The sequence below is a fragment of the Arthrobacter sp. UYCu723 genome, assembly GCF_054059215.1.
The window spans coordinates 2,885,506-2,999,193 of record NZ_JBSSBW010000001.1 but is presented as its reverse complement, the minus strand read 5'-3'; the positions used below and the strand labels follow the sequence as shown (position 1 = coordinate 2,999,193).

General features: G+C 67.5%; 99 protein-coding genes, 2 tRNA genes and 2 pseudogenes (2 of these 103 cut by a window edge). 40 read left to right on the top strand and 63 right to left on the bottom strand.

Annotated elements, in window-relative coordinates:
* Positions 1-626 carry the 5' portion of a tRNA 2-thiouridine(34) synthase MnmA gene (gene mnmA / locus ACVWZ8_RS14140; protein ID WP_426978750.1) on the bottom strand. Its footprint begins 550 nt before the window's first position, so the window shows 626 of its 1,176 coding nt (coding positions 1-626); its start codon is at positions 624-626; its stop codon lies beyond the left edge, outside the window.
* A gap of 274 nt (positions 627-900) precedes the next feature.
* Between mnmA and ACVWZ8_RS14135 the strand changes: the two genes are divergently transcribed.
* The gene (locus ACVWZ8_RS14135; RefSeq protein WP_456504956.1) at positions 901-2,169 is read left to right on the top strand and encodes an NAD(P)/FAD-dependent oxidoreductase; all 1,269 of its coding nucleotides are present in this window, start codon (positions 901-903) and stop codon (positions 2,167-2,169) included.
* Here the strand turns inward: ACVWZ8_RS14135 and ACVWZ8_RS14130 are convergent.
* Complete coding sequence (locus ACVWZ8_RS14130) at positions 2,136-3,389, bottom strand: cysteine desulfurase family protein (RefSeq protein WP_456504955.1); 1,254 nt, start codon at positions 3,387-3,389, stop codon at positions 2,136-2,138. The genes ACVWZ8_RS14135 and ACVWZ8_RS14130 overlap by 34 nt on opposite strands.
* Positions 3,390-3,473: 84 nt before the next feature.
* Complete coding sequence (locus ACVWZ8_RS14125) at positions 3,474-4,178, bottom strand: helix-turn-helix transcriptional regulator (protein ID WP_426978753.1); 705 nt, start codon at positions 4,176-4,178, stop codon at positions 3,474-3,476.
* Between the two features lie 99 nt (positions 4,179-4,277).
* On the opposite strand from ACVWZ8_RS14125, the gene ACVWZ8_RS14120 reads away from it, so the two are divergent.
* Entirely contained in the window at positions 4,278-4,691 is a 414-nt protein-coding gene (locus ACVWZ8_RS14120; RefSeq protein WP_426978754.1) for a hypothetical protein, read from the top strand.
* A gap of 435 nt (positions 4,692-5,126) precedes the next feature.
* Here the strand turns inward: ACVWZ8_RS14120 and ACVWZ8_RS14115 are convergent, their stop codons facing one another.
* Complete coding sequence (locus ACVWZ8_RS14115; RefSeq protein WP_456505953.1) at positions 5,127-5,402, bottom strand: hypothetical protein; 276 nt, start codon at positions 5,400-5,402, stop codon at positions 5,127-5,129.
* A 133-nt stretch (positions 5,403-5,535) separates the two neighbouring features.
* Between ACVWZ8_RS14115 and ACVWZ8_RS14110 the strand changes: the two genes are divergently transcribed.
* The 4 genes from ACVWZ8_RS14110 to ACVWZ8_RS14095 all read left to right on the top strand — a co-directional run bounded on the left by ACVWZ8_RS14110 (position 5,536) and on the right by ACVWZ8_RS14095 (position 8,753).
* The gene (locus ACVWZ8_RS14110; protein WP_456504954.1) at positions 5,536-6,522 is read left to right on the top strand and encodes a J domain-containing protein; all 987 of its coding nucleotides are present in this window, start codon (positions 5,536-5,538) and stop codon (positions 6,520-6,522) included.
* A 23-nt stretch (positions 6,523-6,545) separates the two neighbouring features.
* Entirely contained in the window at positions 6,546-7,013 is a 468-nt protein-coding gene (locus tag ACVWZ8_RS14105; protein WP_426978757.1) for a tRNA (cytidine(34)-2'-O)-methyltransferase, read from the top strand.
* 245 nt (positions 7,014-7,258) lie between these two features.
* Positions 7,259-7,864 carry an ECF RNA polymerase sigma factor SigK gene (sigK, locus tag ACVWZ8_RS14100; protein WP_426978758.1) on the top strand — a complete coding sequence of 202 codons (606 nt, stop codon included), beginning with the start codon at positions 7,259-7,261 and terminating at the stop codon, positions 7,862-7,864.
* A 1-nt stretch (position 7,865) separates the two neighbouring features.
* Positions 7,866-8,753 carry an anti-sigma factor gene (locus ACVWZ8_RS14095; RefSeq protein WP_456504953.1) on the top strand — a complete coding sequence of 296 codons (888 nt, stop codon included), beginning with the start codon at positions 7,866-7,868 and terminating at the stop codon, positions 8,751-8,753.
* Here the strand turns inward: ACVWZ8_RS14095 and ACVWZ8_RS14090 are convergent.
* Both ACVWZ8_RS14090 and ACVWZ8_RS14085 read right to left on the bottom strand, forming a co-directional pair.
* Positions 8,743-8,937 (bottom strand): GntT/GntP/DsdX family permease, encoded by a 195-nt coding sequence (locus ACVWZ8_RS14090; protein WP_426978760.1) that lies wholly within the window; start codon positions 8,935-8,937, stop codon positions 8,743-8,745. The genes ACVWZ8_RS14095 and ACVWZ8_RS14090 overlap by 11 nt on opposite strands.
* A gap of 73 nt (positions 8,938-9,010) precedes the next feature.
* Positions 9,011-10,036, bottom strand: a complete 1,026-nt coding sequence (locus ACVWZ8_RS14085; protein ID WP_456505952.1) for a CaiB/BaiF CoA transferase family protein — start codon at positions 10,034-10,036, stop codon at positions 9,011-9,013.
* A 102-nt stretch (positions 10,037-10,138) separates the two neighbouring features.
* On the opposite strand from ACVWZ8_RS14085, the pseudogene ACVWZ8_RS14080 reads away from it, so the two are divergent.
* Positions 10,139-11,330, top strand: a pseudogene (locus tag ACVWZ8_RS14080) (acyl-CoA dehydrogenase family protein).
* A 26-nt stretch (positions 11,331-11,356) separates the two neighbouring features.
* Here the strand turns inward: ACVWZ8_RS14080 and ACVWZ8_RS14075 are convergent.
* From ACVWZ8_RS14075 to ACVWZ8_RS14055, 5 genes are all read right to left on the bottom strand, one after another.
* Complete coding sequence (locus ACVWZ8_RS14075; RefSeq protein WP_456504952.1) at positions 11,357-11,890, bottom strand: gluconokinase; 534 nt, start codon at positions 11,888-11,890, stop codon at positions 11,357-11,359.
* Positions 11,891-11,964: 74 nt separating this feature from the next.
* The gene (locus ACVWZ8_RS14070) at positions 11,965-12,744 is read right to left on the bottom strand and encodes a PIG-L deacetylase family protein (RefSeq protein ID WP_456504951.1); all 780 of its coding nucleotides are present in this window, start codon (positions 12,742-12,744) and stop codon (positions 11,965-11,967) included.
* A gap of 4 nt (positions 12,745-12,748) precedes the next feature.
* The gene (locus ACVWZ8_RS14065; protein WP_456504950.1) at positions 12,749-13,702 is read right to left on the bottom strand and encodes an electron transfer flavoprotein subunit alpha/FixB family protein; all 954 of its coding nucleotides are present in this window, start codon (positions 13,700-13,702) and stop codon (positions 12,749-12,751) included.
* Between the two features lie 14 nt (positions 13,703-13,716).
* Positions 13,717-14,517, bottom strand: a complete 801-nt coding sequence (locus ACVWZ8_RS14060; protein WP_426979726.1) for an electron transfer flavoprotein subunit beta/FixA family protein — start codon at positions 14,515-14,517, stop codon at positions 13,717-13,719.
* Positions 14,518-14,731: 214 nt separating this feature from the next.
* Entirely contained in the window at positions 14,732-16,345 is a 1,614-nt protein-coding gene (locus ACVWZ8_RS14055) for a trypsin-like peptidase domain-containing protein (protein ID WP_456504949.1), read from the bottom strand.
* Between the two features lie 296 nt (positions 16,346-16,641).
* Between ACVWZ8_RS14055 and ACVWZ8_RS14050 the strand changes: the two genes are divergently transcribed.
* The 3 genes from ACVWZ8_RS14050 (at position 16,642) to ACVWZ8_RS14040 (ending at position 20,027) form a co-directional block, all read left to right on the top strand.
* Entirely contained in the window at positions 16,642-18,678 is a 2,037-nt protein-coding gene (locus ACVWZ8_RS14050) for a TPM domain-containing protein (RefSeq protein WP_456504948.1), read from the top strand.
* Positions 18,679-18,786: 108 nt separating this feature from the next.
* Positions 18,787-19,572 carry a PspA/IM30 family protein gene (locus tag ACVWZ8_RS14045; protein ID WP_426978766.1) on the top strand — a complete coding sequence of 262 codons (786 nt, stop codon included), beginning with the start codon at positions 18,787-18,789 and terminating at the stop codon, positions 19,570-19,572.
* A gap of 152 nt (positions 19,573-19,724) precedes the next feature.
* Positions 19,725-20,027 carry a deoxyribodipyrimidine photo-lyase gene (locus tag ACVWZ8_RS14040; protein WP_426978767.1) on the top strand — a complete coding sequence of 101 codons (303 nt, stop codon included), beginning with the start codon at positions 19,725-19,727 and terminating at the stop codon, positions 20,025-20,027.
* A gap of 277 nt (positions 20,028-20,304) precedes the next feature.
* On the opposite strand, the gene ACVWZ8_RS14035 is transcribed toward ACVWZ8_RS14040, so the two are convergent.
* The 4 genes from ACVWZ8_RS14035 to ACVWZ8_RS14020 form a co-directional block, all read right to left on the bottom strand.
* A tRNA-Met gene (locus ACVWZ8_RS14035) sits at positions 20,305-20,378 on the bottom strand.
* Between the two features lie 167 nt (positions 20,379-20,545).
* A tRNA-Met gene (locus ACVWZ8_RS14030) sits at positions 20,546-20,619 on the bottom strand.
* 223 nt (positions 20,620-20,842) lie between these two features.
* Positions 20,843-23,839: a UPF0182 family membrane protein gene (locus ACVWZ8_RS14025; protein ID WP_426978768.1), complete on the bottom strand. Its 2,997-nt coding sequence runs from the start codon at positions 23,837-23,839 to the stop codon at positions 20,843-20,845.
* Between the two features lie 163 nt (positions 23,840-24,002).
* Positions 24,003-25,151 carry a YlbL family protein gene (locus tag ACVWZ8_RS14020; protein WP_426978770.1) on the bottom strand — a complete coding sequence of 383 codons (1,149 nt, stop codon included), beginning with the start codon at positions 25,149-25,151 and terminating at the stop codon, positions 24,003-24,005.
* Between the two features lie 249 nt (positions 25,152-25,400).
* Here ACVWZ8_RS14020 and ACVWZ8_RS14015 point away from each other — a divergent pair, with 249 nt between their 5' ends.
* Complete coding sequence (locus ACVWZ8_RS14015) at positions 25,401-26,846, top strand: zinc-dependent metalloprotease (protein WP_426978772.1); 1,446 nt, start codon at positions 25,401-25,403, stop codon at positions 26,844-26,846.
* Between the two features lie 135 nt (positions 26,847-26,981).
* Here ACVWZ8_RS14015 and ACVWZ8_RS14010 read toward each other — a convergent pair whose 3' ends face one another.
* The 3 genes from ACVWZ8_RS14010 to nudC all read right to left on the bottom strand — a co-directional run bounded on the left by ACVWZ8_RS14010 (position 26,982) and on the right by nudC (position 31,038).
* Positions 26,982-27,671, bottom strand: coding sequence for a M48 metallopeptidase family protein (locus tag ACVWZ8_RS14010; protein ID WP_456504947.1), 690 nt, complete (start codon positions 27,669-27,671; stop codon positions 26,982-26,984).
* Positions 27,671-29,761 (bottom strand): ATP-dependent DNA helicase UvrD2, encoded by a 2,091-nt coding sequence (locus ACVWZ8_RS14005; RefSeq protein ID WP_426979727.1) that lies wholly within the window; start codon positions 29,759-29,761, stop codon positions 27,671-27,673. Before ACVWZ8_RS14005 ends, ACVWZ8_RS14010 begins: the two co-directional genes overlap by 1 nt.
* Before the next feature lie 179 nt (positions 29,762-29,940).
* The gene (gene nudC, locus ACVWZ8_RS14000) at positions 29,941-31,038 is read right to left on the bottom strand and encodes an NAD(+) diphosphatase (protein ID WP_426978775.1); all 1,098 of its coding nucleotides are present in this window, start codon (positions 31,036-31,038) and stop codon (positions 29,941-29,943) included.
* 202 nt (positions 31,039-31,240) lie between these two features.
* On the opposite strand from nudC, the pseudogene ACVWZ8_RS13995 reads away from it, so the two are divergent.
* A pseudogene (locus tag ACVWZ8_RS13995) lies at positions 31,241-32,195 on the top strand (macrolide 2'-phosphotransferase); the annotation flags it as partial.
* Between the two features lie 1,139 nt (positions 32,196-33,334).
* Here ACVWZ8_RS13995 and ACVWZ8_RS13990 read toward each other — a convergent pair.
* The 3 genes from ACVWZ8_RS13990 to ACVWZ8_RS13980 all read right to left on the bottom strand — a co-directional run bounded on the left by ACVWZ8_RS13990 (position 33,335) and on the right by ACVWZ8_RS13980 (position 40,757).
* Positions 33,335-36,862, bottom strand: a complete 3,528-nt coding sequence (locus ACVWZ8_RS13990; protein ID WP_456505951.1) for an ATP-dependent helicase — start codon at positions 36,860-36,862, stop codon at positions 33,335-33,337.
* 110 nt (positions 36,863-36,972) lie between these two features.
* A complete protein-coding gene (locus tag ACVWZ8_RS13985) occupies positions 36,973-40,344 on the bottom strand; it encodes an ATP-dependent helicase (RefSeq protein ID WP_456504946.1) in 3,372 nt (1,123 codons plus the stop codon).
* A complete protein-coding gene (locus ACVWZ8_RS13980) occupies positions 40,341-40,757 on the bottom strand; it encodes an MGMT family protein (RefSeq protein WP_456504945.1) in 417 nt (138 codons plus the stop codon). The genes ACVWZ8_RS13985 and ACVWZ8_RS13980 overlap by 4 nt, the downstream gene beginning before the upstream one ends.
* Before the next feature lie 72 nt (positions 40,758-40,829).
* Here ACVWZ8_RS13980 and ACVWZ8_RS13975 point away from each other — a divergent pair, with 72 nt between their 5' ends.
* From ACVWZ8_RS13975 to ACVWZ8_RS13960, 4 genes are all read left to right on the top strand, one after another.
* Complete coding sequence (locus tag ACVWZ8_RS13975; protein WP_456504944.1) at positions 40,830-41,540, top strand: exonuclease domain-containing protein; 711 nt, start codon at positions 40,830-40,832, stop codon at positions 41,538-41,540.
* A gap of 316 nt (positions 41,541-41,856) precedes the next feature.
* Entirely contained in the window at positions 41,857-42,960 is a 1,104-nt protein-coding gene (locus ACVWZ8_RS13970; protein ID WP_456504943.1) for a methionine ABC transporter ATP-binding protein, read from the top strand.
* Positions 42,960-43,631 carry a methionine ABC transporter permease gene (locus ACVWZ8_RS13965; RefSeq protein WP_426978782.1) on the top strand — a complete coding sequence of 224 codons (672 nt, stop codon included), beginning with the start codon at positions 42,960-42,962 and terminating at the stop codon, positions 43,629-43,631. Before ACVWZ8_RS13970 ends, ACVWZ8_RS13965 begins: the two co-directional genes overlap by 1 nt.
* A gap of 111 nt (positions 43,632-43,742) precedes the next feature.
* Positions 43,743-44,585, top strand: coding sequence for a MetQ/NlpA family ABC transporter substrate-binding protein (locus tag ACVWZ8_RS13960; RefSeq protein ID WP_456504942.1), 843 nt, complete (start codon positions 43,743-43,745; stop codon positions 44,583-44,585).
* A gap of 109 nt (positions 44,586-44,694) precedes the next feature.
* On the opposite strand, the gene hemL is transcribed toward ACVWZ8_RS13960, so the two are convergent.
* From hemL to hemE, 10 genes are all read right to left on the bottom strand, one after another.
* The gene (gene hemL / locus ACVWZ8_RS13955) at positions 44,695-46,026 is read right to left on the bottom strand and encodes a glutamate-1-semialdehyde 2,1-aminomutase (RefSeq protein WP_456504941.1); all 1,332 of its coding nucleotides are present in this window, start codon (positions 46,024-46,026) and stop codon (positions 44,695-44,697) included.
* Positions 46,027-46,063: 37 nt separating this feature from the next.
* The gene (locus ACVWZ8_RS13950) at positions 46,064-47,167 is read right to left on the bottom strand and encodes an LLM class flavin-dependent oxidoreductase (protein WP_456504940.1); all 1,104 of its coding nucleotides are present in this window, start codon (positions 47,165-47,167) and stop codon (positions 46,064-46,066) included.
* Positions 47,167-48,147, bottom strand: a complete 981-nt coding sequence (hemB, locus tag ACVWZ8_RS13945; RefSeq protein ID WP_456504939.1) for a porphobilinogen synthase — start codon at positions 48,145-48,147, stop codon at positions 47,167-47,169. The genes ACVWZ8_RS13950 and hemB overlap by 1 nt, the downstream gene beginning before the upstream one ends.
* Positions 48,144-49,118: a uroporphyrinogen-III synthase gene (locus ACVWZ8_RS13940; RefSeq protein WP_456504938.1), complete on the bottom strand. Its 975-nt coding sequence runs from the start codon at positions 49,116-49,118 to the stop codon at positions 48,144-48,146. The genes hemB and ACVWZ8_RS13940 overlap by 4 nt, the downstream gene beginning before the upstream one ends.
* A 20-nt stretch (positions 49,119-49,138) precedes the next feature.
* Complete coding sequence (gene hemC, locus ACVWZ8_RS13935; protein ID WP_426978791.1) at positions 49,139-50,137, bottom strand: hydroxymethylbilane synthase; 999 nt, start codon at positions 50,135-50,137, stop codon at positions 49,139-49,141.
* The gene (locus ACVWZ8_RS13930; protein ID WP_426978792.1) at positions 50,134-51,420 is read right to left on the bottom strand and encodes a ferrochelatase; all 1,287 of its coding nucleotides are present in this window, start codon (positions 51,418-51,420) and stop codon (positions 50,134-50,136) included. The genes hemC and ACVWZ8_RS13930 overlap by 4 nt, the downstream gene beginning before the upstream one ends.
* Positions 51,417-52,142, bottom strand: coding sequence for a hydrogen peroxide-dependent heme synthase (gene hemQ, locus ACVWZ8_RS13925; RefSeq protein ID WP_426978794.1), 726 nt, complete (start codon positions 52,140-52,142; stop codon positions 51,417-51,419). The genes ACVWZ8_RS13930 and hemQ overlap by 4 nt, the downstream gene beginning before the upstream one ends.
* A 112-nt stretch (positions 52,143-52,254) precedes the next feature.
* The gene (locus tag ACVWZ8_RS13920) at positions 52,255-53,064 is read right to left on the bottom strand and encodes a hypothetical protein (protein WP_456504937.1); all 810 of its coding nucleotides are present in this window, start codon (positions 53,062-53,064) and stop codon (positions 52,255-52,257) included.
* A 151-nt stretch (positions 53,065-53,215) separates the two neighbouring features.
* Entirely contained in the window at positions 53,216-54,688 is a 1,473-nt protein-coding gene (gene hemG / locus ACVWZ8_RS13915; protein WP_456504936.1) for a protoporphyrinogen oxidase, read from the bottom strand.
* Between the two features lie 5 nt (positions 54,689-54,693).
* Complete coding sequence (gene hemE, locus ACVWZ8_RS13910) at positions 54,694-55,830, bottom strand: uroporphyrinogen decarboxylase (protein ID WP_426978798.1); 1,137 nt, start codon at positions 55,828-55,830, stop codon at positions 54,694-54,696.
* Between the two features lie 158 nt (positions 55,831-55,988).
* Here hemE and ACVWZ8_RS13905 point away from each other — a divergent pair, with 158 nt between their 5' ends.
* The gene (locus ACVWZ8_RS13905; protein WP_426978799.1) at positions 55,989-57,326 is read left to right on the top strand and encodes a glutamyl-tRNA reductase; all 1,338 of its coding nucleotides are present in this window, start codon (positions 55,989-55,991) and stop codon (positions 57,324-57,326) included.
* 6 nt (positions 57,327-57,332) lie between these two features.
* Here ACVWZ8_RS13905 and ACVWZ8_RS13900 read toward each other — a convergent pair whose 3' ends face one another.
* Together ACVWZ8_RS13900 and moeB are read right to left on the bottom strand one after the other, a co-directional pair.
* Positions 57,333-58,361 carry an SDR family NAD(P)-dependent oxidoreductase gene (locus ACVWZ8_RS13900; protein ID WP_426978800.1) on the bottom strand — a complete coding sequence of 343 codons (1,029 nt, stop codon included), beginning with the start codon at positions 58,359-58,361 and terminating at the stop codon, positions 57,333-57,335.
* Between the two features lie 42 nt (positions 58,362-58,403).
* A complete protein-coding gene (moeB, locus tag ACVWZ8_RS13895) occupies positions 58,404-59,639 on the bottom strand; it encodes a molybdopterin-synthase adenylyltransferase MoeB (protein ID WP_456504935.1) in 1,236 nt (411 codons plus the stop codon).
* A gap of 84 nt (positions 59,640-59,723) precedes the next feature.
* On the opposite strand from moeB, the gene ACVWZ8_RS13890 reads away from it, so the two are divergent.
* The 3 genes from ACVWZ8_RS13890 (at position 59,724) to ACVWZ8_RS13880 (ending at position 61,044) form a co-directional block, all read left to right on the top strand.
* Complete coding sequence (locus tag ACVWZ8_RS13890) at positions 59,724-60,392, top strand: TetR/AcrR family transcriptional regulator (protein ID WP_426978802.1); 669 nt, start codon at positions 59,724-59,726, stop codon at positions 60,390-60,392.
* A gap of 61 nt (positions 60,393-60,453) precedes the next feature.
* Complete coding sequence (locus tag ACVWZ8_RS13885; RefSeq protein ID WP_426978803.1) at positions 60,454-60,678, top strand: DUF3107 domain-containing protein; 225 nt, start codon at positions 60,454-60,456, stop codon at positions 60,676-60,678.
* A gap of 63 nt (positions 60,679-60,741) precedes the next feature.
* Entirely contained in the window at positions 60,742-61,044 is a 303-nt protein-coding gene (locus ACVWZ8_RS13880; RefSeq protein WP_456504934.1) for a hypothetical protein, read from the top strand.
* Between the two features lie 64 nt (positions 61,045-61,108).
* Here the strand turns inward: ACVWZ8_RS13880 and ACVWZ8_RS13875 are convergent, their stop codons facing one another.
* From ACVWZ8_RS13875 to ACVWZ8_RS13860, 4 genes are read right to left on the bottom strand one after another with little or no spacing between them, the layout of a single operon-like run.
* Positions 61,109-61,783, bottom strand: a complete 675-nt coding sequence (locus ACVWZ8_RS13875; protein ID WP_426978805.1) for a 4a-hydroxytetrahydrobiopterin dehydratase — start codon at positions 61,781-61,783, stop codon at positions 61,109-61,111.
* Positions 61,784-61,832: 49 nt separating this feature from the next.
* A complete protein-coding gene (locus tag ACVWZ8_RS13870; protein WP_456504933.1) occupies positions 61,833-62,651 on the bottom strand; it encodes a thiazole synthase in 819 nt (272 codons plus the stop codon).
* Positions 62,652-62,656: 5 nt separating this feature from the next.
* A complete protein-coding gene (gene thiS / locus ACVWZ8_RS13865) occupies positions 62,657-62,893 on the bottom strand; it encodes a sulfur carrier protein ThiS (RefSeq protein WP_426978807.1) in 237 nt (78 codons plus the stop codon).
* The gene (locus tag ACVWZ8_RS13860) at positions 62,890-64,392 is read right to left on the bottom strand and encodes an FAD-dependent oxidoreductase (RefSeq protein ID WP_456504932.1); all 1,503 of its coding nucleotides are present in this window, start codon (positions 64,390-64,392) and stop codon (positions 62,890-62,892) included. Before ACVWZ8_RS13860 ends, thiS begins: the two co-directional genes overlap by 4 nt.
* A 152-nt stretch (positions 64,393-64,544) precedes the next feature.
* On the opposite strand from ACVWZ8_RS13860, the gene thiE reads away from it, so the two are divergent.
* Positions 64,545-65,264: a thiamine phosphate synthase gene (gene thiE, locus ACVWZ8_RS13855; RefSeq protein WP_456504931.1), complete on the top strand. Its 720-nt coding sequence runs from the start codon at positions 64,545-64,547 to the stop codon at positions 65,262-65,264.
* Between the two features lie 20 nt (positions 65,265-65,284).
* Here the strand turns inward: thiE and ACVWZ8_RS13850 are convergent, their stop codons facing one another.
* Positions 65,285-65,956, bottom strand: a complete 672-nt coding sequence (locus tag ACVWZ8_RS13850; RefSeq protein ID WP_426978810.1) for a ferritin-like fold-containing protein — start codon at positions 65,954-65,956, stop codon at positions 65,285-65,287.
* A gap of 41 nt (positions 65,957-65,997) precedes the next feature.
* Between ACVWZ8_RS13850 and ACVWZ8_RS13845 the strand changes: the two genes are divergently transcribed.
* The 3 genes from ACVWZ8_RS13845 to ACVWZ8_RS13835 all read left to right on the top strand — a co-directional run bounded on the left by ACVWZ8_RS13845 (position 65,998) and on the right by ACVWZ8_RS13835 (position 70,510).
* The gene (locus tag ACVWZ8_RS13845) at positions 65,998-67,491 is read left to right on the top strand and encodes an RNB domain-containing ribonuclease (RefSeq protein WP_456504930.1); all 1,494 of its coding nucleotides are present in this window, start codon (positions 65,998-66,000) and stop codon (positions 67,489-67,491) included.
* A gap of 341 nt (positions 67,492-67,832) precedes the next feature.
* The gene (locus tag ACVWZ8_RS13840) at positions 67,833-69,629 is read left to right on the top strand and encodes a DEAD/DEAH box helicase (protein WP_426978812.1); all 1,797 of its coding nucleotides are present in this window, start codon (positions 67,833-67,835) and stop codon (positions 69,627-69,629) included.
* 8 nt (positions 69,630-69,637) lie between these two features.
* A complete protein-coding gene (locus ACVWZ8_RS13835) occupies positions 69,638-70,510 on the top strand; it encodes a DNA-methyltransferase (protein ID WP_426978813.1) in 873 nt (290 codons plus the stop codon).
* Positions 70,511-70,611: 101 nt separating this feature from the next.
* Here the strand turns inward: ACVWZ8_RS13835 and ACVWZ8_RS13830 are convergent, their stop codons facing one another.
* Complete coding sequence (locus ACVWZ8_RS13830) at positions 70,612-71,457, bottom strand: PHP domain-containing protein (protein WP_456504929.1); 846 nt, start codon at positions 71,455-71,457, stop codon at positions 70,612-70,614.
* Positions 71,458-71,528: 71 nt separating this feature from the next.
* Here ACVWZ8_RS13830 and ACVWZ8_RS13825 point away from each other — a divergent pair, with 71 nt between their 5' ends.
* Complete coding sequence (locus ACVWZ8_RS13825; RefSeq protein ID WP_456504928.1) at positions 71,529-73,112, top strand: aminopeptidase P family protein; 1,584 nt, start codon at positions 71,529-71,531, stop codon at positions 73,110-73,112.
* A gap of 119 nt (positions 73,113-73,231) precedes the next feature.
* On the opposite strand, the gene ACVWZ8_RS13820 is transcribed toward ACVWZ8_RS13825, so the two are convergent.
* Positions 73,232-74,134 (bottom strand): general stress protein, encoded by a 903-nt coding sequence (locus ACVWZ8_RS13820; RefSeq protein ID WP_456504927.1) that lies wholly within the window; start codon positions 74,132-74,134, stop codon positions 73,232-73,234.
* A 77-nt stretch (positions 74,135-74,211) separates the two neighbouring features.
* Between ACVWZ8_RS13820 and ACVWZ8_RS13815 the strand changes: the two genes are divergently transcribed.
* Genes ACVWZ8_RS13815 through ACVWZ8_RS13805 form a run of 3 tightly spaced genes read left to right on the top strand, consistent with a single transcriptional unit; the run spans position 74,212 to position 77,433 of the window.
* Positions 74,212-75,495, top strand: coding sequence for a magnesium transporter MgtE N-terminal domain-containing protein (locus ACVWZ8_RS13815; protein WP_426978817.1), 1,284 nt, complete (start codon positions 74,212-74,214; stop codon positions 75,493-75,495).
* Positions 75,488-76,255 (top strand): DUF1003 domain-containing protein, encoded by a 768-nt coding sequence (locus ACVWZ8_RS13810; RefSeq protein WP_456504926.1) that lies wholly within the window; start codon positions 75,488-75,490, stop codon positions 76,253-76,255. Before ACVWZ8_RS13815 ends, ACVWZ8_RS13810 begins: the two co-directional genes overlap by 8 nt.
* Before the next feature lie 11 nt (positions 76,256-76,266).
* Positions 76,267-77,433 carry an Mrp/NBP35 family ATP-binding protein gene (locus tag ACVWZ8_RS13805; RefSeq protein WP_456504925.1) on the top strand — a complete coding sequence of 389 codons (1,167 nt, stop codon included), beginning with the start codon at positions 76,267-76,269 and terminating at the stop codon, positions 77,431-77,433.
* A gap of 295 nt (positions 77,434-77,728) precedes the next feature.
* Here the strand turns inward: ACVWZ8_RS13805 and ACVWZ8_RS13800 are convergent, their stop codons facing one another.
* From ACVWZ8_RS13800 to sigE, 4 genes are all read right to left on the bottom strand, one after another.
* Positions 77,729-78,835: an IS110 family RNA-guided transposase gene (locus tag ACVWZ8_RS13800; RefSeq protein ID WP_456504924.1), complete on the bottom strand. Its 1,107-nt coding sequence runs from the start codon at positions 78,833-78,835 to the stop codon at positions 77,729-77,731.
* Between the two features lie 296 nt (positions 78,836-79,131).
* Positions 79,132-79,521 carry a twin-arginine translocase TatA/TatE family subunit gene (locus ACVWZ8_RS13795; protein WP_456504923.1) on the bottom strand — a complete coding sequence of 130 codons (390 nt, stop codon included), beginning with the start codon at positions 79,519-79,521 and terminating at the stop codon, positions 79,132-79,134.
* 80 nt (positions 79,522-79,601) lie between these two features.
* Positions 79,602-80,819 carry a hypothetical protein gene (locus ACVWZ8_RS13790; RefSeq protein ID WP_456504922.1) on the bottom strand — a complete coding sequence of 406 codons (1,218 nt, stop codon included), beginning with the start codon at positions 80,817-80,819 and terminating at the stop codon, positions 79,602-79,604.
* A gap of 8 nt (positions 80,820-80,827) precedes the next feature.
* On the bottom strand, positions 80,828-81,451 hold the full coding sequence (sigE, locus tag ACVWZ8_RS13785; protein WP_426978825.1) for an RNA polymerase sigma factor SigE: 624 nt from the start codon (positions 81,449-81,451) through the stop codon (positions 80,828-80,830).
* Positions 81,452-81,729: 278 nt separating this feature from the next.
* Between sigE and ACVWZ8_RS13780 the strand changes: the two genes are divergently transcribed.
* On the top strand, positions 81,730-82,362 hold the full coding sequence (locus ACVWZ8_RS13780) for an O-methyltransferase (RefSeq protein ID WP_354245479.1): 633 nt from the start codon (positions 81,730-81,732) through the stop codon (positions 82,360-82,362).
* A 138-nt stretch (positions 82,363-82,500) separates the two neighbouring features.
* Here the strand turns inward: ACVWZ8_RS13780 and ACVWZ8_RS13775 are convergent, their stop codons facing one another.
* The 4 genes from ACVWZ8_RS13775 to ACVWZ8_RS13760 all read right to left on the bottom strand — a co-directional run bounded on the left by ACVWZ8_RS13775 (position 82,501) and on the right by ACVWZ8_RS13760 (position 85,561).
* Positions 82,501-82,668: a DUF3117 domain-containing protein gene (locus ACVWZ8_RS13775; RefSeq protein WP_354245265.1), complete on the bottom strand. Its 168-nt coding sequence runs from the start codon at positions 82,666-82,668 to the stop codon at positions 82,501-82,503.
* A 232-nt stretch (positions 82,669-82,900) separates the two neighbouring features.
* Complete coding sequence (locus ACVWZ8_RS13770) at positions 82,901-84,163, bottom strand: hypothetical protein (RefSeq protein WP_426978827.1); 1,263 nt, start codon at positions 84,161-84,163, stop codon at positions 82,901-82,903.
* A gap of 113 nt (positions 84,164-84,276) precedes the next feature.
* Positions 84,277-84,633: a DivIVA domain-containing protein gene (locus tag ACVWZ8_RS13765; RefSeq protein WP_456504921.1), complete on the bottom strand. Its 357-nt coding sequence runs from the start codon at positions 84,631-84,633 to the stop codon at positions 84,277-84,279.
* A 61-nt stretch (positions 84,634-84,694) separates the two neighbouring features.
* A complete protein-coding gene (locus ACVWZ8_RS13760) occupies positions 84,695-85,561 on the bottom strand; it encodes an LOG family protein (RefSeq protein WP_456504920.1) in 867 nt (288 codons plus the stop codon).
* A 183-nt stretch (positions 85,562-85,744) separates the two neighbouring features.
* Between ACVWZ8_RS13760 and ACVWZ8_RS13755 the strand changes: the two genes are divergently transcribed.
* The 6 genes from ACVWZ8_RS13755 to ACVWZ8_RS13730 all read left to right on the top strand — a co-directional run bounded on the left by ACVWZ8_RS13755 (position 85,745) and on the right by ACVWZ8_RS13730 (position 90,721).
* Positions 85,745-86,500 (top strand): amino acid ABC transporter ATP-binding protein, encoded by a 756-nt coding sequence (locus ACVWZ8_RS13755; protein WP_426978830.1) that lies wholly within the window; start codon positions 85,745-85,747, stop codon positions 86,498-86,500.
* A 58-nt stretch (positions 86,501-86,558) separates the two neighbouring features.
* On the top strand, positions 86,559-87,446 hold the full coding sequence (locus tag ACVWZ8_RS13750; protein ID WP_456504919.1) for a glutamate ABC transporter substrate-binding protein: 888 nt from the start codon (positions 86,559-86,561) through the stop codon (positions 87,444-87,446).
* Between the two features lie 95 nt (positions 87,447-87,541).
* Positions 87,542-88,192 (top strand): amino acid ABC transporter permease, encoded by a 651-nt coding sequence (locus ACVWZ8_RS13745; protein WP_426978834.1) that lies wholly within the window; start codon positions 87,542-87,544, stop codon positions 88,190-88,192.
* Positions 88,189-89,028, top strand: coding sequence for an amino acid ABC transporter permease (locus tag ACVWZ8_RS13740; protein ID WP_426978835.1), 840 nt, complete (start codon positions 88,189-88,191; stop codon positions 89,026-89,028). The genes ACVWZ8_RS13745 and ACVWZ8_RS13740 overlap by 4 nt, the downstream gene beginning before the upstream one ends.
* Positions 89,029-89,114: 86 nt before the next feature.
* Entirely contained in the window at positions 89,115-89,522 is a 408-nt protein-coding gene (locus tag ACVWZ8_RS13735; protein ID WP_456504918.1) for a transposase, read from the top strand.
* Complete coding sequence (locus ACVWZ8_RS13730; protein ID WP_456504917.1) at positions 89,519-90,721, top strand: IS30 family transposase; 1,203 nt, start codon at positions 89,519-89,521, stop codon at positions 90,719-90,721. Before ACVWZ8_RS13735 ends, ACVWZ8_RS13730 begins: the two co-directional genes overlap by 4 nt.
* A 63-nt stretch (positions 90,722-90,784) precedes the next feature.
* Here the strand turns inward: ACVWZ8_RS13730 and dapE are convergent, their stop codons facing one another.
* On the bottom strand, positions 90,785-91,936 hold the full coding sequence (gene dapE / locus ACVWZ8_RS13725) for a succinyl-diaminopimelate desuccinylase (protein ID WP_456504916.1): 1,152 nt from the start codon (positions 91,934-91,936) through the stop codon (positions 90,785-90,787).
* Positions 91,937-92,072: 136 nt separating this feature from the next.
* Here dapE and dapD point away from each other — a divergent pair, with 136 nt between their 5' ends.
* On the top strand, positions 92,073-93,095 hold the full coding sequence (gene dapD, locus ACVWZ8_RS13720; RefSeq protein ID WP_456504915.1) for a 2,3,4,5-tetrahydropyridine-2,6-dicarboxylate N-succinyltransferase: 1,023 nt from the start codon (positions 92,073-92,075) through the stop codon (positions 93,093-93,095).
* Positions 93,096-93,157: 62 nt separating this feature from the next.
* Positions 93,158-94,009, top strand: coding sequence for a hypothetical protein (locus ACVWZ8_RS13715; RefSeq protein WP_456504914.1), 852 nt, complete (start codon positions 93,158-93,160; stop codon positions 94,007-94,009).
* A 15-nt stretch (positions 94,010-94,024) separates the two neighbouring features.
* On the opposite strand, the gene ACVWZ8_RS13710 is transcribed toward ACVWZ8_RS13715, so the two are convergent.
* A complete protein-coding gene (locus ACVWZ8_RS13710) occupies positions 94,025-94,636 on the bottom strand; it encodes a hypothetical protein (protein WP_456504913.1) in 612 nt (203 codons plus the stop codon).
* A 48-nt stretch (positions 94,637-94,684) separates the two neighbouring features.
* The gene (locus ACVWZ8_RS13705; protein WP_456504912.1) at positions 94,685-95,353 is read right to left on the bottom strand and encodes a TetR/AcrR family transcriptional regulator; all 669 of its coding nucleotides are present in this window, start codon (positions 95,351-95,353) and stop codon (positions 94,685-94,687) included.
* Positions 95,354-95,474: 121 nt separating this feature from the next.
* On the opposite strand from ACVWZ8_RS13705, the gene galE reads away from it, so the two are divergent.
* A complete protein-coding gene (galE, locus tag ACVWZ8_RS13700) occupies positions 95,475-96,488 on the top strand; it encodes a UDP-glucose 4-epimerase GalE (RefSeq protein WP_456504911.1) in 1,014 nt (337 codons plus the stop codon).
* 89 nt (positions 96,489-96,577) lie between these two features.
* Here galE and ACVWZ8_RS13695 read toward each other — a convergent pair whose 3' ends face one another.
* The 3 genes from ACVWZ8_RS13695 to fdxA all read right to left on the bottom strand — a co-directional run bounded on the left by ACVWZ8_RS13695 (position 96,578) and on the right by fdxA (position 99,577).
* On the bottom strand, positions 96,578-97,861 hold the full coding sequence (locus ACVWZ8_RS13695) for a citrate synthase (RefSeq protein WP_426978845.1): 1,284 nt from the start codon (positions 97,859-97,861) through the stop codon (positions 96,578-96,580).
* A gap of 191 nt (positions 97,862-98,052) precedes the next feature.
* A complete protein-coding gene (gene dapC, locus ACVWZ8_RS13690) occupies positions 98,053-99,237 on the bottom strand; it encodes a succinyldiaminopimelate transaminase (RefSeq protein ID WP_456504910.1) in 1,185 nt (394 codons plus the stop codon).
* Positions 99,238-99,250: 13 nt separating this feature from the next.
* Positions 99,251-99,577, bottom strand: coding sequence for a ferredoxin (gene fdxA, locus ACVWZ8_RS13685; RefSeq protein WP_354184727.1), 327 nt, complete (start codon positions 99,575-99,577; stop codon positions 99,251-99,253).
* 166 nt (positions 99,578-99,743) lie between these two features.
* On the opposite strand from fdxA, the gene ACVWZ8_RS13680 reads away from it, so the two are divergent.
* The gene (locus tag ACVWZ8_RS13680) at positions 99,744-100,004 is read left to right on the top strand and encodes a putative acetyltransferase (RefSeq protein ID WP_456504909.1); all 261 of its coding nucleotides are present in this window, start codon (positions 99,744-99,746) and stop codon (positions 100,002-100,004) included.
* 355 nt (positions 100,005-100,359) lie between these two features.
* On the opposite strand, the gene ACVWZ8_RS13675 is transcribed toward ACVWZ8_RS13680, so the two are convergent.
* From ACVWZ8_RS13675 to typA, 3 genes are all read right to left on the bottom strand, one after another.
* Positions 100,360-101,169: a type IV toxin-antitoxin system AbiEi family antitoxin domain-containing protein gene (locus ACVWZ8_RS13675; protein WP_426978849.1), complete on the bottom strand. Its 810-nt coding sequence runs from the start codon at positions 101,167-101,169 to the stop codon at positions 100,360-100,362.
* A gap of 244 nt (positions 101,170-101,413) precedes the next feature.
* Positions 101,414-101,791, bottom strand: coding sequence for a hypothetical protein (locus ACVWZ8_RS13670; RefSeq protein WP_426978850.1), 378 nt, complete (start codon positions 101,789-101,791; stop codon positions 101,414-101,416).
* A 33-nt stretch (positions 101,792-101,824) separates the two neighbouring features.
* Entirely contained in the window at positions 101,825-103,753 is a 1,929-nt protein-coding gene (gene typA, locus ACVWZ8_RS13665; RefSeq protein WP_426978851.1) for a translational GTPase TypA, read from the bottom strand.
* A gap of 283 nt (positions 103,754-104,036) precedes the next feature.
* Here typA and ACVWZ8_RS13660 point away from each other — a divergent pair, with 283 nt between their 5' ends.
* Positions 104,037-104,861 (top strand): SGNH/GDSL hydrolase family protein, encoded by an 825-nt coding sequence (locus tag ACVWZ8_RS13660; RefSeq protein ID WP_456504908.1) that lies wholly within the window; start codon positions 104,037-104,039, stop codon positions 104,859-104,861.
* A 108-nt stretch (positions 104,862-104,969) separates the two neighbouring features.
* Here ACVWZ8_RS13660 and ACVWZ8_RS13655 read toward each other — a convergent pair whose 3' ends face one another.
* The 6 genes from ACVWZ8_RS13655 to ychF form a co-directional block, all read right to left on the bottom strand.
* Positions 104,970-106,685 (bottom strand): dipeptide ABC transporter ATP-binding protein, encoded by a 1,716-nt coding sequence (locus tag ACVWZ8_RS13655; RefSeq protein ID WP_456504907.1) that lies wholly within the window; start codon positions 106,683-106,685, stop codon positions 104,970-104,972.
* 11 nt (positions 106,686-106,696) lie between these two features.
* Positions 106,697-107,689, bottom strand: a complete 993-nt coding sequence (locus ACVWZ8_RS13650) for an ABC transporter permease (RefSeq protein ID WP_426978854.1) — start codon at positions 107,687-107,689, stop codon at positions 106,697-106,699.
* Positions 107,679-108,608: an ABC transporter permease gene (locus ACVWZ8_RS13645; protein WP_426978855.1), complete on the bottom strand. Its 930-nt coding sequence runs from the start codon at positions 108,606-108,608 to the stop codon at positions 107,679-107,681. Before ACVWZ8_RS13645 ends, ACVWZ8_RS13650 begins: the two co-directional genes overlap by 11 nt.
* A gap of 217 nt (positions 108,609-108,825) precedes the next feature.
* Positions 108,826-110,469, bottom strand: coding sequence for a peptide ABC transporter substrate-binding protein (locus ACVWZ8_RS13640; RefSeq protein WP_426978856.1), 1,644 nt, complete (start codon positions 110,467-110,469; stop codon positions 108,826-108,828).
* A 393-nt stretch (positions 110,470-110,862) separates the two neighbouring features.
* Positions 110,863-112,623: an ABC transporter family substrate-binding protein gene (locus ACVWZ8_RS13635; RefSeq protein ID WP_426978857.1), complete on the bottom strand. Its 1,761-nt coding sequence runs from the start codon at positions 112,621-112,623 to the stop codon at positions 110,863-110,865.
* A gap of 340 nt (positions 112,624-112,963) precedes the next feature.
* Positions 112,964-113,688, bottom strand: the 3' portion of a protein-coding gene (gene ychF, locus ACVWZ8_RS13630; RefSeq protein WP_426978858.1) for a redox-regulated ATPase YchF. It continues 361 nt past the right edge of the window; the window shows 725 of its 1,086 coding nt (coding positions 362-1,086); its start codon lies beyond the right edge, outside the window; it ends in the stop codon at positions 112,964-112,966.

Genomic DNA, 113,688 nt, shown 5'->3' with positions numbered 1-113,688 from the left:
CATCCGGCGGTGTCGCCGTCCGGGATGAAACAGATGTCGTGGCTGTCCGGCTTGTTCGCCACGGAAAGACCGCGGCGTTCGGCTTCGGCGCGGACCTCCGCCTTGGACGGCGTCTCCGCCAGCGGGAACATCGAGTGCTTGAGCTGCTCGTGCGTCAGCACGCCCAGCACGTAGCTCTGGTCCTTCGCCCAGTCGGCGGCGCGGTGCAGTTCGGGATTGCCCTCGGCGTCAGTGGTCACCTTGGCGTAGTGCCCGGTGCAGACGGCGTCGAAACCCAGCGCGATCGCCTTCTCCAGCAGCGCGGCGAACTTGATCCGTTCGTTGCAGCGCATGCAGGGGTTGGGCGTGCGCCCGGCGGCATATTCGTCAATGAAGTCCTGGACCACGTCCTCCTTGAAACGCTCGGAGAAGTCCCAGACGTAGTAGGGGATGCCGAGCACGTCGCAGGCGCGCCAGGCGTCTCGGGAGTCCTCGATGGTGCAGCAGCCGCGGCTGCCGGTGCGCAAGGTTCCCGGCATCCGGGACAGCGCCAGGTGGACACCGACGACGTCGTGTCCCGCCTCGACGGCGCGGGCTGCGGCAACGGCGGAATCAACGCCGCCGCTCATGGCTGCAAGAACTCGCATACTGGCTTTCTTTAGGGTTCGGGTGTCGCAGGCGGCAGCTTTCACTGCTGCGCTGTTGATCACGGCTGCGTTGTTCACTGCTGGGTTGTTCCTGCTGGGTTGTTCCTGCTGGGTTGTTCCTGCTGGGGCCGCAGGACTAACACAACGCCTGCCGCCCTATTCTATCGCCACGCCGAATCCTCACCCAAAAGCCTTGACTGAACCACACCGCGCTTCTAACGTCAGGATAGACGGTTTTAGAAACTGACAACGCACCAGCGGGAATCGAGCGGACATGGCTGTTGAGCGCATCGTCATCGTGGGCGGCGGGCTGGCCGGCGCCACCGCAGCCAAGACATTGCGGGCGGAGGGCTTCAGCGGCCCGGTCGTGGTGGTGGCCGAAGAGGCCCACCACCCGTACCTGCGTCCACCGCTGTCCAAGGAGTACTTGCTGGGCAAGGCCGGCGATGACGCGCTTCCCGTGGTTCCGGAGGGCTGGTACGCGGAGAACGGCGTCGAGCTGCGGCTGGGTGAGCCGGTCACGCACCTTGACCCCGGCGCCCGCACCCTGAGCCTCGGTGACGGCAGCCGGCTGGAGTACGCCTCGCTGCTGCTCGCCACCGGGGCACGTCCCCGGAGCATTCCCCTGCCGGGCAGCGGCCTGGACGGGGTCAGCACCTTCCGGACGGTGGAGAACAGCCTGCGTCTGCGCGCCGGCCTCGTCGATGGGGGCCGGAATGTTGTGATGATCGGCTCCGGCTGGATCGGGATGGAACTGGCCGCCGCCGCCAGCACCTATGGCAACACCGTCACCCTGCTGGGGCCGGCGAAGGTTCCGCTGGCCGCCGCGATCGGCTCCGAGCTGGGCGGCTTCTTCCGCTCGCTGCATGAGGCCAACGGCGTGCGGTTCAGGCTTCCCGCCTCGGCGGCCGAGATAACCGGCCAGTCGGGACGCGTGACAGGGGTGGTCACCGACGCCGGCGACGTCCTACCCGCCGACCTGGTGATCATTGCGGTCGGCGTAGTACCGGAAGTCGCCCTGGCCGAATCCGCCGGCATCGGACTGCGGAACGGCATCCTCACCGATGCCTCGCTGCGGACCGGAACCCCCGGGATCTACGCGGCCGGCGACGTCGCCAACGCCCTGCACCCCTTCACCGGGGAGCACCACCGCAGCGAACACTGGTCCAATGCGCTCAACGGCGGCAAGGTGGCGGCCAAGGCCATGCTCGGCCAGGACGCCGTGCTGGACACGATCCCGTATTTCTATACCGACCAGTTCGACGTCAGCATGGAGTATTCGGGCTTCCCGACGCTCATCTCCGGGCGGCCAACGATCCGTGGCTCGCTGGAGGGGAAGGAATTCCTCGCCTTCTGGCAGCGCGACGGCCAGGTGGTCGCGGGAATGAGCGTGAACTGGCCGCGGTCCGACAAGCCCCAAAAGACGATCAAGGCACTCATCACAGCGAAGGCCGTGCTGGCATCCGAGGTGCTGGCCGACCCCGCCGTCCCGCTGGATCAGCTCCTGGATCAGCTCCTAGATCGGCTCCCACCGGAGGCCTGACGTGCAGACTCACGGGCGACTGTTCCCGCGGTCTGGATGCTGGACTCGTGGCCGGCCATGCCCGCCTGCCGGGCACGGGCGACGGCGCCCGGCAGCGCGGCCAGCAGCGCATCGACGTCGGCCTCGGTGGAGGAATGCCCCAGGCTGAACCGCTGGGCACCCCTGGCCGTGTCCTCATCCAGGCCCATCGCCAGCAGCACATGGGAGGGCCGCGGCACTCCTGCTGTACAGGCCGAACCGGTGGAGGATTCCACCCCGGCCAGGTCCAGCAGGAACAACAGGGAGTCCCCCTCGCAGCCGGCGAAGGTGAAGTGTGCGTTTCCCGGCAGCCGCCCGGCCCCGGGAGCCCCGCGCAGCACCGCCTCAGGCACCGCCGCAAGGACTCCGCCGATCAACCGGTCCCGAAGCCCCGCGATCCGTGCGGCCTCCTCCGGGAGCTTGGCGGTGGCGGCTGCGGCGGCTGCGGCGAAAGCGGCGATCGACGCAGTGTCCAGGGTCCCGGAGCGGACGTCGCGTTCCTGTCCCCCGCCGTGCTGGACCGGGGTCAGCTTCACCGCGCGGCCAAGAATGAGCGCCCCGACGCCGACCGGACCGCCGATCTTGTGGCCCGAGATGGACATGGCGTCCAGGCCGGTGCCGCGGAAGTCCACCGGCACGGAGCCGAAGGCCTGGACGGCGTCGGAGTGCACCGGAACGCCGGCGGCGTGCGCCAGCTCAACAATCCTGGCGACGGGCTGGATAGTGCCGACTTCGTTGTTGGCCCACATGACCGTGACGAGGGCGATCGAGGCCGGATCACGGGACAGTTCGGCCTCCAGCACGCCCAGGTCCAACGCGCCCTCGGCATCAACCGGCAGCCAGCACACTTCGGCGCCCTCGTGCCGTTCGAGCCACTCCACCGAGTCCAGCACCGCGTGGTGTTCGACGGCGGAGCACAGGACGCGCGTGCGCGCAGGGTCCTCGGCGCCACGGGCCCAATACAGTCCCTTGACCGCGAGGTTGTCAGCCTCGGTGCCGCCGGACGTAAAGATGACTTCCGAGGGATGCGCCCCGGCGGCGGCGGCCAGCACTTCCCTCGCATCCTCGACGGAGCGCCGGGCGCGGCGGCCGGACCCATGCAGCGAGGAAGGGTTGCCGGTCCGGGCCAGTTCGCGTGTCAGCGCGGCCAGCGCCTCCGGGGCGAGGGTGGTGGTGGCGGCATGATCGAGGTAAACAGGCACACGGCAATTCTACCCGCGGCGGCGTTGGCCGGGGTGGAGGGGCAGGCCAAGCTCAAAGTGGCCTGAACCCGTGGAACTGCAGGCTCAGAGAGGCCTGATACGGGCGCAGCATTGCGCCGGCTGGGCGGCGCCCTGCGCCCTGAGGTCTGTGATGTCGAGCGCCTCCACCCGGTCCGGGTCGACGCCGCAGCCTGCGGCGGCCCCGCCCAGGAAAGCTCCGTTCATGGCGCAGACCACCTCCGTATGGCCTTCGGCGATCCGGTGGAAGGGGCAGTTCAGCAGCACAAAGCCGCCCGCGCCGTCAGCCTCCGGCCGATAACCTTCCGCCGCAAGCAGCCCCGCAAAGTCGGCTCCCTTGTCGCCGCTCGCCTGAGCCGTAGCCTGCCCCCGGGCGTAGGCAGCACGGACCAGCGCCTCCCGGGCGGAGACGCCCGCCGCCGTCGACTCCTCGATCGCGGAGACCAGCAGCTCGGCGGCCAGATCGTAGTTGCGGTCCGGCACCGAGGCGGCCACCTCCTGCACGGCGGCCTTGTACAACTTGGCGGGACGGCCCGATCCGGGACCTTCCCGCCCGCCGAGTTTCCGGAATTCCGTGCCGAGGAGCCCGTCATGCACGAGCCGGTCCAGATGGAAGGACGCTGTGCTCCGGGAAAGGCCAAGGGCTCCGGCGGCATCGTCACGGCTAACAGCGGCCTCCGCCGACGCGACAAAATCAAACAGCTTCCTGCGGTTCGCATCCCCAAGGGAGGCTACGGCCGCCATCCTGCGCTGCCACGGGAGTCTGCTCATGACGACATTCTATCTCTAAAAACAAGATCCATTGTTTAATATCTCCGAGAGTTCTAAAATCGAGCTATCCACTTTTAGAAGCTGCAGAAGGAGCCCCAGATGCAATCCCCCTCAACCCTTACGGCAGGACCCCGTCCGCTCGCAGCGGAACCGGCTCGGCAGGCCTTCCTGCTGCTACGGACGGTATTCACCATTGCGCCCGTGCTCTTCGGCCTGGACAAGTTTACGAACCTGCTGACCGACTGGACGGCCTACCTGGCCCCGGTTGCCACTACCGTGGTCCCGCTTCCGGCCCAGACCATCATGTATATCGTCGGCGTCGTCGAAATCATCGCCGGCCTCGCCGTGGCATTTAGGCCTCGGTTCGGATCGCTGCTGGTTGCCGTGTGGCTGCTCGGCATCATCATCAACCTCATCGTGCTGGGCAACTTCTACGACGTCGCGCTCCGCGACTTCGGCCTGCTGGTCGGAGCTCTTGCACTGAACCGGCTGTCGCCGAAGAAGGCCCGGTAGCGGTTCACCACGGGGGGGCGGCTCAGCCTGGCGGAACGACGGCGAGCCGCCCTGCGGTGTCGGCCCTGCCGAGGCCAGGGCAGCAGGCCGCAGGCCGCGGCGTCCGGGCAGGGTACGGAGCCGTACACCGAGGAACCCGGCCTTGCCGGACAGGCCGGCGTATACCGCGGTTGCCCCGGAGCCCACGGGAGGGCGGCGCCTTGCGGCCGCCTGTGGGGAGCATCGCCGCGCCAGGGCGTCAGGGCGTCAGGCGCCAGATGCGCGTGGCCGAGGCACTGTGCGGAGGGCGGGCTCCCCCGAGCCCAGCCGGCCGCCATTATCCAAGAACGGCCGGAATGAGAGCCCCAAGGCGGCCATATGTGCCAAATCGACGAGACCCGGCGCGCCGACTCGGGTCCGCGGAACCTGGGAGAGGGTCTGCCACGGCCGCGGCGACTACGCCAGGACCCGGACGGCTCCCGGGACCACCTCGATGGTGAGCGGCAGTGGTCCGATCCGCTCGCCGTCGGCGTACGCCACCACATTGTCCGCCGCCACCTCGATCCGGCGGACCCGCCGGATCTGCACCGCCGGGTGCCCGGTATGGCCGCCGGAAAAGACCCTCGGGAAGACCGCCAGAAGGCCCAGCCGGGACAGCGGCCCGGCGATGAAGAGGTTCAGATAGCCGTCGTCGAGGAAGGCATCGGGGCTTACTTTCATGCCTCCGCCGATCGATTGCCGTTCGCGAATTGTGCCAGCCGCCGGGAACCTTCCGGGCTTACGCGGTCGTTGTTCGTTCAGCCGGTTAAACTGGCCAGGCCGGACGTCCAGGATGGGCTGGCACCATCAACGTAAGGATTCTTGCTTGACGCAGGGCAACAGCTCGCATTACCAGGTCCTCCGCATCCCGGTGACGGCGACGGCGACGGAAATCAAGGTGGCCTACCGCAAGGCCGCCCGCAAGGCACACCCTGACCACGGCGGTGACCCCGCAGCGTTCCGGCGGGTGACCCTTGCCTACGAGACCCTCATTGACGCCAAGCGGCGCGCCGACTACGACCGCTCGTACGGGAGCCGCTCCCGCGGCTTCTCCGGAACCCCGGACCGCGAGGAAGGGGCGCACTTTGACGCGCCGGCCGCAGGCAGCCGCGCCTCGGCCCATGTACGCCGTCCCAACACACCGCGAAATACCGCGGCCGATGCCCCCCTTTATGTTCCGTCCTTTGAGGACGTGGCCCAGGCCGGCGAGGTGCCGCTGATCCCGGAGGATCTGGCACGGCAGCAGGTCCACGGGATGCCGCGCAAGCGCGGGATCTTCGGGGCCGAAGCGAGGATCCAGCGGGAAATGCGGACCGTCCAGCTGATCAGCCGCCAGATCCTCCCCGCCATTCCGGCCGCGCGCCTCATCAACGGCCTGCAGTCACCCGCGGACAACAGCCATATCGATCACGTGCTTGTCTCCGGCTACCGGATGGCTGTTATCGGCTCCATGCTGCTGCCCCCCGGCGCCTACGCCTGGAACGGCAGCACCCTGACCCATGGCGGGCGGTCGATCACTCCTCCGCAGCTGGCGCATGTGGTGCGCCGGATGCAGGACATTTTCCCGGAGCTGAACGTGACCGGCTGGACCGTGGTGCACAGCAGCGACGGCAATTTGCACGAGCCGGTCATTGACCAGCACCGCCGCGCAGCTGCCGGCCTGGGCAGCGACCGCGGCGACAGCCACGACACCGTCCGGGTGGTCAACGCTGCCGGCCTGGCGCGCGGCCTGAAGCAGTTCCTGAGCTCCGGCCCGGCACCGAACACAGTCAACGTCCCGGTGCTTGGCCGCCTGCTGCGCGGGATGCACTAGCCGCGGCTCGCTAGGATGGGAGCGTGTTCCGCATCCTCTTCCACGCCCCCGAAATTCCCGGCAATACGGGCAACGCCATTCGCCTGGCCGCGATCACCGGCGCCCAACTGCACCTCGTGGAACCCCTGGGCTTTGACTTTTCCGACGCCAAACTGCGGCGGGCCGGCCTGGATTACCACGACCTCGCCGTCGTGACTATCCACCCGGATATCGACGCGGCCTGGCAGGCGCTGAACCCGGAGCGCGTTTTTGCCTTCACGTCCGACGGCGAGGCCTCCTATGCGGACATCAAGTACCTCCCCGGGGATGTACTGCTGTTCGGCCGGGAATCGGTGGGACTACCCGAGGAGCTGAAGCACGACCCGCATGTGACGTCCCGCGTACGTCTGCCGATGCTGCCCGCCCTGCGCTCCCTGAACCTTGCCAACGCAGCCTCGATCGCCGTCTACGAGGCCTGGCGCCAGAACGGCTTCGCCGGCGCCCAGCTGTAGCCCGGGCGGCGGTTCCGCCGTGAATTTCCGGCTGTATCCGCCCATCCGGCTGCACTGCCGCGCCGAATCACAAGTGAAGCCCGGTTCAGGGCAACCGCAAGGAGCACGGGGAAGGGAGCGAGGAACGGCAGGTGACAACAGCGCAGGTGGACAGACACCCGGCCCGCCGGGTGGCGGGCGGCCACGCCTGTGGAGCGGCTCATCCTCACCCGGGATCGGCGCCACGCGCCTTATGCTTGAAGGTGATGGAAACTCCCAACGCCCCGAATCCCGAGGCCGCCGCTCCCCCGGACACCTCAGCCGATGTAAATCGTCGGCTGGGAATGTTGCTGGAACAGATCGCCCAGGGTAACCAAGCCGCCTTTGCCGAGTTCTATCAGCTCACGTCCCGGCGTGTTTTCGGCATGGCCCGGCGGGTCCTGATCGACACGGAACTCAGCGAGGACACCACGCAGGAAGTCTTCCTCCAGGTCTGGCAGAACGCGTCGAAGTTCAATCCCGAGGCGGGAAGCCCCCTCGCATGGCTTATGACCATCGCGCACCGCCGGGCCGTCGACAAGGTCCGGTCTTCCCAGTCGTCCACCGACAGGGAAGCGAAGTACGGCGCAAGCAGCCAGGAGATTGACCACGATTCCGTCTCCGATGAGGTCGGCAACCGGCTTGAGGCCGAAGCCGTGGTCCGTTGCCTCGAGACCCTGACCGATACGCAGCAGGAATCTGTGCGACTGGCCTACTACGGCGGCCTCACGTACCGGGAAGTCGCAGAAAAGCTCAACGCTGCGGTTCCCACCATCAAGTCCCGCATCCGCGACGGCCTGATCCGACTGAAGACCTGTCTGGGGGTGAGTTGAGATGACCGACATGAACGCGCAGAACAACGCTCGTGTTCCCGGCGCCTTTGCGGCCGACATCGCCACCGACCTCACTTCGGGCCGGGCCGTTGAACTGGCCGAGGTGTACGCGCTGAACGCCGTCGACGACGCCGAGCGCGCCGCCATTGAGCACTACTTCGCCGCGGCTACGCCCGCCGAGCGCAACGCGTTCAACGAACGGGTGCGCCAGGCGCAGGAAGCGCTCGCCGCAAGTTTCACCGCGGAAGCACAACCCCCGGCCGGGCTCCTTGACCGCATCATGGCCTCCCTGCCGGCACAGGACGCCGGAGGGGTGCAGCAGCATGCAGGCCACGCGCCGCCGTCGGTTCCGGCCGTCGTCGCCACACCGGTCCGGGAAACCGACGAGCGGCCAGTCACCGATGAACTCGGCGCAGCCCGCCGGCGCCGCGAAGAACGACGCCGGCCGCGGGGTATGCGTAGCTGGCTCGTGGGCGTCGCGGCCGCCGCCGCCATCGCCCTCGGCGGCGTCGGCGTCGGCGCCTATGTGGCGAACCAGAACGATCCGCTGAACCAGGTGCTCCAGGCCGGCGATGTCCGCCAGGCCACCGTCAAGGTGACGGGCGGCGGCACGGTCACCGTGTCCGTCTCCTCGTCGAAGGACGCCGTCGTGGTCAAGATGAACGGGGTCCCGGCGCCGCCTGCCGGCAAGGTCTACCAGATGTGGCTGATCCCGAAGGACGGCTCGGCCCCGGTGTCACAGGGCCTTATGGACGCGGAAGCGCTGTCCAAGCCCGCCGTCGTCAAAGGCATCCACACCGCCGCGGCATTTGGCATCACGGTGGAACCGGTCGGCGGCTCGCAGTCACCGACCCTGCCGACGGTGGCCGCCGCGCCGCTCAACGCCTGACCCTTTGCTTGGGGCCGGCCCCGCACCGGCCCCCAGCAAAAGCGGGAACAACAAACGGTGCTTTCGACTTTTGCCAGAAGCCCGCGTCGTTCACATGCGAGAGGAACAACGGGCCTGCGCCGATCGCGAGGGCCAGCAGGGCACCGACCAGGGTCTGTTTGAAGCCGCCGCCGGTGCCCGCCATCAGACAAGCGCCTGAGACCCTCGGCTGGCCTCGCTGTCACCAATGGCAGTCAGCGTGAGGCGTGCGGCCAGGGTCAGTTTTCGTTGGCGGTTGCGGTTGACGCGAGCCACTCGCCGATTCGTTCGTTGTGCTCGCCCAGCTTGGGTGCCGGGCGGGGCAGCACGGAACCGGTCAGCCTTATTGGCGATGCCAGGGTGGCGAACCCGTCGGGTTCGATGGCGACGAGTCCCCGTGCGCGGGCGTAGTCATTGGTGAGGGCATCTGTAACGGAGTAGACCTCCGACACGGGTACCTGGTGCTCCTGAAGCAGTGCCACTGCCTCCTCGGTGGTGCGGGTGCTGAGGGCGTCTTCCAAGGCTGCCCGGAATTCGGCGGTGTGCGTGTTCCGGCGTGTCTGTTCGCTGAACCTTTTATCGGTCAGCCAGTCTTCTCGTCCGAGGGTTTGGGTGAGCCGGGGGAACAGCCGGTCCCCTGCTATGGCGATAGCTACTGTCCCGTCCTTGGTCCGGTAGGTGCTGAATGGTGTGGACATGGCGTGGTCGTTGCCGCAGGCAGTGGGGTCTTCCCCGTGCAAGGCGCGCATTCCTACCGATTCCAGGATGGAGACCAGGCTGTCAAGCATGGCGATGTCGATGTGCTGGCCTTTTCCGGTCAGATGACGCTCCTGGAGGGCAGCCAGGGCGGCGGTTGCGCCGTAGAGCCCTGGGATGAGGTCGCCGAGGCTCACACCGACACGTGTGGGCTGGCCTCCAGGCCAACCTGTCACGGACATCAGGCCGCTCATTGCCTGGGCGATCAGGTCGTAGGCAGGGGCGTTGCGCAGGGGGCCGTCCTGCCCGAATCCGCTGATGCTGACCACTACGAGGCGGGGATTGACGTCAAGAAGGGTGCTGGCGGCGAGGCCAAGACGATCCATGACTCCTGGCCGGAAGTTCTCGATGACGACGTCGGAATTCCTGACGAGGTCCAGGAGCCTGGTCCGGTCCTCGGCGTCTTTGAAGTTCAGTGTGATGCCGTACTTGCTGCGATTGAAGAGCCGGTAATAGCCTGACTCTCCGTTCACGGTGGGGCCGAAGTGACGTGAGTTTCCGACCCGGATCTTCGGCTAGCTTCGAATCATGCCCCCGCGCCACAGACGGAAGAGTCCGCAGCCGGGGGCGTGGACAGGAACTCCCCTTCTCTGACAGCCCAGGAGGCCACCATGAGCCAGCACAAGACCCAGACAAACGATCTGCCGTATCCGACAGGGGACTTCTTCAACTTCGAAGGCCTGTTGCCCACTCACGAACGCGAACGGCTGCACGAAGTCAGAAGCTGGCTTGACGCCGAAGTGCGTCCCATCGCCACCGATTACTGGAACCGCAGCGAATTCCCGATGGAGCTGATTCCCAAGATTGCCGCCCTGGACATCATCAGCCCTGTCCGCAGACAGGGCCACTCGCATCTTTTTGCCGGCCTTCTGACAGCTGAAATTCACAGGGCCGACGCCTCAGTGGGAACCTTCATGAGCGGACAGGATGGATTATTCACAGGCTCGATAGAGTTGCTGGCATCGGAAGAGCAGAAGGCCGCGTGGCTGCCGGACATCTACGCCCTCAGGAAGACGGGCGTCTTCGCGATCACTGAACCGCTGGCCGGTTCAGATGTGGCCGGCGGCACCCGCACGACCGCGGTCAGGGACGGTGACACATGGGTCCTCAATGGCGAAAAACGCTGGATCGGCAACTCCACGTTCTCCGACTACGTGATCATCTGGGCCAAGGACGTCGATGACGAGCAGGTCAAAGGCTTCCTGGTTGACACCAAGACACCGGGATTCTCCGCGACGCTCATCCAAAACAGGATCTCCCTGCGCAGCGTCCAGAACGCTGACATCAAACTCACGGACCTACGGATTTCAGACGAGTTCCACCTCGCCGGGGCCAACAGTTTCCGTGACACCAACAAGGTGCTCAAATCCACCAGGGCCACCGTGGGCTGGCAGGCCGTCGGACTCCAGATGGCCGCCTTCGACGTCGCCAGGAAGTACGGCCGTCGAGCGCCACCAGTTTGGCAAACCCCTGGCCTCGTTCCAACTGATCCAGGAACAGCTCGTCACCATGCTCAGCAACTCCATGAGCTCCATGGGGATGATGGTCCGGCTCGCGCAGCTCGAGGACGCCGGAGAATCCAAAAACGAACACTCCGCAATGGCCAAGGCTTTCGCCACCAAGCGCATGCGCGAAACCGTCGCGCTGGGCCGTAGCATCCTTGGCGGCAACGGCATCGTCACCGAGTACGAGATGGCAAAAATCTTCTGCGACGCCGAAGCAATCTACACCTACGAAGGCACCTACGAGATCAACACACTTGTAGCCGGCCGAGCCATCACCGGCGTCGCAGCATTCGTCTAGGAAATGTGTGCTGGCTGGAGCGTTGACTACGGCCTGGCGGCGTCACCGGCGTCAAGACCCAGTCGGCCGATGATTTCCTGGGCTTCTTCCGCAGGCGTCGCGGAAACGCACAGGCTGATGAAGGTTTCGTCCTCCGTGGGCGCCTCGAGCGCGTCGAACTGGGACTCGAGCAGGGCCGGGGGCATGAAGTGCCCGTGCCGGGAGGCCAGCCGGTCCGAGATCCGGTCCTTGCTTCCCTCCAGGAAGACAAACACCACGCCCTCGCCCCGCAGGACGTCCCGGTAGCGCTTCTTCAGGGCCGAGCACGTGATGACGCCGGGAATCCCGGCCTCAGTGTGGGCCCGGATCCACTCGGCGATGATTTCGAGCCACGGCCACCGGTCCTCGTCAGTCAGCGGCTCGCCCGCCTGCATCTTGGCCACATTGGCCTGCGGGTGCAGGTCGTCGCCTTCCGCGAGATCCCAGCCGAGCCGGCCGGCCAGGAGACCGGCAACAGTTGACTTGCCCGATCCCGAGACCCCCATGATCACGAGAGCGGGTTGCTGCGCAGTCTTCGCCATCAAAGTCTGCCTTTCATGAATAAATATGATTTAAACAGAGGCCAGCTTATGGCAGAGGTCAGCTCGGGGCAACTCTAGAAACCGGCGATGGTCCCCGGGCCATTGACTGTGACGACGTGGAACGCCTCGGCACTGCGGCCGGCGGGCAGCCCGCCGCGCTGGGCGGTCCGGAGCATCAATCCACGCACGGTGCGTTCCATCGCCCCGGCGTCGGGATGCTGGCTGACGTGGATGTGGACGGCGGCGAGCTTGCTGTCCACCTGCTCCGTGACGTCCACGAAATGGTTTTCGCGTTCCTCGGGTCCGGCGAAGAGCCACAGCCACGGCAGCTTGTAGGCCTCAAGGCCGGCCCCGGCGAGCTCCGGGTAGGCGAAGGGATTCTCCAGCGCGGGATACACCGCACGGGTCACGGCCTCCCCCACGGCCAGGTGGTCGGGGTGGCTCTTCTGGAGCCGGCTCCAGTTGCGCTCGGGGTGCATGGAAAGCACGACGTCGGGCCGGAGCTGACGGATCAGCCGCACCACCTCCCGCATGACGTCATGGGTGGGCTCGAGGTAGCCGTCGCGCCGGTGCAGGTAGTGGATGTCCGTCACACCGACCAGAGCGGCGGCGCGGCGCTGCTCCTCATTCCGCAGCCGGACGATTTCTTCGCGCTGCTCCGGGTCGAAGCCGCCGGCGTCGCCGTCGGTCATGATGCAGTAGCTGACCTCCACCCCGGCGGCGGTCCAGGCGGCAATCGTGCCGGCGGCGCCGAAATCGATGTCGTCGGGGTGGGCGGTGAAACAAAGGACCCGCCCGATCCGGGAGCTTCCCGGGTCGAACGGGCTTTGCGCCGCACTGGCATTGGTGCTCAAAGTATCAGCCTCTGCGCTTTTTGATTTCTTCGGTGGCCTGCGGCAGGACCTTGAAGAGGTCCCCGACAATGCCGAAGTCGGCGATTTCGAAGACCGGCGATTCGGCGTCCTTGTTCACCGCCACAATCACCTTGGCGGTCTGCATCCCGGCCTTCTGCTGGATGGCGCCGGAGATGCCGGCGGAGATGTAGAGCTGGGGCGAGACGGTCTTCCCGGTCTGGCCCACCTGGGCGTCGTGGCCGATCCAGCCGGCGTCCGTCGCGGCGCGGGAGGCGCCGATGGCGGCACCCAGTGCGTCCGCGAGGTCTTCCACGGGTCCGAAGTTCCCGTCGACGCCGCGGCCGCCTGCCACCACGATCCGCGCCTCGGCAAGGTCCGGGCGCCCGCTGGCGGCCTTTTCGTTGCGCGCCGTGATGCGGGCGGACGCGGCTGTGGAAGTCCCCGGAACCTCAACCGTGACGCTCTCCGGTGCCGTGCCGGTGACGGCAGGCTCCGGTGTGATGCTGTTGGACTTGACGGTGAGCACGGCCACCGGCGTCGTGGCTTTCGCCGTCGTGGTGTAGGAACCGGCAAGCACGGACTTGTGGGCCGTTCCGTCCGGCTCCACGGCGACGACGTCGGTGATCACGCCGGCTCCGAGCTTGATGCCCAGCCGGGCTGCGATTTCCTTGCCGTCGGCCGAGTTTTCTGTCAGGACGACGGCGGCCCCGGAGGCCTGCACCGCGGCGGCCAGGTAGGACGCCTTGGGGCCCACAAGATAGGCGTCGAGGTCCTCGGCGGAAGGTCGGTAGACCACCTGCGCCCCGTAGGCCGCGAGGGCCGCCGCGACCTCGTCGTGCAGTTCACCGTTGAACGCGACGGCCGGCTCGCCGAGGGATCGGGCGATGGTGAGCAGCTCCAGGCTGGACTTCTTCAGCGCCTTGCCGGGATTGTCAATGAATACGATTACTTTTGCCATGTCTGATGATCCCCTTAGAGCAGCTTCTGGGCAGCCAGGAACTCGACCAGCTTGATGCCGGCGTCGCCTTCGTCGGTGATGATGGTGCCGGCGGTGCGCGGCGGCCGGGCTTCGGCCGTTTCGACGGCGGTCCAGGAACCGGACGGCCCCACCTGTGCAGGGTCGACACCGATGTCGGCCAGGGCCAGCGTGGTGATGGTCTTCTTCTTGGCCGCCATGATGCCCTTGAAGTTGGGGTAACGGGGATCGTTGATCTGGTCCGTGACGGAGACGAGGGCAGGCAGGGTGGCCTCGATGGTGTCCGCATGGGAGTCGCCGTCACGGCGGGCGGTGAGCTTGCCGCCGTCGAGCTCCAGCGAGGAGGCGAAGGTCACCTGGGGAAGGCCCAGGCGCTCGGCGAGCTGGGCCGGGACCAGGGAGGTCTCGCCGTCGGTGGAGGCCATCCCGGTGAGGATGAGATCGGCCGGGGCATCCGCTTCGAGGTGCCGGATGGCCGCGGCCAGCGCCAGCGAGGTTGCGGCCGCGTCGGAGCCGGCGAGCGCCTCGTCGCTGAGGTGCACCCCTTCCGTCGCGCCGATCTGGAGCGATTTCTTCACCGCGTTGACGGCACCGGCAGGGCCCATGCTCAGGGCGATCACCTTGTTGCCGGCCGCCTCGCCGCCGCGGGCCTCGATCAGCTGCAGGGCCGCTTCAAGGGCATATTCGTCCAGCTCGGAGAGGATGCTCTCGGAACGGTCAGTCGTGTAGCCGGTGCCGGTCAGATGCCGGTCGAACTGGGCGTCAGGGACGTGCTTGACCAGCACGATGATCTTCAAAGTCTCTTCCACTGTGTGTACAGCAGCCTTCCATGCGGGTGGACAGCCAGCCGGGTGGGGTCGTGGCCACGGAACGCCCGGGATGCCGGGTTGCTCCTAGCTAACCATATAGCGGGACCCCGGCGCGGCCTGGGTTAACGTCCATGTCAGTGCGGTGGAGGAACCGAAAAGGCCGGGCGGCACCTGCTGGTGCCGCCCGGCCTCCGGGGCTGTCCTACTGCTCGGCTGCCGCCCCGAGCGTCACGTCGAGTTGCTGCTCCTGGCCGTTGCGGAGCACCGTTACCTTTACCGTGGCACCGGCGGGCTGTTCCCGGACCGCGGCGGTCAGTTGGTTCGGATCGCTGACGGAGAGGTCCTGGAACTTCGTCACGACGTCGCCGACCCTGATGCCGGCCTTGTCCGCGGCGGATCCGGACTCAACGGTGGCGACTTCCGCTCCGACCGAGAAAGCGGAGGCCGAGGAGCTTGCGGTCTTGGGCTTCACGCTGACGCCGAACTGCCCGTGGGTGGCCTTGCCGCTGCTGATGATCTCCTGTGCGACCCGCTTGGCATGGTTGATCGGGATGCTGAAGCCGACGCCGATATTGCCGCTGCTGGTGGCGTCGCCGCCGGCCGAGGCGATCGCGACATTGACGCCGATGATCTCGCCCTTGGTGTTGACCAGGGCGCCGCCGGAGTTGCCCGGGTTGATGGCCGCGTCGGTCTGGATCACGTTGATGGAGATGGATCCCTGGTTTGCCGTGCTCTGGTTCTGCCCGCCGCCGGGAGGGGCGAACTGGAAGCCCTGGTCGCCGCCCTCTGAACTGTCGGCGCCGTCCTTGGGTGCTGCGGAGGAGGCGACGCTGATGGTGCGGTTGAGGGTGGAGACGATGCCGTCGGTGACGGTTCCCGTGAGTCCCAGGGGCGAGCCGATCGCGACGGCGGTGTCGCCTACATTGAGCTTGCCGGAGTCACCCAGCGTTGCCGGGACGAGTCCGGAGCCGTTCTGGATCTGGACGACAGCCAGGTCCGACAGCGGATCGGTCCCGACGATCTTGGCGTTGTAGACCTTGCCGTTGCTCGTGCGGACCTCGATCGTGGCATTGGCGGCCTTGCCGTCGAGGGTGACGACGTGGGTGTTGGTGAGGACATGGCCTTCGCCGTCGAGGATGATGCCGGAGCCGGTGCCGCCGTCACTGCCACTGGTTGCCTTGATGGTGACCACACTGGGTGAGGCCTTCACAGCCGCGGCGGTGATGGTGTTGACATCGTCCTTGTTGTTCACGATGACCGGGCCCGCCTGGGTGCTGCTGCCACTGCTCGAGGACGTCAAGGCACGGTCACCCAGCAGCTGCGTTGTCCCGGCGACGACGCCGCCGCCGACCAGCCCGGCGGCCAGGATGCTGGCAACGAGGGTGGGTACGCCGAAGGCTGCCTTGCGCTTTGGCGCGTTGGACGGTGCAGCGTACGGGGACTGCCCGTAGGGGGCCGGGTTGTGCTGCGTCTGGCTGTGAGGGGGCTGGCCGTGCTGGGGCTGGCCGTTTTGGGCCTGGCCATACTGCTGGCCGTGCTGGGCCTGGCCGTACTGGGAAGGATACTGCGGCTGGCCGTGCTGGGGCGGCCCGTAATGCTGGATCGGGGTGGGCGCAGCCTGTTCGCCGTAGAACGGCTGGCGCTGCGGATAGACCGGCGTTGGGGAGCCGTCTTCCGTCCGGTCGAGCGGGAGGGTCGGGTTCTCGTGCTCTGAGTCCGGCACCGGAGTGGCCGCCGGCTGCCCCGAAGAGCCCTCAGGCGGGGTCTCCGGTTCCCGGTTCTCTGGTGTTGCACCATGCGCTGGGTTCTCAGTCATAAGACTTCCTTTCATCCTCGTCTGCATTAACTATGGACGCTCTGACTGATACTAGAGCGGACATTTGCTGGGAGGTTCCTGAACGGCCGCAGGACAGACCGTGGTGGGCACGTTACAACCATTCAGCGCGTTTCGCTGGTGGCATATTCCCATCGGTGGACGGCCTATTGGGTGGACCATAGAATCAAATGGAATTGTCACAGCGACCTGCGGCTTTACTTCTGCGTGGGGGCGCTGCTGCATTCTATGACGACTGGTTCGGCCGAACCGGTCGCAGAAGTGCTGAAGGGTTGCACATGCGGTCTAAGTTGAAACGTTACCTCGCCGTTCTGGGCGTGGCCGGATTGCTGGCGCTTCCCGCCGCGCCGGCCCTCGCCGAAGATCCGGTGACCCTTGATCCGGTCACGAAGGTAGTTGACTCCGCGGGAGTCCTTGGCGGCAAGAAGGCGGACGTCGAAGCCGCCATCAAGAAACTCGGCACTGACCACGCGATGACCTTCCACGTCGTCTACGTCAAGAAGTTTGAGAACCCGAGCGACCGCGTCGCCTGGGCAAATGCGGTGGCCGACAAGGCAGGCCTGGGTGCGAACGCCATGCTGCTGACAGTTGCCACGGACACGCGCCAGTACCAGCTGAGCAAGCCGTCCAATAGCAAGATCACCAACGCGCAGCGCGACAACATCCGGGACAAAGCAGTGGACCCGCAACTCCGGAAGGGTGACTACGCGCAGGCCGCGATCGACGCCGCCGCAGCCATCGGCGATGCGGCCGGCGGCGGTGCCGGGAACGTTCCCTCGGATGGCGCAGGCAGCGCCGTACTTGTCGGCGTTGGCGTCGTTGCCGCAGGCGGCGCGGGCGCTTACCTCTACTTCCGCAACCGCCGCAAGAAGGCTGCCGCGGGAGCTGGGGCCGGCTACGGTCCGCAGGGCGCCGAGTTGGACCCGCTCGCCGGTCTCACTATCGAGGAACTGCGCCGCAAGAGCGGTTCGCTCCTGATCGAAGCCGACGACGCCATTAAATCCAGCGAACAGGAACTCGGCTTCGCGCAGGCACAGTACGGCGACGCCGCCGTCGGCAACTTCACCAAGGCGTTGCAGGATGCCAAGGGACACATGTCGGAATCCTTCAAACTGCAGCAGCAGCTCGACGACCACATCCCCGACACCGAGGAGCAGCAGCGCAGCTGGCTCGGCGAAATCATCCGCCGTTCCGAGGCCGCCCTGGCATCCCTGCAGGAGCAAAAGGCCGACTTCGATTCGCTCCGCGAACTGGAGAAAAACGCCCCGCAGGCGCTGGCCGCGGTCAGCGCAGGGGCGGAGCAAGCCGAAACCAAGATCGCCAGCGCGGAACAGTCGCTGACGGAGCTGCGTGCCAAGTATGCCGAGAGCGCGCTGGTTCAGGTAGCCGACAACATCAGCCAGGCCAAGGAGCGGCTGGAGTTCGTGAAGAACGCCTCGGCCACGGCCCGGGAGAAGCTCGGCGCCAGTGAGGGCAGCCTCGCGGCCGTGGCTGTCCGGGCGGCCGAAGAGAGCCTGCACCAGACCAATGTGTTGATTGACGCTATCAACAAGGTCGCCGGGAATCTGGACGAGGCCCGCACCGGACTGGAGTCCGCGGTCGTTGACACCTCGCAGGACCTGGCGCAGGCCCGCGCCATGATCCAGTCCGGGGCTCACGCGGAGCTCGCGGGCCCGGTCGCCGCGGTGGAAGCCGCACTGGCGAGGGTCAAGGCGGAGATCCAGGGCGGCAAGATCGATCCGATCGCCACCCTGGAGCGGGTGGAAGCGGCGCACCAGTCGCTGGATGCATCCCTTACAGGGATCCGCGACCAGCAGGAGCAGGCCCGCCGTGCGCAGTCCTCGCTGCAGCAGAGCATCATGTCCGCGCAGGCCCAAATCAGCGCGACCTCCGACTACATCACCGCCCGTCGTGGCGGTGTAGGCACCGAGGCGCGCACGCGCCTCGCGGAGGCCCAGCGGAATCTGGACTATGCCCTGTCCATCTCCCGTAACGACCCGGTCACGGCCCTGCAGTACGCGCAGCAGGCCCATTCCCTGGCGGCGCAGGCAGCCCAACAAGCACAGTCCGATGTCGACCAGTTCGGCGGCTACGCCAACCAAGGCCAGGGCTACGGCCGCGGGGGGATGTTCGGCGGCGGCGGAGGTGGCGGCCTGGGCGGCGCCATCCTCGGCGGCATCCTGATCAATTCCATTCTGCACGGCGGTGGCGGAGGCGGCGGCTGGGGCGGAGGCGGCGGCTCCGGCGGAGACTTCGGTGGCGGCGACTCCGGTGGAGGCTGGGGCGGCGACTTCGGCGGCGGCGGCGACTTTTAACGCTTAGACTACGCGCCGGCAGGGACGCTCTGGCCGGCGGATAGAAGCAGTACATTCACTGTTCACTGAATTCAGTGGGAACCACTGAGCAGGACGAAAGGTAACACCATGAAGCAGTCCATTTTCGGCCGCATGGCGCAGCTGGCGAAGGCCAACATCAACTCCTTGCTGGACCAGGCTGAGGACCCGCAGAAGATGCTGGATCAGATGGTCCGGGACTACACGAACAACATCGCTGAGGCCGAGTCCGCGGTGGCCCAGACCATCGGCAACCTGCGTATGCTCCAGGATGACTACCACGAGGACATCAAGAACGCCCAGGACTGGGGCAACAAGGCCCTCGCCGCGTCACGCAAGGCCGACGAGTACCGCGGCAAGGGTGACGCGACCGACGCCGAGAAGTTCGACAACCTCGCCAAGGTGGCACTGCAGCGCCAGATGTCCGCGGAAAACGAGGCAAAGTCCGCCGAGCCCAGCATCGCTTCCCAGACCGAGGTCGTGGACAAGCTCAAGCACGGCCTGGACCAGATGAAGGGCAAACTCAACGAGCTCACCAGCAAGCGCAACGAGCTGGTGGCCCGCTCGAAGACCGCTGCCGCCCAGACCCAGGTGCACGATGCCCTCAAGAGCGTCGACTTCATGGATCCCACCTCAGAGGTGGGCCGCTTCGAAGATAAGATCCGCCGCGAAGAAGCCAAGGTCCGTGGCCAGCAGGAACTCTCCGCCTCCAGCCTCGATGCGCAGTTTAATTCGCTCGAGGACCTCGGCGAGCAGACCGAAATCGAGGCGCGGCTCGCCGCCCTGAAGTCCGGCGGCTCCCCCGCAGCCATTGGCGCAGGCGAGCGCAAGGCGGCCGGCTCCACGGTCGACGAAGCCGACTTCGACAAGCTCTAGGCAGCTCGCCGGCGGACTTCCGCCGGCCGCTCCCGCCGGCCCCGAGGCCGGGTCCTCGCGTATCGTCAGCAGTTGTGGACGACTCGGGGGGCCCGGCCTCTGCTGTGCCATGTGCCGTGCCATGCCGGCGGCGGCGCGCGTACTGTCGATTCATGTCTGAGGGATCCACGTCTTCGACCCCTGTCTGGCTCCGCGATGACCTACACCTGGATGACAATCCGGCCCGCTCCGAAGCGGCCTCGCTCGAAGGCCCCCTCACCGTTGTCTACGTGCTGGACGAAGCTTCCCCCGCCGCGCGCCCCTCGGCGGAGCACGGCATCAACGCGGTGAGCCTCCAGGCCAACCTCCTGTTCGAGCCGGGGACGGTGACGCCCTGCGCGGGCGGACCCTACAGGCTCTTTAGGACCCTACAGGCTCTTCACCCGGTTCTGGAGGGCGTGCCTGGCCACCATTGAGCCTAGGGTCCCACCGGACGCCCCGGCGGCTCCCCTCGCCCGCCCGGGGCACCACGGGGCAGCTGCCGGCCGGCGAGCGGCTGGAGAGCTGGGGGACTGCTCCCCCGAAGGCCGGACTGGAGCGCCGGATTGCCGCGACCTGGACCCGCGCGAGGCTGGCGCCCATAGGAGGCTCGAGGTTTTCATCGACGGACCGGCACCTCGCTGTACCGGGCAGCGAGAGCGGAGCGCAAGAAAGGCCCGGATCTCAGATCCGGGCCTTTCTCTTCTTCCTCAGTTGCGGGGACAGGATTTGAACCTGTGACCTCTGGGTTATGAGCCCAGCGAGCTACCGAACTGCTCCACCCCGCGTCGCTTGATCAACACTACCCTACTTTGCCGGGCCCCCGGACCACAGACCCCATGCCCGGACCTTCACGCTCCGGGCACACCATCCGGCGGGGGGGCTGGAACCACGGCAAGGCGTTAAAGCAGAGGGTCCGGAGCACTGTTTCCAGCGTTCCGGACCTTCTCCTCAGTTGCGGGGACAGGATTTGAACCTGTGACCTCTGGGTTATGAGCCCAGCGAGCTACCGAACTGCTCCACCCCGCGTCGCAAGATCAACTCTACCTGCCGGTGAACTTGAGGCCAAATCGAGGCGACGTGATGTGCCTCTCGCGCGCCAGGGACGGTGCCCGGATCCCTGGCGCCGGCACGCGCCGGCAGGTTCGCGCGCCTGGCCCGGCTAACATTGGCAGAACCAAAGAAGGCCGGGCCCGCGCCCCCGATGGAGCGCGAACCCGGCCGTCAACCGTTAGCTGTCAGATCCTCGGCGTCAGCTGCTCGGCGTCGGCGCCGGCGTGGCCGAGGGAGCGACGGACGGCGCCGGAGCCGGCGTGGCGGCGAGCTTGCCCTCGGCGTCGAGCGCCTTCTGCAAGGCCGCCGCGAGCCGCTTCTGCTGGTCGCCGTAGGCGGCAAAGTCGCCCTTGGCGAGGGCATCCTGGCCGGCCTTGATGGCCGCGTTGGCGTCGTCCAGGGCAGCCTTCAGCTCCGCTTTCGCGTCCACCGTTCCCGTGGCCGGCGGCGTGGAACCGTCCGGAGCGGGAGTGGCCGGAGTCTGCCCCTTGTTGGCCGAGTCACCGGCCGTTGCCCCCGAGTTCCCGCCGAACAACTGGTTCAGCGCCTCATCCAGGGTGGGGGCGAACCCGATCTTGTCGCCGAACGCCACCAGGACGCGCTGCAGGGTGGGGTACGAGGTCTCACCCGTTGACCTCAGGTAGACGGGCTGGACGTAGAGCAGACCGCCACCGACCGGCAGCGTCAGCAGGTTGCCGTTGAGCACCGCCGACGCTCCCTGGCGCAGCAGGTTCAGCGCCTGCGAGACAGTGGGGTCGGAGTTGAACTTGTTCTGCGCCTGGCCGGGGCCAGGCACCTGGGCTTCCGGCGGAATCTGCAGGAGCCTGAGCTGGCCGTAACTGTCGGCCTTCACGCCCTTCTGGTTGCCGGCGTCGGAATCCGCAGCGAGGAAGCCGTACATCACGTTGCGGGCGGTGTTGTTGACCACCTGCGGAATGAACGAGGACGTCAGCTGGAAGGCCGGCTTGTCCTGGTCCGGCATCTTCAGCGACATGTAGAACGGCGGCTGCTTGACCTCCTCCTTGACCGTGGGGTCGTTCGGGACGGACCAGGCGTCAATATTGGTGTAGAAGCTGTCCGCCTGGGTGACGTGGTAGCGGCCCAGCAGCTCACGCTGGACCTTGAACAGGTCCTCCGGGTAGCGCACGTGGCTCATGAGCGCGCCGGACATTTCCGAGAACGGCTTCAGCGAGGTCGGGAAGATGTTCTGCCAGGCCTTCAGTACCGGATCCTGATCGTCCCAGGCGTAGAGCGTCACCGAGCCGTCATAGGCATCCACGGTGGCCTTGACCGAGTTGCGGATGTAGTTGACGGAGCTGTTCGGCAGGGCAACCGTGCGGTTCGCGGCGGTCTGCGAGTCGGCGGTAGCGGCGGAGAGCTGCTCCTGCTGCGAGTACGGGTAATACTGGCTGGTGGTGTACCCGTCCACGATCCACTTCACGCGGCCATCGACCACAGCCGGGTAGGCGTTGCCGTCAACCGTCAGGTAGGGGGCGACTTTCTCGACGCGGTCCCGCGGGTTGCGGTCGTAGAGGATCTGCGACTCGGCGTTCACCCCGTCGGAGAGCAAGAGGTCGGAGGACTGGAACTTGATCGCGTAGAGGATCTTGTTGAAGAAGCTGCCCACGTTCGGGCCGCCGTTGCCGGTGAAGGTGTACTGCGTTTCGCCGCCGCCTTCCTTGGCGGCCGGGCGGTCCTGTTCGCGGTGCGGGGCGCCGTCGGGAGCACCGACGATCGAGTACTCGGGCGAGTTTTCGCCGAAGTAGACCCGCGGCTGGTACGTCGAATCGTTGCCGAGCACACCCGTGGAGGGGATGCCGGCCTGCAGGAAGTCCGGCTTGCCGTCCACGGTGAACTTGTTGCCTTTGGCGGCGACGACACCGTAGCCGTGGGTGTAGACAACGTGGCGGTTCAGCCACGACTGCTGGTTGGTGGCGAGGCCCTCCGGGTTCAGCTCACGGACAGCGATCACCGTATCCTGGATCTTGCCGTCGACTTCGTAGCGGTCCACGTTCAGGGCACTCGGGAACTGGTAGTACGGCCGGAACTGCTCCAGCTGGGAGAACGCATCCGAAATCAGGTTCGGATCCAGCAGGCGGATGTTGGCCGTGGTCTGTGCGTCCGGGGCCAGGGCGCCCGTGGTGGCGGTGGTGGTGGCGTTGTACCGCTTCTCCTGGACCTTGTCCAGGCCGTAGGCGGCACGGGTCATGCTGATGTTCCGCTTGATGTATTCGTTTTCCAGCGTCTGCTCCGAGGGACGGACCTGGAACTGCTGAATCACCCAGGGGTAGACGCCGCCGGCGAGGATCGACGTGATGACGAGCATGGCGGTGCCGATCACGGGCAGCCGCCACTTGCCGATCACAGCGGCGACGATGAAGAGCACGGCGACGAGCACCGCGGCCACGGCCAGGATGGACTTGGTGGGGATGACTGCGTTGACGTCCGTGTACAGGGCGCCGGCCCAGCGTCCGCCGCTGTTCTGCACGGAGGAGTAACGGTCCAGCCAGAAGTTAACGCCGAGCAGCAGCAGGAAGGCCGCGCCGGTGACCGCCAGGTGGATCTGGGCGGCCCGGCTCGTGAAGATGCCGCGCTCCATGATCCGGATGCTGCCATAGAGGTAGTGCGTGAGGATGCCGGCGATACCGGCGACGATCGTGACGCTGATCAGGAAGCCGGTGACGAAGCCGAAGAACGGCAGGGTCATCAGGTAGAAGCTGATGTCCAGCCCGAACAGCGGATCGTTCTGGCCGAAGGGCTCCTGGTTCAGGAACAGCAGCACCTTCTGCCACTGGCTTGCGGCGGCGCTTCCGGCGAACAGGCCGAACAGGATGGGCAGCCCGATCATGACCACGCGGCGGACCGGTTCCAGCTGGACCTGGTAGCGGTTGAGGTTGTCCCGGATGTCCGAATCCGGGGCGTAGACGGGACGCGCGTGGTAGGCGATCCGGATGGCGAAAAATACCGCGGCGAACATGACGGCGAAGCCGGCCAGGAAGAGAATAATGCGCGCCAGATTCTCGGTCAGGAAGACTTCAAAGAAGCCGAGCTGCTGGTACCACAGGACGTCCGTCCAGACATTGGCGAAGAAGATGAACCCGACCACGATCAAGGCGACGACGATCAACGTCGGCGTCAGTGCGCCTCGTCGAGTCTGCGGTCTTTCGGGCGGGACGGTGCTGGCGGGACGGGACAAACTCGGTACCTCATAGCTGGTCGTGAGTTGCTGGTTTTAGTTATCAGTCGGTGCGGGTGATGGAGCGTTGCTGCATTGTATCGGCAGCGGGCACCGCCGGGGAGGGCGGAGACGGCCGTCATAGGTGCCACGAGTGGCGGCGGAGCTTAGTTCCGCGGCCAGTCTAGTTGCTGGAGCAGGCGGGAAGCGCGGATGTGTCGGTGCCCGACGCCGCCAGCTCGACGGCCTTCCGCGCCTCGGCCAGATTCTCCACCTTGACCACCTGCAGACCGGCCGGAATGTGCCCGAGGACCTCATCGCAGTTCGCGGAGGGCGCCAGGAACAAGGTGGCCCCGCCGGACCTGGCCCCTTGCATCTTCTGCCCGATGCCGCCGATCGGTCCCACGGCGCCGTCGGGGGTGATGGTTCCGGTTCCGGCGATGTGTTTGCCTCCGGTCAGATCCCCGGGGGTTACCGTGTCGACGATCCCGAGGGCGAACATCATTCCCGCACTGGGACCGCCCACCTTATCGAGCGAAATTTTGACCTCGAAGGGGAACGTGAACTTGTACTGCAGCAACACGCCCAGGATGAATTTACCCGTCGGGGCCTTGGTCGGCGTGATGGTGACCGGAACGCTGTTGCCGCCACGGTCGACGGCGACCGTCACCGGAGCCCCGTTGCCTGCAGCCAGTTCCGCCTGGACGACGCTCAGCGCAGTGATCGGCTTGTTGTTGATGGAAACCAGCACGTCGCCTTCCTGCAGGTTTCCGCTTGAGGCGGAGTCCTCCGGGATCCCGGCGATCTGCAGTTTCTGTTCGAACGGGATGTTGAGTTCCTTGAGGGCCGAAGCGACGGCGTTTTCCTGCGAGGTGGTCATCGCGACGGCACTCTCCTGCTGGGACTGCTCCTTGGTCACGCCGCGCGGGAAGATCAGTTCCTCGGGGTACACGGCCTTGGCACCGTCGAGCCAGGCGGAGAACGCCTCGAAGACGCTGACGGGCCCGTTCGGGCCGCCGTCGACGTAGACGGTGGTGAGGTCCAGGTTGCCCTTCGCGGGAAAGCTCTCGTGCCCGGTGACGCTGATGACGGGTTTGCCGTTCTCATCGCCGAGGGTATTGAACGTCGGTCCGGGAGATTCGACCACGTACGGGACGGGCAGGCTCACCGCAGTAATGCCCAGCGCCAGCGCCAGCAGGCCTGAGACCAGCATGGCCGAGGACCGCTTGTCCTTGTTCCGGGGTGGACGCGGCCCGCTGAGGAGGGCCCTGCGGCCCCGGGTGTTGCCGGCCGTTGGTTCGCTGGCGGGCTGCTCACCCTGGGTAATCGTCAATGAAGGACCTCTCCGTGCCGGCGCCCGGGACCTTGCGGCACCCGTGAACAGCGCGCCGCCGCCGCCGCCTCGGCCGCGGCTGCCGCCTGCAAATATTCCAGCCTCTAACACTACGCGCTCACCCGCCGGGACGGCTCTGCGACAGGAGTCTTTGCCTAGAGCGAACGGGGCACACTTTCGGCAGACAGCCCCTCTTGCCGCGGGGTACCGTGAAGTGGAGAAGCAGCCACACCGACGATCGGCGGGATCATGACCTCCAACCCACTCAATCCGTCCAATGGTGACGAGGAACCCAAGGATCCGCTGGCAGAGATGCTGAAGAACCTGATGGGCGGCCAGGGCATGGGGAATATCGACCCCGCGGAACTCGCCAAGGCCGCCGGGCTACCCGACGACCCGAACCTCCTCGCCCAGATGTTCTCGCAGGTCCAGGCGATGATGAGCGCCTCCTCGGACGGCCCGGTCAACTGGCAGCTCGCGCATGAGAATGCCCGGCGGGTGGCCGCGAGCGGCTCGGACCCCTCCGTCACCGCCCAGCAGACCCGCGAAGTGGATGAGGCCCTGCGCCTCGCCGAACTGTGGCTCGACCAGGTCACCGGGCTGCCGGCCACCGGACTGATCGGCCGGGCGTGGTCCCGCGCCGAGTGGGTCGAGGAGACCCTGGGGACCTGGAAACGGCTGACCGAGCCGGTCGCGAACAGCGTCGCGAACGCGCTCTCCTCCGCGATGACCGAACAGATGCCCGAAGAGATGAAGTCTATGATGGGCGGCGCCTCGTCGATGCTGCAAAACATGGGCGGCGCGATTTTCGGCATGCAGCTGGGCCAGGCCATCGGCGCCCTGTCCGCCGAAGTGGTCAGCTCCACGGACATCGGTGTGCCGCTGGCCGACCTGGAAATGGCGTTGCTGCCTTCCAACGTGGCAAAGTTCGGCGAAGGCCTCAGCCTGCCGGAGAACGACATCCGGCTGTTCCTCGCCGTCCGCGAAGCCGCCCATGCCCGGCTCTTCGTCCAGGTCCCCTGGCTGCGGGGACACCTGCTCGGCGCGATCGAGGCGTACGCCCGCGGCATCCACATCGACACGTCCAAAATCGAGGAACTCGCCCGGGAGCTGGACCCCAGCAATCCCGAGGGCATCCAGGAGGCCCTGTCCCAGGGCGTCTTCATGCCCCAGCGCACCCCCGCGCAGGATCAGGCACTGGAGAAGCTGGAGACGGCCCTCGCCCTCGTGGAGGGCTGGGTTGATGAACTGACCTGGGCCGCCACCCAGAAGCTGCTGCCCTCTGCCGGGGCACTCCGCGAGACCGTCCGGCGGCGCCGCGCCACCGGCGGCCCGGCCGAACATGCGTTCTCCTCCCTCGTGGGCCTGGAACTGCGTCCGCGCCGGCTGCGGGAAGCCGCCACACTGTGGGCCTCGCTCAAGGACGAACGCGGCATCGATGGCCGCGACGCGATCTGGCAGCACCCCGACCTGCTTCCCACCGCGGAAGACCTGGACGACCCGCAGGGCTTCAGCGGCCGCCGCAAGCTTGCCGAGGCGAGCGACACCGAGGTTGACGACGCACTGCAGAAACTGCTCAGCGGCGGCTTCGACGAGCCCGGGGAGAAACCGGCCGACGGTGATGACGGCGAACCTGGGACTCAGGAACACGGCCCGGGCGAATCCCCTGAAGACGGCCCAAGCCCCAAGTCCTAATATGTAGGACTGTTTGTCCGTCGCCCGTGGAGAAGCTGGCCCCGGCCGGAACTTCGGTTCCCGCCGGGGCTTTCTCATGCCCGCCGCTGTGCCGGTCAGGTCGGTGGACTCGCCGGTGTCCGCCAGTGTCCGGCATCAATCGACGTCGTCGGTGTCGTCTGTGTCGTCTGTGTCGTTTGTGTCGTTTGTGTCGTCTGTTTCATCGGCGCCGCCGGGCGTCAGGCCGCGCGAGGTCGCGAAAGAGACGCCTTCCAGGAAGGCCTTGGCGCGCTGCGTTTTCGGGTACGCCTCCAGCAGCCGCCAGAACGCGGCATTGTGGCCAGCGACGAGCAGGTGCGCCAGTTCGTGGAGCAGCACGTAGTCAATGACCCACGGCGGCATGGCCTGGAGCTTGTCCGAGAGCCGGATGGACCCGTCCGACGGCGTCGCGGATCCCCAACGTGAGTTCTGGTTGCTGACCCAGCGGACCGAGGACGGGACGGCGCGGCCGCCGAAGTACTTCGCGGACAGATCGGCGGCATGCGCGGCCAGGGCAGCATCACTGCGGGGGCGGCGCTTGCCCGCGCCGCGGTTCCCCCGCTCTCCCTGGAGCCGGAGCTTTTCGAGCATCCGGTGCACCCACTCCCGCTCCTGGGTACGGGTGAAGGAGGCCGGAATCGCGACCACGGCGGTGCCGTTCTCCCAGAAGGCGGCGACCGTCCGGCGCCGGCGGGCGGACCGGCGCACTTCCACCGGGGCGCCGTCGGCCGTGGTCAGCGGGACAGCCGCCGGGGTTGCGGGTGACGGCGCACGGTTACCGGACCGGCGGGCAGCATCGCCCGCCATCAGAGGCTGGTGCTTTCGACGAGCACTGCCAGCACGGCTTCGCCGTATTTCTCCAGCTTCGACGGGCCGATGCCGGCGAGCTTGGCCAGCTGTTCGAGGGATTCCGGCCGGGCCTCGGCGATCGCGGTCAGCGTGGCGTCGGTGAAGACCACGAAGGCGGGGACGTCCGCCTCGAGGGCCACGTCCTTGCGCCACTGCCGGAGCGCATCGAAGGTCTGCTCCTCGTACGTGGGAGGGCACTGGTTGCAGCGGCCCACCTTGCGTTCCGCACCGGAGGAGAGCATGGTCCCGCAGACCCGGCACGACGCCGGAACGGCGGCCTTCCGGCGCGGCGCCGCGCCCTTGCCACGGACGGAGGAGCTCGCCACGGAGTCCGGGCGCAGCCCGTCCAGGAAGCGCGAGGGCTTGCGGTTCGCCCGTCCGCCCGGCGTCCTCGCGGTGGACCAGGACAGGAACAGGTGCTCCCGGGCGCGGGTGATCCCGACGTACAGCAGGCGGCGTTCCTCGTCCACGGACTCCGGGCTGTCGGCGAAGGAGATCGGCATGAGCCCCTCGCTGAGCCCCACGAGGAAGACGGCATCCCACTCGAGGCCCTTGGCGGAGTGCAGCGAGGCCAGGGTCACGCCCTGGACGGTCGGGGCATGCTGGGCGAGGGAGCGTTCCTGGAGCTCGTTGACGAAGTCTGAGAGGCTGAACTGCTCCCCGCGGGTAACGACGAGCTCGTCGGCGAGCGCCACGAGGGCCGCGAGCGATTCCCAGCGTTCCCGGAGGGCGCCGCCGCTGTGCGGTGCGGCGTCCGTGTAGCCCAGCGAGGCGACGATGTCGCGGACCAGCTGGCCGAGCGGCTCGGGCGTGGCGGTCTCGGCGACGGCGCGGGTGGCTGCCCGGAGCTGGAGGATGGCGTCGCGGACTTCCTTGCGGGCGAAGAAGCGTTCCCCGCCGCGCAGCTGGTAGCCGATTCCCGCCGAGGCCAGGGCCTGTTCGTAGGCTTCGGACTGCCCGTTGGTGCGGAACAGCACGGCGACCTGGCTCGCCGGGGTACCGGCGTCGAGCAGCTCGCGGACCTTGAAGGCGACCGTGGCGGCCTCGGCCTCGTCGTCGGAGCATTCAGTGAACTGCGGGACGGGCCCGGCGGGGCGCTGCGCCACGAGCTGCAGGGGCGTGGCCCAGGCGGCATCCGCGGCGGGGCCGCCGCTGCGCCGGCCGGCCAGCAGATCGTTGGCCAGCTTCACCACCTGCGGGGTGGACCGGTAGTCGCGGATGAGCTTGACAACATTGGCTTCCGGGTACATCGCCTTGAAGCCGAGCAGGTGCTTCGGCGAGGCGCCGGTGAACGAGTAGATCGTCTGGCTGGCGTCGCCGACCACACACAGCTCGTCGCGGCCGCCCAGCCACAGTTCCAGCAGCCGCTGCTGCAGCGGCGAGACGTCCTGGTACTCGTCGACAACGAAATGCCGATACTGCTCACGGACGGTGGCCGCCACCTTGGGATCCTCCTGCAGGATGCCCACGGTGATCAGCAGCACGTCCTCGAAGTCGATCACGTTGCGGTCTGTCTTGACGTCCTCATAGGACTGGAATACGCGGGCGACGGCGGTCAGGTCGAAGCCGCCCGGATTCCCGCGGCCCTGGGCTTTTTCCAGGTAGTTGGCCGGTGTCAGCATGGACACCTTGGCCCACTCGATCTCGGAGGCCAGATCACGGATGGACGCGCGGTCGGTACTGAGCCGGAGCCGGCGGGCCGCCTCGGCGATCATCTGGGCCTTGTGGTCCAGCAGGTTGGGCAGCGCCCCGCCGATGGCCTGCGGCCAGAAGAACTGGAGCTGACGCAGTGCCGCGGCGTGGAAGGTGCGGGCCTGGACGTTTCCGACGCCGAGGTCCCGGAGCCTGCTGCGCATTTCGGCCGCGGCCCGTGAGGTGAAGGTGACGGCCAGGAGCCGCTGCGGGCTGTAGACGCCCGAGTGCACGCCGTAGGCGATGCGGTGGGTGATGGCGCGGGTCTTGCCGGTACCGGCTCCCGCCAGTACGCACATCGGCCCCTGCAGGGTGCTCGCCACCTCGCGCTGCTCGGCGTCGAGGCCGCCCAGGATGCGCTCCTCGAGGGAGCGGTTGTCCGGTGCGTGTGGTTCCGGAACGGGGCCGTCGCCGGGGTTCCCGGCGTCGGCCTGGAGGCCGGGGAAGGTGCTGGTGTTCACGTTCTCTGTCGTCACTTCTTTAGTAGATCGAGGGCGGGCGGTGCGGGGCAGCGCGCCCGCGGAGGGCGTTCGCCTCATTCGGGTTCCGGGCGGTCCCGGATGACGCCGCCGTACCAGTGCTCGATCAGGGCCCGGGCAATGGAGAGCCTGCTGGAAATGACGATTTCGCCACTGAGCACCGCGGCCTGCAGTTCGCTCCGGCTGAACCAGCGGGCCCTGGTGACCTCAACGCCGTCGGGCGTGGCCTCGGTGTCCTGGGTCATGGCGGTGAACCCGAGCATCAGCGAGGCCGGAAAGGGCCACGGCTGGGATCCGAGGTACTGGGACGCGGTGACCCGGACGCCGACCTCCTCGCCGATCTCCCGGACCACGGCCTGCTCCAGCGACTCCCCGGGTTCGACGAAGCCCGCGAGTGTGGAGTAGTTCCGGGCCTCGGGGGGACCGCCGCCGCCGAGCAGGAGGCGGCCGTCGGCGCCGACCACCGTCACGATGATGGCGGGATCGGTGCGCGGGTAGTGCTCGGAACTGTCCACGGGGCAGCGGCGCACCCAGCCGCCGGCTTCCGGCTGGGTAGCGGCGCCGCAGCGCGGGCAGTGGGCGTGGCTGGCATGCCAGTTGGCGATGGCACTGGCTTCGATGAAGAGGGCGGTGTCCGTCGGGTTCAGCCGGGCAGCAACGTCCCGGAAACCGGCCCACTGCGCGCCGCCGGGGATACCGGCGATGTGCGCTTCAAACTCCTCGGCCTGGACCTCGAACTGCCGTGGAAGGATAAAGAGGACCAGCTGGGTGCCCGCCTCGAGATCCGAACCGGATAGGGCCGAGCCAAGGTAGATCAGCTGCTCCGGGGCGTAGACGGTGTCCCGCAGGTGGTCCGCCAGCTCGGCCGCATCGAGGAGGACCAGGCTGTCGCCGTCGATGAGGGCCTGCCGGCCGGAGAGCACCACGGCCCGCGCGGTTCCGGCGGCGAGGAGGTCTTCGACCATTCCCGGCTTCATCCGGGCCGCGGATCCGCGGTCGATCAGCGCGGGTCGCACCGGCAGGACGGTGTCCTGCAAGTGGTTCGCGGGGATACCCGGTGCCGGCGCGGTTGGCGCGTCCACCTGTGGTTGGCTCCCGGACGGTTGGTTCCCGGACGGTTTGTTTCCGGACACCGGTGACTCCGCAAGACTCATGTACCCACCGTACTGACTCCCGCCGACAATTGACATTTTCCCGTGGCGTTTGCGGGCGCGGTCACGCCCCTCGGTGACCGCGGGCACGGAGTGGTTCGCCGGCTGAATTCCGGGCGCTGTTTTATTCCCGAATTTGTTCCCGATCTGGAGACTCGCCGTGGTGCATCGCCGTCTTGGGCGCTGCTCAATCTACCGTGGAAGCGTGAGAAGAAAACCAATCGAACTGGCAGCTGTGGCAACCGCGGCAGTCCCCGGGCTGACCCCGACCGCCGTTAGCTCTGCGCCCGACGATCCGGCAGACTTCGATTCGGCTCTCCTCCTGGACTCCGAAGGCAAACGCTGGCGCGTCCGCTCCCCCCGGCACGCCGAAGCCAGTGCACGGCTCGAAACGGAATTCATGGTGCTGCGGGCCTTTGTTCCCGCGATCCGGGCCGAACTCCCGTTCCTGATGCCCACAGTGGCGGGCACCGTCCGGCAGGGCCCTCTCAGCACCTTCGTGTACTCCCATTTGGGCGGGTCCACCCGGTCCGTCGAGGAACTCAGCGAGGGTTCCGCGGCCCTGGCAGGGGAAATCGGGGCGGCCATGGCTGCCATCCATGATCTGCCTCACTCCCTCGTCAGCAACGCCGATCTGCCGAGCTACACCCCCAACGAGTTCCGCCAGCGCCGCCTCAACGAACTCGACCAGGCCGCGACCACGGGCAAGATCCCGCCGCTTCTGCTGCGGCGTTGGGAACACGCGCTGGAGGACGTGTCGCTGTGGCGGTTCAACCCCTGCGTCGTCCATGGCGATCTGCACGAGGACAATCTGCTGGTCGACGGCGAGCGAGTGACCGCAGTGACGGGCTGGACGGACTTGCGCATCGGCGACCCTGCCGACGATATGGCCTGGCTGGTGGCCTCGAACGAGCAGGACTTTGTGGATGCGGTGCTGGAGCACTACACCTCCAGCCGGCGGGACGCGCCCGATGCCCACCTGCTCCGCCGCGCGGCGCTGTCCGCGGAATTTGCCCTGGCCCAGTACCTCGTCAAGGGACTCTCCGCCGGGAACCAGGACATGATTGACGAGGCTGATTCGATGCTCATGTCGCTGGCCGACGACGTCGCGGAACACGGCGGACAGCCGATCAGCGTGGAGCCGTTGCCCCAGCCGGCAGCCCCGCCCGGCCCCGGCCAGCCGGCGGATAAGGAGCCGGAGCGCATTCCGGGGCCGCAGAGCATTCCGGGGCCGGCCGTGAGCAAGGTGACGCTGCTCGCCCCGGATTCGGTGTCCGGCCTGGCTGCTGTTCCGACGGGCAGTGCTGCCGTCCAGGTGACACCGATCCCTCTTGACGAGATCAACAACGACGAGATCAACAACGACGAGATCAACAACGACGAGGACGGGAACAGCGGCGGCGAAGCGGCGGCAGGGATCAAGGTGGAGCCTGCCGGCACCGGCGAGGAGCCTGCCGACGCTAACGGCGAGACGGCCGACGAAGACGAGACGGCCCACGAAGACGAGGCCGCCAGCGAAGACGAGGCCGCCAGCGACGACGACCCTGACCTGACGGCCACTGAAGCGGGCCAGGCCGAAGGCCAGACCAACGATGCGGGCGACGGGGCTCAGGATGGGGCTCCGAAGGGCCTGGCCGGCGCCGACTCCCCCGGGACGGCATCTGGCGGGGTCGAGTCCCCGCAGGCGGCCGTGGTCGCTGCAGCCGGCGACACCTCAACGCAGTCGATCGGCGTCGTCGGGTCGCCCGCGCCCGACGAGGACGTCTCGACCACCGCGCTGACGGTCGTTGAGGCGAAGTCGCACTAGTGGGCATTTTCGTTGGTTCGTCGGGGGTTAGGTCCAGGCGCTGGGGTCGTTGAGGTAGAGGCCGCAGGCGGTGTCGCGCCAGGCCATCACCGGCGGCGGTTTCAAGGACCTCGACCAGCCGGCCGGTCGACCGGAATACACCACCGGCCTCAACCACTAGCTGCTACGCCTGAGCAGCCACGAGCACGCACCGGCAGCCTGACCCCGACGACCTCAGCGAAAATGACCACCGGACAGGACATGCCCCGCGCCGGGGCCGGCGGATGGACATATTCCGGTCATGCCCTGTCCCCGGGGCGAAGACTGGACATGTCCTCCCGGGGAAGTGGCCCGACGCCCCCAGTGGAGCCACCGCACGTGCCCCCGGATCAGGACATGCCCCGCGCCGGGGCCGGCGTATGGACATATTCCGGTCATGCCCTGTCCCCGGGGCGAAGACTGGACATGTCCTCCCGGGGAAGTGGCCCGACGCCCGACGAACGAAAATGCGTACTAGCCGTGGCGGTCCGGACCCGCTGGGGCGCCTCCTGACGTGGAGCTCTGTCTCCGCTTGCCCTGCCCCAGGGCTGCGGCCACGATCTCCTCAAGCCGTTCCGCTGACCCCAGATCGTGCGGCCGGACCACTTGGTTGTCTGCCACGTAGTAGAACGCGGCGCGCACTTCGTCCAGCGGAACACCCTTGAGCCGGGACCAGGCCAGCCGGTAGACGGCGAGCTGGACGGCCTTGACTTTCAGCTGGGCCGCGGAGGGCCGGCGGCCGGTTTTCCAGTCCACGAGGTCCCAGCCGCCGTCGGCGTCCCGGAAAACGGCATCGATCCGGCCACGCACCACGACGTCTCCGATGCGTGTCTCGACGGGCACCTCGACATAGGCCGGGGCACGGTGGGCCCACTCCGACTGGCGGAACGTCTCCACCATGGTGTCCAGCCCGTAGGCCTCGTCGATATGGTCATCCGAGCCGGCTGCCTCGCCGAGGTCGAGCATGCCGGCGGCGCCGAAGTATTCCTCAACCCAGGCGTGGAAGGCCGTGCCTTTGCGCGCGGACATCCCCGGCTCCCGGGGAACCGGCCGCCGCAGGCGTGCGACGACGGAGCCGGCGTCGTCCTCCAGATCCACCAGGGTCGACGCGGAGATGTGACCCGGAAGGTGGACATCCTGCACGGCGGTGCGCCGGGAGCGGCGTTCCAGCAACGTCGCGGCCTCGCGGGCCCAGCCGGCAGCAGGGCCGCGCAGCGGACGCCGGTGTTCCCCGCCGGCTGGGAGGGCCGGGCGTGGGGCATGCAAGGCCAAGTCAGCAGCGGCATTCAGGATCTCGGAGTCCAGCGACTGCAGCACCCGCGCCGCAGCTGATTCCATCGACGCCCGGCGCCCGGCGACGAGCCGCAGCCGGGAGCCGGTACGCGGGTCGATCGGACCCTCGAGGGGGTCGTAGGGCCACGCCGCCAACTCCAGCTCCGAGGTCAGCGGGCTCTCCTCCGGCAGCGATTCCTCGCCGACGGACAGGGGATGGATCTCGGCGCCCCCTCCGGCGGAGAGAACCTCGAGTTCCGCCAGGAAGGGGGACATCTCCGCCATGCCCGCCCGGGAGCCTACCCAGGCGGCACTGGAGACCCAGAGGACGTGTTTCGCCCGGGTGTATGCCACGTAGGCCAGGCGCCGTTCCTCGGCCTCGCCGTGCACCTGGACAGCAGACTTGAACTCTTTTTCGGCGTCGAGCCAGCCCTTCTGGTCCGGTTGCTCCAGATCCCATTGCGGCAGGTCCGCACGGTCCCCGCGCAGCGGCCAGGGCAGGGCGGCGCTGCCGCTGCTCCAGCGCGAGTCCCGGCTGCTGGGGAAGGCGCCCGCATTGAGTCCGGGCACGAACACGACATCCCATTCCAGGCCCTTGGACGCATGCACGGTCAGCAGCTGCACGGCCTCGTGATTCACTTCCGGTGCGGCGGCGTCGAGGCCGTTTTCCTCGGCGGCTGCGGCCTCGAGCCAGGCGAGGAAGGCCAGCACGCCGACCCGCTGGGAGGTGTGCAGGAATCCGGCCGCGGCGTCCTGGAAGGCGTCCAGGTTCCTCCGGGCCTGATGGATACTGATCCCCGGCCGGGCAGCCACCTCGATATCCAGGAGCGTCGCCCGCTCCACCTCGCCGAGCAGCGTGGTGAGGTCGTCGCCCATGAACCCGCGCAGCTGGCGGAGTTCCAGAGAGAGCCGGTGGAGCCGTTCCCGGGCCGCGGTGCTGAGCGCGCGGCCGTGCCGGGAAACCCAGCCGTCGCGCGGCAGCCAGTCCAGCGCTTCGACCAGGCTGGCGGCGTCCGTGAGGTCGCCCTCGATCACCGCTCCCTCGGAACCGGCATCGGCGCCGGTGTCCGTGTCGGCGTCGCCGGCCTCGGAGCCGCCCGGGCGTCCCCGGCGCCGGGCGAGGAAGCTGGACCAGTCCCGGAAGGCCATCAGGTCGGCCGGCCCGATCCGCCAGCGCGCTCCGGCCAGCAGACGCATCAGGGAGTCGGAGCGGCCGGGATCGGCGAGGACCCGGAGCGTCGCGACCAGGTCCACAATTTCGGGGGTATCCAGCAGCCCGCCGAGGCCGACGATCTCGTACGGAATGCCGCGCAGCTCGAATTCGCGGCGGATGCATTCCATCTGGGCCCGTCGCCGGCACAGCACCGCCATCGCGGGAGGCTCGGGGTCCGTCGACGGGGTCGGGTTGAAGTCCGTCACCCGGAACTTCAGCACGTCGCCGGCGATGGCCGCGGCCTCGTCCTCGTCGGTGGCAAAGCGGCCCATCACGACCCGGCCCTGGACCGCGGCCGGGCTCGGCTGCAGGGGCGGCACTTCCACGGTTTCGGCCGTGTCCCGTGCACCGGCGGCACCGCTGTTGGCCGCGGCCTTGCTGAGCGGGGCGGAGATGACGTTGGCGGCGGAGAGGATGTTCCGGCCGTTGCGCCACGCGGTGGTCAGGTATGACGTCGGGGCAACGGCAAAGCGGGGAGCGGCGGCAGCCGCTGCGGCCCCTTCGTCGGCGGCGCCGTCATCGGTGGCGAGCCGCGCCGGGAATTCGCGGACGAAGTGGAAGAGCTGGCCGGCGGAGGCACCGCGGAAGCCGTAGATGGACTGGTTCGGGTCCCCCACCGCGGTGACGGCGTGGCCCTCGCCGAAGAGCCGGGAGAAGAGCACCAGCTGGGCGTGGGATGTGTCCTGGAACTCGTCCAGGAGCACCACCTTGTAGCGCTGGCGTTCGGTTTCCGCGGCGACCGGGATTTCGTTGGCCACCCGCGCCGCGAGGGCCACGAGGTCGCCGAAGTCCAGGGCGCCCCGGGCGCGCTTGGCGTCCGTGTAGCGGCCAACCATGTCCGCGACGCTGGACCGGGTGCGGAGCAGGGCGCTGAGCTCACCCGCAGCCTGGCTGGGGTTCTTCCTGGCAGTGGCCAGGTAGGGCAGGGCCTCGAACTCGGCGACGCGCTCCAGCAGCCAGCCACGGACCCCGGCCGGGTCCTGGAGGTGCTCCGCGCATTCCCCGGCGAGCTGGATGACCGCCTTGACCAGGGTGGACTTGGCGGAGCGGAAGTGCTCGTAATCGCCGTCGAACGCTTCCACGACCTCGCTGGCGAGCTGGAAGGACTGGGCACCGCCGAGCAGCACAACATCGCGTTCCACGCCGAGCCGGAGGCCGTAGTCGGACACGATCCCGCTCGCGTAGGAGTGATAGGTGGAGACCTTGGGCTCGAGTGCATCCGTGCTCAGCAGCCCGGCCGGAAAGACCTGGTTCCCGGCGTCCGCCGCGGCGATGCGCTGCAGCGCGGCCAGCTTGGCGCGGATGCGGGTGGCGAGCTCCCCGGCGGCCTTGCGGGTGAAGGTTACGCCGAGCACTTCCTCGGGCCGGACCCAGCCGTTGGCGACGAGCCACACCACCCGGTCGGCCATGGTTGCCGTTTTTCCGGAGCCGGCTCCGGCGATCACGAGCCGGGGCGATAAGGGCGAAGAAACGATCAGGGACTGTTCCGGGGTGGGGCTGTTCTTCTCCCCCAGCATTGCGGACAGCTCCTCGGGGCTGAACCTGGGGACGGGCAGAGGGACGGGAAGAGGAAGGGGAAGGGCCCCGGGAGGCGCCGCCGGGCGCGTTGCCGGTGTTGCTTGGGCGGTCATTCGGTAACCTGCTTTCCTCGCGCGCACAGTGGACAGACCTCGGGCAGCCGGCAGCCGTGGCCGCCGTGGCCGCCCTTGGCGGGGTCGTGGCGGGCCTCGAAGGTGTTGCCGGACATCACCCGGGCGGCGCCGCTGACCATGTCCAGCGCCCAGTTCTCGGCCGGGTCCAGCGCCTTCTGGGCCTGGACCCCGGGGCTCTTGGTGGCGGTCCCGAGCTGGGCCAGGACGGCGCCGCCCGGCAGCGGCGGCGGACCGTCGTCGGGGCCGGCAAAACCTCCGGCGAGTACGGCCGCCTGGTAGGCGCCGAGCTGCGGGTGGCGGTCGAGCTCGGCTTTGCCCGGCTGCCGCTTGCCGGTCTTGAGGTCCACGATCACCAGCCGCCCCTCGGCGTCGATCTCCAGCCGGTCGACCTGCCCGCGCAACACGGCCGGACGGGCCGGCCACGGCTCGCCATTGGGGTCGCTGGCGGCGCCAGCGCCAGCGCCCCCGCTTCCGGCGACGCCGGGCGGGGCCTGTGCCGCAACGTCGGGGAGCTTCACCTCGAAGTCCTGCTCGACGCCGACCAGGCTGCGGCCCTCGCTGCGCATGAGCAACACGTATTGTGCCAGCTTCCGGACCATGGACTCGGCGCGCTGGAAGTCCAGCTTGCCTTCCCAGTTATCCTTCATCCCCAGTGCCGGCCAGCGGCGCACGAGTTCGGCCACGTATTCGCTGCCGGAGGCGTCCGGAAAGTCCTGGGCGATGGCGTGCACCAGGGTTCCCAGGCTGCGGGCAAAATCGGTGGCTGCCTCTCCGCCCGCGGCCTGGACGAACCAGTCCAGGGGCGATTTCTGCACGGTTTCAACCTTCGAGGGTGAGACGTAGACGGTGCCTCCCGGCGGAACCACAGGCTCATCCGAGGACAGCGGCGCCAGGCCCCACCAGGTTCCGGGATGCGCCCCGGGCACGGGAGGTTCTGCGGCGGCCAGGGCGCCCAGCACCGAACTCGCCTCGGCTGCCTCGGGCGCATCCAGCTGGGCATACTGGCGCAGTTCGGCCACGAGGGCGCGCAGGGTCAGGGGCCGTTCCACCGGGGTGAAGCCGCGCCGGTCCTGGTCCGGGTGCAGGGGTACGACGTAGTCCAGGAATGAGGAGGGCTGCTCGTCCTCGGAGGAGACGGCGGTGCAGATCAGCACCTGCCGGGCCCGCGACACGGCGGTGGAGAAGCTCCGGAGCTCGTCGTAGCGGATTTCCCGCAGCCGGCTGAGCGGGTCCAGCTGCAGGGCGTACTCCACTCCGTGTTCGACGGCGTCCGCGAACAGGGTGCTTCCGAGCAGTTCGCCACGGAGCCGCGTGTTTGGCCACACGCCCTCCTGCAGTCCCGGGACGATCACGACCGGCCATTCCCGTCCGGCGGCGCTGGCGGGGGTCATGAGTTCCACGGCGTCCTCCAGCTGCGCCCGCGCGGCCAGGGTGTCCATGGGCAGTTCCTGGCTGAGCAGGTACTCCAGGAACTGCTCGGGGCCGGATCCCGGAAGCTGGTCCACGAAGCGCTCGGCCGTGTGGAACAAGGCCATCATGGCATCGAGGTCGCGGTCCGCGCGGGCTCCGGCGGCGCCGCCGGCCAGGGCCGCCTCGGTCCAGCGCGAAGCGAGCCCGGTGGAGTTCCAGAGGGCCCAGAGCACGGTTTCGGCGTTGCCGCCGGGCGCCCGGGAGGCTTCCCGTCCGGCCAGGATCATCCGCGCGATCCGGCGCGCGGAGTGCCCCTCGATGCCGAGCGTGGCCAGCGCCCCCGGCTCCAGCAGGGCCTCGACCAGGAGCGCGTCACTGGTGCGCCCGCCACCGCCGAGGATTTCCTCGCGCCGCAACGATTGGCGCAGCCTGCGCAGCTCGATCGAGGTGGCGCCGCCGATCCGCGACGTCAGGAGCGATACCGCCGCCTCGGGCGTCAGCATGGCGGGGTCCAGCACGACGGCGTAGGCATCGAGCAGGGGCCGGACCGCGACTTCGTCGCGCACGGCGGATTCGGCCACCGGAATCCGGACCGGGATGCCCTGGCCGGCGAGGTAGCGCTGCAGGTGGCTGAGCTGGCCGCCGTTGCGGACGATCACGGCGATCTCGCCCAGTTCCCGGCCGTCGTTAAGCTGCGCTTCGAGGATCCGCTGCGCCACGTAGCGCAGTTCGTGCACCGGGGACGGCAGCAGGTGCGCCTCGACGCTGCCGGCACTGCTATTTTCCGGGCTGCCGGCGGCCGCGCCGTCGGCAGCGATACCGTCCGCACCTGCGGGGGCTTCCCGGCGCGGCTGTTCGAGCCGGCGCGTCGTCTGACCGCCGGCGCGGCGGGAGATGCGCCCGGCCACCGAAAGCCAGGCTTCCGCCACGGCCGAAGTGTGACGGTGCGCCGTCCAGAGCGGGCGCTCGAGGACCGTGCCGCCGGCGGGGGCGAGCAGGTGTGGCAGTTCGGCCACGAGGTCCGGGCGGGCGCCGCGGAAGCCCTGGACCACCGTGTCCGGGGATGAGGTGACGAGGGCGTCCTTGCCCGCGGCGATGTCCGCGAGCAGTTCGAACACGGCAGGGTTCGCTTCCTGGATATCGTCCACCAGGACCAGCTGGAGCCGGTCGCGTTCGGCGGCCAGGAAGTCCGGGGCGTCCTGGAAGATCTGGCGGGCGGCCGTGATGATGCCGGCAGGGTCGAAGGCTTCGGGCATGCGCAGGTCCAGGACGTCGCGGTACTCGGCGTACAGTCCGGCCGCGGCGATCCAGTCGGGCCGATGGCAGCGGCGGGCCAGGACCACGAGGTCCTCGGGCGTCCGGCCGGATTCGATGATCCGGTCAAAAAGCTGGCGGACTTCCTGCCGGAACCCCCGGGTCTGCAGGGCGGCCCCAAGGTCCTCCGGCCAGGGCAGCTCGAGCCCCGGCTGCGCGTGGCCTTCGAGCAGTTCCTTGATGATCAGGTCCTGTTCCGGGCCGGAGAGCAGCTTCGGCGGCCGCGGCAGCGGCAGGATGCCCTCGGCCTTGGCGCGCCGGATCAGGTCGAAAGCGTACGACGCCCAGGTGCGGGCCGGCGTCGTACTCAGGCTCCGGTCCAGCCGTGCGGTGAACTGGTCCCGGAGCGAATCGGCGGCGAGCCGTCCGGGTGCCAGGATGAGCATCCGTTCCGGGTCCAAGCCGTCGCGCTGTGCCCGGCGGACGGCGGCCTCCACCAGCACCGTGGATTTGCCCGTCCCCGGCGCGCCCGGGACGAGGACGGGCCCGGAACCGTGCGGGACCTCGACGGCGGCGAGCTGGTCCGGCGAGAGCACCGGGACGGCGCTGTGCTGCTTGCGCGGCGGGAGGAGACGGAGGCCGGTTGTTTGGCTGGTTGTTTGATGGGGGCTGGGAGTGCTCACGCAGTCATTTCATCATCGGGGGCCGACAGTTTGTGCAAGGAGCGTTCCAGCCGCTCGGCGATGGCGTCGATCCGGTCGAACTCGGCGTCGGACGGCGCCCAGCGGGCGGACTGGAGGTCCACCCGCCAGCGTCCCCCACCGGTGCGAAGATATTCCGCGTAGTTTCCCAGCAGCGGAGTTCCTTCCAGCAGGTACAGCGTCAAGGCCTCGCGCTCATGTCCCGGCGGGGCGTCACCGCTGGCCTTCAGGACGCGCCACCAGGGGACCGAACTGCCGTGGTGGCTCATGACGGCGCCGATCTGCCGGGCGCCGCCGGATCCCAGGAGCTCGGCGACGTCGCCATAGGCCACCGCCGCACCTGCAGGAATCAATGCCACCACGTCCAGCACCGCCTCCGCATACTCCATCCGCATGACTCAAGGCTACCGTCGCGGCCCGGCCGGGGTTGGCGCATTACTGTCGGGGGCAGCAGGTAGCGTTATGGCATGAGCACCTGGAACACCCTCCCCCGCGCAGCCTTTGATCTGGAAACCACCGGCAGGGACTCCCGCGCTGCCCGGATCGTGACGGCGTCGGTCACCGTCGTGGATTCCGACGGCGGGATCATCAAGGAGCATGAGTGGCTCGCGGATCCCGGCGTGGAGATTCCGGCCGAGGCCAGCGACATCCACGGCGTCACCACCGAAAAAGCCCGCAGCGAAGGCCGTCCCGCCGCGGACGTGACACGGGAGCTCGCCGCCGTGCTTCAGGAGCTGTTCGACACCGGGGTGCCGGTCATCGCATTCAACGCCAGCTACGACTTCACCGTGCTCGCCGCGGAATCTGCCCGCTACGGCGTCCCGCAGCTGAGCCGCTTCCCGGTGCTGGACCCGTACATCATGAACAAGCAGGTGGACCGGTACCGCAAGGGCAAGCGCACGCTGACCGCACTGTGCGAGGAGTACGGCGTCAGCCTGGAAAACGCACACACTTCCGCGGCGGACGCGTTCGCGACCCTGCGCATGCTCGACGCCATGGCCGGAAAGTTCCCCAAGCTCAGGATGCCGGCCAGCCACCTGCACCAGCTCCAGGTCGAGTGGGCCTCCGCCCAGGCCGCGGACTTCCAGACGTACCTGCGCAAGACCAAGCCTGCCGCCGTGATCGAGGGCGACTGGCCGGTGCTGCCGCCCGAAGACGCCAGCCGCGGCGACTTCTGACCGGGACTCCCACCCGTCAGCGGTCTTCCAGCGCCGGCACGCTGCGCACGCTGGGACGGAGATCACAGGCCCAATACGGCGCTGCCCGGCAAAGATAGCCGGGCGGGGATTCCGCCGGCCCCGGCCCGGAGGGTGCTACGGCCGCAAGCAAGCCTGGAAGGCCGCACATTCCACATTGATCTGGGCCTTGCAGTGAACTTCCTGCGAAAGTGGATGCGAAATGGCACCGCTGACATAATTTAGTTCAGAACCGAGCTGTGTTATGCCGCGCCCAATCCCCAATCCCCGAACGCCAATCCCCAACGCCAGAGGATCAATGATCACAGTTACCGACCTTCGAAAGGTCTACCGGCAGGGCAAGAAGGAAGTGGTGGCCCTCGACGGCGTCACGCTTTCGGTGCCGAAGGGGTCCATCCACGGCATCATCGGGCATTCCGGTGCCGGCAAGTCCACCCTAGTGCGCTGCCTGACCCTGCTGGACCGTCCGACGTCCGGCTCCGTCAGTATCGACGGGACCGAACTCAGCTCTGTCAGGGACTCGGAAATCCGTGCTGCCCGCCGCCGCATCGGCATGGTGTTCCAGCACGCCAACCTGATGGACTCCAGGACCGCGGCCGGTAACGTGGCCCATCCGCTCGAACTCGTGAAGACCCCGAAGGACAAGGTCCGGAGCCGGGTCGCGGAACTCCTGAAGCTCGTGGGCCTGGAGGGCTTCGAGGACGCCTATCCCTCGCAGCTTTCCGGCGGCCAGCGCCAGCGCGTCGGCATCGCCCGCGCCTTGGCCTCGGACCCCGATGTACTGCTGTGTGACGAGCCCACCTCCGCCCTGGACCCCGCGACGACGAATGAGATCCTGGATCTGATCCAGGAGCTCACCAGCCGCCTGCAGTTGACCGTGCTGATCATCACGCACGAGATGAACGTCGTAAAGCGCGTCTGCGAATCGGTGTCACTGCTCTCGCACGGCCGGATCATCGAACACGGCCCGCTGCGGGACGTGGCCGGCGACCTGGACAGCAAGCTGGCACGGGCGCTGCTTCCGCTGCCGCCCTCGGAGCCACTCCCGGGCGCCCTGCAGGGCGGGCCGGTGCTGGAGATCCTGTTCTCCGGCGACAGTGCCAAGGAACCCGTGCTCACGGGCGTCGCACGGCATTTCGACATGGACATCAATGTCCTGGCCGGCAGTGTCGAGACGCTGGGCGGTCAGCAGTTCGGCCACCTGCGTGTGCAGCTGGCAGCGAACGCCGACTTCGACGCCGTGCTGCGCTACCTGCACGACCGCGGCATCGCCGCGAAGCGCTCGGCCCCCGCCCCGGCTGCAGACCCTGACTTTGTGGATTCTGCGCCACTGGACGCTGAGAAGCCGGACGCTGCGAAGCCGGACGCTATTCTCCTCCGCGGGGAAGAGGGAGGTAACTAGTGAACGATATTTTCAGCAACCCCGTCCTGGTCAAGGCCCTGCCCGAAGCGATCGTGGAGACCCTCCAGATGGTCGGCATCTCCGCCTTCTTCACCGTGCTGATCGGCCTGCCGCTGGGCGTCTTCCTGCATGTCTCCGCTCCGGGCGGACTCCGGCCGATGCCCGTGACCAACAGGATCCTGAGCGACGTGATCGTCAACATCACCCGGTCCATCCCGTTCGCCATTCTGATGGTGGCCCTCATTCCGCTGGCCCGGGCCCTGACCGGCACCAGCCTCGGCCCGGTCGCCGCTTCGGTGTCCCTCTCGATCGGCACCATCCCCTTCTTCGCCCGGCTCGTGGAGACCTGCCTGCGCGATGTGCACCATGGCAAGATCGACGCGGCCCAGGTGATGGGCTCCACGAACATGCAGGTCATCAGCAAGGTGATGCTGCGTGAATCCCTGCCGGCCCTCGTCGCAGCGGCCACCACCACGGTGGTCACCCTCGTCGGCTATTCCGCCATGGCCGGGCTTGTGGGCGGCGGCGGCCTCGGCAAGCTGGCCTACAACTACGGCTTCCAGCGTTTCGACGTCACGGTCATGCTCGTCACCATCGTGCTGATCGTCGTCCTGGTCCAGATCATCCAGCTGGTGGGCGAGCGGATCTCCCGCAGCCTCGACCACCGCTGACCCGCCCTCTCCCATAGACCAACACCCCTGCAGCGGGTAGCCGCCCGCTGCATCTGCGCGGATCACGGCGCCGACGTCGTGATTCCAGCTATTTCGAAAGGAACGCATCCGATGCGTAAGTCACTCACCCTTCTGGCCACCGGCATTGTCACTGCCCTGGCGCTGACGGCTTGCGGTGGTTCGTCCACCCCCAGCGCCGAGGTCAAGACCCTGGACCCCGCCAACCCCGTCACCCTCAAGGTCGGAGCCAGCCCGGTCCCGCACGCGAAGATCCTGGAGTTCGTCAACCAGGAACTCGCTCCCAAGGCCGGCCTCAAGCTGGATATCAAGGAGATCGAGGATTACCAGACGCCCAACACCGCGCTGAGCGACGGCTCCCTGGACGCCAACTACTACCAGCACCTCCCGTGGTTCGAGGACCAGGTGAAGACCAAGGGCTACAAGTTCGGCCACGGCGAGGGCGTCCACATCGAGCCGTACGCCGCCTTCTCGGAAAAGGTCAAGGACATCAAGGACATTCAGGATGGCGCCAAGGTTGCCATCACGAACGACCCGTCCAACCAGGTCCGGGCCCTCAAGGTCCTCCAGGTCTCAGGCCTCGTGAAGGACATTAAAGAGGACTCCTCCGTGCTGACGCTCACGGACGAGCAGAACCCCAAGAAGCTGAAGTTCTCCGAGAACCAGCCGGAACTGCTGATCAACGATCTCAAGGATCCCTCCGTGGACCTGGCCCTGATCAACGGCAACTTCATCCTCAAGGCCGGGCTCAGCACCGACAACGCCCTGGCCGTGGAATCCGTGGACAACAACCCCTACGCCAACTTCCTGGCCTGGCGCGAGGACTCCAAGGACGACGTCCGGGTCAAGAAGCTCGACGAGCTCCTGCACTCCCCCGAGGTCAAGGCCTTCATTGAGAAGGAATGGCCTAACGGAGACGTGACCGCGGCCTTCTAGGCAAGTCGGCCCCGAAGCGTTAACCACCTATGGCACCCGCCGCGGCGGGTGCCATAGGTAGTTAATAACGACGCCGGATCCGGCAGCGGTGTCTTTGCACCCTTCGGGACTAGGCCTTTGCTGCGGCCGCGGCCTTCGCGGCGGCGGGCAGGGCGTCGAAGATCCGGTTCATGGCGGCGTCGTCGTGCGCCGCGGAGAGGAACCAGGCCTCAAAGACCGACGGGGGCAGGTAGACGCCGGAGTCCAGCATGGAGTGGAAGAACGGCGCGTACCGGAAGACCTCCTGCCCCTGCGCATCGGCGTAGTTGTGGACCCCGTGGGCGGACGTGCCGAAGGCCACCGAGAACAGGTTCCCGGCGCGCTGGATCGAGTGGTCCACGCCGGCCGCGTCCAGCGCCGAGGACAGCGCCGCGGACAGCTCCAGTGAGCGGGCGTCCACGAAGGAGTAGACCTCCGGGGTTGCATGGGTCAGGGTTGCGACCCCTGCGGCCATGGCCACCGGGTTACCGGAGAGGGTGCCCGCCTGGTAGACGGGGCCCAGCGGGGCGAGGTAGTCCATCACGTCCGCGCGTCCGCCGAGTGCCGCCGTCGGCATGCCGCCGCCGATCACCTTGCCGAAGGTCAGCAGGTCCGGGGTCCACGGCTGGTCCGCGCCGGCCGCGCCGCCGGTGAGGCCCCAGTAGCCGGAGTAGCCGGTCCGGAAACCGGTCAGGACCTCGTCGAGGATCAGCAGGGCCCCGTGTTCGCTGGTGATGCGGGACAGGCCGGCGTTGAAGCCCTCGCCCGGGGTGACGACGCCCATGTTCGCGGGCGCGGCCTCGGTGATCACGGCGGCAATGTTCCCGCCGTGCTTGGCGAAGGCGGCCTCGACGGCGTCGAGGTCGTTGTAGGGCAGCACGAGGGTCTCCGCGGCGGTCGCGGCCGTGACACCGGCGGAACCCGGGAGCGCCAGGGTGGCGACGCCGGAGCCGGCCGCCGCGAGGAGCCCGTCAAGGTGGCCGTGGTAGCAGCCGGCGAACTTGATGATGAGGTCGCGGCCGGTGAAGCCGCGGGCCAGCCGGACGGCGGTCATGGTCGCCTCGGTGCCGGTGGACACCATCCGGACCCGCTCGGCGGCGGGGACGCGTTCCTTGACGATCGCGGCGAGGTTCGCCTCGTCCGGCGTCGAGGCGCCGAAGGACAGTCCGCGGTCGACGGCGGCGTGCACCGCCGCCAGGACGGCCGGGTGGGCGTGCCCCAGCAGCGCCGGGCCCCAGGAGCAGACGAGGTCCACATACTCGGCGCCGTCGGCGTCGGTCAGGTACGGACCCTTGGCGGAGACCATGAACCGCGGCGTCCCGCCGACGGAGCCGAAGGCGCGCACGGGCGAGTTGACGCCGCCCGGCATCAGCTGGCGGGCGCGGTCGAAGAGTTCCTCATTGCGAGGGTGGCTGGAAGTCATGGTTCCTATTCTTTCAGTTGCTGTCACTGGGCTGTTCTTACCGGGCCGGGGAAGCCGCGGCGAGCAGGGCAGCCACGCGGGGCGCCACCTCGGTGCCGAACAGTTCGATGGACCGCATCATGGCGGCGTGCGGCAGCGTGCCGTTGCTGTACTTGAGGTCGAAGCGGTCCACGCCCAGGTTCTTCTTGAGCAGGGCGATCTTCGCGGCGACGGTTTCCGGCGACCCGACGTACAGGGCGCCCTCCGGCGTGCACATCGCATCGAATTCGCCCCGGTTGCCCGGGCCCCAGCCGCGCTCGGAGCCGATCCGGTTCCGCTGCTGGAGCCAGTGCGGGAAGAACTCCTCCCGCGCTTCCTCGTCGGTGGCGGCAACGTGGCCCGGTGAATGGGTGGCCATCTGCTGCATCGGGTGGCCGTACTTGGCCATCGCCTCGCGGTAGAGGTTGGCAAGGGGCGCGAAGGACCGCGGTTGGCCGCCGATGATGGCGAAGATGATCGGGTAGCCGTACTCGGCGCAGCGCAGCACCGACTCCGGGGTCCCGCCGACGCCGATCCAGGCCGGCAGCAGATGGTGTTCCAGCGGCGGGTAGACACTCAGCCCGTTGATGGCGGGCCGGGTGCGGCCCTCCCACTGCACGGGTTCCTGCGCCCGGACCTTGTCGAAGAGCTCAAGCTTTTCCTCGAACAGGACCTCGTAGTCCGCTAGGTCGAGGCCGAACAGCGGGAAGGACTCGATGAAGGAGCCGCGGCCCAGCATGACCTCGGCCCGGCCGCTGGAGATGGCGTCCACGGTGGCGAAGCGCTGGAAGACCCGGATCGGGTCATCGGAGCTGAGCACGGTCACGGCCGAGCCGAGCCTGATGTTCTTGGTCCGGGCGGCCGCGGCGGCGAGGAAGACCTCGGGCGCGGAGACCGCGAAGTCGCGGCGGTGGTGCTCGCCCACGCCGAAGGCATGCAGCCCGGCCACGTCCGCAAGCTCGGCCTGTTCCAGCAGCTGGCGCAGCACCTGGGCGTGCGGGACGGGGTGCCCGTCGGGAAAGACCCCGACGTCGCCGAAGCTGTTCAGTCCCAGCAGGATGCGCCCCGGACCTACGGGGGCGGTGGGGTTCGCCCCGGACGCCGTGTCAGTCGGAGTGCTCATCAGGACTCCTTAAGCCAGCCGGCGAGTTCGCTCGCCCAGTAGGTCAGCACCATGTTGGCCCCGGCGCGCTTGATGCCCAGCACGGATTCGGTGATCGCGGCCCGGCGGTCGATCCAGCCGTTGGCAGCGGCGGCCTCGATCATCGAGTACTCGCCGGAGATCTGGTACGCCGCGACCGGAACGGGGCTCATGGCGGCGACGTCGGCGAGGATGTCCAGGTAGCTCATGGCGGGCTTCACCATCACGATGTCGGCGCCTTCGGCGAGGTCCAGCTCGACCTCGAGGAGCGCTTCGCGGCGGTTGGCGGCGTCCATCTGGTAGGTGCGGCGGTCGCCCTTGAGCTGCGAGTCGACGGCCTCCCGGAAGGGACCGTAGAACGCGGAGGCGTACTTCGCGGCGTACGCGACGACGGCGGTGTTGGCGTGCCCGGCTTCCTCCAGCGCCTGCCGGATCACGGCGACCTGGCCGTCCATCATGCCGGAGGGGCCCAGGACGTGGGCGCCGGCCTCCGCCTGCGCCACCGCCATCCGGCCGTAGATCTCCAGGGTTGCATCGTTGTCCACGTAGCCGTTGGCATCGAGCACGCCGCAGTGGCCGTGGTCGGTGAATTCGTCGAGGCAGACATCGCTCATGATGACGAGCTCGTCGCCGACTTCGGCCCGGACGTCGCGGATGGCCTTGTTCAGCACGCCGTCGGGGTCCAGCGAGGCCGTGCCGGTGGCGTCGCGGACTGCGGGGATCCCGAACAGCATGATGCCGCCGACGCCCAGCTGAACGGCCTCGGCCGCGGCACGCTTGAGCGAATCGGTGGTGTGCTGCTGCACGCCGGGCATCGAGGCGATGGGGTTCGGCTCGGTGAGCCCTTCGCGGATGAAGGCGGGCAGGATGAGCTCCGCGGCTGAGAGGCGGTGTTCAGCCGTCAGCCGGCGCATGGCCGGGGTGGTGCGGAGCCGGCGTGGGCGGTGGGTCGGGAAGCTCATATGGTGTCCTTTGCTGAGGGCTCTGCGACTGACTGATGAGGTGGTGATGGCTGGGGGTCCAGGGACCGGACGACGGCGGCGACCAGGCCGGAGGCGGTCGGCTCCTCGGCGACGGCGGCGACGGCGAGCCCAAGGGACTCTGCCTCGGCCGCCGTCGAGCGTCCGATGGCGACGAAGCGGCAGCTGCCCAGCGGGGCGAGGTCCGTGTGGATGCGGCGGGCGGCGCTGGGCGAGGCGGCAACGACGGCGTGCATGTGGCCGGCGGCTATTTCGGCTTTCGCTTCGGCGGCGGTGAGCACGGCGGCCGCCGGTGCGTCCGGCCCTGGTGGATCAGCCGGCTGCTGCAGTGCCGGCTCGTAGGAGGGCAGGCTGCGGCGCGGGTCGGCCGGGTAGTCGACGGTGTTGTAGGCGGTGACGGCCTGGACGGAGGCGCCGCGGGCTTCGAGGCCCCTGCGGAGCCGCGGGTCGGCAATGTCCGCCTGGGGCAGGAGCACGCTGCCCTGGTTCTCGGGCCAGATGTCGAGCAGGCCCGTTCCGGATTGCTGGCCCGTGGGCGCAAGGTCGACGCTGATGCCGCGGGATTCAAGCACACGGCGTGTCGCCGGGCCGATTGTGGCCACCAGGACGCTGCCGGGCAGCCAGCTGGCCAAATCCACACCCCGTTCGGCCGCCTTGGCTTCGAGGGCCTGGACGGCGGTCACGCTGCTGACCACGAGCCAGCTGTAGGCGCCGGCCCCCAGGGCATCGAAGGCGACATCGAGGGAATGCTGGTCGCGGGCCTGTTCGAAGTCGATCAGGGGCAGCAGCAACGGATCGGCGCCGACCTTGCGCAGGGCCGCGACAAGTTCCCCGGCACGGTCAGGGCTGCGGGCGACGAGAACCCTGGCGCCCTCGGGCACCCTCATGTGTTGTGGCACGTCCGGCATGTCTTGTGGCATGTCCGGGTGGTTGCGGTCGCTGTGCCGTCCCATGAATTGATGGATTCCGCGGTTCAGGAAGCGGTCAGGTCCGCGATGCCGGCGGCCCCGCGGGCCAGCAGGACCTCCGCCAGTTCGATCCCGAGCAGGGTTGCCCCGACCTCGGTGAGACCGTCGGTGGCCCTCTTGTCGCGGATGCTTGCCGTGCCGTCAACCGCGCAGACCACCGCTTCGAGATGCAGCATGCTGCCCTTGCGGTAGGCGCAGGCGCCCACCGGGGCGGCACACCCGGCCTCCAGCCGGGCCAGCAGCGCGCGTTCGGCCGTGACGGCGAGGCGGGTGTCCGGATCGTCGAGGGCTGCGAGGGCCTGCGCCAGCGCGCCCTGGGACCCTTCGGTGGACCCGGCCCGGCGGGGCGCATCGGCGGTGCGGCATTCGATCGCCAGCGCCCCCTGCCCGGCGGCAGGCAGCATGACATCGGTCTCGAGGTACTCGCTGACCGTGTCCAGCCGGCCGATCCGGTGCAGCCCGGCGGCGGCGAGCACGACGGCGTCGAGGTCGCAGGACTTGCCGTCCACGACGGCGTCGTTCGTATTGCCCGGCAGACCGGGAACGCGGCCCAGGCGGGTGTCCACGTTGCCCCGGATGTCCCGGATGTCCAGGTCCGGCCGCACGGCGCGCAGCTGGGCTGCCCGGCGCGGGGAGCCGGTGCCCACAGTGGCCCCGGCGGGCAGGTCGGCGAGCGTGAGTCCGTCGCGGGCGCAGAGCACGTCCCGGACGTCGGCGCGTTTCGGCGTGGCCGCGAGGCTCAGTCCGAGGGCGGGACCGGTGGGGAGGTCCTTGAGCGAATGCACCGCAATGTCGCATTTGTCCTGCAGCAGGGCATCGCGCAGCGCGGCGACAAAGACGCCGGTGCCGCCCAGCTGGGACAGCGAGCCTTTGAGCACGTCGCCCTCGGTCCGGATGTGGACCAGCTCCACCGGGAACCCGCCGACGGCGGCCAGCTGGTCCGCGGTCTGCTGGGTCTGGGTGAGGGCCAGTTTGCTGGCGCGGGTGCCGATCCGGACGGTCACGGGGTGCCCTGGCCCGCTGCCGAAGCGGAGCTGCCGGCGGCGGCGGAGGATACGGCCGGGTAGGGGTCGTGGCCGGTGCCGACGGTGGTGTCGGCTCCGGCGATCGTCGGTTTCTCGCCGCGGAAGTTGGCGCAGCAGCCCGGGCGGCAGACGTCGTACCAGGGGCCGAGATTGGTCAGGTGCGGCCGTTCGGCGATGTTGTTCGCGGCGGTCCGCTCGCAGATCAGGTCGACGATCCCGGCGACAAACTTGCGGTGCGTCCCGGGGGTGGCGACGCGGGTGGCGGCGAGTCCGAGCTTGGCACAGGTCTCCAGCGCCTCCGTGTCCAGGTCCCAGACGACCTCCATGTGGTCGCTGACGAAGCCCAGCGGCACGATCACGATCCCCTTGACTCCCTGGCCCGCGAGTTCTTCGATGGCGTCGTTGATGTCGGGTTCGAGCCACGGCATGTGCGGGGCGCCGGAGCGGGACTGGTAGACGAGGGACCACGGCGCGGTGAGGCCCGTCTCGGCCTCCACCCGGCGGATGACCTCGCTGCCGGAGGCCAGGTGCTGCGCGATGTAGGCGGAGTCCTCGTCGAAGTGGCGGGGCTCGCCCTCGGAGCGCCCGGCGGCCTCGGCATCCCGGGTGGGGATGGAGTGCGTCGCGAACAGGATGTGCACCGGTGCGTCGGGGGTGCCGGCCGCGGCGAGCTGGGTGCGGACGTCGGCGAGGCCGGAAGCGGTGCCCTCGATGAAGGGCTCCACGAAACCGGGGTGGTCGAAGTACTGGCGCACCTTGTCGACCTCGAGTTGTCCGTCGAGTCCGGTTTCGGTCAATGCGATGCCGATGTCCTCACGGTACTGGCGGCAGCTGGAGTAGCAGGAGTAGGCACTCGTGGTGACCATGAGGATCTTGCGGTGCCCGGCGTCGAACATGTCCTGGAGGGTCTGCGGGAGGTAGGGATCCCAGTTGCGGTTGCCCCAGGACACCGGCAGTTTGATCCCGCGGGCGGCAAGTTCGGCTTCGATGCCGGTCTTGAGTTCGCGGTTCTGCTGGTTGATCGGGCTGATGCCGCCGTTGGCCCGGTAGTGGTGCGAGACCTCTTCGAGCCGCTCGTCCGGGATCCCGCGGCCGCGGGTGACATTGCGGAGGAACGGGATGACGTCCTCCTGGCCTTCGGGTCCGCCGAAGGAGGCGAGGAGCACGGCGTCGTACTCCTTGGGGGCCATCCGGCCGGCCTCGGTGACGGTGTTCACGGCGGTAACCCCGAGGACGGATTCCAAGGGATCCAGCGGGCTCATGCAAGGACCTCGGCAATCTCGGCGGCGGTGACCCGGCGGCCGGTGTAGAAGGGGATTTCTTCCCGGACATGGTGGCGGGCTTCGGTGGCCCGAAGGTGGCGCATCAGATCCACGAGGTCCACCAGCTCGGGCGCTTCCAGTCCGAGGATCCATTCCCAGTCACCCAGGGCGAAGGACGAGACCGTATTGGAGATGACCTGCGGGAAGTCGCGGCCCAGCATGCCGTGGTCGCGGAGCATGGCGCCCCGTTCGGCGTCCGGCAGCGTGTACCACTCGTAGGAGCGGACGAAGGGGTAGACGCAGAGCCACTCTGCCGGTTCGACGCCGCGGGAGAAGGCGGGGGTGTGGCTCTTGGCGAACTCAGCCTCGCGGTGCACGCCCATGGCGGACCAGACGATGTCGGTGCCGGCGAACAGCTTGCTGCGCCGGATGTCCCGGACTGCCCGCTGGAGGGCCTCCGGCTGGGGACCGTGCAGCCAGACCATGACGTCGGCGTCCGCCCGCATCGCGGAGACGTCGTAGCTGCCGCGGTGGACCACGCCGGCCTCGGAGAGGTGCCCGATGAGGGCCTCGAAATCCTCGGCAGCATCGCCGCTGCGCAGGACGTCGGCGGAGCGCTTGAACACCGTCCAGAGCGTAAAGAACTGCTCGGCTGATTCTTCGGTTGCTGTTTCGGTGACTGATCCGGTTTTAGTGACAGATTCGGCAGAAGTGTGGCTCATGGATACCAGTCTGCCCCTTCGCCGCAATGAAGTCGAAAAAGAGAACTTCTACAACGCGTAGAAGTGCTCGAATTCACAGTTTTTCGAATTTCGGCCAGCGGTGGCGCACGGCTCAGACCCTGCGCATCCTCACGACGACGACGCCGGCGATCACGGACAGCGCGACGAGGCAGATCCCCCAGCCGAGCAGCGGGGACGGCCCGGCTTCCTCCACGGCGGAGGTTGCCTGCATCGAGGTGCTGCCGGAGTGGCCCTTGGCCCCGGGCCGCGAAGCTGACGGCGAAGAGCCTGGCTCCGCCGCCGGCGACGTGCCCGCACCCGCGGGCGCCGGCTCCCCGGCCGTTCCGGGGGTGGTGGACGCGGCGGGTGCCCCCGGAGCCTCAGCCCCGGCTGCGGCTTGGTCGGCACCGGAGGACGGCCCCTGCCCTGCCGCCGTGCCGTTGCCCGGTTGGGCGGCGGGCGTGCCGTTGCCCGGCTGGGCGGCGGGCGTGCCGTCGGCGGCCGGGGCAGCGGGCTGCGGGGCGGGCTGCGGGGCGGCCGGCTGGGTCCCGGCCGGAGGGTCCTGGGGGGCTGCCGGCTGCGCCGGGGACTGCCGCGGCGCGGCCGGCGACTGGCTCGGCGTCTCGGCGTCGTCAGGGTCGTCGCTGCGCTCAGGCTGCGGCGAGGGTGACGCGTGCTTCGTCGGCGTCGGCTGTGGTGAAGACGTGGGCTGTTCTGACGATGTCGGCTGCTGCGACGGCGTCGGCTGCGGGGACCCGAGCAGGCCGTCGAGGAGGTCGTCGAGACCGAGGGTAAGGGAGCGCCCCGCCGGCGTCACGGACGGCGCTGAAACCGGGACAGAAATTGAGGCTCCGGCGGCGGCGTGCGCGGCAGGAACTCCTGCGGATAGAGCCAGCACCGTTCCGAGCGCGGCAGTTGCCATGACGCGTCGAAGTCCCCCATGGTGACCGGCCTGCGTCTTGGAAACGTTGGACCTGAGTATAACCATGGTCATCGACCCTAACCGGTATCAGCTTCCGGGGGAATTTTGACGGACGTGCGGTGAACGTGCTCAACGCCGCCGGAAGCGCCGCTTAAGGCAGTAGACTGCGCAGCTGTTTCGGCGTGTCGGCGACTATCGCGGCAAGCCCGTTGCCGGACAGCCAGCCGCCCACCACGGCCAGGGTGCCGTCCGCCGCGCAGATCTCCCGGACTTCAGCCACGCGCCGTTTGTGCCCCAGGGATGCGAAGGGCAGGGCACCGGACCAGCGCACCACGTCCCAGCCCACGACGTCGCCGGCCGTGACGGGCACAGTGAGCAGGGCCGAGGCGTCTTTCAGGGCCGCTTCGAACAGCTCGTCGTCGGTTTCCGGCTCCGGGGCGCTCGCCGCGCCGTGCCGCGTGCCGCGTCGGCCGTAGGAGAGCCGGAGGACGTGGGTGCCGGGGCCGGTCCGCTCGGCGAGCCAGCCCCACTTCGCGGTGGCATGCGTGAGGGCCTTGGCCTGGATGCCGGGGCTCTGCGGCGCCACGAGGACGCCGGTGCCGCGCGGCGCGGCGTCGAGTTCCGGCAGGTCCACCACGAGGGTGACTAGGCCGACGTCCGGTCCGGCGGCGGGGCGTCGGGCGGCGAGCTCGGGCAGGGTGTCCGCGAGCAGTCCGACGGCGGCCGGGCCCTCCACGGCGACGACCAGCAGCCCGGCGTCGTACGCCGTGTCCCCTGAGGTGACGTGCCAGCCGTGCGGCGTGCGCGCCACGGCGTCTGCCGGGGTGGCGCTGAGCAGCGTGACGCCGCGACGGCGCAGATCGGCCACGAGCGCGGCAACCAGCGTGTTCATCCCGCCCCGCAGCCCGGCGACGGCGGAGCCCGCCTTCTGCAGCCCCGGTTGCTGGGGTCCTGTTTTTTGGGGAGCAGCCCCTCCCCTGCGCTGGGCCGCCACGGCGGCAGCGAGGGAGCCGTGCCGGCGGATTCCGGCGCGCAGGCCCGGCGCCACCATGTCGACGTCCAACAGCGCGGGATCGGCCGAGTGGACGCCGCCGACGACCGGCGCCACGAGGCGGTCCAGGACGCGCCTGCCCATCCGTGCCCGGACCAGCGCCGATACGCTGGTGACATCGGCGGTTGTGCCCAGCGAAGCGGGCAGCAGCGCATCCACTGAGGCCCGCAGTGAACCGAGCAGGCCCAGCGATCGCCGGACCTCCGGATCCCAGGGGTTGGCCGGAATGCCCAGCACTCCGGTCTTCGGCAGTTCCCGTGGCCCGTCAGGCAGCTGGACCCAGGCGCCGCCGGGATTCGGCGGAACAATGTCGCCTGCGAGGCCCAGCTCGGCGGCGAGGTCCGCCACGGCGGAGGATCGGGTGGCGAAGGACTCGGCGCCGCTGTCCAGGGTCAGGCCGGCCACGACGTGGCTGCCCACGCAGCCGCCCCAGTCCCCGGAGGCTTCCAGGACGGTGGTGCGGACACCGGCGCCAGCCAGCTCTCGGGCAGCGAGCAGGCCGGAGATCCCGCCGCCCACCACCACGGCGGTGGTGCCCGGTGCAGCCGCGCCTGCGTCTGCGCCTGCGCCCATGGCGTCTACTCCGGGGAAATCGAGTGGATCAGTTCGACGACGCGCGTCAGCACCGTCGGATCCGTGTCCGGCGGCACGCCGTGGCCGAGGTTCATGACGTGGCCCGGGGCCGCGGCGCCGGCCGCGATCACCTCGCGGACGTGGGCTTCAAGGACGTCCCAGGGCGCGGAGAGCAGCGCCGGGTCGATGTTGCCCTGCAGCGGCACCGTCCCGCCGAGGCGGCGGTTGGCTTCGTCCAGCGGCAGCCGGTAGTCCACCCCCACGACGTCGACGCCGACGTCGCGCATGGCCACGAGCAGTTCCGAGGTGCCGGTGCCGAAGTGGATCAGCGGTGCCCCAAGGTGCCGCACATGGTCCAGGGCGCGGGACGACGCCGGCGCAACAAAGCGTTGATAGTCGGCCAGGCCCAGCGATCCGGCCCAGGAGTCGAAGAGCTGCGCGGCGGAGGCGCCGGCTTCCAGCTGCGCCCGGAGGAACATGCCGGAGGCGTCCGCGGCCCAGTTGGCCAGGGCGGTCCAGGTTTCAGGGTCGGCGTGCATCATCGTGCGCGGGCCGAGGTGGTCGCGGGAGGGCTTGCCTTCCACCATGTAGGCCGCCAGGGTGAACGGAGCGCCCGCAAAGCCGATCAGCGGGGTGCTGCCCAGCCGGGCCACGGTCAGCCGGACGGCTTCCCGGATGGGCTCAAGGGCTTCCCACGTCAGCTGCGGGAGCGCGGCGACGTCCGCAGCGGTCCGCACCGGCTTGTCCAGGACCGGGCCCACGCCGGGAACGATGTCCACGCCGACGCCGGCCAGTTTGAGCGGAATCACGATGTCGGAGAAGAAGATGGCAGCATCGACGTCGTGGCGGCGGACCGGCTGCAGGGTGATCTCGGCGGCGAGCTCGGGGCGCAGGCAGGAGTCCAGCATGCCAACGCCCTCGCGCACCTTGAGATATTCGGGCAGCGAGCGGCCGGCCTGGCGCATGAACCAGACGGGGCGGCGGGAGGGCTTGCCGCCGCGGTAGGCGGTGATCAGCGGGGAGTCGGCGGTGCGGCCGTCCATCAGCGGGTGCCCGGCATCGAGGCCGCCGGTCTCGTGGGTGGACGTGCCGATTTCAGACGTGCTGGTGGTGCCGTCGGTTGCCGCAGCGCTAGGAGTCATGACTTCGATTGTGCCCAAATTCGGCCCCAAAAGATAACGACAGCCTGTCACCAGGGCCGGCGCGGGCGCCGCCGTGGCGGGAATCACAGGCCAGCATACGCGGTCCCACGCGTGATTGTTGTTCTACGCGGACGCGAAAAAGCTATGATTGACCTGCTGTGGTTCTTTTTTCATTGGTGGCGACTCACGCCGATATCGACCTCGAGACCGTTGCTCAACTGAGCACCGGCGCTTCAGAGCTCGCCACATCCGCCCTCGCCGGATCGCCGGCCGTGGCGGGTGCCATTGTCCTTGCCACGTGCAACCGCTTCGAAATCTACGGTGAGGCGCCCCGTCCCGACGACGTCGATGCAGCCCGCGCGGCCCTCATCTCCCAGATCAGCGGCTCCACCGGACTCAACGAACAGCTCGTCTCCCGCTCCTTCAACACCCGGACCGGCTCCGAAGTCAGCCAGCACCTGTTCTCCGTCAGCTCCGGCCTTGACTCCGCCGTCGTGGGCGAGCGCGAGATCGCAGGCCAGGTCCGCCGGGCCCTGATCACCGCCCAGCACGAGGGCACGGCAAGCTCCGGCCTCGTCCGGCTCTTCCAGGCTGCCTCCAAGACCGCCAAGGACGTCGGCGCGCAGACCGCGCTTGGCTCCCGGGGACTCTCGATTGTGTCCGTGGCCCTGGACCTCGCCACCGAGCTGTCCGAAAACCCGGACTGGGCCACCAAGAAGGCCGTGGTCTTCGGCACCGGCGCCTACGCCGGTGCCACCATGTCGCTGCTGCGCGAACGCGGCTGCACGGACGTTTCCGTCTTTTCGTCCTCGGGCCGCGCGGCAGGCTTCGTCGCCACCCGCGGGGGCACGGCCCTGGACAGCGCAAGCCTCCCCGCCGCCGTCGCGGCCGCGGACGTCATGATCGGCTGCAGCGGCTCGGACACCCGGGTTGAAGCGCCGGATCTTGCCCGGGTCCGGGCTGACTCGCAGCAGCCGCTGATCGCCATCGACCTCGCCCTCACCCACGACTTCGATCCTGCCGTGGGCGAGCTCGACGGCGTCGAGCTCCTCACCCTGGAGTCCGTGCGCCTCGCCGCCCCGCAGGAACAGTCCGAGTCGCTGGAGCAGGCGAGCAGCATAGTCGCCGGCGCTGCCAGCGCCTTCGAGCAGGAGCGTGAGGCACGCTCTGTGGACTCCGCGATCGTCGCGCTGCGCCGGCACACCATGAACGTACTGGAGGCGGAAATGGAAAAGGTCCGTGCCCGCCACGGCTGCACTGCCGCGGCGGAGGAAGTCGAGTTCGCCCTGCGCCGGATGGTCAAGCAGCTGCTGCACGTGCCCACCGTCCGTGCCCGGGAGCTTGCCGCCAACGGCCAGCAGGAACATTACGTCGCGGGCCTCGAAGCGCTTTATGGCATCACGGTCGAGCAGCCCGCCGCCCGGGCGGCCGAAGCAGAGTGCCCGGTCGACCACAGCCAGCTGCCCGGGGCAGCAGGCAAGCGGGAAACGGCGTAGCTCGCGCTAACGGCCCCGGCCGAAGGCGTTGATTCCGGTCAGCTCCGCCGACAACGTCCACAGCCGGGCCGCATCCGCCCGGTCCACGGCGTGCGCGTCCACCCCCCTGATCCGTGCCTCCGGGGAGCCGGACTCCGTGGGTTCCGCGACGTCGCAGTCCTCGCAGTACACACCGCCCTTGCCTTCGAGCGCCGGGGAGGTTGCTGCCCACACGGACGTCGCGGCGCCCTGCTCCGGTGATTTGAACCGCGCGTCGACGTTTCCCTCTTCGTCCATCCAGCCGGAGGCGATCATTTCCTCGCGCGGGAGGTGACGCTGCAGCTCCGTCATGATGCCGCCCGGATGCACCGCGAAGGCCCGCACGCCGGAGTCCTGCCCGAGCTCGTCAAGCTGCACGGCGAAGAGCGAGTTGGCCGTCTTGGCCTGCCCGTACGCCTTCCACTTGTGATAGCCGGTGTCGAAGTTGATGTCATCGAAGCGGATCGGGGAGATCTTGTGCCCCGTCGAGGACAGCGAAACCACCCGGGCGCCGGGGCCTGCGGCCAGCGCGGGCCACAGCAGGTTCGCGAGGGCAAAATGGCCCAGGTGGTTGGTGGCGAACTGCGACTCCCAGCCGGGCCCCACCCGGCGTTCCGGGCTGGCCATGATGGCGGCGTTGTTGATCAGGATGTCCAGCCCGCGTCCGGCCGCCAGGAAGCCGGACGCCAGGAAGGTTCCAACAAATTCCTTGACGCTGGACTGGTCCGCGAGATCCAGCTCCGCCACGCCTACTTCCCCTTCAGCCGTTCCGGCAGCCAACCCGGCCGCGTCCAGGACCTCGCGGGCATGCTCCGGGCGCCGTGCCGGCACCATCACCCTGGCACCGGCGGAGCTCAGCGCCCGGACGGTCTCCAGGCCCAGCCCGGAGTACCCGCCGGTGACGATGGCGGTCTTCCCGGAGAGATCGATGCCCGCAATGACCTCGGCCGCCGTCGAGTCCCGGCCGAAGCCGGAGCCGATCTTGCGCTGACGGGTCCGGGTGCTTTCTTCGCTCATGTCATGCCTTTCCGGGAACGGCTCAGGCTCAATCGAGGCTTTTCAGTACACCGGCTTCCCGGGTTCCACGTCCCGCACCCAGGCCAGGATTCCGCCGTCGAGATGGCTGACCCGTTCGTAGCCGGCGGCGCGTGCCGCCGCGAGGACGGCGGCCGAACGGGTTCCGCCCTTGCAGTGGAACACGATGTCCATGTCCTGCGGCAGCTCGTTCCAGGCCTCCCCGGCCAGGATGCGGCCCTGCGGGATCAGCACGGCCCCGTCGATCCGGACGATCTCGTACTCCCCGCTCTCGCGCACATCCACGAGGTGGAAGTCCTTGAGCCCGGCCTTGCGGGCGGCCAGCAGGGTGGCGAGCTGGGTGGCTGTGACGGTGTGTTCGGTACCGGCGTCGGCGGAGGGGGTGATGCCGCAGAAGGCCTCATAATCGGTGAGTTCCGTAATGCGATCCGCCTCCGGGTCCCGGGACACCTTGATTTCGCGCCAGGTTCCGCCCAGGGCGTCGAAGAGCGCCACCCGCCCCAGCAGGGACCGCCCGACGCCGGTGATGAGCTTGACGGCCTCCGTCACCATGAGCGATCCGACGGCGGCGCACAGCATGCCGAACACCCCGCCTTCCCCGCACGACGGCACGGAGCCGGCCGGCGGCGCCTCCGGGTACAGGTCCCGGTACGTCGGCCCGTGCTTCTCCCAGAAGACGCTGACCTGCCCGTCGAAGCGGAAGATCGACCCCCAGACGTAGGGCTTGCCGAGGATCGCGGCGGCATCGTTGACGAGGTAGCGGGTGGCGAAGTTGTCGGCGCCGTCGAGAATCAGGTCGTAGCCGGCGAACAGCTCCAGGGCGTTGGAAGCGTCGAGCCGGACGTTATGCAGCCGGACGTCGACGAGCGGGTTCAGCGCTGCAATGGCGTCGCGGGCCGACTCGATCTTGGGCCGCCCGACATCCGCGACGCCATGGATCACCTGCCGCTGGAGGTTACTCAAGTCCACGACGTCGTCGTCGATGATGCCCAGGGTCCCCACTCCGGCAGCGGCCAAGTATAACAGCGCGGGTGAACCGAGGCCGCCGGCGCCGATGACGAGCACCTTGGCGTTCTTCAGCCGGCGCTGACCGAGGGACCCGATCTCCGGAATAATCAGGTGCCGGGAGTAGCGTTCCACCTCTCCCGGGCTGAGGTCTCCCGCCGGTTCCACGAGTGGACCAGGCACTCGATCAATCAGCGGATCAGGCAGCGGATCCGTGGTTGCGGGTGCGGCGTGTGCAGTGAACTTGGAAGCCATACTTCAATCTATGCCCGAAGATACCGCCAGGTCATATTACCCGCGCGTAAAGTGAACGTAACAGCAAGCGAAAGAAGGCCGACAGTGGTTCATCAGGCACCGGTTGAACATGGTCCTGCCGGGAAGCCGGCGTCCGGGCAGGCCCGGAGCGGCGGACACCGGTCGGCGCGTCTCCCCCGCGACGAACGCCGGGCGCAATTGCTGGCTGCCGCCCAGGAAGTCTTCGTTGCCAACGGTTACCACGGTGCCGCGATGGATGAAATTGCCGAGACCGCGCATGTGAGCAAACCGGTGCTCTACCAGCACTTCCCCTCCAAGCGTGAGCTCTACCTGGCGCTGCTGGACAGCCATCTGAGCAAGCTCATCGATCTGCTGCTGGGGGCGCTGAACTCCACCACGGACAACGATGAGCGCGTCCAGGCCGTCATGCGGGCCTATTTCCGGTTCATCGCCAGCGACGACCAGGCCCACCGTCTCGTCTTCGAATCGGATCTGATCAACGATCCCGACGTGAGCGCCCGGCTGGAGGCGTTTAACAAGACTTTCGCCGACGCCGTCGCGGGGGTCATCGCCGAGGACACCAAGCTGCCCGAGCTGGAAGCCCAGCTGCTGGGCCGCGGACTCGCCGGAATGGCCCAGGTCAGCGCACGGTACTGGCTGGAAACTGACGGGAATCTCGATCTCGATGTGGCCAGCGACCTGATCTACCGTTTAGCTTGGCGCGGAATCTCCCGCTTCCCCAAGGAGTCCTAGGCTACAAATAGAGATGACCCTTTGATATTTATTGGACTTTGATTGGCTGGGAGGCCTTGCTGTGGAAGTAAAGATCGGCATTCAGAACATCGGCCGCGAAATTGTGCTGGAATCGGCGCAGGATGCTGACGCCGTGGCCAAGGTGGTTGCAGAGTCCCTCGCCAAGGGCACCGAGCTCCGCCTCACGGATGAGAAGGGCCGCCAGATCATCATCCCGGCGAATGTCCTGGGCTACGTTGAAATCGGCGCTGAAGAGCAACGCCGCGTCGGTTTCGGCGCCCTCTAGCCACCGCGGAGCGCTGCTGCCGTTCGCGGAACTGCCGTTCCCACCAGAAGTAGGAGTCCGAATATGCTGTCCCTGATTGTGGTTGCCATGGTGACCGTGGCCGCGGGCTTCGTGGTCTGGGCCAACGACAAGCGGCACTCCAAGTACGGCATCAGCGTCCCGGCGGGTGTTGCCGTCGCCGCCGGGATGCTGAGCTGGATCATTTTTATGGCGGCCGGGCTCGGCTACCAGCCGGGCCTGACCTGGATTCCGTGGGTCCTGCCCATGGTCATCGGCACGGCGGCCGCCGCCGCAGCGGTGCTGTACCTCGGCCGGCACCGCACCCGCCAGGACACATCCCGGCTCACCGCCATCCTGCGTCTCTAGCGCGCCGCCGGCCGGGCTATCAGGCGGGCCGGCCGGGCTATCAGGCGGGCCCTCCGGCCTGCTATCAGGACCCCGGCTCGTGCGGCCCGTGGCCTTCCTCGGTGCAGAGGCAGAGCCTGTTTCCCTGCGCATCCGTGACCACCACCCAGGCGGGTGCGTGGTCATGGTTCATTAACGCCCCCGTGGCCGCTGTCTTCTCCAGCGCCGGCGCGGACTCGGCCTTACTGCGGTGGATATCGAGGTGAAGGCGGTTGGCGTTGGGCGTGGACGTCTCCTGGAACCAGAGTGCGGGGCCGCGCCCGTAGGGGTCCAGGAGGTCAGCGGAGCTGACCCTGCGGTAGCCCAGGGCCACCCGCCAGACCTCGGAAATCGCCGCCGGGTCCTCGGTATCGATGGCCACCTCGACGGTCCGGTGCAGGCCCGGCTCCGCGGTGGCGCCGAGCCGGGCTGCCGCCTCGCTGGCCGCCGCCGCGGCCGCGGTGTCCCGTGGCGTGACCTGGCTGCCGGCGTCGTGGGAGCTGTAACGAAGAAATACCCGGTTGTACCGCCAGTCCAGGTCCGGGTGGTGGTCTTGTTCTTCGGCCAGGCGGCCGAGCGCGGCCATCAGCTCAAGCGCCGCGGCCGATGTCGGCGCCTTGTAGACCGTCACCAGCCCGCCGAGGCGGTATCTCCAGTCCGGCAGTCCGGCCAGGGCGGCATCGACCTGGCTCTGGCTGAGGACGTCGTCGGTGGTTCCCATATCGGCTCCCTTGCTGGCTGGGTTTGCGGGTCCGGGCCCGAAGCTGGGCCTAGAGGAATTCGGCCCGTCCTTCCATGGCGGAGGATGCGAGCGCGTGCTCCCGGCGCGGGATTCGGCCCGCCTTTTTCGCCAGCCTACCCGCCATGACCGCATGCTTGAAGGCCTCCCCCATGAGCGCCGGATTCTGGGCCCGGGTCACCGCGGTGGCCAGCAGCACGGCATCGCAGCCGAGCTCCATGGCCAGGGCCGCGTCCGAGGCGGTGCCGATACCGGCGTCCAGGACCACGGGCACCGAAGCCCGGGAGACAATCAGCTCGATGTTGTGCGGGTTGAGAATGCCGAGCCCGGTCCCGATCGGTGAGCCCAGCGGCATCACGGCGGTGGCGCCAAGGTTCTCCAGCCGGAGGGCCAGGACCGGGTCGTCGTTGGTGTAGGCAAAGACCTTGAAGCCGCGTCCCACGAGCTGCTCGGTGGCGTCGACGAGTTCCACGGCGTCCGGCAGCAGGGTGTGCTCGTCGGCGATGACTTCCAGCTTCACCCAGTCGGTTTCGAGGGCCTCGCGGGCCAGTTCGGCGGTCAGCACGGCGTCCCTGGCGGTAAAGCAGCCGGCGGTGTTGGGCAGCACGCGGATGCCGTGGTCCACGAGAAGCTGGAACAAGGAGCCTGCCTCGGCGGGCGAGTAGCGGCGCATGGCGACGGTGGTCAGTTCCGTGCCCGACGCCACGAGGGCCGTCCCGAGGCCGTCCAGGCTCGGCGCTCCGCCGGTCCCCATGATCAGCCGCGAACCGAGCCGCACGCCGTCGACAACGAACGGATCGTGGGTGCCCGGCGATGCTTCCGGGGCTGCTGAACGTGTGGTTGCTTCCATGGCCGTCATCCTCCCTGTACTGCCGTGACCAGCTCGACGTCGTCGCCGTCGGCGAGCGCGGTGCCGTGCCATTGGCTGCGGGGCACCACCTCGGCGTTGCGGGCCACAGCGACGCCGAGCTTCTTTCCATCCGCGGACTGGCCGTTCGGGGCCAGCGTCCGCCCGGTGACCTGGCTGACCAGGGTGCTGACGGAGGCACCGTCGGGGACGGTGTGCTCCGAGCCGTTGAGGCTGATGTTCATAGCGTTTCCTTGCTGTGTTCTGGATTGCTGTGTTCTGGATTGCTGTGTTCTGGATTGCTGTGTTCTGGAGGGCTGTGTTCTGGAGGGCTGTGTTCTGGAGGGGGGCGCGTGCCTGGGAGCCTGGGGTCTGGGGGCTGGGAACCGGCGGAGAATCTGTCCGGCCGGAAGTTCGCCCAGCGCGGGTCTGCCGTGCTGTCCAGCAGCTGCCGGCAGATCCGCGCGGCCGCCGGGGTCAGCAGGATGCCGTGCCGGAAGAAGCCGGTGGCGATGATCAGTCCCCCGACGTCCCCGTCGCGGCCCGGCGACCGGTCCGCGACGCGGCCCAGCAGCGGGGCGTTGTCCGGTGTTCCGGGCCGCGCCCTGGCGGTGGCCTCCAGCAGTTCCAGCTCGGCGACGGCGGGGAGCAGCTGCTGGGCGTCCCGCAGCAGCTGGTAGACGCCACCTGCGGAGACCGCGCCGGCCGAGACAGCACCGGTGCCGGGCGCATCGGGCTCCGAGAGCGTGTCCTCGCGCTGGGTCGCCCCGATCACCACGGTGCCGTCCTGCCGGGGGACGATGTACACCGGCACGCCGCGGACCAGGCCGCGCACCGTGGAGCCCAGCAGCGGCCGCAGATGCGCGGGGACCCGGAGCCGGAGGATGTCGCCGTGGACCGGCCGCAGCGGCAGGTCCAGCCCCGCGGGCAGGCCCGCCAATCCCGCGGCGCCCAGCCCGTTGGCCACGATGGTCTCCCGGGCCCGGACCTTCCCGCCGCCGGCCAGGCTGACCCCGCTGACCCGCCCGTCCTCCCACCGCAGTCCGGCGGCGCGCCGGGGAACCAGGCAATACTGGCTGTCAGCCGCCAGCAGGGCTGCGATCCGGGCGAGCAGGCGGCGCGGATCCACCTGGTGGTCGGCGGGAATGTCGAAGGCGCAGGAGATGCCCGGACTCAGCAGTGGCTCGCGTCCGCGTGCCTCGCGGACGGTCAGGGGCTGCACCGCGAGTCCGCAGGCCTGCTGCACGGTCCGGAGATCGGCGAGCGCCCGGCGGTCGGCCGCGTCGGCGCCGACCACGAGGGTCGGCGTCGTGAGGTATCCGGTCCCGGCGGCTGTTCCGCGGTCCGTCCCGCTGTCCGCGGGGACGCCGTCCGTCCCGCTGTCCGCGGGGACGCCGTCCGTCCCGCTGTCCGCGGGGACGCCGTCGTCTCGCTCCAGATCGGCCGCAAAGTCAGGCCACAGCCGTGAGGATTCGAGCATGAGCTCCAGCAGGCCCTCCTCCTGGTAGTGGAGTTCACTCACGGGGGCGAGCATGCCGGCGGCTGCCCAGCTCGCGCCACTGCCGGGGGCGTCATCGATCAGGGCAACGGAACGGCCGGACTGCCTGGCGGCCCAGGCGATGCCATGGCCGACCACCCCGCCGCCGATCACGGCAACGTCGTAACATTCCCCGGCTGTGACGTCATCAGGTGCGTCGTCAGCGGCGTAACAGTTCGTAAGGTCAAAACTGGCTGGGGTGCCCATGGAGGTTTCCTTCCCTACGCCGGTACTAGCCGGATCAGGTCAAGCGGTCGGCTCTGACGCCCTCTCAGCCCTCCGGCGTCGAACGCCAGTGGCGAACGGCTGCAGCGGGCTCCCGCGGTATGGCCCCAGTTTAGAGGAACTAGGCTGGGGGCATGAGCCAGGATGACGTCCACACCACCGCCCGCCTGTACCTGTGCACCGACGCCCGCAAGGACCGCGGCGACTTCGAGGCCTTCGTGGACACCGCCTTTGCCGGCGGCGTCGACATCATCCAGCTGCGCGACAAGTCCCTGGAGGCGGCCGAGGAACTCGAACTACTCACGGTCCTGCATCAGTCAGCCCACCGGCACGGTCGCCTGTGGGCGGTTAATGACCGCGCGGACCTCGCCTCACTGTCCGGCGCGCCGGTCTTCCACATCGGACAGAAGGACATCCCGCTCGGTGCCGCCCGGGGCTTCCTCGGCAAGGACACCGTGATCGGGCTGTCCACCCACAGCCCGGAGCAGGTGGATGCCGCCATTGCGTCCTCCCCCGGCCGCAGCGGTCTGGACTACTTCTGTGTGGGGCCGGTGTGGGCCACACCCACCAAGCCCGGCCGCGCCGCCGTCGGTCTTGAACTGGTGCGTTACGCCGCTGAGGCGATCCGCCGCGCAGAGGCGGCAGCCCCCGGCAAGGTCGACGGCGCGGTTAACAGTAGGGTCAAAGGCGTGGTGCCCTGGTTCGCCATCGGCGGCATCGACTTGGGGAACGTGGAGCAGGTGGTGGAGGCCGGTGCACGCCGGATCGTGGTGGTCCGGGCCATCACCGAGGCTGATGATCCCGCCGACGCCGCCCGCGCCCTGCTCGCCTCCCTCGACGCCGCGGAGTCCTGAGACCGGAGGCTACCCGGCGCCTACCCGGCGAGCCCCAGCTGCAGCATCCGGTTTGAGTGATTGGCCGCGAGTTCGGCGGTCAGTTCGCGGACCAGCTCCCGGGACCGCTCCTCGTCCGCCGCGATCAGGCCGCCGAGGAACGCGTGCTCGAAGCTGACACGCCGGGCCTGGGTCAGGGTCTCCCCGAGCAGACGCCTCGCCCATAGCGCCAGCCGCGACGCCAGCCGCGGGTCGTCGGCCAGGGCCGTCTTGAGCCGCTCCCGGAGCACCGCGGTCGTCTCCTCATCGGCCTGGATCCGCTCCACCAGTTCGCGGGTCGAGGCGTCGACATGGCGGGCCACGGCCCGGTAGAAATCGGCGGAGACGGTGTCGATCACGTAGGCCTTCATGAGCGATTCGAACCAGTCGGCGGGGCGCGTGCGTTCGTGGAAGTGGTCCACGGAGGGCTGGAAGGGCAGCATGGCGGCCTCCGGGTCCAGGCCCATGTCCTCAAGCCTGGCACTGACCAGTTCATAGTGCTGGAACTCGATCACGGCAATCCTGCCCAGCACCGCACGGTCGTGCAGGGTGGGCGAGTAGCGGGCGTCGGAGGACAGTCGTTCGAAAGCCGAAAGCTCTCCATAGGCCATCACGCCCAGCAGATCCCTGAGAAAGCTGTTGTAGCGGGCAGGATCGGCCGGGGATGTGCTCATGATCCAAGACTAATCGCGGGAATCGGGCTAATCTGATTTTCGTGTCCCATCATCGCCTGACCCCCAGCGTCCACCGGCAAGAGAGCCAGCTTGCCCTGGCGCTGAACTCGCTGCGCACCACGCTGGAACTGCCGGGCGCCTTCCCCGAGGACGTCCTCCGGGAGGCCAAGGAGGCCGTGGGCGGGCACGAACTGCCGGAGCTGGATTTCACCCACATCGAGTTCGTGACCATCGATCCGGAATCCTCCACCGACCTGGACCAGGCCGTCCATATAGCCCGCACCGGTGCGGGCTACAAGGTGTACTACGCCATCGCCGACGTCCCCTCCTTCGTGACCCCCGGCGGGGCGCTCGACGCCGAGACCCGCCGCCGCGGCCAGACCTTCTACACCCCGGACGGCCGGATCCCGCTGCATCCGGAGGTCATCAGCGAGGAAGCCGGCAGCCTGCTCGCCGGCCAGCTGTGCGCCGCCTTCGTCTGGGAATTCGAGCTGGATGCCGCCGCCGAGGTCTCCTCGGTGCTGGTGCGCCGGGCCCAGGTCCGCAGCCGGGCCAAGCTCAATTACCAGGGGGTCCAGGCGGAGCTCGACGCCGGCACCGCGGCGCCCGTGCTGCAGCTGCTGAAGGAAGTCGGGATCAAGCGGGTGGAGCTCGAACGGCTCCGCGGCGGCGCCAGCCTGAACATGCCGGAACAGGAAATCGAGCAGCTGCCCGACGGCGGCTACCGGATCGTCGCGGCCCCGCCCCTGCCGGTGGAGGACTGGAACGCCCAGATTTCGCTCATGACAGGCATGGCGGCGGCCGGGATCATGCTCGAAGGCAAGGTCGGGATCCTGCGCACCATGCCCGCACCGGACGAGAACTCGCTGGCGCACTTCCACCGCCAGACCCGCGCCCTGGGCAAGCCCTGGGACGGCGAAATGAGCTACGGCGAATACCTGCGCACCCTTGACCCGACGGACCCGCAGCAGCTGGCGATCGTGCACTCGGCCGGCATGCTGTTCCGCGGGGCCGGCTACACGCCCTTCGACGGAACCGTTCCGGACGCCGCCATCCAGTCCGCCATCGGCGCCGCCTATGCGCATTCCACCGCGCCGCTGCGCCGGCTGATCGACCGCTTCGTGCTGGTCATCTGCGAGGCGCTCAGCAACGGCGCGGACGTTCCCGCCTGGGCCCGCGAGGCGCTGCCTTCGCTGCCCTCGATCATGGCGGCCTCGGACCAGCTCGCCGCCAAACTGGAGCGCTTGTCCCTGGACACGGTGGAGGCGGCCTTGCTGAGCAACCACATCGGCCAGGAGTTCGACGCCGTCGTCATCTCCGGTTCCAAGCCGGCCAAAAACGGGAACGGCAACGGAAACGGCAAGCACGGGAACGGGAACGGGAACGGCAACGGGCCGTCCGGGATCGTCCAGATCGCCGAGCCGGCCGTGACCGCACGGTGCCCCGGCGAGCTGGAATCAGGCACCCAGGTCCGGGTCAGGGTCCTGTCGGCCGACATCGCCAGCCGGGAGGTCCGGCTGGAACTGGTGGGCTGATCCCACGTTGTTCCGGCAGGCTTTCCGCGCTCCCTGCCAGCCACCGGCACGGTCAACGGCACGGTCAATTGCGCGGCCAGTCGAGGTTCCGGGCTGCGTACAGCTAGACTGAAAGGGTAGATATGGATGCCCGGTCGTTGATTTCCATGATTTTCGAATTCAACAAGCCCGCCCCTACGCGATCTTGAGATAGACCCGCTGGTCCCCAGTGCCAGCATTTAGATAGCCCGCGATCGGCTTCCACTGGATTTGCTTGCGCGCCTGAGCGTGCTCCGGAACGGCCTCCCGGCCGGCCCCGTTGAGCAAGCAGCGCAGCCCAAAATGAATAAGGAAACTCCCCTGTGAGTGAATTGCACACGCACCAGCTTCTGACCGACGAATCCGGAACGGAAACGCTCGAGCCGGAAGAGACCATCATCTCGGACGAAAAGCCGCACGAGATTGCCGAGAAAACCTTCGCCGACTTCAACGTCCGCGCCGACATCGTGGAGTCCCTTGCCGACGCCGGCATCACCCACCCCTTCCCGATCCAGGCCATGACCCTGCCGGTCGCCCTCAGCGGCCACGACATTATCGGACAGGCCAAGACCGGCACCGGCAAGACCCTCGGCTTCGGCATCCCGGCGCTGCAGCGCGTCGTCGGACCGGACGATGCCGGGTTCGACAAGCTCGCCGCCCCGGGTGCTCCGCAGGCCCTCGTGATCGTGCCCACCCGCGAGCTGGCCGTCCAGGTCGCCAATGACCTGCAGAACGCCGCCCGCAAGCGCAACGCCCGCATCACCACGATCTACGGCGGCCGAGCCTACGAGCCGCAGGTCGAAGCGCTGCAGAAGGGCGTCGAGGTCGTCGTCGGCACCCCGGGGCGCCTCATCGACCTTTACAAGCAGAAGCACCTCGTCCTGAAGAACGTCAAGATGGTCATCCTTGACGAGGCCGACGAAATGCTGGACCTCGGCTTCCTCCCGGACGTCGAAACCCTCATCGCCGGCACCCCGCCCGTGCGCCAGACGCTGCTGTTCTCGGCCACCATGCCCGGTCCGGTCGTCGCCATGGCCCGCCGCTACATGACCAAGCCGACGCACATCCGCGCCGCCGACCCGGACGACGAGGGCCTGACCAAGCGCGACATCCGCCAGCTGATCTACCGTGCGCACAGCATGGACAAGATCGAGGTCGTCGCCCGCATCCTGCAGGCCCGCGGCCGTGGCCGCACCATCATCTTCACCAAGACCAAGCGCACGGCCGCCAAGGTTGCCGAGGAACTGGTGGACCGCGGCTTCGCTGCCGCCGCCATCCACGGCGACCTCGGCCAGGGCGCCCGCGAGCAGGCGCTGCGCGCCTTCCGGAACAACAAGGTGGATGTCCTGGTGGCCACCGACGTCGCCGCCCGCGGCATCGACGTCGACGACGTCACGCACGTCATCAACTACCAGTGCGTCGAAGACGAAAAGATCTACCTGCACCGCGTCGGCCGCACCGGCCGTGCCGGCAACAAGGGCACGGCCGTGACCTTCGTCGACTGGGATGACATGCCCCGCTGGGGCCTGATCAACAAGGCCCTGGGCCTGAGCGTCCCGGAACCGGTGGAAACGTACTCCTCTTCCCCGCACCTCTTTGAGGAGCTGGACATCCCCGCGGGCACCAAGGGCCGCCTGCCCCGCGACAAACGCGTGCTGGCCGGCGTCGACGCCGAAGTCCTCGAGGACCTCGGCGAGACAGGCAAGAAGAACGCCCGCCCCAGCGGACGCGACAGCGGACGTGACAGTACCCGCAGCGGCGGACGGGACAGCGGGTCAACCGGCAGCGGCCGCGGAGCCGGTCGTGAGTCCGGCCGCGGTGCGGAACGTGACACCACCGCTGGCGGCGGCCGCAGCAGCAGCCGCCGCAGCGGCGGCGGCGAGTCGGCCGGGCGCTCCGGGGACCGCCGTCGTCGTCCGGCCGCCGAGGCCGAGGCAGCAACCGGCCAGGCTCCGGAGGCGGCAGCAACCGCGACGGCACCCGCCAGGGCCGCCGCGGCAACGACCGAGGTGGACCGCGCCACCCGTGCCCGCCGCCGCACCCGCACGCGCCGCCGCAACGGCGAAGTTGTCGGCGAGGCACAGCAGGGCAGCTCCCAGCCAAGCAACGCCGAGGCCTAAACCCCTTCATGACTGACACCGTCTGGGCGCCTGAAGGCAGCAACCTGGTGGTACACGCGGACAACGCGGAGTACCTCCCCACGCTGCCGGACGGCGCCTTCACCCTGATCTATGTGGACCCGCCGTTCAACACCGGCCGGGTCCAGAAGCGCCAGGAAACCAGGATGGTGCTCAACGCCGGCGGCGAGGGCGACCGGGTCGGTTTCAAGGGCAGATCCTACGACACGATCAAGGGCGCGCTGCACAAATACGACGACGCGTTCAGCGACTACTGGTCCTTCCTGGAGCCACGGCTCGTGGAGGCCTGGCGGCTGCTCGCGGACGACGGGACCCTGTACCTGCACCTGGACTACCGCGAGGTGCATTACGCCAAGGTCATGCTGGATGCCATCTTCGGCCGGGAGTGCTTCCTAAACGAGATCATCTGGGCCTACGACTACGGCGCCCGGGCCAAGTACCGCTGGCCCACCAAGCACGACAACATCCTCGTGTACGTCAAGAATCCGGCCAGGTACCACTTCGACAGCGCCGAGGTGGACCGGGAGCCGTACATGGCGCCGGGCCTGGTCACACCGGCCAAACGCGAACTCGGCAAGCTGCCCACCGACGTCTGGTGGCACACCATCGTCTCCCCCACCGGCAAGGAGAAGACCGGCTACCCCACGCAGAAGCCCGAGGGCCTGATCCGCCGCGTCGTCGCGGCCTCCAGCAGGCCCGGCGACTGGTGCCTGGACTTCTTCGCCGGCTCCGGAACGCTCGGAGCCGTCGCCGCGAAGCTGGACCGCAGGTTTATCTGCGTGGACCAGAACCAGCCGGCCATCGACGTCATGGCCAAGCGCCTGGCGGCCCACGCCGAGTTCACCGCGTTCCCGGCCAACTGACGCGCAGCCCTCGTTGCGCTATCAGCTCCGGTGCTTATCCGGCCCTCACGGAGACGCTGACTGATAGCGCAACGTGCGGGGCGTCGGGGCAAGAGCGCCAGTCAGCGCACCACGGCGGATCCGGTGCCCAGTTCCTCGATCCGGGCGAAGACTTCGGGCGAGGTCAGGTTCTCACCGAGCAGGTTCGGTTTCCCGGCGCCGTGGTAATCCGAGGAACCCGTCACCAGCAGTCCGTGCCGCTCCGCGAGCCGGCGCAGGAACGTCCGGCCCTCCTCGGGATTGTCCCGGTGGTAGATCTCCAGCCCGGCCAGGCCGGCGTCGATCATTTCGCGGTAGGTGCGCTCCCCCACGATCCGTCCGCGGGCGGAGGCCACCGGGTGCGCGAAGACCGGGACCCCGCCGGCGTCGCGGACCAGTTCGACAGCAAGCGCAGGATCCGGCGCGTAGTGCTGCACGAAGTAGCGCGAGCGCGAGGTCAGGATCGAGCTGAACGCCTCGGACCTGTCTCCCACAACCCCCGCGGCCACGAGCGCGTCGGCGATGTGCGGCCGGCCCAGGGTTGCCCCGGGCGCTACGTGGTGGATGACGTCGTCCCACGTCAGGGGGTAGTCCTCGGCGAGCAGGCTGACCATCCGTTCGGCCCTCGTGTACCGCGCATCCTTGGCCTTGGTGATTTCCTCCAGCAGACCCGGATGGGCCGGGTCGTGAAGGTAGCTGAGCAGGTGGACGCTGATGCCCTCCGAAGTCCGGCAGGAGATCTCCATCCCGGGGACCAGGGCGATGCCGTGCTCGCGGGCCGCCTGCCCGGCCTCGGCCCAGCCGGCGGTGGAGTCGTGGTCGGTCAGGGCGACGACGTCGATTCCCGCCTCCGCGGCGGACGCCATCACGTCGGCCGGTTCCTGGGTACCGTCGGAAACATTCGAGTGGGCATGCAGATCAATCCTCACCCCACCAGCCTAGTAGATGGGCCACGGCAGCCTGTTGGCCTAAGCCGCGCCGCTGGTGAGACGATGGGACGGTGAACGATGCAGATAACACCCCAGTCTCCGCTTCCCAGCCCCTCGAAGAGCGCGTCAACAACCGCTCGCAGCGGCCCAGTTCCGACGCTTTCAAAGCGTTCATGGCCAGCAACTGGGCACCGTCCCAGCAGCAGCTCCCCGAACGGGACGTCGTCGCCGACCACGCCGCGGGCCGCCGCCGCGCCATCTCAGAGCAGTTCAAAGGTGAACGCCTGGTCATCCCGGCCGGCCCGCTGAAGGTCCGGTCTAACGACAGCGACTACCGCTTCCGCCCGCACTCGGCCTTCGCGCACCTCACCGGCCTGGGCCTGGACCATGAGCCGGACGCCGTCCTCATCCTGGAGCCCGCGGAAGAAGGAAAGGGCGACGACGGCGGCCACCACCACGCGACGCTCTACTTCCGCCCGCTGGCCGGCCGGGACACCGAACAGTTCTACGCGGACTCCCGTTCCGGCGAGTTCTGGATCGGCGCCCGCCCGACCCTCGCCGAGTTCAGGGCCCAGCTCGGCCTGGCGACCGCCGACCTCGGCGAATTCGAACTCGCCATCACCAAGAATGTCGGAGCCCCGGAAATCGGCGGCATCTCGATCCGGCTCGTGCGCAAAGTGGACGAAAACATCGACGCGCTCGTGGACACCGCCCGCTACAACACGGCCAAGGATCCGGAAAACCTGGACCTGGGAATCCTCGATGCCCTGGACGAGAAGCTCACCGAGGCCCTCTCGGAGCTGCGCCTGCTCAAGGACGAGTGGGAAGTCGAGCAGATGAAGCTCGCCGTGGCCGCCACCGTGGAGGGCTTCACCGAGGTGGTCAAGGCCATTCCGCGGGCCCTCACCCACCAGCGCGGCGAACGCGTCGTGGAAGGCGCGTTCTTCGCCCGGGCCCGGGAGGAAGGCAACGAGCTCGGCTATGACACCATCGCCGCCGCCGGCAACAATGCCACCGTCCTGCACTGGACCCGCAACACGGGCAAGGTCAACGCCGGGGAACTGCTGCTGCTCGACGCCGGGGTCGAAGCCGACTCGCTCTACACCGCGGACATCACCCGCACCCTGCCGGCCAACGGCACCTTCTCGGAGATCCAGCGCAAGGTCTATGAGGCAGTGCTCGACGCCGCCGACGCCGGTTTTGCCGCCGCGCAGCCCGGCACGAAGTTCCGCGACATCCACACGGCCGCCACCACCGTGCTGGCGGAGCGGCTGGCCGGGTGGGGTCTGCTGCCGGTGTCCGTGGAGGAAGCGATCAGCCCCGAGGGCCAGCAGCACCGCCGCTGGATGCCGCACGGCACCAGCCACCACCTGGGGCTGGACGTGCACGACTGCGCCCAGGCGAAGCGTGAGTTGTACCTGGACGGCGTCCTCACTCCCGGCATGGTGTTCACGATCGAACCCGGCCTGTACTTCAAGAACGAGGACCTCGGCATTCCGGAGGAATACCGAGGCATCGGCGTCCGCATCGAGGACGACATCCTGATGACCGCCGAGGGTCCCGTCAACCTCAGCGCCGCCCTGCCGCGCAAGGCGGACGACGTCGAGTCCTGGATGGCGGGCATCTACCAGGAAGCCGACGGCCAGCAGCCGTAGCCCACACCGCGCCCCACGACAGGGGGATGGCCCCGGCCCGGGGCTCTCTGCTGTTGAAGCGCAGCTGGATGTGGGCAGGCCTCCGCCCTGACGGAATAGCCGCGACGGATCAGCAGCAGCTACGGCTTGGAGCCGTCGTGCCGGGGTTCACGCTTGGGAGAAACCCGCACACCGTACTGCGGCCGGCCGTCGGGCAGGTCGGGATACCGGACGGCCGCCGGCTTGGCCGGTTCCTGCTGGCCCTGGGGAGCCGCTTCGGCGGGCTGTCCGCCCGGGGCGCCTGGCTGCTGGGAGGGTTCGGCCGGCTGCTCTGCGTCCGGCCCGTGGCCGGCTTCCGTGCTGCGCTGGCCGTAAGGGTCGTTCCAGCCCGCGGGACGCTGCGGCGCATGGCCCTGCTGGCCGGGCTGCTGGGGGGCCTGCTGGCCCGGCTGCTGGCCGGGCTGCTGCGGGGCCTGCTGGTACGGCTGCTGCTGGTAGTCGTGCTGCGTGTAACCGGCCGGCGCGGAGGCGTCATGCTGGGTCATCGGCAGCTGGTGGAGCAGCCGCCGTGCCTCGTTGGCGGCCTCGAAGGACACCACGACGTCGTAGTTGGTCGCCACGACCTGGCTGGTCGACGTGAAGTCACGCTTTCCACGCTGCATCGCGTAGGTGACGATGCCAAAGAGCATGAAGAACGCTGCACCCATCAGCACTGACGTGATGATCGAGAAGTAACCGCCGGTCGGCGAGAAGAAGGACAGCATGACGCCGACGAAGAGGCCGAACCACATGCCGCTCAGGGCGCCGGACAGGGCCACGCGGGGGTAGCTGAGCCTGCCCGTGACCCGCTCCACCATCTTCAGGTCATTGCCCACGATCGAGACCATCTGCACCGGGAACTGCTGGTCGGCCAGGTAGTCCACCGCCTTCTGGGCATCCAGGTAGGAAGTGTAGGAACCGACAGTGTCGCCCTTGGGGACAGTGCGGGCCTCGTCCGGGCCGGTGGGGGCGCCAGCCCTGGGGGCACCAAAAATGTTTGACATATTCCCATTCTTACCTATCCGGCTGGGGTGCGCCTGTAAATTCAGCTAAAAGAGAGCAGACTCGGTAGCCTGTACAGGTGAGCACAAATCTTTCGCGGGTGTTTGTTGCGCGCCTCCTCGGACTGGATGTCTTCGACCCACTGGGCGACCGTCTGGGACGGCTGCGCGACGTCGTTGTGCTCTCCCGCGGCAACCGCGGCACCCCCCACGTGGTGGGCATCGTCGTCGAGGTCCCCGGGAAGAAGCGCGTCTTCGTACCGATGACCCGGATCACCTCGATCGACCCCACCCAGATCATCTGCACGGGGCTCGTGAACCTCCGCCGCTTCGAACAGCGCGGCGCGGAGACCCTGGTGGTGGCCGAGATGTTCGACCGCCGGGTGACCCTCGCCGACGGCAGCGGGGACGCGACCATCGAGGACATCGCGATGGACAAGCACCGCTCCGGCGACTGGTTCGTCAGCAAACTCTTTGTCCGCCGCGGCCACTCCCTCTCGCCGCTGAGCAGGCTGCGCCGCAACGAGACCATGATCATCGACTGGGCCGACGCGCAGCAGGGTGCCCGGACCGAGCCCCAGGCCGCCACCCAGTTCGTCGCCACGCATGAGGACCTGAAACCTGCCGACTTCGCCGAAGCCCTCCAGGAGATGAGCGACAAGCGCCGCTTCGAGGTCGCCAGCGAACTCCAGGACGAGCGGCTCGCCGATGTCCTCCAGGAAATGCGCGAAGGCGATCAGGTGGAGATCCTCTCCGCCCTGGACGTCAACCGCGCCGCCGATGTGCTGGAGGAAATGGATCCGGACGACGCCGCCGACCTCCTCGCCGAGCTCCCCAGCGCCCAGGCCGAGGAGCTGCTCCAGCTGATGGAGCCCGAGGGCGCCGAAGACGTCCGCCGCCTGCTCGAATACGACGAGGACACCGCCGGCGGCCTGATGACCCCGGTCCCGGTCATCCTGCCCCCGGAAGCGACCGTCGCCGAGGCCCTCGCCCATGTCCGCCGCGAGGAACTCTCCCCTGCGTTGGCGTCCTCGATTTTCATTGCCCGGCCCCCGCTGGAGACGCCCACCGGCCGTTTCCTCGGCGTCGTCCACATCCAGCAGCTGCTGCGCTTCCCGCCGCCCGAACCGCTGGGCAACCTCGTGGACAAGACCCTGGAGCCGGTCTCCGACCTGGCGCACATCAGTGAGGTGGCCCGGACCCTGGCCACCTACAACCTTAACTCGCTCCCCGTGGTCAACAGCGACGGACGGCTTGTGGGGGCGGTGACTGTTGACGACGTGCTGGATCACCTGTTGCCGGATGACTGGCGCGCCCACGAGGACGACGTCCCGATAAGGAAGCTCGGAGGCCGCATTGGCTGATAACGGCACCCCCAGAACCTCCACCGTCCGCCCGGGCAGCAAATCCACCGGCAAAGGCAGCCTCGACACACCCCTGAGCGGCCGTGCGCGGATCCTGCCCAAGTTCTCCCCCAACCCGGACGCCTTCGGCCACGCCACCGAGGGCTTCGCCCGGTTCATGGGCACGCCCCAGTTCCTGGTCTACATGACCGTGTTCTGCCTCTTCTGGCTGGTCTGGAACACCTTTGCCCCGGGGGAGTGGCAGTTCGATTCCCGGGATCTCGGCTACACCCTGCTGACCCTGATGCTCTCGCTGCAGGCATCCTACGCAGCGCCGCTGCTGCTGCTTGCCCAGAACCGCCAGGACGACCGGGACCGCGTCTCGCTCCAGCAGGACCGGCAGCGCGCCGAACGCAATCTCTCGGACACGGAGTACCTGACCCGGGAGCTGGCCTCGCTGCGCATTGCCCTGCGTGAAGTGGCGACCCGCGACTATGTCCGGGCCGAGCTGCGCAGCCTGCTGGAGGACATGCTGGAGGCGCAGGAGGAACTGCGCACCCATGACCCGTCGGCCGGCGCCCACGAGACCCCGCGAGAGAAGGTCAAGGAGAAACTGAAGGATCGTCGCGACAAGCAGCGCAGCCCGCGGACCCAGCAGATCCCACGGGTCAAGGCCGAAGGCAAGCGGGACGGCAAGCGGGACGGCCCGCCGGAAAGCCCCGCCGACACCAAGCCGGAGAACACCGCTTCACCTGCACACCGCATCTTCCCCGAGAGCTGAGCATTCACCCCATGAGCACCACGCCGGACAGCGCCCCCCTGGACTCACCTCTGGACTCGCCTCTGGGCAGGGACGTGCACGCGGCCCTCGCCACCGTGATCGACCCGGAACTGCGCCGCCCCATCACCGAACTGGGCATGGTCGACGGAGTCGAGATCTCCGCCGCCGGCGGGGTACGGATCACCGTGCTGCTGACGATTGCGGGCTGCCCGCTGCGCGGCACCATCACGGCCGACTGCGAGGCGGCGCTGAGCGCCGTGCCCGGCGTCACCGCCGTCGACGTCGACCTGAAGGTGATGACCCAGGCGCAGCGCGACGCGCTCAAGGAGCAGCTGCGCGGCCCCGGCGGACAGCGCGGGATCCCCTTCAACCAGCCCGGCTCGCTGACCAAGGTCTACGCGGTCGCGAGCGGCAAGGGCGGGGTGGGGAAGTCCTCCGTGACGGTCAACCTGGCCTGCGCCCTGGCCGCCCAGGGGCTGCGGGTGGGCATCGTGGACGCGGATGTGTACGGTTTCTCCGTCCCGGCCCTGATGGGCATCACCCAGTCCCCCACCCGGGTGGATGACATGATCCTGCCGCCGGTTTCCTACGGGGTCAAAGCCATTTCCATCGGCATGTTCGTCACCGGGAACCAGCCGGTCGCATGGCGTGGACCGATGCTGCACCGCGCGCTTGAGCAGTTCCTGACGGACGTCTACTTCGGTGACCTCGACGTGTTGTTCCTGGACCTGCCGCCGGGCACCGGCGACATTGCGATTTCGGTGGCCCAGCTGCTGCCGAAGGCGCAGATCCTCGTCGTGACCACCCCGCAGGCCGCAGCCGCGGACGTGGCCGAACGGGCCGGCGCCATCGCCACCCAGACCGGCCAGTCCGTGGCCGGCGTGGTGGAGAACATGTCCTATCTGGAGCTGCCCGACGGCGGCCGGATGGAGCTGTTCGGCAGCGGCGGCGGCGCCATCCTCGCCGAACGGCTGTCCGCCACGGTGGGCACGGACGTTCCGCTGCTGGGGCAGATTCCGCTGGACATCCTGCTGCGTGAGGGCGGGGACGCCGGGGTTCCGCTGGTGCTGGGAGGTCCGGAGACGCCCGCAGCCGTGGCCCTGTTGGAGATCGCCGGCAAGCTCGCCGCCGTCCCGCGCGGGCTGCCGGGGATGTCCCTGGGGCTGCAGCCGCGCTGATATGTAGGCCCGGTTGTCAAGAGGCAGAGGTGAGCGGCTCCTGGCTTTGTGGTTCCGGGGGCCGCTCATCGTGTGCCGGCCGATTGTGGTGACAGGTGTTGGCGAGTCTTTTCTCGACTGCAGTGTCAGGCTGATATTCGCGGGGTTGGTTACCGCATGACGATTTGTTCGGCTGGAGCGTATCGGTGTCTAGTATCGGGCGTCGACGGTTTGACCCGTCTGCTCATAGCCCGGTCTCGAGTTAGCTCCGTGTGCTGCCATCGCACTTGCACCACGTCCCGGGGGCACGTTCGGGTCAGGCCGCGTTCATGCGTTCTCCTTGCTGGAGCGGGGCGGCCAGTGACCAGCACCAGCCCGCGAGTTCGCGGGCGATCGCGGTGTTGGCCTTGACTGACATTTTGTGCCGTTCATCGAAGTGTTCCCACTTGTGGTGGAGCCTGTGGTTTCCTTCCAGGGCGCGGATGCGGGTGGCCGGGGCGACGAGATCGAGTTGGCGCAGCAGCCGTTCCCCGGGCCGGGCGTAGGGGCGCCGGTGCTGCCAGGCGGCTTCGATGAGGAGTTTGCGGGCATAGGTGTTTCCGGCCTTGGTGATCGGTCCCTGGTGCCGGGATTGGCCGGAGGATTCCTCGCTGGGGACCAGCCCGAGATAGGAGCCGATGGACGAGCCGGTGAAGCGGGTCCAATCCCCGATCTCCACGGCCAGCCCGAACCCGGTCGTGATCTGGATGCCGCGCAGACACATCAACGCGTCAATCACCGGGCCGTAGCGGCAGGCAGCGGCCGTGGCGGCGACGTGCTTGTCGATCCGTGCCAGTTGCCCGGCGAGGAGTTCGGCCTGCTCGACATCGGCTTCGTAGGTGAACTGCAGCGGCGGTTCGTCAAAGCGTTGGCGGTGCAGCCACAGCCCGTGTTCTTTCGTCCATCTTGCGTCTTTGGGGTAGCGGATGCCGTTGCGCAGCAGGATGGCGTTCACGTGCTGGCGGGCGTGCGCGAGGTCCTTGGCCGTGCCGGAGCGCAGCCGGGACAGGTCCCGCAGGGCTTCTTCCTCCGGGTCCGGGATCCGCACCTCGGTGACCGAGCCGACCGCGAGCATCTCGGCCAACACCCGGGCGTCGCGCCGGTCGGTTTTAATCCGGTCCCCAGGGGCGCGGAGCAGCTTCGAGGACGCCGTGATCACGCAGTTGATGCCCGCGGCCCGCAGGTAGCGGGCCAGGACGAACCCGGTCGGGCCCGATTCGTAGACGGCCTTGACGGACGGCTCGAACCGCCGGACCCACTCCAGCACCATGGCCGGGTCAGCGACCATGGTGTGGGCGGTGATTTCCCCGGTGGCCGGATTCAGCGCATGGCCCACGACGTTGACCGCGTGAACATCCAGACCAATGAAAGTATGCTCAAACATAGCCGGGACCTCCCAAACCTCACATGTGGCACTACCATTGCACCCCCGACGAGCCGTCAGGCCAAGGGAGCCGCCAATGGCAACCCACGGACCCTGTGAAACAGAAGGCCCCGGCCTCTTGCCGTTACCTGGCCCGTCCGGGATAAAGGACATCACCGCCGGGATCAGGCCCCGCAGCGCCGCCCACCACACAGAGGCACGGATTACACCCCAGCCGGCGCAGCGGGACCGCCCCGGCGATAATGGCTGATCCCGGAGGGGCCAGGACCTGCCACCCCTCATTTCATATCGTCTAGCTAGGTTGCTTCTGAGTCGAAGGGCGCAGGCTCGCCTTCGGGCAGGCGCTCGATGACGCGGGCCGGCCGCTGCTCCGCGGCGGACACCGCGACAGCCGAAACCGCGGCCGGCGCCCCGGCGCTCACGGGCTTGCTGTCGTCCTCCAGCAGGGCTTCCTTGATGATCCTGCGCGGATCGTACTGCCGCGGGTCGTACTTCTTCCAGTCGACGTCATCGATGTCGATGCCGACTTCTTCCTTGATCTGTTCCCGCGCGCCGGAGGCCATCCGGCGGACTTCCTTGACGATATTGGCAAGTTTCTGGGTGTATTCGGGCAGCCGGCTGGGACCGATCACGAGAAGTCCGATGATCAGCAGAAGTAAAAACTCCGGTCCGTTGATTCCAAGCACTTTAGGAAGATTACCCTCTCAATCGGAGCTGCGACGATTCCGCGGTGCCGAACGACGGCGGCTGCCGGCCGCGCCGCCGCTCACGTGGCCAGGAGCTCCAGAATCCTGCCCAGTCCGCGCTCGATCCGGGCCGTGATCCCGTCCGGGGTGGTTTCCTCCGCCGCCGACGTTTCCGGCTGCGGCACGGCGGGCATCCGCACCAGGGCGGCCACTCCTTCGCCGGCCTGCTCGGCGGGCTGGTCTGACACATAGGTGAAGGTACCGGCAGAGCCCTGGTAGATGGCGCTGAAGGGTGCCGCCGGGTTGATCCAGAGCGTGCCGTTTCCGGCCGGAGACTGCCGTTCGGGCGGCGTGCCTGCCGGCAGGCCCGTGCCCTGCCCGCCGACCGCCGTGAAGCCGTCCCCCGTCGCGGTGTGGCCGGTGAGCACGTTGACCGGAGGGGAGGTAGCGGGCTGTTGCAGTCCGGACGCGCCTCGCTGCGATGGCAGTGCGACGTGCTGCTCCAGCACCGTGGCGAAATGGCGGCCGTCGGTGAGACGCAGTTCCACAACGTCCTCACCGGCCACCACGCCGCCCCGGGCCCAGACCAGGTGGAAGCCCAGCTCACGGAGTTCCGGACAGGCCCAGCCCTGGGTCCGCAGGGCAGTGAGCTGCTCCGCGGTGAGCGCGCCGGAAGGCGTCATGTCCGGTTCGCCGGTCATGCTCCAGCCTGGGGCCGTCCCGGCGCCAGGCGTCCCGGCGGCCGCCGCGGAGAGGCGCATGTCCTCCTGCAGGATGGCGGACGCGGTTTCCGCGGCCGCCACGGGGACCGGATGTCCGCCCAGCAGGTAGGCGGATCCTGCCATCAGGGCAACGGCAGCCGCTGCACCGCCCGCGGTCAGGGCCGCAAGCCGGATTGCCGGGCGCGATCCGCCATGCAGCGCTCCGCCGTGCGCCGCGCCGCCGTACAGGGCGCCGCCATGCAGCGCTCCGCCGTGCACCGGCCCGTGCACCGCTGACCGCACCTCAGTGTCCCGAAGCGTGGCCGGCGGGAGGTCGCGAGCCAGTTCCTCGGTGCGGGCGAGCAGGCGCGCGGTCAGCTCGTCGCTGGCAGCGGGGACGGCGGCGCCGCGCAGCCGCTCCAGGTACTGCCGTTCCCTGCGCTCCCGCAGCCGGCATTCCTCGCATGTCTCGCTATGTTTCCGGCGCCAGTTCCGGGCCCCGGCCGCCCGCGGCGCGCCGGAGCTGTTGCCCCGGCGGCCGGACCGGCCGGAGTAGCTGCACGGCAGGCCGCGCAGCAGTCGATTCAGCAGTCTCATCAACCTGTTCAGAGGAGACCGGCGATGCGCGGCATCTTGAGCCTCGGCTTGCGGGACTGCTGGGGGCGGGGGTCACGGTGCGCGAGTTTTTCCCGGAGCATGGTCCGGCCGCGGTGGATCCGGGACCGTACGGTTCCGAGCTTGACGCCGAGGGCGACGGCCACCTCGTCGTAGGACAGCCCTTCCAGGTCGCATAACACGACCGCCGCCCGGAAAGCCGGAGGCAGTTCCTCAAGGGCTGCTTGCACGTCGAGGTCAAGGTTGTTGAATTCGAAGCTTTGTTCCGGGCCTGGCTCGCGGCCGGGAAGCCGGGACTCAGCGTCCTCGGCCAGCGCGTCGAAGCGGATGCGGCTCTTGCGCCGCGCCTGGTCAAGGAAGAGGTTGGTGGTGATCCGGTGCAGCCAGCCGTCCAGGGTGCCGGGCTTGAAATTTTCGAGCGAGCGGAAGACCCGGACGAACACTTCCTGGGTGAGGTCCTCGGCGTCGTACTTGTTGCCGGTGAGCCGGTACGCGAGCCGGTAGACCTTGGCGGAGTGGTTGGTCACCACTTCTTCCCACGTCGGCCGGACCCACTCGGTTTCCGTGGCGGGCTGGGACTCTTCAGTTTCAGGGACAGCTGCCAGAACCGACATCGTCCGCTCCCCTCGTGATGGCACTTACGCCGTGGGTGGTGCTTGCCGGTGCAAGCTCCTGCACCCTTGATTCGGCGCCGATCACCACGCGGATGAGCGGATACCCATCATTTCAAATCAAGCTGGGAATTTCCTGACGCGGGCCGTCCTTCCGCCCAAGGCGGAAACGGCGGCTTTGGCCGCCGTCGCGGCCACGGCAGAGGTGCCTCCCGGCCCCGCCCGGCCCGACACAGTAGGCTGTAATGAACACCCCCCCTGCCGCCCAGAAAGCGATACCCATGAGCGCCGATAAGTCCACGAGCTGGTCCTACGCAGAAGATCTGCCTGCCGAGGATGAGGTCTTGATTCACGCGCGCGAACGGTCCTTCGAGCTGGGCGTCACCCCGATCGGCCCCGGCGTCGGCGCAGTCCTGACGGTGCTGGCCGCTGCCTCGAAGGCGCAGACTGCGGTGGAGATCGGAACCGGAGCGGGCGTCTCGGGCGTGTGCATCCTGCGCGGCCTGGGGCCGCACGCCGTGCTGACCACCATCGACGTCGACGTCGAACACCTCAAGGCAGCGCGGGAAGCATTCCAGGAGGCCGGCAGCCCGGCCAACCGGACCCGTACTATTTCCGGCCGGGCCGGCGATGTCCTCCCCCGGCTGACCGACAGCGCCTACGACCTGGTGTTCATTGACGCCGACAAGCCGAACTACCCGGGCTACGTCGAGCAGGCCATCCGGTTGCTCAAACGCGGCGGCCTGCTGGTCGTCAACGACGCTCTGGACAAGGACCGCGTCGCCAACCCCGCCGCCCGCGAGGCCACCACAGCGGTGCTCCGGCAGGTGGGCAAGTCCATCCGCGACGACGACCGCCTCGCGTCGGCCATGCTTCCCACCGGCGACGGCCTTTTGATCGCCGTCAAGAAATAGCCCGGGCGAGGCTGGCCCCGGCGCCGGGCCCCTGGAGTGGCGGGCCGGCCAAAAAGCGGTACAGAAAAAGGGCGGGACCTGCAGTCAACCGACTGCCGGCCCGCCCTCTCGAATTCTGGTGTGAAGCCGTCCGCGAAGCTACTCGGTAGCGCCGACGAGGCATTCCTTCAGGTTTGTTGCTTCGACCGAATTCAGCTCGACGACGAGCCGTCCCCCGCCTTCGAGCGGAACCCGCATGATCAGGCTTCGTCCCTCTTTGGTAACTTCCATCGGGCCGTCGCCGGTGCGTGGTTTCATAGCCGCCATAAGGAAAATCCCCTCCATTAGTCCAGTGACTTACCAGCCCGGCCGGGCTGCGTCCGCTTAGTCAATCAAGCTGCCCGGCGGCCGTGATGGGAGCCATCATGGCCATAAACTCAGTTTGCTTCTTGTCCTTGCTTATCATCTATTATCGCGTAACTACGCGCCTGTAGCTAATCGTTGGACTTTCCTGTGCGCCGTGCGGAACCGGGCCGGCGCCGCGGAAAGGTGCGTTGTGTCACGGCGGATAGTCTCCTCCGCCGGGCAACGGCGCCCAGGCCCACAGCCAGACAACCCAGACGATTTGAAGCAGCAGGAACATCAGGACCACGGCGCCGCGGTAGGCCCGGGACCGTGAGATCAGCGCAACGCTGAGGGCCAGCGGGAAGAGCGGGAGCAACATCCGGAAGGTGCTGGTCTGGGGGTGCAGGAAGACCAGCAGATAGCCCATGTAGCAGCTGCACCACAACCGCAACTCGGTACCCAGCGCGGCTACGGGCCGGGACATCATGAACAGGGTGAAGAGCCCGCCAACGACGAAGGGCGCCAGGATCCCCAGCGCGGGGCCGAAGAGCAGGATGCCCGTGTCGAACCAGGGCTTGAAGGGCACGAGGTCATGACCCCGCCAGACAGTTTCGGTCTTGGTGTAGGCCTGGATGTCTCCGGTGGCAACCCAGGCGATGACGGGCCACAGCAGGGCCCCGATCCCGCTGACTGCCGTCAGGCCGGCCAAGGACCACAGCTGGGAATGGCCGTGAGGGGTGGTGCCGTGCGGGGTGGTGCCGTGCGGGGTGGTGCCGTGCCCGGCCGCCGCCGCCGCCGCATATTCCGCCTGCCGTCCTGCCGCGCGCCGCTGCCAGAGGCGGTAGACGAAAAGAAGCCCCGCCATTGCCGCGAACGGCACCCCGGTGGGGCGCGAGAGACACATCAGCACGACGACGGGCATCGCCCACAGATAGCGGCGCCGCACCACCAGCAGCAGCGCCGTGGCGAGCAGAAGGAGGTTCAGCGACTCGGCATACGGCACCTGCAGCACGGGCGACACGGGAAACGTGGAGAAGAGCACAGTCCCCCACAGCGCCGTGGTGTGCGTGGCCTTCTGCCTGAAGAGGCTGTAGACCACAAGCGCCGCGCCGAGGCCGCACAGCACCGCGATGAGCGTCAGGGCAAAGGCGGGGTGCATCCCGGTCACGCCGGCAAGGATCCTGCCCAGCATCGGAAACAATGCGTAGAAGGCCCAGGCGTTTTCCTGGACGTTGCCGGCCGCATCCGTCGGCAGGACCTCCGGGTAGCCGTTCTGCAGGACCTCGCCGTACCAGCGGGCGTCCCAGATGTTGATGAAGGACCAGTAGTCGGGCCTGGGTGGAAACCAGGGATTGACGCCCTGATGCAGGGCAGCGGCCGTGAATATCCACGCACTGACCAGCCGGGCAGCCAGGTACAGCCCGCCCACCTGGACCCACCACGGCCACCCGGATACGCGGGCGCCGGCGGAAGTCATCCGAGCCCGCACGGCAGCGTTCAGGCCCGGCGGTGCAGCGGAATAAGCCGGTGCTACCGCCGTGTCCGCCCTGCCCGGTGACTCCGGGTTCAGCGGCCCGTCCGCCGGCTTGTTCACCGGCCCGGCCCCGAAGCCAGGCGCAGGCGTCCCAGTTCCTCCCCGAGGTCCGCAATCTTCCTGTCCTTGGCGGCAAGCTGATCCCGCAGTTCGTCCAGCACCTGGTCCACCTGGTCCATCCGGTAGCCGCGCAGTCCGACGGCGAAGCGGAGGTGGTCGACGTCGGACGGGACGGCATCCTCCGGCAGGAGCACGGGAGGCAGGGATGCCACCGGCTCGTCGAAGCCGTCGTCGTAGGGCTGCGCTTCTCCCTGGCCCCGGCCGCGGCGGGAGAGCCTCGACGCGGCACCGGTGCCCAGCAGGACGGCGACGCCGGTCAGCACGATCGCCAGGAAAATCAGGAAGAAGCTCACCACCCCATCGTGCCAGAAGCCGGCTGGGTAGGCCGCAGGCCGGCTTACCCAGCCGGCTTGCTTACGCCCGCGTGCCGCCTTTGTCGCTGCTGTTGGTGACCGGCGCGCCGCCGTTCGGGTTCCGGTGCCGGGCCGCCCCCTCCACTACGAGTTCCACGGCGTGCGCCGGATCGTCCACCACCTGAATCAGGTCAAGATCCTCCTCCGACACCATGCCCTCGGACACCAGCGTGTTCTCGATCCATCCGACCAGCGGGCTCCAGAATGCGGTTCCGACGAGCACGATCGGGAAGGATGTCACCTTCCGGGTCTGGACCAGGACCATCGCCTCGAAGAGCTCGTCAAGGGTTCCGAGCCCGCCCGGCAGCACGATGAAGCCTTGGGCGTATTTCACGAACATGGTTTTGCGGGCGAAGAAATAGCGGAAGTTGATGCCCAGGTCCACCCACTGGTTCATGCCCTGTTCGAAGGGCAGCTCGATGCCGAGCCCCACGGACACCCCGTTTCCCTGGACGGCGCCCTTGTTCGCGGCTTCCATGGACCCCGGGCCGCCGCCGGTGATCACGGCCAGGCCCGCTTCCGCGAGCTTCCGGCCCACCTCGACGCCGAGTTCGTAGTTGGGGCTGCCCGGCACGGTCCGGGCCGAGCCGAAGACACTGACCGCCGGCCCCAGGTCGGCGAGTGCGCCGAAACCTTCCACGAACTCGCTCTGGATCCTCAGGACGCGCCACGGGTCGGTGTGCACGAACTGCCCGGGACCTTTGGTGTCCAGCAGGGTCTGGTCGGACATCGTGACCTTGGCCTGCTTTCGCCGCAGCTCCAGCGGGCCTTTGTGGCGTATCCCGTTGACAGGCGGCGCGTCGCGCCTTTCGGATGCCGGCTTTCCACTGGGGTCCTGGCCTGGGTTGTGCTTCGGATCGGTACTCATGCCCACAGGGTAGCGCGGAATTCCGTGGGTTCCCCCGCGGCGCGTGGCGGGTCGCCGGACGCCGCTGCCGCGCGCTGGAGCCCGCCGCAGGGACTCTGACCTGCAGGTATCTCTTGAATCACGATCTGCAGGAACTGGGAGTGATTGCGGTCATGAGCCGCTAATGTTCGCTAGATTCTTCTTATGACTACTCAAGTGCCCGGCGATGCTCTCGTCTCCCTGAACGCCGTGAACAAGCATTACGGCCAGTTGCACGTATTGAAGGACATCAACCTGAACGTCCGCAAGGGCGAGGTAGTCGTGGTCATCGGGCCGTCGGGCTCGGGTAAATCGACGCTCTGCCGCGCCATCAACCGTCTCGAGACCATCGACGACGGCGTCATCAAGATCGACGGCAGAGAGCTGCCCGAAGAAGGCAAGGAACTTGCGAAGCTCCGGGCCGACGTCGGGATGGTGTTCCAGTCGTTCAACCTCTTCGCCCACAAAACGATCCTTGAGAACGTCACGCTCGGACCCATCAAGGTCAAGGGCGCCTCCAAGACCGAGGCGGACAAGGACGCCATGGCTCTCCTGGAGCGCGTCGGCGTCGGACATCAGGCCCCCAAGTTGCCGGCCCAGCTCTCCGGCGGCCAGCAGCAGCGCGTGGCCATTGCCCGCGCCCTGGCCATGAAGCCGAAGGTCATGCTCTTCGATGAGCCCACTTCCGCCCTGGACCCGGAAATGATCAACGAAGTCCTCGACGTCATGATCCAGCTGGCCAAGGAAGGCATGACCATGATCGTGGTCACCCATGAGATGGGCTTTGCCCGGAAGGCCGCCGACCGCGTCGTGTTCATGGCCGACGGCAAGATCGTGGAGGACGCAAAGCCTGAGGAGTTCTTCACCAATCCCAAGAGCAGCCGGGCGAAGGACTTCCTGTCCAAGTTGTTGACCCAGTGAGTCCCTTCGAGTTCGCACCCTGGCCGCCGCGAGGTGGCCATCCAATGAAAGGAATGTCATGAAGGCATTTTTGACCCGAAGGAAATCCCTTCTGGTTGCCGCATCCGCAGCTCTGGCCCTCAGCCTGAGCGCCTGCGGCGGCAGCGGTACCGGCACCACCAGCAACCCCCCCGTTGCCGAGAAGCCGTCGTTCGCTGCTGGCAGCACCATGGCTAAACTCTCCTCCGCCGGAACCATCAAGATCGGCACCAAGTACGACCAGCCGCTGTTCGGCCAAGTGGGCCTGGATGGCAAGCCTGTTGGCTTTGACGTCGAGATGGGCAAGCTCATCGCCGCCAAGCTCGGAATTGCCGCCGACAAGATCGAATGGTCTGAAACTGTTTCGGCCAACCGCGAACCGTTCATTGAGCAGGGCAAGGTGGACCTTGTCATCGCCACGTACACCATCAACGACAAGCGCAAGCAGGTTGTCAGCTTTGCCGGCCCGTACTACGAGGCTGGCCAGGCTCTGATGGTCAACAAGGACAACACTTCCATCACCAAGCCGGAAGACGTCAAGGGCAAGAAGGTCTGCTCAGTGACCGGCTCCACACCGGCAGCCACCATCGTGGAGAAGTACGGAGCAGAACTCGTTCCGGCGGCGACCTACTCCGCCTGCCTTGAGCCGCTCCGCAACAAGCAGGTTGAGGCGGTCACCACGGACAACGTGATCCTCGCCGGATTTGTGGACAAGGAGCCGGATGCCTTCAAGCTGGCATCCGACCAGACCTTCACCAAGGAGCCGTACGGCATCGGCCTGAAGAAGGACGACACCGCGTTCCGTAACTGGATCAATGACCAGCTGGAAGCGTTCAGCAAGGACGGGTCCTACAAGAAGGCCTGGGAAGCCACCGCCGGTGCCGTCATCAAGACAGCCCCGGATCTCCCTGCCATCAACCGTTACTGAGTAACGCCAGGCGGTTGCCGGACCCCGCTCACCGCGGCTCCGGCAACCGCCGCCCCCTCTTCGCTCCAGTCCACGACACCCAGCCGAAGGATCCTATGGACGCCGTCATCGAAAGCCTGCCACTCTACTGGAACGGCTTTCTCCGAACCCTTTTCCTGTCTGCCGTGTCCGGAGTGATCGCCCTCCTGCTGGGGACGCTGCTCGCCGCCGCCAGGGTCTCCCCCGTTGCAGCTCTCCGCGGCTTCAGCACGGCCTACGTGGAAATTCTGAGGAACACCCCCCTCACCATTGCCTTCTTTTTTGCCGCAATCGTGCTGCCGCGCATCGGAGTGAAGTTCGAGCAGTTCGAGGTGGCAGCCATCATCGCGTTGAGCGCCTACACCGCGGCCTTCATCGCTGAAGCTGTCCGCTCCGGTGTCAACAGCGTCCCTGTGGGCCAGGCCGAAGCCGCCCGAAGCATAGGGATGACGTTCAGCCAGGTACTGTCCCTGATCATTCTCCCGCAGGCACTCCGAACAGTCATTCCACCCCTTATCAACATCCTGATAGCACTCGTAAAGAACTCCTCAGTGGCCGGCGCGTTCTTCGTCCTTGAGCTTTTCGGCTACGGCAGGCAGCTCGCCAATGCCAACGGTGACCAGGTCATGGCAGTCCTGCTGGGTGTTGCCTTCTTCTACTTGCTCATCACCGTTCCCCTCGGCATCCTGGCCAGCACGGTCGAACGAAAGGTGGCGATCGCACGATGAGCTCAGTTCTCTATGACGTTCCAGGCCCCAAGGCCCGCCGGGTTTCCCTGATCGGATCCGTGGTCGGCTCCCTGCTTATCGCAGGCTTGCTGGCGTGGATCGTCAGCACACTGGCGCAGCAAGGCATCTTCGAAGGACGCCGCTGGGCCATCTTCACCCGCGCGGATGTCTGGTCCCTCATCGGCAACGGAGTCGGCGCCACCCTCAGTGCGGCCGCCGTCGCGGCAGTCATCGCCTTTCCGCTGGGCCTGCTGCTTTGCCTCCTGCGGATCTCTGATGTAGCCGCCATCCGGATTCCCATACGCATCGTGCTGGAATTCCTCCGCGGCATGCCTGTAGTCCTGATGATGCTCTTTGTTCTGCTGGTTTTCGGTACCAACCAGTTCATCGCCGTCGTGGCAGGCCTCGTCCTGTACAACGCTGCGGTGTTCGCGGAAATCATCCGCGCCGGCATCCAGTCGCTGCCCAAGGGCCAGCGCGAAGCCGGCCTGACCGTGGGACTGACGAGCTTCCAGTCCCGCATGATCATCGAACTTCCCCAGGCCATCCGCCGGATGATGCCATCCTTGGTGGCCCAGCTCGTGGTGCTCCTGAAGGACACCTCGCTTGGCTACATCGTCGCCTACGGTGAGCTGCTCCGGGCAGTGCAGGTCATGGCCGACTTCCTGGGAACCCAGTACCTGTTCCCGATCTTCTTCGTGGCTGCCGCAATCTACATCGCGATCAACCTCTGCGTTTCCCGCATTGCCATCTGGATCGAGCGCCGCGGGTCCAAGAAAGCCGCTGGCGGCGTGGCAAAGGCTGAAGCTGCAGCCGTGGAGGCCTCCGCGAAGTAGCCCTGGATATACAAAAGGCCCGGATCCGCCAGGGCGGGTTCTAGCGGTCGTTGCAACACCCAGAATTTTTGGGAGTTGCAACGACCGTGTCGTCTTTAACGAAGGAAGCTGCCAGCCGGAGGAAATACACGCCGGAGCAGAAGGCTCAGTTCTTTTCGGTGTTGGACCGGTGTGGGAGTGTGAGCGCGGCCGCGGCGGAGCTCGGCTTCAATCAGATGACGTGCTACCAATGGGTCCATAAATCTCGGCTCCCTGAGCGGGTCCCACGGAATCGGGAATCTGGGCAGAGGAAATACACGCCTGCGCAGAAGGCTGAGTTCTTCGTCGTGTTCGACCGCGTCAAGAGCACGACGCAGGCCGCACGGGAGTTGGGACTGAATCCCGCAACTTGCGCCGGTTGGGTCCGTAAAGCCGGGCTGAAAGCCATGGCAAAACGGGGACGGGTCCTCACCCAGGCCGGGATGAGTACTTCCGGCTGCGCAAGACCGGCGTGAGTCGGCGCAAAGCTGCCGCAGCGGTCGGGATACATCTCCGGACCGCCGAAGAGTGGGACCAGGGAATCCGTAAGTCCGGCGGCCGACGCATTTACCCGGATGGCCGAATCGTCGACTACAAACGTGGTGTGACCACCATGACCCCTCCCGCCGGCACGACCGGAACGACCCTGGTCCCCGTACCGGTTTCAGCGTTGGAGAAATCTATCGATCCGCGGTTCCTGACCGTGCAGGAACGGGAGCTGATCCGGGACCTGCAGGCCGCCGGCTCTTCGATCAGGGCGATCGCCCACGCCCTGGGACGATCGCCTTCAACGATCAGCCGCGAGCTGGCCAGGAATACCGATTCCCGGATGGGCTACCTGCCGCACGGGGCGCATCGGAAGGCCGCTGCCCGGCGGGCGCGGCCCAAGACGGCCAAGCTCGCTGGCGACTCGGACCTGCGCGACTATGTGAAGGACAAGCTGCTCCTACGCTGGTCTCCGGAGCAGATCAGCCACACGCTGGTCGAAGAGTTCCCCGACAACCCGGAGATGCGTGTGAGCCCAGAGACGATTTATCAAGCCCTCTACGTCCAGGCGAGAGGCGGCCTCAAACGCGAGATACAGGCAGCGCTGCGCACCGGCCGGACCCGCCGCAAACCGCACCGCACCGGCGAGCAACGCACCCCCAGGTTCGTGGACCCGATGGTCATGATTTCCGAGCGCCCGCCCGAGATCGAGGACCGCGCCGTGCCAGGCCATTGGGAAGGGGACCTCATTACCGGCGCCTATAACCAGTCAGCGATCGCGACCCTGGTCGAACGGACCACCCGCTACGTGATGCTCGTCCACCTGCCACATGACCACACCGCCGAAACCGTCCGCGACGGCCTCGTCAAGACCATGGCCACCCTGCCCGCGCACCTGCGAGGATCCCTGACCTGGGACCAGGGCGCGGAAATGGCCACCCACAAATCCTTCACCCTTGCCACCGACATGCCCGTCTATTTCTGCGATCCCGCCAGCCCCTGGCAACGCGGCTCGAACGAGAACACCAACGGGCTGCTGCGCCAGTACTTCCCGAAGGGCACCGACCTGTCCGTCTACGGGCCTGAAGACCTCGAACACGTCGCGCAGGAACTCAACGGACGCCCACGCAAAACGCTCGGCTGGAATACTCCAGCCGAGCGTTCACGTGATTTACTACTAACCACCTAACCAACAGGTGTTGCAACGATCCCTAGAATCCAAGCAGGATCCGGGCCTTTCGTTTTGGACAGCTTAAGCCGCGAGCCAGCTCCGCAGCGCCCGCAGGCACTCACGGACCGCATCGGCCTCGACATGCTCGTTGTCCTTGTGCGCCAGCAACGCATCTCCCGGTCCGAAGTTCACCGCCGGGATGCCCAGTTCGCTGAAGCGCGCGACGTCGGTCCAGCCGTATTTCGGTTTCGGCTCGGCCCCCACGGCGGCCACAAAGGACGCGGCGGCCGGGTGGTTCAGTCCCGGACGTGCGCCGGCGGCGCCGTCGGTACGGACGACGTCGAACCCTGCCAGCAGCTCCCGCACATGGTTTTCTGCCTCATCCGGCGTCTTGTCCGGGGCGAAGCGGTAGTTGATTTCGACGACGCAGCGGTCCGGAATGACGTTGCCGGCGGTGCCGCCGTTGATCTTCACCGCATTGAGGCTTTCCCGGTAGTCCAGCCCGTCCACGTTGATGGTGCGCGGCTCGTACGCGGCCAGCTTGGCCAGGATCGGTGCCGCGGCGTGGATCGCGTTGCTGCCCATCCAGGCGCGGGCGGAGTGGGCAGCTTCGCCGAGCGTGGTCGCCTCGAAACGGATGGTGCCGTTGCAGCCGCCCTCCACCGTTCCGTCCGTGGGCTCCAGCAGGATCGCGAAATCCCCGCCCAGCAGACCGCCGTGATTGCGGACCAGCCGGCCGAGCCCGCTCTTGACGGCCTCGACTTCCTCGTGGTCGTAGAAGACGAAGGTGACGTCCCTGGCCGGCTCGGCGCCGCCGTCGAACAGGCTGGCGGCCAGCGCCAGCTGCACCGCAACTCCGCCCTTCATGTCGGTGGCGCCCCGGCCGTAGAGGATGCCCTCGCCGGGGGCGCCGGAGGGCCAGTAGGAGGGAACGGTGCCAAGGGATCCTTCCGTGGTGGGCAACGGGACGGTGTCCAGATGTCCGGCCAGGATCACACGTTCGTCGCGGCCGAGGTTGGTGCGGGCGATGATCGAGTCGCCGTCACGGACCAACTCCAGCAGCGGGACCGAGCGCAGGGCATGCTCCACGGCGTCGGCCAGCTCCGTTTCGTTGCCGGACACGCTGTTGATATCGATCAGTGCGGCGGTCAGCAGCGCAACATCCTGGCGGAGGTCAAGGCGGGCGGCAGCACGGGGACGGGGGTTCTGGGCGGTGGATTCCGGGGCAGTCACGGTTCCACTTTATCCGCTGCCCTCCCCAACTAGATCGCAGTTGTTGTCGTTTGGCGCCCTCCAAACGACAACAACTGCCGGTCACTTGGGCGTCTTGAGTTTCAGCCACTGCGGACGCCTTCTATAGACTTGGTGCATGACTGAGACCGCTTCTTCTGCTGTGCCCGCCGACGCCCGTTCTGACGCCCGTTCCGCCTACGGATTCGGAGTTGCCACTGTTTCCACCCGCAACGGTGCGGCCACCGTACTGGACGTGTGGTTCCCGGCGCCGGCCCTCGGCATCGCGGCGGAGAATCTCCGCGACGTCGCCCACGCGGACCAGAGCCTCAGCGACATTGCGGCCAACGGCAGTGACGCGGACCGCGGCACGGAGCAGAAGGTCGTCTTCGTCCAGATCCACCTCGACGAGGCACCGGCTGATACCGCCGACGCCTATCTGCGCCTCCACCTGCTCTCCCACCGGCTCGTCCAGCCGAACAGCATCAACCTCGACGGCATCTTCGGCAAGCTCCCCAACGTGGTGTGGACCAACTTCGGCCCTGCCGCCGTCGAGGACTTCGAGCTGACCCGCGCGCGGCTGCGCAAGCGCGGCGCCGTGACGGTCTACGGGGTGGACAAGTTCCCGCGGATGGTCGACTACGTCATCCCCTCCGGCGTGCGGATTGCCGACGCCGACAGGGTCCGGCTCGGCGCGCACCTGGCCGAAGGCACGACGGTCATGCATGAGGGCTTCGTTAACTTCAATGCCGGGACGCTCGGCACCTCCATGGTCGAAGGCCGTATCTCCGCCGGTGTCGTCGCCGGTGACGGGTCCGACGTCGGCGGCGGCGCGTCGATCATGGGCACCCTGTCTGGCGGCGGCAAGGAAAAAATCGCCCTCGGCGAGCGGGTGCTGCTGGGCGCCAACTCCGGCGTGGGCATCAGCATCGGCGACGACTCCGTCGTCGAAGCCGGCCTGTACGTCACGGCCGGCACCCGGGTCCGCGTCGTCGGGCCCAAGGACGCCGACGGTGAGGACACCAGCCGGATCGTCAAGGCCGTCGAGCTTTCCGGTGTCCCCAATCTGCTGTTCCGCCGCAACTCGTCCACCGGCGAGGTTGAGGTCCTGCCCCGCAAAGGGCAGACTGTCGAACTCAATGAGGCCCTGCACGCCAACTAGGTGGTGACGGCAGCCCGAACGGCTCACGAATGGACTGGCCTGCGGGCCTGAGGGGAAGTTACGTGGCACGCAGAGGCAGTTGGCGGCGGCGGATAGTGCTGCTGCTGGCCCTTGCGATGGCCGCCGGCGGGGTCTACACGGCGGTGGCGTTCATCGACCGCTCGGAAACGCTGATCACCGAACGCTGCACCGCGGTTGGCGGCGGGGACACCGAACTTGCCACCGACCAGGCAGCGAACGCCGCCCTCATCACCGCGGTTGCCGTCCGGCGGGGGCTGCCCGCCCGGGCCGCCAGCATCGCGCTGGCCACGGCCATGCAGGAGTCCAAGCTGCGGAATATAGGCCACGGCGACCAGGCCGGCCCCGACTCCCGCGGGCTGTTCCAGCAGCGGCCGTCGCAGGGCTGGGGCACCGCAGAGCAGGTCATCGACCCGTACCACGCGAGCAACGCCTTCTATGATGCGCTGGTGAAAGTCTCCGGCTACCAGTCGCTGGAGATCACCGATGCCGCACAGAAGGTCCAGCGCTCTGCCTACCCGGCCGCCTACGCCCAGCACGAGGTGATGGCCCGTGCCTTCGCCTCCGTGCTCAGCGGCCAGACCGCCGCAGGCCTTGACTGCACGCTGCGCGCTCCGGACGCGGCCGGAGACCCCGCTGCCGTGCAGGAGCGGCTGTCCGCGGCCTTCGGCAATCTCCCGGTATCCGTGGAGGGCGGCACATTGCTGGTCGAGGCCGGGGGCGCGCAGGCCTGGGCGGTGGCGCAGTGGGCCGTTGCCAACGCGAAAGGGTTGTCCATCGCCGAGGTCCGGACGGACGGCCGCGGCTGGACCCGGGACGCCCGCAACGGGTGGCAGTCAGCCGATGTTCCGGCCGGACAGGTCAGGATCACGCTCGCCGGGGCTCCGCCGCCCTAGCCAGCCCCGACCCGCTCACACCAGCAGGTCCACCACGGGCTGCACGTAACTGCGGAACAGTTCAGGCTCGGACAGCAGCTCGCGGCTCATGATGATCTTGTCCGGCTCCAGGTACCACGCCCGCGGCTCGGCCAGCGGCAGCTCGATGATAGTCAGGCTGAAATCACGGGCGGCGCGGCCAACCTCCAGCAGCCTGTCCTCCACCATGTCGGCCAGTACCTGCACGCCGCCGCCGGCTTCCCGTTCCGCCTCGAGGGCAACGTACTCGCCGCGCCGTTCCCTGGCCCAGGACAATGCCGCGCCGAAGTGCGCCTGCAGCACGCGGCGGAGTGCTGGGGAATTGCTGAAGGCACGGAAGCCGGGCGGCCCCAGTTCGGGCGACATCTCCGGATGCGCTTTGAGGAGCTGCTCCCACCATGCCTCCCACTCGGTCTTGAGTGCGCTGAGACCGCCCGCTTCCGCGATGAGGTGGGTGTGGTCCGAAGGCCGGATTTTGGGTGCCACATGGCAAAGTGCCGGCTGCCCAGCGCTGTTCAGGCCGGCGGCGTCGCGCACGTAAAGCGCAATGAGCATGGGTCCCGAAGTGTCCATGGTGATCCGCCAGCCAGGTCCGCCTGTGTGGTGCATCCGATTGCCTCCCTTGGCAAGACGTACTATTCCAGTGTATTCCTCAAGCTAACGCAGGTTAATGGCGGGCAACTTGCTTGCCAGGCCCGCCAGATGGGCCTCCAGAACGTCCCGGCACATCTGGGCAGTCATCCATTCGGGCTGCAACAGTGCGTGCATGGAAAGCCCGTCCAGCGTGGCGAGCAACCTTTCGGCCTCGATGACCAGCCTCTGCTGCACCGCTTCCGCCTCGCTTGGATTCTGCGGACCGTGCCCGCCAGCGGCGGTGGACAACTCCATCACGAGCCTGCCCACGACCGCGGCCACGGCACGGTGGCTGCGGTCTGCTTCCGGCGCCAGGAACGGCCTCGTCCTGGCTGCATTCTTGAAGGCCATCCAGACACACGCGTCGACGGCCCGCTCCTCGTCCAGCGGCAGGAATTCACCCAGCAGGGTTAATACGCCCTGGTGGTGGTCCGCCGTTCCCGGCATCAGCCCGCCAAGCCGTTCGTCGGCTGCCGTGAGCCGGCCGACGATCCGGTCCACGACGACGCCGAAGGAATGGGCGAGAAGGTCATCGCTGCTGGCGAAGTAGTGCCGGACCGATCCGACTGCGAGGTCCGCCGCGTCGGCAACTTCCCGCAGCGACGCCCGTTCGAGTCCGTCTGATGCAACGATCCGGAAAACCGCTTCGACCACTTCCTGGCGCCGTAATGCGGCGTCGACAAATTTGGGCATTAGTCCTTTTTAGCACCTATGTGCCCGCACGACGGCGGGGCACACCGGCCGCGGCAAGGCCTGCCTGCCTGCCTGCCTGCCTGCGCAAGAGGGCTACGGGACGTGGGATAGCCTAAGACACATGAGAATTCTGGTTACTGGCGGCACCGGTTACATCGGTTCGCACACTGTGCTGTCCCTGCAGGAAGCCGGCCATGAGGTGGTGGTGATCGACAACCTGGTGAACTCCAGCGAGGAAGCCCTGCGCCGGGTCGCGGAACTCAGCGGCACCGCCGCGGTCTTCCACCACGTGGACCTGGTGGACGAGGCCGCCGTCGACGCCGTCTTCACCGGGCACGCGATCGACGCCGTCATCCACTTCGCCGGGCTGAAGGCCGTCGGCGAATCCGTCCGCGAACCCCTGCGCTACTACCACAACAACCTCACCGGCACGCTGAACCTGCTCCGCGTGATGGACCGGCACGAGGTCCGCTCGATCGTCTTCAGCTCCTCCGCCACGGTCTACGGCGAGCACAACCCCAGCCCGTACCTGGAGAAGATGGAGATCGGCGCGAACAACCCCTACGGCCGGACCAAGGAACAGATCGAGGACATCCTCGCGGACCTCGGCGCCGCCGACCCCCGCTGGCACATCGCGCTGCTGCGCTACTTCAACCCGGTCGGCGCGCACCCCTCGGGCCGGATCGGCGAGGACCCGCAGGGCATCCCGAACAACCTCGTCCCGTTCATCGCCCAGGTCGCCGTGGGCCGGCGCGAGAAGCTGATGGTCTTCGGCGGCGACTACGACACCCCGGACGGGACCTGCCAGCGCGACTACATCCACGTCGTCGACCTCGCCGAAGGCCACGTCGCCGCGCTGGGGCACATCGCCGGCCGGGCCGGGGTGTACCGCTGGAACCTCGGCTCCGGCACGGGCTCCTCCGTGCTGGAAGTGCTCCGCGCCTTCGAAAAAGCCGCCGGCAAGACCATCCCGTACGAGATCACCGCCCGCCGCCCCGGGGACCTGCCCGCCTTCTGGGCCGACGCCTCCTCCGCCCTGGCGGACCTCAGCTGGTCCGCCACCCGCACCGTCGACGAAATGTGCGAAGACCACTGGCGCTGGCAAAAAAACAACCCCCAGGGCTACAACGCCTGACCGGTACAACTGAGAAGAACGACGCCGGCCGCGCCCCTCTGCTGAGGTGCGCGGCCGGCGTCGTACTGCTGTCGCTGGGGATTCCCGGGCTACAGCGCGGGGTAGTTGCGTTCCGGTTCCCCCACGTACAGCTGGCGCGGGCGGCCGATCTTGGTGTTGGGATCGCTGATCATTTCGCGCCACTGGGCAATCCAACCCGGCAGGCGGCCGATCGCGAAGAGCACGGTGAACATCTTCTCGGGGAAGCCCATGGCCTTGTAGATCAGGCCCGTGTAGAAGTCCACGTTCGGGTAGAGCTTGCGCTGGATGAAGTAGTCGTCGTTCAGGGCCTTCTCTTCGAGGCGCATGGCAATGTCCAACAGCTCGTCGTTGCCGCCGAGCTTGCTGAGGATCTCGTGGGCCGTGGCCTTGACGATCTTGGCGCGCGGGTCGTAGTTCTTGTAGACGCGGTGCCCGAAGCCCATAAGGCGCACGCCGTCTTCCTTGTTCTTGACCTTCTCCATGTAGTCCTCGGGCTTGGTGCCGTCGGCCTGGATCTGGCGCAGCATCTTGAGCACGGCCTCGTTGGCGCCGCCGTGGGCGGGGCCGAAGAGGGCGTTGATGCCGGCGGACACGGAGGCGAAAAGGTTGGCGTTGGAGGAACCGACCAGCCGGACCGTGGAGGTCGAACAGTTCTGCTCGTGGTCCGCGTGCAGGATGAGGAGGAGATCCAGGGCCTTGGCGATGACCGGGTCCACCTCGTACTGCTCGGCCGGCAGGCCGAAGCTCAGGCGCAGGAAGTTTTCCACAAGATTCATGGAGTTGTCCGGGTACAGCATGGGCTGGCCGATGCTCTTCTTCAGGGCATAGGCGGCGATGACCGGCATTTTGGCCAGCAGGCGGTACGTGGAGACTTCCACCTGCTCGGCGTTGAACGGGTCCAGCGAATCCTGGTAGAACGTGGAGAGCGCGGACACGGCCGAGGACAGCACCGGCATCGGGTGGGCGTCGCGCGGGAAGCCGCTGAAGAAGCCCTTGAGCTCTTCGTGCAGCAGGGTGTGGTGGCGGATCCGCTGGTCAAAGGCGTCCAGCTCCGTGGGGGTCGGCAGGTTGCCGTAGATCAGCAGGTAGGAAACTTCCAGGAAGCTTGAGTGCTGGGCGAGCTGCTCGATCGGGTAGCCGCGGTAACGCAGGATGCCGGCGTCGCCGTCGATGTAGGTGATGGCCGATGTGGTGGCGGCGGTGTTCATGAACCCGGGGTCAAAGGCAACCGCGCCGGTCTGCTTCAGCAGCTTGGAAACGTCGTAGCCTTCGTTTCCTTCTACAACCTTGATGCGCGGGAGTTCGAGCTCTCCGCCGGCATGGCGCAGGGTAGCGCTGGTGGTCTCAGTCATGGAGTCTCCTCATGAGGCGTCGGGGCCTCTGTAGAAAGCTGGTCCAACATCTGGTGAAGCCGCTTACGGAACCTGTACGGAGACGGATTCCAACGGCTGCGCTGCCTTCTTGTGGAAAGCCACCATTGATAGTCAGTTAAAAACTACCTTCAGTTTCCGGGCGGCACCAATCCAAGGGCGCCCGGACCTGCCTAAAACGCGTCAGTTGTGGCACGTGTCACAGCATTGTTACGGCCGGTAGCCAGCCGTGCCACTGCGGCGTCGATCCGCTCATCCGTGGCGGTCAGCGCGACCCGGACGAACCCGTTGCCGGCGTCCCCGTAGAAGACTCCGGGCCCGACGACGATTCCCCGGTCCGCTAGCCGGCCCAAAGTGTGCCACGTGTCCTCGCCGGCGGTGGCCCACAAATACAGCCCGGCCCGGGACTCATGAATCGTCAGTCCGAAGCCTTCCAGCGCCGGTATGATCCGTTCGCGGCGCCCGCGGTAGAGGTCCTTCTGTGTCTGGACGTGCGCGTCGTCGCCGAGGGCCACCCGCATGGCCTCCTGCACCGGGTAGGGGACGATCATGCCGGCGTGTTTGCGACTGTTGACGAGGTTCGCCATGATGGCCGGATCTCCGGCGACAAAGGCGGCGCGGTAGCCTGCGACGTTGGACTGCTTGCTCAGTGAGTAAACCGCCAGCAGGCCTTCGTGCGAGCCGTCGGCGACCTCGGGATCGAGGATGCTGGGCACCGGAGTGCCGCCGCGCTCTACGTCCCATTCGCCCCAGCCGAGTTCGGCGTAGCATTCGTCCGAGGCCACCACGGCCCCGAGGTCACGGGCCTGGGCCACGATGCGCTTGAGTGATGCTTTGTCCCGCACACTTCCGGTGGGGTTGGCCGGCGAATTGACCCAGACCAGGCGCACACGTGCCCGGGTTGCGGCGTCGAGCTCGTCGAGGTCGTCCGCGGCCATCTGTTCGGCGCCGGCAAAGGTGGCGCCGATGTCGTAGGTGGGGTACGCGACAGTGGGCCGCACCACGACGTCGCCCGGTTTGAGACCGAGCAGAAACGGCAGCCAGGCGACGAGTTCCTTGGAGCCCACCGTGGGCATGACGTTCTGCGGATCCAGGCCGGGCACGCCGCGGCGGCGGTCAAACCACGCCGCGATGGCGTCGCGGAGGGCCGGGGTGCCGTGGACCGTGGGATAACCGGGGGCGTTGGCCGCGGCCCGGAGCGCGTCCTGCACGACCTCCGGCGTCGGATCCACCGGGGTCCCGATAGAGAGGTTGGCGACTCCCCCGGGGTGTTCGGCTGCCCTGGCAAGGTACGGCGCCAGAGCCTCCCACGGGTAGTCGGGCAGGCTGAGCCCGAAGCTGCGCAACGCGGATGTCACCGGAGCGTCCGCCCTAGCTTTCTTGGTTCTGCGGCGGCAGGGCGGCAATCATGGGGTGGTCCGTGTGGGTGTTGCCGATCTTCGCGGCACCGCCCGGAGAACCCAGAACGTCAAAGAACTCGACGTTGGCCTTGTAGTAGTCCGCCCATTCCTCCGGCGTGTCGTCCTCGTAGTAGATTGCCTCCACGGGGCAGACCGGCTCACACGCACCGCAGTCCACGCACTCGTCCGGGTGGATGTACAGCGAACGCTCACCTTCGTAGATGCAATCGACGGGGCACTCTTCAATACATGCCTTGTCCTTGACATCTACACACGGCTGCGCGATTACGTACGTCACGTCCCTGGCCTCTCCACGTTGGTTCCGGCGACCGGCCGGAGGTTGCTCCGGCCTGAGCGCCGGACTGCTGACTTCTGAGCCTATTATCTCCCAGCCCGTTCCCGCGAACCTAGCCCGACGTCACACTGGGCCGGGTCGTTGCGTGAACTGGTCCTAGTATGAACTGGTGAGTTCGCCAATGCCCGTACCGCAAAAGTTCCTTACGGGTGCCCGGCTGGGCACCCGCGTCGTGGTCCGGTACCGGATCGAGGGCGGCCTGACGGATGCGCTCGGCGAGCTGGTGGGACAGGCCGACGGCGAGTGCACCGTCCGCACCCGGCACGCCGACGTTGTGATTCAGCTGGCGCTGGTGGTGGCCGCGAAGGAAGTCCCGCCCGCCCCGCCGCGCCGCGCCCCGCGGACGCCCGGCTCTGACCCTGCCCGCTGAGGCCCGACCGGCGGACATGCTCTCCCCTGGCCGCAGGCGGAGGCCTGACCGGCGGACATGCTCTCCCCTGGTCACACCCGGAGGCCCGACCGGCGGACATGCCCTCCCCTGGCCGCACCCGGAGGCCCGACCGGCGGACATGCTCTCCCCTGGCCGCACCCGGAGGCCCGACCGGCGGACATGCTCTCCCCTGGCCACAGGCGATGGACACTTCACCAATTTGTCCATCCCTGGCCACAAGAGTGGGACATGTCCAGTGGTCCTGGCCGCAAGAGTGGGACATGTCCATGGTGGGACTTGAGAACTGGACGTGCACGGCGGGTTGGCACAGGGCTGCGAAAGGACATGTCCAGTACTACGCTGCGGCGGAGAGCCTGTTCAGCGTGTCCCGGACCAGGGCGATGAACTCCTGCGGATGATTCTTGAGCAGGGGATAGCTCACGACCAGGGTCGGGATTCCCAGCCTGGTGGTCACGTTCCATCGCCGGCGGTCTTCCTCGAAGCTTTCCTTGTCCATATGGAAGCCTGCACCGTCGGTCTCGATGCCGAGGCGCCCGTCGACCATGAGGTCAAGATGCCCCATGCCCGGGATATTGACCTGCGATTCGACGTGGAATCCAGCGCGCCGCAGCTGGAATCTTGCCAGGCACTCGATGATGGACTGCGACTGCGGGACAATCCCTGCCACGATCCGGCGCTCCCGCGCGTCGTTCCGCCCTCCCAGACGGCGGCGCAACGCCGCGAGAGGGAGCCCCTTGAGCACGACGGCGGATTCGGCGATGACCAGTCCGTCGAGTTCCGGCAGGCACCTCAGGCTCTGCACAACCGAGTCCAACAGGGTCGGCGGTGCGGGCGATCTGTGGCAGACGAAGCCCGGATAGCTACGGCTGTGCGGCAGCGCGACATGCGGCTGCGCCGGTGGCTCCAAGACCCACAGCCCCTGCAACTGGGCCGCGCTGATGCAGCCAGGCTCCGCCGGCAGGGAACGGATAGAGACCAGCCGGGCATCCGCGGCGGGAAGCGCGTACACTCCGCGGGCCACCCGGGAAACGGCACCGCTGGCCATGGCGGCCTTGACCTGGAAATCCGATACCCCCGCGGCAGCGAGGTGTTTGGCGCGGGCCACGCCGTCGTAATTCGAGAGCACCTCAACAATGTTGACCATACGCTATCGTGCGTGTGGAAGAGGCCGCGAAAACAGCGCACTCCCCCGCTATGTGCATAAACGCATGTGTCATTTGCCAAGCCTGCGGGAGCATGTCCAGCGGTCAGCGGAGCATGTCCAGCGGTCACGGGTGGACATGTCCCCTGGTCCCGGGCGAAGGCCGGACATATGGCCATCATGTCCATCCGCGCGGCCGGGGAATGGGCATGTCCCACCGGGGCGGCGGGAAAGCAGGCTCCGGACGCTACCCCTTCGCGGCGCGGTAACGCCGGCACCAGACGAGCACCGCGAGGGTGACCACGGCGGAGCCGAAGATCCAGAGATTCCCGGCTGTGTCGGCGACTACGAGGCGTTTTCCGTTCTCCAGGGTGGACCACCAACCGGTAAGGGCGTAGCAGAGAACCCCGCAGACCGCAGTCGGGACGCCCGAACGGTACGCGGCCCCGAGCCACAGCTGGACGGACCCCAGCAGCACCAGCGCGGCGGCGGCGCCCCAGGGAACGTCGATGCCGAAGATCAGGACGCCGTGCCCGTGCAGGGCGGTACCCGCCAGGGCAACAAAAAGAGCTGCCGGCACGGCGGCGGCAACACCGCCTGCCATGCCGGCAGCTCCCTTATTCACAGATTCTCCGTACCGAGGCCAGGAACGCCGCAGCTAGGACTTGGCGCGGGCCCGGTTGGACTTGGCACGCTGGTTGACGTCCAGGATGAGCTTCCGGATCCGGATGGATTCCGGGGTGACCTCGACGCACTCGTCTTCGCGGGCGAATTCGAGGGACTCTTCGAGGGTCAGGTCGCGCGGGGGCGTCAGGTTCTCGAAGGTGTCGGAGGAAGCGGCACGCATGTTGGTGAGCTTCTTTTCCTTGGTGATGTTCACGTCCATGTCGTCGGCGCGTGAGTTCTCGCCGACGATCTGGCCTTCGTAGACCTCGGAGGTGGGCCGGACGAAGAAGGAGCCACGTTCCTGCAGGTTGATCATGGCGAACGGCGTCACAACACCGGCCCGGTCGGCGATCATCGAACCGTTGGTGCGGTACTCGATCGGGCCGGCCCAGGGCTCGTAGCCCTCGGAAATGGAAGCTGCGATGCCGGCGCCGCGGGTGTCTGTGAGGAACTTGGTGCGGAAACCGATCAGGCCACGGGCCGGAACGATGAACTCCATGCGGCACCAGCCGGTGCCGTGGTTGGCCATGTTGGTCATGCGGCCCTTGCGGGCGGCCATGAGCTGGGTGACCGCGCCGAGGTATTCTTCGGGCACGTCGATGGTCATGTGTTCCATCGGCTCGTGGATCTTGCCGTCGATGGTCCTGGTGACAACCTGCGGCTTGCCGACGGTCAGCTCGAAGCCTTCGCGGCGCATCTGCTCAACCAGGATGGCCAGCGCGAGCTCGCCACGGCCCTGGACTTCCCAGGCATCCGGGCGCTCCGTGGGGAGCACCTTGATGGAGACGTTGCCGATCAGTTCCTTGTCCAGGCGGTCCTTGACCTGGCGGGCCGTGACCTTGGCGCCCTTGACCCGGCCGGCCAGCGGCGAGGTATTGATACCGATGGTCATGGAGATGGCCGGATCGTCAACAGTGATCAGCGGCAGCGGCTGCGGGTTGTCGACGTCGGTCAGGGTCTCACCGATGGTGATTTCATCAATGCCGGCGACGGCGACGATCTCGCCCGGTCCTGCGGAATCGGTCGGAACACGGTCCAGTGCCTTGGTGGCCAGCAGTTCGGTGATCTTGACGTTCTTCAGTTCGCCGTTGGCACGTGCCCAGGCGACGGTCTGGCCCTTGCGCAGGGTGCCGTTGTAGATACGCAGCAGCGCGAGGCGGCCGAGGAACGGGGAGGCGTCCAGGTTGGTGACGTGGGCCTGCAGGACGCCGTCCGGGTTGTAGGTCGGCGCCGGGATGTGCTCGATGATGGCCTGGAAGAGCGGCTCGAGGTCCTCGTTCTCCGGAGCCGAGCCGTCGGCCGGCTGCTCGAGGGACGCGCGGCCAACCTTGGCGGCGGCGTAGACGACGGGAACGTTGAGGATCTTGTCCAGGTCGAGGTCCGGAACTTCGTCCGCGAGGTCCGAAGCCAGGCCGAGGAGCAGGTCCATGGACTCGTGGACAACTTCTTCGATCCGCGCATCGGGACGGTCGGTCTTGTTGACCAGGAGGATCACCGGCAGGTGCGCGGCGAGGGCCTTGCGCAGCACGAAGCGGGTCTGGGGCAGCGGGCCCTCAGAAGCGTCGACGAGGAGGACGACGCCGTCGACCATGGACAGGCCGCGCTCGACCTCGCCACCGAAGTCGGCGTGGCCGGGGGTGTCGATGACATTGATGGTGATGGTCTCGCCCTTGGAGGACGGACCGTTGTAGGCCACGGTGGTGTTCTTGGCCAGAATGGTGATGCCCTTTTCGCGTTCCAGGTCACCGGAGTCCATGACACGGTCTTCGAGGTGGTTGTGCGCGGCAAAAGAGTTGGTCTGCTTGAGCATGGCGTCGACCAGCGTAGTCTTGCCGTGGTCAACGTGGGCCACAATCGCGACGTTGCGCAGATCACTGCGCGATGCAGTGGCTACCGCGGTGTTGGTGGTGGTTTCAGACATGCGTTATTGCTCGATTCAGTGGTGAAGTCAGCTGTTGTATCGCGACATTTCCAACCGGAACGCACGACGTATGAGTCCCTTTGACACAGGGCACCTTCTACAAGTCTAAACGCTAGGTCATTTATTGGCCTAAAATGCCCAGCCCAACCCCCAAACGGCGGGCGCCGGCAGGGGTGGTCGGCGCGAGGGCGTGAGCCGCCGGCTGTGAGCAAAATCACTGGATTTTCGGGCGTCCATGCCCCATGATGGCTGTGATAGCAGCAAGCCAGCCCGGAGATCTTTCATGCGGAACGCCACGGCTCTGTTCCGTTTCCTCGCACCGATGATCGCCGCAGGCGTACTTCTGGGCGGCTGCGGGCAGACACCATCCCAGCCCTACAACCCTGATGTGTGCGCCGCATCGACGCTCACCTCTCCCACCGCGGGACAGGATCCGGCCACCATGCCGCCGTGTTCGGTCTACCGGAATCCCGCCACTGGCCGGGAAGAAGTCGTCGTGAAGGACATCGGACACACCGCCCTGCTGATTGGCGACTCCCAGTCCGCCCCTGCGGTCGGGTGGCCACGGCAGGGGCTCACCGCGCTGGGCTACCACGTCTATTACTGCGGCGCGGGCGGCACCGGGTTCGTGGCGAATAACGGCAAGACCGGCAACTACATCAATGCGCTGGAACGCGGTGACTGGAGACTGCCCTATGGCTCGCCGCCGCTGGTGGTGATCCAGGGCGGCGGGAACGACGCCGGTACCGGAGCCAGTGACGACAAGATCACGGCCAACGCTGAGAAGCTGATCAGCGCGCTTCGGCAGCGCTACCCCGGGGCAACCCTCGCCATGATCGGCACTCTGGCCCTCGGCTCCGACCATGGCGGCGGGCGCCGCACCGAGGTGAACACCCTCTTGGGAACAGTTGCAGCGAAGCAGGGCATACCTTTTGTCAGCGTCGGCGACTGGATGACGAAATACGACCTGTTGAAGTTCGCGACGGACCGCGTGCACCTGGGCACCGAGGGCCACCACAAGCTGGGCGCCATCCTGGGCACGAAGCTCCGGGATCTGGGCCTGCAGGCCAAGAACGTTCAGACCCAGGCCCAGGCCAAGAACGGTTAGACACCGGGTGCCCGTTAGACACTGGGAGCCGGCGCCCGCCCCGCAGGGTAGGCGCCGGCTCCCGGTCCTACGGGCAGCCCGCAGGCTGCCGTTCCGGAACGGGCCGGATCAGGCAACTTCCGGGGGCAGCATGAGGCGCGCACCCGGGATGGCGTTGAGCAGCGCCTTCGTGTAGTCCTGCTGCGGCGAATCGAAGACCTCGTCCGTGGAGCCGGTCTCGACCAGTTTGCCCTGCTCCATCACACACACGTGGTCCGCGATCTGCCGGACCACGGCGAGGTCGTGGGTGATGAACAGATAGGTCAGGCCCAGGCGGGACTGCAGTTCGGCGAGCAGGTTCAGCACCTGCGCCTGCACCAGGACGTCCAGCGCGGAGACTGCCTCGTCACAGATGATCACCTCGGGATCCAGTGCCAGTGCCCGCGCAATGGCCACACGCTGGCGCTGGCCGCCCGAGAGCTCGTTCGGGTACCGCTGCATGGTCGACTGCGGCAGAGCCACCTGGTCCAGCAGCTCGCGGACCTTCTTCTCGCGGCTGGTCTTGTCCCCGATCTTGTGGGTCCGCAGCGGCTCCTCGATGGTCCGGAAGATGTTGTACATCGGGTCCAGGGAGCCGTAGGGGTCCTGGAAGATCGGCTGTACCCGCCGGCGGAAGGCGAAGATTTCCTTGCTGTTCAGCGTGGACGTGTCCACCCCGTCGAACACGATCCTGCCGGCGGTGGGCGTCAGGAGGTTCAGCACCATCTGTGCAACGGTGGACTTGCCGGAACCCGACTCGCCCACGATCGCCGTCGTCGTTCCCCGCCTGACGCTGAAGGAGACGTTGTCCACCGCGGTAAAGTCCGTGGACCGGCCGAATCCGGAGCGCAGCTTGAAGACCTTGCTCAGGTTCTCAATGTGCAGCACCTCTTCTGGCAGGGACGGCGCCACCACGACATCATCAGTGGGTGCGAGGAGATCCTCGCTTTCCACACCGAGTTCCTTGGCGACCTGGATACGCCGTGACGCCAGCGACGGCGCCGAGGAGACCAAGCGCCGGGTGTACGGGTGCTGCGGGTTCTGCAGCAGTTCAAGCGACGGTCCGGATTCGACAACCTGGCCGCGGTACATGACCACCACCTTGTCGGCGCGCTCGGCTGCCAGGCCCAGGTCGTGGGTGATGAGCAGCACGGCGGTTCCGAGTTCGGTGGTCATCGTGTCCAGATGATCGAGGATCTGCCGCTGGACCGTGACGTCCAGGGCGGACGTCGGCTCGTCGGCGATCAGCAGGCGGGGCTGGCAGGACAGCCCGATCGCGATCAGCGCACGCTGGCGCATGCCGCCGGAGAACTCATGCGGGTACTGCTTGGCCCGCCTCGCGGCGTCGGGCAGTCCCGCCTCGGACAGGACCTTTGCGACGTCGTCCGTGCCGCTCGGCAGTCCGTTGGCCTTCAATGTCTCGCGGACCTGGTAGCCGATCTTCCACACGGGGTTCAGGTTGGACATCGGGTCCTGCGGGACCATGCCGATGCTGTTGCCGCGGAGTTCGATCATCCGCTTCTCGCTGGCCTGGGAGATATCCTCGCCGTCGAACAGGATCTGCCCCGCAGAGACGCGTCCGTTGCCCGGAAGCAGCCCGATGGCGGCCAAGGCCGTCGTCGACTTGCCGGAACCGGACTCGCCCACGATGGCCACCGTCTCGCCGGGCATGATGGTCAGGTGCGCGTTCCGCACGGCCTGGACCTCGCCGTTGCTGGTCGCGAAGCCGATCGCCAGGTCCTTGATTTCAAGCAGCGGGCGCTCAGTAACGTCGTCCACTTCCAGGATTTCAATAGAGGCGTTCATGGCGTCCCCTTTCATCGCTTGCGCGCTTTGGGATCGAGAGCATCACGCAGGGCGTCACCCAGCATGATAAAGCTCAGGACGGTGATGGACAGCGCGATAGCCGGGTAGAGCAGCGGCATCGGGTTGGACCGCAGCGAGGCCTGCGCCGCCTGGATGTCGTTGCCCCAGGACATGACGCTGGGCGGGAGCCCGATGCCGAGGAAGGACAGCGTGGATTCTGCCACGATGAACGTGCCCAGGGAGATCGTGGCGACGACGATGATCGGAGCCAGCGAGTTCGGCATGACGTGGCGCATGAGCGCACCGAACTTGGAGACGCCCAGGGACCGGGCCGCAGTGACGAAGTCGGCGTTGCGGACCTCGATCACGGCTCCGCGGGTGATGCGGGCGATCTGCGGCCAGCCGAAGGTGACCAGGATCAGCACCAGCGTCCACGCCGTCCGGTTGGTGCGGAACATCGGAAGCTGCATGAGCACAATGGCGCCCAGGATCAGCGGCAGGGCGAAGAAGATGTCATTGATGCGCGCCAGAATGGCATCCACCCAGCCGCCGTAGTAACCCGCCAGGGCACCCATGATGCCGCCGATCAGGAGCACTCCGATGGTGGTGAACAGGCCCACGGTCACCGAGGAACGCGTGCCGAAGATAACGCGCGCATAGACGTCGCAGCCCTGCTGGGTGAATCCGAGCGGGTGGCCGGCGGCCGGCCCCGCATCCGAGTTCGCCAGCTGGCAGGCCTCGGAGGTGGGATCGATCTGGGAGAACAGTCCCGGGAACAGCGACACCGCCACGACGACGAGGATCAGGAACGCCGAAACCAGGAACAGCGGCTGCTTGCGCAGGTTCCGCCAGGCCTCGCCCCAGAGGCTCAGGGGCGCCTTGTCCTCCTTGACCCGGTCGGTCGCCTGGAGGGGCGTCTCTGAGACGTCTGCAACGAAATGATCTTTGTGGCGCTGCACAGGAGCGGCGGCTCCGTGCTCTGAGGTGTTGTAATCAGGAGTCATAGCGGATCCTCGGGTCAAGCCAGGCGTACAGCAGGTCAACGAACAGGTTGGAGAGGCAGTAGATCAGCACCAACACGGTGACGATCGAGACCACCGTCGGGCCTTCCCCTGACAGGACGGCCCGGTAGAGCCGGTTGCCGACACCCGGCACATTGAAGATGCCTTCGGTGACGATCGCGCCGCCCATCAGGGCGCCGAGGTCCGCCCCGAGGAACGTGATGACGGGGATCAGGGAGTTGCGCAGGATGTGCACGCGGACCACCCGGAAGCGGGACAGGCCCTTGGCCGTGGCCGTGCGCACGTAGTCGGCGCTCATGTTCTCGATCACGCTTGTCCGGGTCAGCCGGAGAACATAGGCGAAGGAGCCCAGGCCCAGGACGATGGCCGGCAGGATCAGGTCCTGAACGGTCGCGGCCGAGCTGACCGTGGGTTTGGCCCAGCCGAGCTGGACGCCGATGGTGAACTGCAGCAGGAAGCCGAGGACGAAGATCGGAATACCGATGACGATCAGCGATGCCACCAGCACGGTCGAGTCGAAGAACTTGCCCTTGCGCAGACCCGCAATGAGGCCAAAGACGATGCCGAAGACAGCCTCGAAAATGAGGGCCATCACGGCCAACCGTGCCGTGACCGGGAAGACTTCGCCAAGCACCGCGGCGATGGGGCGCCCGGAGAAGTCCTGACCGAGGTCAAAGGTGAAGATGCTCTTAAGGTAAAGCAGGTATTGGATCCAGAAGGGCTGGTCCAGGTGGTACTGGGCCCGGAGCTTTGCCGCCACGGCCTCATTGACCGGCTTGTCGCCGAAGAGAGCCACGATGGGGTCGCCGGGGAGACTGAAGACCAGGAAATAGACCAGCAGCGTCGCGCCCAGGAAGACGGGAATCAGTTGGAGGAAACGCTTGAGGATATAAGTCGCCATCAGCGAAGCACACCCCCGTCAGCAGGCATCCTGTCCGGGGATGCGGTGGAGTTGTTCATCAAAGAACCTTTTCACTATTGATGCAGGGCGACGCCGGTACACTCACGGCGGGCGGCCTGCGAAAAGTTCGCCCGAAGACCCGGGCCATTAGAAATGTGTGGAGGCAAAACGACGGCGGAGGCCCCAATTCTGGGCAGCCCCCGCCGTCATTGTGTTGTTACTTGCCGGAGATGTTGTAGTACAGCGGAACGCCGTCCCAGCCGTAGTCAACGTTGGTTACCTTGTCGCTCCAGCCGCCCTGGGCGACCTGGTACCACAGGGGGATGGCAGGAAGGTCCTGAAGCAGGATTTCCTGGGCCTTGTTCATGGCCTTATTGCCGTCGCTGACTGACGAGGCGTTCAGGCCATCGGAGACGGCCTTGTCGAACGTCGGGTTCGCGTAGTCGGCGTCGTTGGAACCGGCACCGGTCTTGTAGATCGGGCCGAGGAAGTTGTACAGCGACGGGTAGTCCGCCTGCCAGCCGGCGCGGATGGCACCGGTCAGGGTCTTGGCGGTTGCGTCGTTGCGGACTTCCTTGAAGGTCGCGTACGGCTTGCCTTCAACCTTGATGCCGAGCGTGTTCTTGAGCTGGTTTACGACAGCCTCAACCCATGCCTTGTGTCCGCCCTTGTCGGCGTTGTAGGCAATGGTGAAGGTCTTCTCGGCATCCCATTTCTGGATACCGTCGGCCTTGGTCCAGGCTTCCTTGGCCTTGGCGGCATCGAACTTCAGGTTCTCCGAACCCGGGATCGAGTCGCTGTAGCCGTCAAGCACGGGGGCCGTGAAATCCTTGGCCGGCTGGCGGGCACCGCTGAAGATCACCTTGGTGATTTCGTCACGGTTGATTGCCATGGAGATTGCCTGGCGGCGGAGCTTGCCGGCCTCACCGCTCCATTCCGGCAGGTATTCCGGGATGGCAATGGTCTGGTTGCCGGCATACGGCTTGTTGATCGTGCGGTCGCCGAGGTCAGACTTGAAGTTCTTCAGTGCGCTGGTCGGGATGGTCTGCAGGATGTCCAGGTTGTTGGACAGCAGATCCTGGTACGCCGCGTCGTCGTTCTGGAAGATCTTGAACGTCACGCCGGCGTTCTTGGCCTTGCGGGGACCGTTGTAGTCCGGGTTCGGGACAAGCTGGATCTGCACGTTGTGCTGCCAGCCGCCGTCGGCCATCTTGTACGGACCGTTGCCAACCGGCTTTTCGCCGAATCCCTTCGGGTCCGCGAGTGCACCGGACGGGACCGGAACGAAGGCGGTGTAACCGAGGCGCAGCGGCCAGTCGGACTCCGGCTGCTTCAGCTCGACCGTGAACGTCTGGTCGTCAACGACCTTCAGGCCGGACATGGTGTCAACGGTCGAGCCTTCTGCGCTGGCCTCGTCGTAGCCCTTGATGCTTTCGAAGAAGCCACCGCTGAGCTGCGCGTTCTTGGCTGCCGCGCCGAAGTTCCAGGAGTCAACGAAGGACTTGGCCGTGATGGCCTCGCCGTTCGTGAACTTCTGGTCCTTCTTGATCTTGATGGTGAAGTGCTGGCCATCCTTGCCTTCAATGGACTCAGCGAGTTCGTTGACGGGCTTGCCGCTGGGGTCGTAGCTGACGAGGCCCGCGAAGATCATGTCGATGACCTTGCCGCCGCCGACCTCGTTGGTGTCGGCCGGCATCAGGGGACGCTGGGGCTCGGAACCGTCGGCCAGAATGACTTTGCTGGTGTCGCCACCGGTGCTGCCGCTACCGGTCGCGGTGCCGCCACCGGCACCGCAGCCGGTCAGGGCGAGAGCGGCGATGGCCACCATGCCCAGTGCTTTGGAAGTGCGCGAAAAACGCATTCCGCCTCCTATGAGTTGTGGGAGTTCGTGAGGGAAAAACTTATGCTTCCCCGCAGGCAGGCACAGAGGTATCCCTGTGACGTGGCCTACATATGGAAGTAGCCTAGCCCCAAAACGTCCGAATGGTGGAACCCTGTTGCCAAACCGTGACCCGACAATAGTTTGACAGTTAAAGTCAACCGCGATGTATTACAGGTCACACGTTACTGGCTGGTACTATTCGCCGCAATGGCGATCCCGGTTATTCCAGATTAACTCCGGTCAGCTGCATCTGCCGTGCACGCATTCACGGCGTTCCCGCTGCGCGAATCGATTGTCCGCTGTCGTAGCCGCCCCGGCATTCCCATGCCCATGCCCATGCAGGCCATGGCTCTCCGGCCTACTTGATCCGGCCTACTTGACCTGCCAGTCCCAGACGTTCCACCAGATGCCGCGCTCGCCGGGACTGGACTTCACGCCGGTGACGCGGTCGCTGAAGGAGGCCAGCCCTACGGCCTGGAACAACGGCAGGCCGTAGGCCGAGTCCCAAACCCTTTTGTCGACCTGGGCGATCAGGTCGTCCTGCTTGGCCTTGTCGGTGGTGACAATGAGTTCGTCCATCAGCCTGTCGGCCTCCGGATCGGTGAAGAGGTTATAGTTGCTGCCGGCAGTGGACTTGAAGACCTGCGGCACGCCGGTGACGCCGACGCCCGAATTGATCCAGCCGAAGATCGTGGCGTCGTAGCTGCCGTCACCCAGGGCGCTGCCCCAGTCCGCCTGGCCCAGACCGCCGTCGACGATCTTGAATCCGGCTTTGGCGGCTGATTCCCGGATCAGCGAGAAGGCGTCAACCCGGTTGGGGTTGTCCTTGTTGTACATGATCCGAACTTCCGGGGTGGCCCCGGCAAGGAGCTTCCTGGCGCCCTCGATGTCCGCTGTCTGGTACTTGGAGGAGCCGTTGGCCTTGGCCGCATCCCCATACTTGGCCTGGGAGGGGAGGAAGAGCTGCGAATCGAGCGGCATGGCGCCCGGGTCGAGCTTCTTGACGATCTTCTCGACGATGTCCTGCCGCGGAACGGTCATCATGAACGCCTCCCGGACGTTCTTGTCCGCAAACGGCCCGGTGTAGTTGAGATCCAGGTGGTCGTACGCGAGCTCACCGTACCTCTCGGTGGTGACCCCGTCGCTCTCCAAGGCCTTCAGCTGCTCGAGGGTGTCAGCGGACGGCTGCGGCGCGATGATGTCGGCTTCGCGGTTCTTGAGGGCCTGGACCTGGGCTGATGCGGAGCCGATGTAGCGGATGGTGATTTCATCCAGCTTCGCCTCGGGGCCCCAGTTGTAGTCCTTGTTCTTGACCAGGGTCATGGAAGCGTCCTGGACGATGTTCTTGACGATGTAGGGGCCGCTGGAGAGGTACAGTGACGGGTCGTTTGGCAGGGTCTTGGTGTCGAAGCCGGTGTTCCAGAAGTCGGCGACCTTCTTCAGCGCGTCGTTGACGGGCCCGGGTGCCCTGGAATCGCCCCGGGGCGTGCTCTTGAGCAGTTCGATGAGCGCCTTCTCGTCGGCGAGACCGGCCTTCGTGGCCACGACGTGTGCAGGCATGTCGACGTCGAAGGCTATTTCCCATTCAGCGTAGGGCTGGGCGTACTTCAGCGTGATGGACCGGCCGTCCGCGCCGACTTCAGGGAATTCCGTCGTGTTCAGACCGCTGGTGTCCGCGGCAGGGGTGAAATAAGTGGTGCCGGTTGACGCTCCGGCGTCGTCGTAGTGGGCGGAGTTCACGGCCCATGAAAGGAGCAGGTCGCCGGCGTCTATGGCCTCGCCGTCTGACCACTTGACCCCCTCGTTGACCGTGTACCGAACGGTCAATGGGTTGTCGGCGATCTTCTCATACTTGCCGAACTTGTCGTTGTGAATCACTTTGAGCTTGTCATCCACATAGTAGAAACCGGAGTGGGTGATGTAACCGACGTTGCCGTTGACATCAACGTTTCCTTCAGCGGTGAACTGGTTGAACGAGCTGAAGGCATTCACTTCGGCCACAGTGGCCTTGCCACCCGTCTTGCCTGCAGCATTCGTCGGGGTTGAACCGCCGTTGCCGCTTGCGCATGCGCTCAGAGCAAGAACAGCCGCTGCTGCCACGCCCATCGCTTTGGGAATACGGCCCAAGCGCATTGCGCCTCCTTGTTTCTGCGGTGGATGAGACCGAGGCCGTAGGCGCCCGACAGACGTCCGCACTCGCCGGCGGCAGTCTGGCGCCCCCACATGGCATGAAGCGTAAACCCGAAAGCGAACCCCGAGTGGGGAAACATAACTCCCTTGTAAAGTTCGTTACCGAGCTGCAACATTTGACCGGCACGCCGGTCCTGATTCTCTACGGAATCCCCAAGAACTCCCGAAAACTTTGACAGCCGCTTCGCCCCGCGGTAAAGGCGGCGGACACGCGAGGAGCCCTGATTCAGAAAATGGTGGCTTCTCGCGTTAATCTTTAATTACTGGGATAATTCCAAGTCGCTCACACGTTGAAGCGGAACTCCACGACGTCGCCGTCGGCCATGACATATTCCTTGCCTTCGATCCGGACCTTGCCCCGGGCCTTTGCCTCGGACATCGAGCCGGCTTCGATCAGGTCGTCGAAGGACACGACTTCGGCCTTGATGAAGCCGCGCTGGAAGTCGGAGTGGATCACGCCGGCGGCCTGCGGGGCAGTATCGCCCTGATGGATGGTCCAGGCCCGGGTTTCCTTGGGCCCGGCCGTGAGGTACGTCTGGAGCCCGAGGGTGTGGAAGCCGACGCGGGCCAGCTGGTCGAGGCCGGATTCGTCCTGGCCGTTCATTTCCAGCATTTCGCGGGCCTCCTCCTCGTCCAGCTCGACGAGGTCGGATTCCAGCTTGGCATCGAGGAAGATGGCGTCCGCCGGGGCAACCATGGCCCGCAGTTCTTCCTGCTTCTCCGGACTGCCCAGAATGCCCTCGTCCGCGTTGAAGACGTAGATGAAGGGCTTGGCGGTCAGGAGGCTGAGCTCCTTGAGGTGCTCCATCTCCAGCTTGTCGCTCTTGACCGAGGCGAAAATGGTGTCGCCACGTTCCAGCACGGCCTGGGCCGCCTTGATGGCAGCGAGCTCGGCGGCTTCCCGCTTCTTGATCTTGACTTCTTTTTCGATCCGGGGAATCGCATTTTCGATCGTCTGGAGGTCAGCCAGGATCAGCTCGGTGTTGATGGTCTCCATATCCGAGCGGG

Bases quoted from the DNA above. Each gene is read 5' to 3' on its own strand.
- ACVWZ8_RS14135 (WP_456504956.1), top strand. From the start codon at position 901: ATGGCTGTTGAGCGCATCGTCATCGTGGGCGGCGGGCTGGCCGGCGCC.
- ACVWZ8_RS14125 (WP_426978753.1), bottom strand. From the start codon at position 4,178: ATGAGCAGACTCCCGTGGCAGCGCAGGATGGCGGCCGTAGCCTCCCTT.
- ACVWZ8_RS14120 (WP_426978754.1), top strand. From the start codon at position 4,278: ATGCAATCCCCCTCAACCCTTACGGCAGGACCCCGTCCGCTCGCAGCG.
- sigK (WP_426978758.1), top strand. From the start codon at position 7,259: ATGGAAACTCCCAACGCCCCGAATCCCGAGGCCGCCGCTCCCCCGGAC.
- ACVWZ8_RS14095 (WP_456504953.1), top strand. From the start codon at position 7,866: ATGACCGACATGAACGCGCAGAACAACGCTCGTGTTCCCGGCGCCTTT.
- ACVWZ8_RS14090 (WP_426978760.1), bottom strand. From the start codon at position 8,937: ATGGCGGGCACCGGCGGCGGCTTCAAACAGACCCTGGTCGGTGCCCTG.
- ACVWZ8_RS14075 (WP_456504952.1), bottom strand. From the start codon at position 11,890: ATGGCGAAGACTGCGCAGCAACCCGCTCTCGTGATCATGGGGGTCTCG.
- ACVWZ8_RS14065 (WP_456504950.1), bottom strand. From the start codon at position 13,702: ATGGCAAAAGTAATCGTATTCATTGACAATCCCGGCAAGGCGCTGAAG.
- ACVWZ8_RS14055 (WP_456504949.1), bottom strand. From the start codon at position 16,345: ATGACTGAGAACCCAGCGCATGGTGCAACACCAGAGAACCGGGAACCG.
- ACVWZ8_RS14050 (WP_456504948.1), top strand. From the start codon at position 16,642: ATGCGGTCTAAGTTGAAACGTTACCTCGCCGTTCTGGGCGTGGCCGGA.
- ACVWZ8_RS14045 (WP_426978766.1), top strand. From the start codon at position 18,787: ATGAAGCAGTCCATTTTCGGCCGCATGGCGCAGCTGGCGAAGGCCAAC.
- ACVWZ8_RS14040 (WP_426978767.1), top strand. From the start codon at position 19,725: ATGTCTGAGGGATCCACGTCTTCGACCCCTGTCTGGCTCCGCGATGAC.
- ACVWZ8_RS14015 (WP_426978772.1), top strand. From the start codon at position 25,401: ATGACCTCCAACCCACTCAATCCGTCCAATGGTGACGAGGAACCCAAG.
- ACVWZ8_RS14010 (WP_456504947.1), bottom strand. From the start codon at position 27,671: ATGGCGGGCGATGCTGCCCGCCGGTCCGGTAACCGTGCGCCGTCACCC.
- nudC (WP_426978775.1), bottom strand. From the start codon at position 31,038: ATGAGTCTTGCGGAGTCACCGGTGTCCGGAAACAAACCGTCCGGGAAC.
- ACVWZ8_RS13990 (WP_456505951.1), bottom strand. From the start codon at position 36,862: ATGCTGGGGGAGAAGAACAGCCCCACCCCGGAACAGTCCCTGATCGTT.
- ACVWZ8_RS13980 (WP_456504945.1), bottom strand. From the start codon at position 40,757: ATGCGGATGGAGTATGCGGAGGCGGTGCTGGACGTGGTGGCATTGATT.
- ACVWZ8_RS13975 (WP_456504944.1), top strand. From the start codon at position 40,830: ATGAGCACCTGGAACACCCTCCCCCGCGCAGCCTTTGATCTGGAAACC.
- ACVWZ8_RS13970 (WP_456504943.1), top strand. From the start codon at position 41,857: ATGATCACAGTTACCGACCTTCGAAAGGTCTACCGGCAGGGCAAGAAG.
- ACVWZ8_RS13960 (WP_456504942.1), top strand. From the start codon at position 43,743: ATGCGTAAGTCACTCACCCTTCTGGCCACCGGCATTGTCACTGCCCTG.
- hemL (WP_456504941.1), bottom strand. From the start codon at position 46,026: ATGACTTCCAGCCACCCTCGCAATGAGGAACTCTTCGACCGCGCCCGC.
- ACVWZ8_RS13950 (WP_456504940.1), bottom strand. From the start codon at position 47,167: ATGAGCACTCCGACTGACACGGCGTCCGGGGCGAACCCCACCGCCCCC.
- hemB (WP_456504939.1), bottom strand. From the start codon at position 48,147: ATGAGCTTCCCGACCCACCGCCCACGCCGGCTCCGCACCACCCCGGCC.
- ACVWZ8_RS13940 (WP_456504938.1), bottom strand. From the start codon at position 49,118: ATGGGACGGCACAGCGACCGCAACCACCCGGACATGCCACAAGACATG.
- ACVWZ8_RS13930 (WP_426978792.1), bottom strand. From the start codon at position 51,420: ATGAGCCCGCTGGATCCCTTGGAATCCGTCCTCGGGGTTACCGCCGTG.
- hemQ (WP_426978794.1), bottom strand. From the start codon at position 52,142: ATGAGCCACACTTCTGCCGAATCTGTCACTAAAACCGGATCAGTCACC.
- ACVWZ8_RS13920 (WP_456504937.1), bottom strand. From the start codon at position 53,064: ATGGCAACTGCCGCGCTCGGAACGGTGCTGGCTCTATCCGCAGGAGTT.
- hemG (WP_456504936.1), bottom strand. From the start codon at position 54,688: ATGGGCGCAGGCGCAGACGCAGGCGCGGCTGCACCGGGCACCACCGCC.
- hemE (WP_426978798.1), bottom strand. From the start codon at position 55,830: ATGACTCCTAGCGCTGCGGCAACCGACGGCACCACCAGCACGTCTGAA.
- ACVWZ8_RS13900 (WP_426978800.1), bottom strand. From the start codon at position 58,361: ATGAGCGAAGAAAGCACCCGGACCCGTCAGCGCAAGATCGGCTCCGGC.
- moeB (WP_456504935.1), bottom strand. From the start codon at position 59,639: ATGGCTTCCAAGTTCACTGCACACGCCGCACCCGCAACCACGGATCCG.
- ACVWZ8_RS13880 (WP_456504934.1), top strand. From the start codon at position 60,742: ATGCTGTCCCTGATTGTGGTTGCCATGGTGACCGTGGCCGCGGGCTTC.
- ACVWZ8_RS13875 (WP_426978805.1), bottom strand. From the start codon at position 61,783: ATGGGAACCACCGACGACGTCCTCAGCCAGAGCCAGGTCGATGCCGCC.
- ACVWZ8_RS13870 (WP_456504933.1), bottom strand. From the start codon at position 62,651: ATGGAAGCAACCACACGTTCAGCAGCCCCGGAAGCATCGCCGGGCACC.
- thiS (WP_426978807.1), bottom strand. From the start codon at position 62,893: ATGAACATCAGCCTCAACGGCTCGGAGCACACCGTCCCCGACGGTGCC.
- ACVWZ8_RS13860 (WP_456504932.1), bottom strand. From the start codon at position 64,392: ATGGGCACCCCAGCCAGTTTTGACCTTACGAACTGTTACGCCGCTGAC.
- thiE (WP_456504931.1), top strand. From the start codon at position 64,545: ATGAGCCAGGATGACGTCCACACCACCGCCCGCCTGTACCTGTGCACC.
- ACVWZ8_RS13850 (WP_426978810.1), bottom strand. From the start codon at position 65,956: ATGAGCACATCCCCGGCCGATCCTGCCCGCTACAACAGCTTTCTCAGG.
- ACVWZ8_RS13835 (WP_426978813.1), top strand. From the start codon at position 69,638: ATGACTGACACCGTCTGGGCGCCTGAAGGCAGCAACCTGGTGGTACAC.
- ACVWZ8_RS13820 (WP_456504927.1), bottom strand. From the start codon at position 74,134: ATGTCAAACATTTTTGGTGCCCCCAGGGCTGGCGCCCCCACCGGCCCG.
- ACVWZ8_RS13805 (WP_456504925.1), top strand. From the start codon at position 76,267: ATGAGCACCACGCCGGACAGCGCCCCCCTGGACTCACCTCTGGACTCG.
- ACVWZ8_RS13800 (WP_456504924.1), bottom strand. From the start codon at position 78,835: ATGTTTGAGCATACTTTCATTGGTCTGGATGTTCACGCGGTCAACGTC.
- ACVWZ8_RS13790 (WP_456504922.1), bottom strand. From the start codon at position 80,819: ATGAGACTGCTGAATCGACTGCTGCGCGGCCTGCCGTGCAGCTACTCC.
- sigE (WP_426978825.1), bottom strand. From the start codon at position 81,451: ATGTCGGTTCTGGCAGCTGTCCCTGAAACTGAAGAGTCCCAGCCCGCC.
- ACVWZ8_RS13780 (WP_354245479.1), top strand. From the start codon at position 81,730: ATGAGCGCCGATAAGTCCACGAGCTGGTCCTACGCAGAAGATCTGCCT.
- ACVWZ8_RS13775 (WP_354245265.1), bottom strand. From the start codon at position 82,668: ATGGCGGCTATGAAACCACGCACCGGCGACGGCCCGATGGAAGTTACC.
- ACVWZ8_RS13770 (WP_426978827.1), bottom strand. From the start codon at position 84,163: ATGACTTCCGCCGGCGCCCGCGTATCCGGGTGGCCGTGGTGGGTCCAG.
- ACVWZ8_RS13760 (WP_456504920.1), bottom strand. From the start codon at position 85,561: ATGAGTACCGATCCGAAGCACAACCCAGGCCAGGACCCCAGTGGAAAG.
- ACVWZ8_RS13755 (WP_426978830.1), top strand. From the start codon at position 85,745: ATGACTACTCAAGTGCCCGGCGATGCTCTCGTCTCCCTGAACGCCGTG.
- ACVWZ8_RS13750 (WP_456504919.1), top strand. From the start codon at position 86,559: ATGAAGGCATTTTTGACCCGAAGGAAATCCCTTCTGGTTGCCGCATCC.
- ACVWZ8_RS13745 (WP_426978834.1), top strand. From the start codon at position 87,542: ATGGACGCCGTCATCGAAAGCCTGCCACTCTACTGGAACGGCTTTCTC.
- ACVWZ8_RS13740 (WP_426978835.1), top strand. From the start codon at position 88,189: ATGAGCTCAGTTCTCTATGACGTTCCAGGCCCCAAGGCCCGCCGGGTT.
- dapD (WP_456504915.1), top strand. From the start codon at position 92,073: ATGACTGAGACCGCTTCTTCTGCTGTGCCCGCCGACGCCCGTTCTGAC.
- ACVWZ8_RS13710 (WP_456504913.1), bottom strand. From the start codon at position 94,636: ATGCACCACACAGGCGGACCTGGCTGGCGGATCACCATGGACACTTCG.
- ACVWZ8_RS13705 (WP_456504912.1), bottom strand. From the start codon at position 95,353: ATGCCCAAATTTGTCGACGCCGCATTACGGCGCCAGGAAGTGGTCGAA.
- galE (WP_456504911.1), top strand. From the start codon at position 95,475: ATGAGAATTCTGGTTACTGGCGGCACCGGTTACATCGGTTCGCACACT.
- ACVWZ8_RS13695 (WP_426978845.1), bottom strand. From the start codon at position 97,861: ATGACTGAGACCACCAGCGCTACCCTGCGCCATGCCGGCGGAGAGCTC.
- ACVWZ8_RS13675 (WP_426978849.1), bottom strand. From the start codon at position 101,169: ATGGTCAACATTGTTGAGGTGCTCTCGAATTACGACGGCGTGGCCCGC.
- typA (WP_426978851.1), bottom strand. From the start codon at position 103,753: ATGTCTGAAACCACCACCAACACCGCGGTAGCCACTGCATCGCGCAGT.
- ACVWZ8_RS13660 (WP_456504908.1), top strand. From the start codon at position 104,037: ATGCGGAACGCCACGGCTCTGTTCCGTTTCCTCGCACCGATGATCGCC.
- ACVWZ8_RS13655 (WP_456504907.1), bottom strand. From the start codon at position 106,685: ATGAACGCCTCTATTGAAATCCTGGAAGTGGACGACGTTACTGAGCGC.
- ACVWZ8_RS13650 (WP_426978854.1), bottom strand. From the start codon at position 107,689: ATGACTCCTGATTACAACACCTCAGAGCACGGAGCCGCCGCTCCTGTG.
- ACVWZ8_RS13645 (WP_426978855.1), bottom strand. From the start codon at position 108,608: ATGGCGACTTATATCCTCAAGCGTTTCCTCCAACTGATTCCCGTCTTC.
- ACVWZ8_RS13640 (WP_426978856.1), bottom strand. From the start codon at position 110,469: ATGCGTTTTTCGCGCACTTCCAAAGCACTGGGCATGGTGGCCATCGCC.
- ACVWZ8_RS13635 (WP_426978857.1), bottom strand. From the start codon at position 112,623: ATGCGCTTGGGCCGTATTCCCAAAGCGATGGGCGTGGCAGCAGCGGCT.